The 86,068-nt window shown below is 70.1% G+C and carries 74 protein-coding genes; 32 read left to right on the top strand and 42 right to left on the bottom strand.

Annotated features, from left to right (window positions below; all coding sequences use genetic code 11):
- The first annotated feature begins 176 nt into the window (after positions 1-176).
- From V8J36_RS16790 to V8J36_RS16755, 8 genes are all read left to right on the top strand, one after another.
- On the top strand, positions 177-1,124 hold the full coding sequence (locus V8J36_RS16790) for a sulfurtransferase (RefSeq protein ID WP_336468474.1): 948 nt from the start codon (positions 177-179) through the stop codon (positions 1,122-1,124).
- Complete coding sequence (locus V8J36_RS16785; RefSeq protein ID WP_336468473.1) at positions 1,124-2,251, top strand: YeeE/YedE family protein; 1,128 nt, start codon at positions 1,124-1,126, stop codon at positions 2,249-2,251. The genes V8J36_RS16790 and V8J36_RS16785 overlap by 1 nt, the downstream gene beginning before the upstream one ends.
- Complete coding sequence (locus V8J36_RS16780; RefSeq protein WP_336468472.1) at positions 2,248-2,412, top strand: hypothetical protein; 165 nt, start codon at positions 2,248-2,250, stop codon at positions 2,410-2,412. Before V8J36_RS16785 ends, V8J36_RS16780 begins: the two co-directional genes overlap by 4 nt.
- Positions 2,413-2,467: 55 nt before the next feature.
- Positions 2,468-3,367, top strand: coding sequence for an alpha/beta hydrolase (locus V8J36_RS16775; protein ID WP_336468471.1), 900 nt, complete (start codon positions 2,468-2,470; stop codon positions 3,365-3,367).
- A 118-nt stretch (positions 3,368-3,485) separates the two neighbouring features.
- A complete protein-coding gene (locus V8J36_RS16770) occupies positions 3,486-4,166 on the top strand; it encodes a response regulator (protein ID WP_336468470.1) in 681 nt (226 codons plus the stop codon).
- Entirely contained in the window at positions 4,156-5,601 is a 1,446-nt protein-coding gene (locus tag V8J36_RS16765) for a sensor histidine kinase (RefSeq protein ID WP_336468469.1), read from the top strand. Before V8J36_RS16770 ends, V8J36_RS16765 begins: the two co-directional genes overlap by 11 nt.
- A 148-nt stretch (positions 5,602-5,749) precedes the next feature.
- Positions 5,750-6,832 carry a Bug family tripartite tricarboxylate transporter substrate binding protein gene (locus tag V8J36_RS16760; RefSeq protein WP_336468468.1) on the top strand — a complete coding sequence of 361 codons (1,083 nt, stop codon included), beginning with the start codon at positions 5,750-5,752 and terminating at the stop codon, positions 6,830-6,832.
- Positions 6,833-6,928: 96 nt separating this feature from the next.
- Entirely contained in the window at positions 6,929-8,236 is a 1,308-nt protein-coding gene (locus V8J36_RS16755; RefSeq protein WP_336468467.1) for a CitMHS family transporter, read from the top strand.
- Positions 8,237-8,331: 95 nt separating this feature from the next.
- Here V8J36_RS16755 and V8J36_RS16750 read toward each other — a convergent pair whose 3' ends face one another.
- The 7 genes from V8J36_RS16750 to V8J36_RS16720 form a co-directional block, all read right to left on the bottom strand.
- Positions 8,332-9,963 carry an ABC transporter ATP-binding protein gene (locus V8J36_RS16750; protein WP_336468466.1) on the bottom strand — a complete coding sequence of 544 codons (1,632 nt, stop codon included), beginning with the start codon at positions 9,961-9,963 and terminating at the stop codon, positions 8,332-8,334.
- Entirely contained in the window at positions 9,960-10,775 is an 816-nt protein-coding gene (locus V8J36_RS16745; protein ID WP_336468465.1) for an ABC transporter permease, read from the bottom strand. Before V8J36_RS16745 ends, V8J36_RS16750 begins: the two co-directional genes overlap by 4 nt.
- Positions 10,772-11,728 carry an ABC transporter permease gene (locus tag V8J36_RS16740; RefSeq protein ID WP_336468535.1) on the bottom strand — a complete coding sequence of 319 codons (957 nt, stop codon included), beginning with the start codon at positions 11,726-11,728 and terminating at the stop codon, positions 10,772-10,774. Before V8J36_RS16740 ends, V8J36_RS16745 begins: the two co-directional genes overlap by 4 nt.
- 16 nt (positions 11,729-11,744) lie before the next feature.
- Positions 11,745-13,334: an ABC transporter substrate-binding protein gene (locus V8J36_RS16735; protein WP_336468464.1), complete on the bottom strand. Its 1,590-nt coding sequence runs from the start codon at positions 13,332-13,334 to the stop codon at positions 11,745-11,747.
- Between the two features lie 108 nt (positions 13,335-13,442).
- A complete protein-coding gene (locus V8J36_RS16730) occupies positions 13,443-15,440 on the bottom strand; it encodes a CocE/NonD family hydrolase (RefSeq protein ID WP_336468463.1) in 1,998 nt (665 codons plus the stop codon).
- Between the two features lie 10 nt (positions 15,441-15,450).
- Complete coding sequence (locus V8J36_RS16725) at positions 15,451-16,917, bottom strand: carnitine 3-dehydrogenase (RefSeq protein ID WP_336468462.1); 1,467 nt, start codon at positions 16,915-16,917, stop codon at positions 15,451-15,453.
- The gene (locus tag V8J36_RS16720) at positions 16,914-17,837 is read right to left on the bottom strand and encodes a 3-keto-5-aminohexanoate cleavage protein (RefSeq protein ID WP_336468461.1); all 924 of its coding nucleotides are present in this window, start codon (positions 17,835-17,837) and stop codon (positions 16,914-16,916) included. Before V8J36_RS16720 ends, V8J36_RS16725 begins: the two co-directional genes overlap by 4 nt.
- 70 nt (positions 17,838-17,907) lie before the next feature.
- Between V8J36_RS16720 and V8J36_RS16715 the strand changes: the two genes are divergently transcribed.
- On the top strand, positions 17,908-18,915 hold the full coding sequence (locus V8J36_RS16715; RefSeq protein ID WP_336468460.1) for a GlxA family transcriptional regulator: 1,008 nt from the start codon (positions 17,908-17,910) through the stop codon (positions 18,913-18,915).
- Here the strand turns inward: V8J36_RS16715 and V8J36_RS16710 are convergent.
- The 18 genes from V8J36_RS16710 to V8J36_RS16625 form a co-directional block, all read right to left on the bottom strand.
- Positions 18,912-19,706 (bottom strand): HpcH/HpaI aldolase/citrate lyase family protein, encoded by a 795-nt coding sequence (locus tag V8J36_RS16710; protein WP_336468459.1) that lies wholly within the window; start codon positions 19,704-19,706, stop codon positions 18,912-18,914. The two genes, V8J36_RS16715 and V8J36_RS16710, sit on opposite strands and share 4 nt — an antisense overlap.
- A 59-nt stretch (positions 19,707-19,765) precedes the next feature.
- Positions 19,766-20,971 carry an MFS transporter gene (locus tag V8J36_RS16705; RefSeq protein WP_336468458.1) on the bottom strand — a complete coding sequence of 402 codons (1,206 nt, stop codon included), beginning with the start codon at positions 20,969-20,971 and terminating at the stop codon, positions 19,766-19,768.
- Positions 20,972-20,975: 4 nt separating this feature from the next.
- Positions 20,976-21,758 (bottom strand): GntR family transcriptional regulator, encoded by a 783-nt coding sequence (locus V8J36_RS16700; RefSeq protein WP_336468457.1) that lies wholly within the window; start codon positions 21,756-21,758, stop codon positions 20,976-20,978.
- 6 nt (positions 21,759-21,764) lie between these two features.
- A complete protein-coding gene (locus V8J36_RS16695) occupies positions 21,765-22,946 on the bottom strand; it encodes a CaiB/BaiF CoA transferase family protein (protein WP_336468456.1) in 1,182 nt (393 codons plus the stop codon).
- Positions 22,943-24,103, bottom strand: coding sequence for an acyl-CoA dehydrogenase family protein (locus V8J36_RS16690; protein ID WP_336468455.1), 1,161 nt, complete (start codon positions 24,101-24,103; stop codon positions 22,943-22,945). The genes V8J36_RS16695 and V8J36_RS16690 overlap by 4 nt, the downstream gene beginning before the upstream one ends.
- Before the next feature lie 14 nt (positions 24,104-24,117).
- On the bottom strand, positions 24,118-25,539 hold the full coding sequence (locus V8J36_RS16685) for an MmgE/PrpD family protein (RefSeq protein ID WP_336468454.1): 1,422 nt from the start codon (positions 25,537-25,539) through the stop codon (positions 24,118-24,120).
- Positions 25,540-25,551: 12 nt separating this feature from the next.
- A complete protein-coding gene (locus tag V8J36_RS16680; protein WP_336468453.1) occupies positions 25,552-26,823 on the bottom strand; it encodes a TRAP transporter large permease in 1,272 nt (423 codons plus the stop codon).
- Positions 26,820-27,425, bottom strand: coding sequence for a TRAP transporter small permease (locus V8J36_RS16675; protein ID WP_336468452.1), 606 nt, complete (start codon positions 27,423-27,425; stop codon positions 26,820-26,822). The genes V8J36_RS16680 and V8J36_RS16675 overlap by 4 nt, the downstream gene beginning before the upstream one ends.
- Positions 27,426-27,450: 25 nt before the next feature.
- The gene (dctP, locus tag V8J36_RS16670) at positions 27,451-28,455 is read right to left on the bottom strand and encodes a TRAP transporter substrate-binding protein DctP (RefSeq protein WP_336468451.1); all 1,005 of its coding nucleotides are present in this window, start codon (positions 28,453-28,455) and stop codon (positions 27,451-27,453) included.
- Positions 28,456-28,561: 106 nt separating this feature from the next.
- Positions 28,562-29,068 (bottom strand): MaoC family dehydratase, encoded by a 507-nt coding sequence (locus V8J36_RS16665; RefSeq protein ID WP_336468450.1) that lies wholly within the window; start codon positions 29,066-29,068, stop codon positions 28,562-28,564.
- 205 nt (positions 29,069-29,273) lie between these two features.
- Positions 29,274-31,142 (bottom strand): glycoside hydrolase family 15 protein, encoded by a 1,869-nt coding sequence (locus V8J36_RS16660; RefSeq protein WP_336468449.1) that lies wholly within the window; start codon positions 31,140-31,142, stop codon positions 29,274-29,276.
- Position 31,143: 1 nt separating this feature from the next.
- On the bottom strand, positions 31,144-31,920 hold the full coding sequence (locus tag V8J36_RS16655) for an SDR family oxidoreductase (protein WP_336468448.1): 777 nt from the start codon (positions 31,918-31,920) through the stop codon (positions 31,144-31,146).
- 93 nt (positions 31,921-32,013) lie between these two features.
- Positions 32,014-32,835: an alpha/beta hydrolase fold domain-containing protein gene (locus V8J36_RS16650; protein WP_336468447.1), complete on the bottom strand. Its 822-nt coding sequence runs from the start codon at positions 32,833-32,835 to the stop codon at positions 32,014-32,016.
- Between the two features lie 10 nt (positions 32,836-32,845).
- A complete protein-coding gene (locus V8J36_RS16645) occupies positions 32,846-33,628 on the bottom strand; it encodes an SDR family NAD(P)-dependent oxidoreductase (protein WP_336468446.1) in 783 nt (260 codons plus the stop codon).
- 69 nt (positions 33,629-33,697) lie between these two features.
- Entirely contained in the window at positions 33,698-34,312 is a 615-nt protein-coding gene (locus tag V8J36_RS16640; protein ID WP_336468445.1) for a dimethylsulfonioproprionate lyase family protein, read from the bottom strand.
- A gap of 4 nt (positions 34,313-34,316) precedes the next feature.
- The gene (acuI, locus tag V8J36_RS16635; RefSeq protein ID WP_336468444.1) at positions 34,317-35,309 is read right to left on the bottom strand and encodes an acrylyl-CoA reductase (NADPH); all 993 of its coding nucleotides are present in this window, start codon (positions 35,307-35,309) and stop codon (positions 34,317-34,319) included.
- Entirely contained in the window at positions 35,306-35,965 is a 660-nt protein-coding gene (acuR, locus tag V8J36_RS16630; protein WP_336468443.1) for an acrylate utilization transcriptional regulator AcuR, read from the bottom strand. The genes acuI and acuR overlap by 4 nt, the downstream gene beginning before the upstream one ends.
- Positions 35,966-36,064: 99 nt before the next feature.
- Positions 36,065-36,664, bottom strand: a complete 600-nt coding sequence (locus tag V8J36_RS16625) for a hypothetical protein (RefSeq protein WP_336468442.1) — start codon at positions 36,662-36,664, stop codon at positions 36,065-36,067.
- A 199-nt stretch (positions 36,665-36,863) separates the two neighbouring features.
- Here V8J36_RS16625 and V8J36_RS16620 point away from each other — a divergent pair, with 199 nt between their 5' ends.
- Positions 36,864-37,919: a cache domain-containing protein gene (locus V8J36_RS16620; RefSeq protein ID WP_336468441.1), complete on the top strand. Its 1,056-nt coding sequence runs from the start codon at positions 36,864-36,866 to the stop codon at positions 37,917-37,919.
- A 246-nt stretch (positions 37,920-38,165) separates the two neighbouring features.
- On the opposite strand, the gene V8J36_RS16615 is transcribed toward V8J36_RS16620, so the two are convergent.
- The 4 genes from V8J36_RS16615 to V8J36_RS16600 all read right to left on the bottom strand — a co-directional run bounded on the left by V8J36_RS16615 (position 38,166) and on the right by V8J36_RS16600 (position 43,467).
- Positions 38,166-40,148, bottom strand: coding sequence for a glycosyltransferase family 2 protein (locus tag V8J36_RS16615; protein WP_336468440.1), 1,983 nt, complete (start codon positions 40,146-40,148; stop codon positions 38,166-38,168).
- Positions 40,148-41,314, bottom strand: coding sequence for an HlyD family secretion protein (locus tag V8J36_RS16610; protein WP_336468439.1), 1,167 nt, complete (start codon positions 41,312-41,314; stop codon positions 40,148-40,150). Before V8J36_RS16610 ends, V8J36_RS16615 begins: the two co-directional genes overlap by 1 nt.
- Positions 41,315-41,424: 110 nt before the next feature.
- Positions 41,425-42,465: a glycosyl hydrolase family 8 gene (locus tag V8J36_RS16605; protein ID WP_336468438.1), complete on the bottom strand. Its 1,041-nt coding sequence runs from the start codon at positions 42,463-42,465 to the stop codon at positions 41,425-41,427.
- A gap of 96 nt (positions 42,466-42,561) precedes the next feature.
- Positions 42,562-43,467: a LysR family transcriptional regulator gene (locus V8J36_RS16600; RefSeq protein WP_336468437.1), complete on the bottom strand. Its 906-nt coding sequence runs from the start codon at positions 43,465-43,467 to the stop codon at positions 42,562-42,564.
- Between the two features lie 65 nt (positions 43,468-43,532).
- Between V8J36_RS16600 and V8J36_RS16595 the strand changes: the two genes are divergently transcribed.
- A complete protein-coding gene (locus V8J36_RS16595; RefSeq protein WP_336468436.1) occupies positions 43,533-46,370 on the top strand; it encodes an FAD-binding and (Fe-S)-binding domain-containing protein in 2,838 nt (945 codons plus the stop codon).
- Between the two features lie 12 nt (positions 46,371-46,382).
- Here the strand turns inward: V8J36_RS16595 and V8J36_RS16590 are convergent, their stop codons facing one another.
- The 6 genes from V8J36_RS16590 to V8J36_RS16565 form a co-directional block, all read right to left on the bottom strand.
- Complete coding sequence (locus V8J36_RS16590) at positions 46,383-46,946, bottom strand: histidine phosphatase family protein (protein ID WP_336468435.1); 564 nt, start codon at positions 46,944-46,946, stop codon at positions 46,383-46,385.
- The gene (locus tag V8J36_RS16585) at positions 46,943-48,058 is read right to left on the bottom strand and encodes an MBL fold metallo-hydrolase (protein WP_336468434.1); all 1,116 of its coding nucleotides are present in this window, start codon (positions 48,056-48,058) and stop codon (positions 46,943-46,945) included. The genes V8J36_RS16590 and V8J36_RS16585 overlap by 4 nt, the downstream gene beginning before the upstream one ends.
- A complete protein-coding gene (locus V8J36_RS16580) occupies positions 48,051-49,139 on the bottom strand; it encodes an ABC transporter ATP-binding protein (RefSeq protein ID WP_336468433.1) in 1,089 nt (362 codons plus the stop codon). Before V8J36_RS16580 ends, V8J36_RS16585 begins: the two co-directional genes overlap by 8 nt.
- A complete protein-coding gene (locus V8J36_RS16575) occupies positions 49,127-50,833 on the bottom strand; it encodes an ABC transporter permease (protein ID WP_336468432.1) in 1,707 nt (568 codons plus the stop codon). The genes V8J36_RS16580 and V8J36_RS16575 overlap by 13 nt, the downstream gene beginning before the upstream one ends.
- The gene (locus tag V8J36_RS16570; RefSeq protein WP_336468431.1) at positions 50,830-51,801 is read right to left on the bottom strand and encodes an ABC transporter substrate-binding protein; all 972 of its coding nucleotides are present in this window, start codon (positions 51,799-51,801) and stop codon (positions 50,830-50,832) included. The genes V8J36_RS16575 and V8J36_RS16570 overlap by 4 nt, the downstream gene beginning before the upstream one ends.
- A gap of 129 nt (positions 51,802-51,930) precedes the next feature.
- Entirely contained in the window at positions 51,931-53,481 is a 1,551-nt protein-coding gene (locus V8J36_RS16565) for a D-aminopeptidase (RefSeq protein ID WP_336468430.1), read from the bottom strand.
- Positions 53,482-53,612: 131 nt separating this feature from the next.
- Here V8J36_RS16565 and V8J36_RS16560 point away from each other — a divergent pair, with 131 nt between their 5' ends.
- The gene (locus V8J36_RS16560; protein ID WP_336468429.1) at positions 53,613-54,368 is read left to right on the top strand and encodes a DeoR/GlpR family DNA-binding transcription regulator; all 756 of its coding nucleotides are present in this window, start codon (positions 53,613-53,615) and stop codon (positions 54,366-54,368) included.
- Here V8J36_RS16560 and V8J36_RS16555 read toward each other — a convergent pair whose 3' ends face one another.
- The 3 genes from V8J36_RS16555 to V8J36_RS16545 are packed head-to-tail and all read right to left on the bottom strand — an operon-like array spanning position 54,369 to position 58,260.
- On the bottom strand, positions 54,369-55,733 hold the full coding sequence (locus V8J36_RS16555; protein WP_336468428.1) for an FGGY family carbohydrate kinase: 1,365 nt from the start codon (positions 55,731-55,733) through the stop codon (positions 54,369-54,371).
- Positions 55,730-56,917, bottom strand: coding sequence for an NAD(P)/FAD-dependent oxidoreductase (locus V8J36_RS16550; RefSeq protein WP_336468427.1), 1,188 nt, complete (start codon positions 56,915-56,917; stop codon positions 55,730-55,732). Before V8J36_RS16550 ends, V8J36_RS16555 begins: the two co-directional genes overlap by 4 nt.
- Positions 56,914-58,260, bottom strand: coding sequence for an NAD(P)/FAD-dependent oxidoreductase (locus V8J36_RS16545; protein WP_336468426.1), 1,347 nt, complete (start codon positions 58,258-58,260; stop codon positions 56,914-56,916). The genes V8J36_RS16550 and V8J36_RS16545 overlap by 4 nt, the downstream gene beginning before the upstream one ends.
- Positions 58,261-58,494: 234 nt before the next feature.
- On the opposite strand from V8J36_RS16545, the gene V8J36_RS16540 reads away from it, so the two are divergent.
- The 6 genes from V8J36_RS16540 (at position 58,495) to V8J36_RS16515 (ending at position 66,264) form a co-directional block, all read left to right on the top strand.
- Positions 58,495-59,862 carry an aspartate aminotransferase family protein gene (locus V8J36_RS16540; RefSeq protein WP_336468425.1) on the top strand — a complete coding sequence of 456 codons (1,368 nt, stop codon included), beginning with the start codon at positions 58,495-58,497 and terminating at the stop codon, positions 59,860-59,862.
- A 219-nt stretch (positions 59,863-60,081) separates the two neighbouring features.
- On the top strand, positions 60,082-61,623 hold the full coding sequence (locus tag V8J36_RS16535) for an ABC transporter substrate-binding protein (RefSeq protein WP_336468424.1): 1,542 nt from the start codon (positions 60,082-60,084) through the stop codon (positions 61,621-61,623).
- Positions 61,624-61,632: 9 nt separating this feature from the next.
- On the top strand, positions 61,633-62,586 hold the full coding sequence (locus V8J36_RS16530) for an ABC transporter permease (RefSeq protein ID WP_336468423.1): 954 nt from the start codon (positions 61,633-61,635) through the stop codon (positions 62,584-62,586).
- A complete protein-coding gene (locus V8J36_RS16525; protein WP_336468422.1) occupies positions 62,583-64,481 on the top strand; it encodes a dipeptide/oligopeptide/nickel ABC transporter permease/ATP-binding protein in 1,899 nt (632 codons plus the stop codon). The genes V8J36_RS16530 and V8J36_RS16525 overlap by 4 nt, the downstream gene beginning before the upstream one ends.
- Positions 64,478-65,458, top strand: a complete 981-nt coding sequence (locus V8J36_RS16520; RefSeq protein WP_336468421.1) for an ABC transporter ATP-binding protein — start codon at positions 64,478-64,480, stop codon at positions 65,456-65,458. The genes V8J36_RS16525 and V8J36_RS16520 overlap by 4 nt, the downstream gene beginning before the upstream one ends.
- Positions 65,455-66,264, top strand: coding sequence for a creatininase family protein (locus V8J36_RS16515; RefSeq protein ID WP_336468420.1), 810 nt, complete (start codon positions 65,455-65,457; stop codon positions 66,262-66,264). Before V8J36_RS16520 ends, V8J36_RS16515 begins: the two co-directional genes overlap by 4 nt.
- 55 nt (positions 66,265-66,319) lie before the next feature.
- Here V8J36_RS16515 and V8J36_RS16510 read toward each other — a convergent pair whose 3' ends face one another.
- A complete protein-coding gene (locus V8J36_RS16510; RefSeq protein ID WP_336468419.1) occupies positions 66,320-67,237 on the bottom strand; it encodes a LysR family transcriptional regulator in 918 nt (305 codons plus the stop codon).
- Positions 67,238-67,375: 138 nt separating this feature from the next.
- On the opposite strand from V8J36_RS16510, the gene V8J36_RS16505 reads away from it, so the two are divergent.
- From V8J36_RS16505 to glnT, 12 genes are all read left to right on the top strand, one after another.
- On the top strand, positions 67,376-68,305 hold the full coding sequence (locus V8J36_RS16505) for a 2-hydroxyacid dehydrogenase (protein ID WP_336468418.1): 930 nt from the start codon (positions 67,376-67,378) through the stop codon (positions 68,303-68,305).
- 64 nt (positions 68,306-68,369) lie between these two features.
- Entirely contained in the window at positions 68,370-69,410 is a 1,041-nt protein-coding gene (locus tag V8J36_RS16500; protein ID WP_336468417.1) for an ABC transporter substrate-binding protein, read from the top strand.
- A 4-nt stretch (positions 69,411-69,414) separates the two neighbouring features.
- On the top strand, positions 69,415-70,512 hold the full coding sequence (locus V8J36_RS16495) for an ABC transporter ATP-binding protein (protein WP_336468416.1): 1,098 nt from the start codon (positions 69,415-69,417) through the stop codon (positions 70,510-70,512).
- A gap of 32 nt (positions 70,513-70,544) precedes the next feature.
- The gene (locus V8J36_RS16490; RefSeq protein ID WP_336468415.1) at positions 70,545-71,378 is read left to right on the top strand and encodes an ABC transporter permease; all 834 of its coding nucleotides are present in this window, start codon (positions 70,545-70,547) and stop codon (positions 71,376-71,378) included.
- The gene (locus V8J36_RS16485) at positions 71,378-72,169 is read left to right on the top strand and encodes an ABC transporter permease (protein WP_336468414.1); all 792 of its coding nucleotides are present in this window, start codon (positions 71,378-71,380) and stop codon (positions 72,167-72,169) included. The genes V8J36_RS16490 and V8J36_RS16485 overlap by 1 nt, the downstream gene beginning before the upstream one ends.
- Positions 72,170-72,184: 15 nt before the next feature.
- Positions 72,185-72,853 carry an RraA family protein gene (locus tag V8J36_RS16480; RefSeq protein ID WP_336468413.1) on the top strand — a complete coding sequence of 223 codons (669 nt, stop codon included), beginning with the start codon at positions 72,185-72,187 and terminating at the stop codon, positions 72,851-72,853.
- A 43-nt stretch (positions 72,854-72,896) separates the two neighbouring features.
- A complete protein-coding gene (ggt, locus tag V8J36_RS16475; protein ID WP_336468412.1) occupies positions 72,897-74,588 on the top strand; it encodes a gamma-glutamyltransferase in 1,692 nt (563 codons plus the stop codon).
- Positions 74,589-74,726: 138 nt separating this feature from the next.
- Positions 74,727-75,374, top strand: coding sequence for a helix-turn-helix domain-containing protein (locus V8J36_RS16470; RefSeq protein WP_336468411.1), 648 nt, complete (start codon positions 74,727-74,729; stop codon positions 75,372-75,374).
- Between the two features lie 169 nt (positions 75,375-75,543).
- Positions 75,544-76,431, top strand: coding sequence for a class II glutamine amidotransferase (locus tag V8J36_RS16465; RefSeq protein ID WP_336468410.1), 888 nt, complete (start codon positions 75,544-75,546; stop codon positions 76,429-76,431).
- Between the two features lie 3 nt (positions 76,432-76,434).
- Positions 76,435-77,118 (top strand): GXGXG domain-containing protein, encoded by a 684-nt coding sequence (locus tag V8J36_RS16460; protein ID WP_336468409.1) that lies wholly within the window; start codon positions 76,435-76,437, stop codon positions 77,116-77,118.
- Between the two features lie 11 nt (positions 77,119-77,129).
- The gene (locus V8J36_RS16455; RefSeq protein WP_336468408.1) at positions 77,130-78,458 is read left to right on the top strand and encodes an FMN-binding glutamate synthase family protein; all 1,329 of its coding nucleotides are present in this window, start codon (positions 77,130-77,132) and stop codon (positions 78,456-78,458) included.
- 70 nt (positions 78,459-78,528) lie between these two features.
- Positions 78,529-79,833, top strand: coding sequence for a type III glutamate--ammonia ligase (glnT, locus tag V8J36_RS16450; protein ID WP_336468407.1), 1,305 nt, complete (start codon positions 78,529-78,531; stop codon positions 79,831-79,833).
- Positions 79,834-80,148: 315 nt separating this feature from the next.
- Here glnT and V8J36_RS16445 read toward each other — a convergent pair whose 3' ends face one another.
- Complete coding sequence (locus V8J36_RS16445; protein WP_336468406.1) at positions 80,149-80,829, bottom strand: cysteine hydrolase family protein; 681 nt, start codon at positions 80,827-80,829, stop codon at positions 80,149-80,151.
- Positions 80,830-81,097: 268 nt separating this feature from the next.
- Between V8J36_RS16445 and V8J36_RS16440 the strand changes: the two genes are divergently transcribed.
- Positions 81,098-82,024, top strand: coding sequence for a LysR substrate-binding domain-containing protein (locus V8J36_RS16440; RefSeq protein ID WP_336468405.1), 927 nt, complete (start codon positions 81,098-81,100; stop codon positions 82,022-82,024).
- Positions 82,025-82,137: 113 nt separating this feature from the next.
- A complete protein-coding gene (locus tag V8J36_RS16435; protein ID WP_336468404.1) occupies positions 82,138-83,019 on the top strand; it encodes an MBL fold metallo-hydrolase in 882 nt (293 codons plus the stop codon).
- A gap of 22 nt (positions 83,020-83,041) precedes the next feature.
- Here V8J36_RS16435 and V8J36_RS16430 read toward each other — a convergent pair whose 3' ends face one another.
- Positions 83,042-84,094, bottom strand: a complete 1,053-nt coding sequence (locus V8J36_RS16430; protein ID WP_336468403.1) for an AbrB family transcriptional regulator — start codon at positions 84,092-84,094, stop codon at positions 83,042-83,044.
- Entirely contained in the window at positions 84,091-86,001 is a 1,911-nt protein-coding gene (locus V8J36_RS16425) for a TRAP transporter permease (protein ID WP_336468402.1), read from the bottom strand. The genes V8J36_RS16430 and V8J36_RS16425 overlap by 4 nt, the downstream gene beginning before the upstream one ends.
- Positions 86,002-86,068 lie beyond the last annotated feature (67 nt).

Here is an 86,068-nt window from a genome sequence, read left to right as displayed (position 1 = left end):
CCGAAGCGGGCCGCTGTCCCGCGGGCGACCGCGATGGGATGCCCGGGCAGGGCCATGACGGCCGCAAGCGGGACATGCGTTCGCGTCTGACCCGAGGTCGGGCCGGGTCGCGCCCTTGCACCCGGCGGGAAAACGCCGAAATTCGGGACAACTTTCCGTTTGCCCGAGGGACTGCCATGACCCGCCCGATCCTGACCGCCGCCGCCGGCCTTGCCGGCCTTCTTGCCGCCACCTCGGCCTTCGCGCTGGGGGGCGATCCGCTGGTGACCCCGACCGATCTGCAGGCGGCGCTGGCCGCGGGCGGCGACGGCGCGCCGGTGGTTCTGGACATCCGCGGTGAAGGCTACGCCGGCGGCCATATCGAGGGGGCGCTCGACGCGCCCTACGGCCTGTTCCGCGGCCCGGCGGCGAACCCGGGCGCGCTGGTGCCGGTGGCCGATCTGGAGGCGCGGTACGAGAAGCTGGGCCTGACGCTCGACCGGCCGGTGGTGGTCGTGGCGCAGGGCAATGACGACAACGATTTCGGATCGGCGGCGCGGGTCTACTGGACGCTGAAGAGCTCGGGCTTCGAGGATATCTCGATCCTGAACGGCGGCGCGCAGGCCTGGGTCAACGCGGGCCTGCCGCTGTCGGATGCCGCCGCGAGCCCGGCGCCGAGCGAGCTGACGATCACCTGGAACAACCAGTGGACCGCCGAGACGCCCGAGGTCGCCTCGGTCGTCGAGGGCGAGACGCAGGCGCTGCTGGTCGACGCCCGCCCGCCCGCGTTCTTCGAGGGCGAGCAGGCGCACAAGGCCGCGGCGCGTCCGGGCACGCTGCCCGGCGCGATGAACGTGCCGCATTCGGGCTTCTTCCGCCCCGGCGCGACCGCGATCTCGCGCGTCGACGATGCTGCGGCGCTGAAGGCGAAGCTGGGGATCAAGGACGGGCAGGAGGTCGTGTCCTTCTGCAACACCGGCCACTGGGCGGCGACCGACTGGTTCGCCATGTCCGAGCTGGCGGGGATCGAGAACGTGAAGCTCTATCCCGGATCGATGGTCGAATATTCGCAGACCGGCGGGAAAATGGAGAACACCCCCGGCCTCGTCGACAACCTGCTGAAGCAGTTCGGGGGCGGCAACTGATGACGGTCGCGGCTGTCGCGCCGGCCGAGGGCGGGCGGATCGGCACAAGGGCGCTGCTGCTGCTGGCGGCGCTGGCCGCCGTCGCGGCGGTGGCGCTGTTCGTGGGCGCGCGCTTCGGGATGCTGCTGGCGGTGGGGCTTGGCTTCGGCGTCGTGCTGGAGGGGCTGCGCTTCGGCTTCGCGGGCCCGTGGCGGGCGATGATCCTGCGCCGCGAGCCGGCGGGGATCCTGGCGCAGCTGCTGGCGATCGCGCTGGTCGCGGTGGTGGCGATCCCGCTGATCGCCGCCCATCCCGGCGAGATCGGCGGCGCGCAGGCCCCGATCGGCTGGGCGATGCTTGGCGGCGCCTTCGTCTTCGGCGCGGCGATGCAGCTGGTGCTGGGCTGCGGCTCAGGCACGCTGGTCAACGCGGGATCGGGCAACCCGGTCAGCCTGCTGGCGCTGCCCTTCTTCGCGATCGGCAGCTTCGCGGGCGCCTATCACCTGATCTGGTGGACGAACCTCGGCGCGCTGCCGATCCTGACGCTGGGCGGGCTGCCGGGGCTGGCGGTCACGCTGGTCGGGCTGGCGGTGCTGGCCGCGATCTTCCTGTGGCGCGCGGCGCCGGGCACGCGGGCGATCCCCGGGCGCTACCTGCTGGCGGCGGTGCTGCTGGCGGCGCTGGCGGTGGCGAACCTCGTGATCGCGGGCCAGCCCTGGGGCGTGGTCTATGGCCTTGGGCTTTGGGCCGCGAAGGGCTTCGTGGCGCTGGGGGGCGATCTGTCGGGCTCGGCCTTCTTCGCGGCGCCGGGGTCGGTGGCGCGGGTGCAGGGCTCGATCCTGACCGATTACACCTCGCTCACCGACATCGGGCTGATCGCCGGGGCCTTCGGCGTCGCGGCCTGGCGGCGGGGTGCGCTGGCGGCGCCGCTGCCGCGCTATCCGGCGCGGGCCTGGGTCGCCACGGTGATCGCGGGGCTGGCGCTGGGATATTCCTCGCGTCTGGCCTTCGGCTGCAATGTCGGGGCCTTCTTCTCGGGCATCGCCACCGGCAGCCTGCATGGCTGGGCCTGGTTCGCGATGGCCTTCGCCGGGGCCTTCGTCGGCATCTGGCTGCGGCCGCGGCTTGGACTGGAGGCCCGCGCATGACCCGTCGCTTCACCGCGCTGATCGCGATCGTCGGGCTGGCCGCGGTCGTGGGCCTTGATCTGGCGGCGAGCCCGCCGAACCCCTGGCAGGCACCGCCCGCCTTCGCGCTGGGATCGGGGCAGGCCGCGGCCGGCGGCTTCTGCGGGGCGCTGCCCGGCTGAACGCGCTGGCATCCCGTGTCGCGGTCGATAGGATCGGCCGCGAACGGGGGGCCGCATGAATTACCGAGACCATCTGGACGACGAGATCCGCGCCTTCATCGCGGCCACCGCCGCGCATTACACCGAAGAGGTCGCGCCCGAGGACATCGCGGGGCAGCGCAGGCTCTATGACGCGATGGCGCGGGCCTTTCACCACGGCTATCCCGACGGGATCATCGCGCAGGACGGGCAGATCGCCGGGGTGCCGGTGCGCCGCTACGGGCCGGGGCAGGGGCCGGTGGTGCTGTACCTGCATGGCGGCGGCTTCGTGCTGGGCGGGCTCGACAGCCATGACGATGTCTGCGCCGAGATCGCGGCGGCCACCGGGCGCGAGGTGATCGCGGCCGATTACCGGCTGGCGCCGGAGCATCTTCACCCCGCGCAGATCGACGACGCGCTGGCGGTGGCGCGGGCGCTGGCGGCCGAGGGGCCGATCCTGCTGTGCGGCGACAGCGCCGGGGGCACGCTGGCGGCGGCGGTGGCGGCCGAGATGCGCGGCGCGGTGAAGGGGATGGTGCTGATCTACCCCTCGCTCGGGCTGCACGCGCCGCCCCATGCGCCGGACTCGAGCCTTGTGCTGCAGGCCGAGGCGCCGATGCTGACCACCGCGGACATGGAGCTTTATGCCCGGCTGCGCTTCGGCGGGCCGCCGCTGGCCGATCCGCGGGCCACTCCGCTGCTGGCCGGGGAGTTCGCGGGCCTGCCGCCGCTGCTGGCGCTGGCGGCGGAATGCGATCCGCTGGCCGATGACGTGCCGGCCTATGTGGCGAAGGTGACAGAGGCGGGGGGCGAGGCGGCGGGGATCGTCGAGCCGGGGCTGGTCCATGGCCACCTGCGGGCGCGGCACCGCTCGGCCAAGGCCGCGGCAAGCTTCGCGCGGGTCTGCGCGGCGCTGTCGGAGTTCGCGGCGCGCTAGGGGGCCCTGGCGCGGGGCCGGGGGCCGGGCAGGGCGGTCTTGCCGAGGGCGCGCCGCAGGGCGTAATCAGGGGCGCCCCCGTCCCTGTCGCGCGGGCGCGCCGAAGGATGCCCCCGCGATGATCATGCGCTGCCTGCTGGTCGAGGACGATGCCGAACTGGCCGGCTGGCTGGTGCGGTCGCTGGCCGAGGCCGGGATCGTCACCGACTGGGCCGACAGCGGCACCATCGCCGCGGCGCGGATCCTCGAGGAGCGCTATGACGTGGTGCTGCTCGACCTCGGGCTGCCGGATCTGGGCGGGGCAGCGGTGCTGGCGCGGGTGCGGCAGGCGGGGGCGGCGGTGCCGATCCTGATCCTGACCGCGCGCGACGATCTGGCCGAGCGGGTGCAGCTGCTGCACGAGGGCGCCGACGACTTCCTGACCAAGCCCTTCGCGCTGGCCGAGCTGGTGGCGCGGCTGACCGCGCTGCTGCGGCGCAGCCTTGGCCGGGCCAGCGGGCAGTTCACCTGCGGCACGCTGGGCTATGACGCGCCGCGGCGGCGCTTCACGCTGGCGGGCGCGCCGCTGGATCTGGCGCCGCGCGAACATGCGATCCTCGAGCTGCTGATCCAGCGCCCGGGCGAGCCGCAATCGAAGGCGCATCTGCTGGACCGGCTGGTCGGGGAAGAGGTCGAGATCCAGATCGAGGCGGTCGAGGTGATGATCTACCGTCTGCGCCGCCGGCTCGAAGGCAGCGACGTGCGGGTGGTGACCCAGCGCGGGCTTGGCTATTTCCTGGAACCGGTCGATGGCGGCTGAGGCGCGCTCGCTGCGCCGGACGCTGGTGCTGTGGCTGCTGCCGGTGGCGGTGGTGGTTCTGGCGACCTCGTCGCTGACGGGGCGGATCACGGTCGCGGCGCTGGCCGACAGCGCCTATGACCGGTCTCTGGCGGGCGCGCTGCGGGTGATCGAGGCCAATATCTCGACCCGCGACGGCGGGCTGGGGGTCGAGCTGCCCTATTACCTCTTCGCGACGCTGCAGAGCACGGCGGCGGGCACGGTCTATGTCCGGGTCAGCAGCGACGACGGGCTGGTGCAGATCGGCGATCCGGGCCTGCCCGAGCCTGCGACGGCGCTGGCCCCGGGCGAGATGCGCTTCTACGACGCCACCTATCTGGGCGAGCCGGTGCGGGTCGCGGCGCTGCGCCGGGCGCTGCCGGCGCCGCTTTACGGCGCGGCGGAACCGCAGAGCGTGCTGTTGCAGCTGGGCGAAAGCACCGGGTCGCGGGCCGAATTCCTTGGCCGGGTGCAGCGGCTGGCGCTGTGGCGCGATCTTGCGGCCGAGGCGGTGACGCTGGGCCTGCTGTGGCTGGCGGTGGGGGCGGCGCTGAAGCCGCTGCGCCGGCTGCGCGCCAGTTTCGACCGGCGCGCGGCCGACGATCTGACCCCGATCCCGGCGGCGGCGCTGCCGCGCGAGGTGCAGCCGCTGATCGACAGTTTCAACGGCCTGCTGCTGCGGCAGGCGGCGCTGGCGCGGGCGCAGCGCCAGCTGCTCGACACCGCCTCGCACCAGCTGCGCACGCCGCTGTCGATCCTGCGCATGCAGCTCGAGCTGGCGATGGGCGCGCGCGACCCGGCCGAGCGGGCGGCGGCGCTGCAGGCGATGGCGCCGGTGATCGACCGCTCGGCCCGGACCACGGCGCAGATGCTGGCGCTGGCGCGGGCGGGCCACCTGTCGGCCGAGGCGGCGCCGCGCCCGGCGGTGGCGCTGGCCGCGGTGCTGACCGAGCTTGCGCGGATGCAGCTGCCCGCGGCGCGGCGGCGACGGATCGACCTCGAGCTCGACCTGCCCGGGGCGGCGCTGCGGGTCGCGGGCGACGAGACGCTGCTTTACGAGGCGCTGAGCAACCTGATGGACAACGCGCTGCGCCATGCCCCGGTCGGCGGGACGGTGGCGCTGGCGCTGGTGCCGGAGCCGGAGCCGGGGCAGGGGGCGGGTATGGCGCGGATCACCGTCACCGACGGCGGGCCGGGGATGGCGCCCGCGCTGCTGGCGCGGATCGGCGAGCGGTTTCTGGGCGAGGACGGCGCTGCGCGGACTGCGGACGGCGCTGCCCGGGCTGGGGGCGGCACCGGGCTGGGACTGGCGCTGGTCGTCGCCGTGGCCGAGGCGCATGGCGGCCGCTTCGAGGCCCGCAACCGCCGCGGCGGCGGGTTCGAGGCCAGTCTGCTGCTGCCGTTGCTGGCGGAGTGATCCCGCACTGGACCCCGGCGGACGGGGCGGCGGGGGCGATTTCCTGCCGCCGCGGGCCGCATTGGGCCGAAACTGACAGCCGGTTGACAGCTTCGCGTCCCTATAACGCCCCTCAGGAGACGGTCGCAGGGCCGACGGGAGATTCAAAGTGACACGACGCCGCAGCAGGCTCCGGCCATCGGAAGGCCGCGACGACCGCCGGCCGGCCTGGCTGGCTGCGTCGCTGGCCCGTTCGCTCGTCCGGGCGGCGGCCCTTGCGCTTGCGCTTGCCCTTGCGCTCTGGCCCGGCGTGCTGCCCGGGCCGGCGGTCGCCGCCCCGACCGCCGCCGCCTGCGTCGCCCCGGCCCGGCCCGGCGGCGGCTTCGACCTGACCTGCCGGCTGCTGGCCGAGGCGCTGGATGGTGCGCCGCAGGAAACCCGGCTTTTCGCGGCGCCGGTCGCCCGCGACTTCCTGCCCGGCGGGGTGGGCGCGGTCGCCTTCAACGAAGTCGTCAACCGCCGCCGGGCCGAGAACGGCACGCTCGTCGCCTTCTCGGAAGGCTCGATCGACGCGCTGGCCCGCGGCGGCTTCGGCGACCACGGGCTGGGCGACGTGCGGTGGCTGGCGGCGCTGGGGCTCGACCATGGGGCGATGGTGGTGCGCGACGATGCGCCCTGGAGCGATCTGCGCGGGTTTCTGGCAGCGCTGGCCGCCGCCCCGCACCGGGTGGCGATCGGCGGCGGCGGCACGCTGGGCGGGCGCGACTGGCTGCGTGCGGCGATGACCGCGAAGGCCGCGGGCCTTGGCGCCGGAGAGATCCGCTTCGTCGGCTTCGATGGTGGCGGCAGCTGCAGCGAGGGGCTGATCGGCGGCTTCGTGCAGGCCTGCGTGAACGACGTGGCCGACAGCCAGGCGCTGATCGACGCCGGGCGGCCGCTGCGGCTGCTGGCGGTCTATGCCCCGGCGCGGCTGGGCGGCGAGCTGGCCGGCGTGCCCACCGCGCGCGAGCAGGGCGTGGCGCTGGACTGGCCGGTGATGCGCGGGGTCTACATGGGCCCGGACGTGTCCGACGCCGATTTCGACTGGTGGCGGCAGCGGATGGACGCGCTGCTGGCCACGCCGGGCTATGCCCGGCTTCTTGAACGATACCACCTGTCGCCGCTGCCGCTGACCGGCCCCGCCCTCGTGGCCGAGCTGGAGCGGATGGTGACGCTGGCCCGCGCCCGCGGACCCGATACCGGCCTGCCCTGACGCCGGCGCGCGCCGGGCGCCCGGCCCGGACCCCAGAACATCCCGAGAAAGACCCAAGACAGCGCCGGTCCCGCCGGCGCCCGAGGAGGAAGTCACGTGCTCACGTTCCTAGCCTATGCCATGATCCTGACCTTCATGGCCGCCATCATGACCGGACGCCTGTCGGCGCTGATCGGCCTGATCCTTGTGCCCATCGTCTTCGCGCTGCTTGCGGGCTTCGGCCCCGAGATCCCGACGCTGGTCATGGACGGGATGCGCAAGATCGCCCCCACCGCGGTGCTGCTGCTGTTCGCGATCCTGTATTTCGCGATGATGATCGACGTGGGCCTGTTCGACCCGCTGGTCCGGCTGGTGGTGCGCAGCTGCCATGGCGATCCGCTGCGGGTGGTCGTGGGCACCTGCGCGCTGTCGATGGCGATCTCGCTCGACGGGGACGGCTCGACCACCTACCTGCTGGTCGTCACCGCGATGATGCCGCTGCACCAGCGGCTGGGGATCAACCCGCTGATCCTGCCGGCGGTGACGGTGATCCCGAACGCGATCATCAACGTCGCGCCCTGGGGCGGGCCGACGGCGCGGGTGATGTCCTCGCTGCACACCGATGTCGGCAACACCTTCGTGCCGCTGCTGCCGGCGATGGCGATCGCCTGCCTGGCGGCGCTGCTGATCGCGGCCTGGCTGGGACTGGGCGAGCGGCGGCGGCTGGGCACGCTGTCGGCCGAGGGCTTCGGGGCGGCGGATCTTGCGCGGCAGGTCGAGGACTCGACCCGCGGCATCGTCAGCCGGCCGCGCTGGCTGCAGGCGTTCAACATCGTGCTGACGCTGGCGATGATGGTGCTGCTGGTGCTGGACGTGATGCCGCTGGCGCTGGTGTTCATGGTCGGCTTCGCGATCGCGATGCTGGTGAACTTTCCCAATGTCGAGGCGCAGCGCGAGCGCATCGCCGCCCATGCCGGCTCGGTTCTGGCCGTCGTTTCGGTGGTGTTCGGGGCCGGGGCCTTCACCGGGATCATGATGGGCACCGGGATGACCGACGCGCTGGCGCAGAGCGTGGTGGCGCTGATCCCCGCGCAGGCGGGCAGCTACATCCCGCTGATCACCGCGCTGCTGTCGGCGCCCTTCACCTTCTTCCTGTCGAACGACGCCTTCTACTTCGGGGTGGTGCCGGTGCTGGCGCAGGCGGCGGCGGCCTATGGCATCGCGCCCGAGGTGATCGCCCGCGCCTCGCTGGTCGGGCAGCCGGTGCACATGCTGAGCCCGCTGGTCCCGGCGGCCTATGTGCTGGTCGGACTGGCGAAGGTCGAGTTCGGCGCGCATCTGCGCTTCACGCTGAAATGGTCGGTGCTCGTGGCGCTGGTGATGCTGGCGGCGGCGGTGGCCACCGCCCCGGTGCCGCTGGGCTGAGCGCGACGGGGGAGGGGGCGCTGCCCCCTCTTGCCCCGTTCCGGGGCAATTCACCCCCGGGATACTTGCGCCGATGCGAAGGCCTTGAGGGCGCGCTATTCGCCGCCGGCGGCCATGCGGCGGCCCTGCACGACCTGTTCGAGCCAGCCCTGCCGCATCTCGGGAACCGAGGCGAGCAGCAGGTCCGTGTAGGCGTCGAAGGGCGGCGCCAGCACCTCGGCCTTGGGGCCGGAGCGCACGACCTTGCCGCGGTGCATCACCATGATCCGGTCGGCGATGGCGCGCACCGTCGCGATGTCGTGGGTGATGAAGAGATAGGCCACGCCCTCGTCGCGCTGCAGGTCCATCAGCAGCTTCAGGATCCCGTCTGCCACCAGCGGGTCGAGGGCCGAGGTGACCTCGTCGCAGATGATCAGCCTTGGCTTCGCGGCCAGCGCGCGGGCGATGCAGACCCGCTGCTTCTGGCCGCCCGACAGTTCCGCCGGGTAGCGGTCGGCGAATTTCGGGCCAAGCTCGATCTCTTCCAGCAGGGCGGTGACGCGGGCCTGCTTCTCGGCGCCCTTCAGGCCGAAGTAGAATTCGAGCGGGCGGCCGATGATCGTGGCCACGGTCTGGCGTGGGTTCATGGCCGTGTCGGCCATCTGGTAGATCATCTGCAGCTCGCGCAGGTCGTCGCGCGAGCGGCCCGCCATCGCCGGCGACAGGGTACGGCCCGCGAAGGTGATCGTGCCGTCGCCGGGCGGCAGCAGGCCGGTGATCACCCGGGCGAGGGTCGATTTGCCAGAGCCGCTTTCGCCCACCACCGCAAGGGTCTGGCCCTGCGGCAGCACCGCCGAGACATCCGAGAGCACCTGCGGGCCCGAGCGGCCGTAGCGCGCCGAGATGCCGGCGATGGTCAGCACCGGCTCGGCCGCCTGCGGCTTTTCGGGATGCTCGATCTGGCGGACCGAGACGAGATCGCGGGTGTAGCCTTCGCGGGGCGCGGTGATGATCTGGCCGGTGTCGCCCAGCTCGACCATCTTCCCGTGGCGCAGCACCATGATCTCGTCCGCGATCTGGGCGACCACGGCGAGGTCGTGGGTGATGTAGAGCGCGGCCACGCCCTCGTCGCGGATCGCGGCCTTGATCGCGGCCAGCACGTCGATCTGGGTGGTGACGTCGAGCGCGGTGGTGGGTTCGTCGAAGATCACCAGTTCCGGCTTCGGGCAGAGCGCCATCGCCGTCATCACCCGCTGCAGTTGCCCGCCCGAGACCTGATGCGGGAAGCGCTCGCCGATCGTCTCGGGCGCGGGCAGCGAGAGCTTGCGGAACAGTTCGACCGCGCGGGCGCGGGCCTGCGGTTTCGGGACGCCGGCGGCGAGCGTCGTCTCGATCACCTGGTCGATCAGCTTCTTCGCCGGGTTGAACGAGGCGGCGGCGGATTGCGCGACATAGGTGACGGTCTTGCCGCGCAGCTTTCGCAGCGCGCCGGGGGCAAGGGTCAGGATGTCCTGTCCGTTCAGCACAACGCGGCCGCCGGTGATCCGCACCCCGCCGCGACCATAGGCCAGCGTCGAGAGGCCGATGGTCGACTTGCCGGCGCCGCTTTCGCCGATCAGGCCCATGACGCGGCCCTTGGGAAGCTTCAGCGAGACGCCCTCGACCAGCGTGACCTCGCGCGGGGGCTCGCCCGGCGGATAGGAGGTCGCCTCGATCTTCAGGTCGCGGATTTCGAGAAGGTCGGTCATCCGCGGCCCCCCTTGAGGCTGGTGGTGCGATTGAGGATCCAGTCGGCCACGAGGTTGACCGAGATCGCCAGCGTCGCGATGGCGACGGCCGGGATCAGCGCGGCGGGCACGCCATAGACGATGCCGTCCTTGTTCTCCTTCACGATGCCGCCCCAGTCGGCGAGCGGCGGCTGCACGCCGAGGCCGAGGAACGACAGGGTCGAGATGAAGAGCACCATGAAGATGAAGCGCAGGCCCGCCTCGGCCACCAGCGGCGACAGGGCATTGGGCAGGATCTCGCGGAAGATGACCCAGCCGAGGCCCTCGCCGCGCAGGCGGGCGGCCTCGACATAGTCCATCACCGCGATGTCGACGGCGACGGCGCGGGCGAGGCGGAAGACGCGGGTCGACTCGATCAGCCCCATGACCGCGATCAGCACCGGCAGGGTGACCGGCATCACCGAGAGGATCACGAGCGCGAGGATCAGCGCCGGGATCGACATGAACAGATCGACGAGCCGCGACAGCACCTGATCGACCCAGCCGCCCGACACCGCGGCGATGAAGCCCAGCAGCGCGCCGGTGGTGAAGGCCACCAGCGTCGCCGCGGTGGCGACGAAGATCGTGACCTGCCCGCCGTAGATCATCCGGGACAGGAGATCGCGGCCGATGGAGTCGGTGCCAAGCCAGTGGGTGGCCGACATCGGCTCCCACACGCCGCCGGCGATCTCGGCCATGCCGTAGGGGGCGATCAGCGAGGCGAAGACGGCGGCCAGGAAATAGGCCGCGGTGAGGATGAGGCCGATCAGGGCCGACAGGGGGATGCGGCTCATCTGGGGTGCCTCAGGCGCGGGTTGGCAAGGATGGCGACGAGGTCCGCCAGCATGTTCAGCCCGATGTAGACGGCGGCGAACACCAGACCGCAGGCCTGCACCACCGGCACGTCACGCTTGGCGACATGGTCGACGAGGTATTGGCCCATGCCGGGATAGACGAAGACCACCTCGACCACCACGACGCCGACCACGAGATAGGCCATGTTCAGCATGATGACGTTGACGACCGGCGCCACCGCGTTCGGCAGCGCGTGGCGGGCGATGATGGTGAAGGGGCGCAGGCCCTTCAGCTCGGCCGTTTCCACATAGGCCGACTGCATCACGTTCAGGATCGCGGCGCGGGTCATGCGCATCATGTGGCCAAGGACCACGAGCACGAGGACCATCACCGGCAGGCCGATCGCGTGCAGCTTTTCGAAGAAGCCCATGGAATCGTAGACGGTCGAGACCGAGGGGAAGACCCGGTACTGGACCGCGAAAAAGAACATCGCGAGATAGCCGAGCAGGAATTCGGGGACCGAGACGGTCGAGAGGGTGACGGCCGAGATCACGCGGTCGGGCCAGCGGCCGCGGTAGCGCACCGAGACGAGCCCGAGGATCAGCGCCAGCGGCACCGCGATCACCGCGGCGGCCCCGGCAAGGAACAGCGTGTTGCCGAGCCGCTGCGACATGGCGGTGGCGATGTCCTGACCGTTGGTCAGCGCCTTGCCGAGATCGCCGTGCAGCACGCCGCCCGCCCAGGCGAGGTAGCGGGTCATCGCCGGCTGGTCGAGGCCGAGCTGGGCGCGCAGGTTGGCCAGCGCCTGCGGCGTCGCGGACTGGCCGAGGATGGATTGTGCCACGTCGCCGGGCAGGATCTGGGTGCCGGCGAAGATCAGGATCGAGGCGGCGAACAGGAGGACGAGGCCCAGCGCGATGCGCTGGGCCAGCAGTCTGGCGACGGGATGGATGCTCAAGGGCCGGACCTCAGGCGAACCAGCACTTGTGCGGCGCGTAGCCGTTCATGAAGTCCTGGTTCGGATCGTCGAGCCAGCCCATCAGGTCCTTCGAGTTGGCCGAGATGAAGTCGTTGAACATCGGCAGGATCAGGCCGCCGTCGTCGCGCACCAGCATCGCCATGCGGCCATACATCTCTTTGCGCTTGGCCTCATCCAGCTCGCCGCGGGCCTTCATCAGCAGGTCGTCGAACTCGGCGTTCTTGAAGCGGGTGTCGTTCCAGTCGGCGGTGGACAGGTAGGCCGTCGAATACATCTGGTCCTGCACCGGGCGCCCGCCCCAGTACGAGGCGCTGAACGGCTTCACGTTCCAGACGTCCGACCAGTAGCCGTCGCCGGGCTCGCGCTGGATCTGCAGCGGGATGCCGGCGGCCTGGGCCGACTGCTGGAAGAGCGCGGCGGCGTCCATCGCGCCGGCGAAGGCCACGTCCGAGCAGGACATCAGGATCGGCGAGCCGTCGTGGCCCGATTTCTTGTAAAGCGCCGCGGCCTGTTCGGGATCGTATTCGCGCTGCGGGATCGAGGCGTCGAACAGCGGGTAGGCGGCGTTGATCGGGAAGTCGTTGCCGACCGAGCCGTAGCCCATCAGGATCTTGTCGACCATTTCCTGCCGGTTGACCGCCAGCTTCAGCGCCATGCGCAGATCCGGGTTGTCGAAGGGCGCGGTGTCGCAATGCATGATGAAGACGTAGTGCCCGCGGCCCGAGACGTTGGTCACGGTCAGGTTCGGGGCGCGGCTCATCAGGCCCGCGACCTTCGGGTCGATGCGGTTGATCAGGTGCACCTGGCCCGATTGCAGCGCCGAGGAACGGGCGGTGTTGTCGTTGATCACCAGGATCTCGACCGAGTCGAAATGGCCCAGCTTGTCATCCCAGTAGCCGTCGAACTTCTCGAAGACCGCGCGGACGCCGGGCTCGTGCGAGGCGACCTTGTAGGCGCCGGTGCCGACGCCGGCGGCGGGCGCATCGACGCCGCCCTTCGGCTGGATCAGCAGGTGGTAGTCGGCCATCAGGTAGGGCAGGTCGGCGTTCGGCGCCTCGAGCTCGATCACCACGTTGTCGCCGTCGACCTTCATCGACGAGATGCCCTTCATCAGCCCCAGCGCGCCCGATTGCGACTTCTCGTCGGAATGGCGCTTCAGGGTCGCGACCACGTCGTCGGGCGTCAGCTTCGAGCCGTCGTGGAAGGTCACGCCCTTGCGGATCGCGAAGCTCCAGGTCTTGGCGTCGGGGGTCGAGGACACGTCGGTGGCCAGCCGCATGTCGAGCGCGCCCTCGGGCGTCAGTTCGACGAGCGGCTCGCCGAACATGCGCAGCAGCTGGAAGGTGACCTGGTTCGCCGCCAGCGCCGGGTCGAGGCTGTCGGTCGAGCCGCCGCCCTGCATCCCGATCTTCAGCGTGCCGCCCTTCTTCGGGGTGCCCTGCGCGCGCGCGCCCTGGGCCAGCAGGCCGTTGGCGGCGGTGGCGGTCAGCCCCAGTGCGGTGGCGCGGCCGATGAAGGCGCGGCGGTTCATCCGGCCGGCGATGGTGCGCGCCAGCATCCAGTCGAGTTCGTTGGACATGCGGTGGTCTCCCTGGGTCACGGTCGCGGCGTCGTGGCAGCGACTCTTGATTGATGCGTCAATTAATCGTGATTTCACGCCTTGCGGCAATGTTTTCCTGCGGGGTGGTCAAAGATGGTCGCGCGGGACCGTCTCGGTCACGTCGCGGGCGTAGATCAGGCGGTCGTTCTCCCAGGCCTCGATCCGGCCCGAGAGGTGGAAGGTGGTCGCATCCGAGTGCAGCGCGGTGAAGGCCTCGGTGCGCAGGGACGTGCCGTCGCGCTCGATTTCCTGCGTCCAGTGGGTGCGGCCGCGGGCCGACAGCGGGTCGTCGGGGTGGATGTCCCACCATTCGCGCAAGGTGGAACCCGCGATCAGCCCGTGGTTCGGGTCGCGCGCCTTGCCGAAATCGTCCTCGATGATCAGCGAAACCACGCCCGTGCGCTGGTCGATCTCTGTCCGGCGGGTGTGTGCCTCGGGGCGGATCTCCTGCAGCGCCAGCGGCGGCGCGGCCTCGGGCGGCGGGAAGGTCAGCTCGTCGCCGTCGCCCGAGGGTCGGATGGGCAGCGCCAGCGCGCCGCCGGTCAGGGTGACGCGGGCAGGTTCGGGCGAGGGCCAGATCATCGGCCAGTAGCTGGTCGAGACCGAGACCCGCAGCCGGTGGCCTTCGGGCAGGCGATAGGCGATGTGGTCGAGGGGGATCGTCACCTCGATCTCTTCGCCGGGGGTCAGCGCCTCTGGGTGCTCGCGCGAGTTGCGCTGGCAGAGGTTCAGTAGCCCCCAGGTGATCCGCGTCGCGGCGCCGTCGGGCAGCAGGTGGTTCAGCCGCACCGCCAGATGCGCGACCGGCGTGTCAGAGCGCAGGCGCAGGGTCACCGACGGGGCGCCGACGATGTCGGTCTGCGCCAGCGCCGCGCTGTCGAAGGTGACCGACAGCGCGTCGTCGCGACGCTGGTCGCCCGGCATCTCTGGCCCGAGGAAGATCGCGCAGTACTCGCCCGCGTCCATGCCGCAATGCTCGGGGCTCGCCACCAGTGCCGCGAAGGGCGCGGGCGCGGCGCCCAGCGTGCCGTGGCCTTGCGGGGTCTGACCCAGGGGCAGGCTCTGTTCCGTGACATTCGGGCCGGGCCAGGCGGGCTCGGCGATCCAGCGGCCGGGGCGGTGGGTGTACCAGGTCGAGGGCGCGGCGCCGTCCAGCAGGTACATCGCATAGGCCGGTCGGCCGGGGTCGGGCAGGCCCTTCAGATGCGTGTCCCAGAAGCCCTTCGCCTCTTGCAGGAAGCCGATGCGCGGTTCTGGATAGGCGAAATGCGGATATTTGTGCATCCAGGGGCCGTTGATGCCGCGGACGGGCCCCTCGATGTTCTCGACCAGCTGCGGCACCGCGTTCTTGTAGCTGTCGCCCCAGCCGCCGACCGCCATCACCGCGGCCTTGATCGCGGAATAATCCTCGCAGACCGAGCCGTGCTTCCAGTAGCCGTCGCGGGTCTGGTGCGCGAACCAGGTCTTCGCCAGGAACGGCTCGCTTTCCAGCCGGTCGAGCCAGACCGCGCGCCAGTCGTCGCGGATCGCCGGGTCGGGCGCGCGCGACGAGAAGGACCACATCGTCGCCGCCCAGCCGAGGTTCTCGGTGAGCATGCAGCCGCCCTTGTAGTGGATGTCGTCGGCGTAGCGGTCGGTGGTCGAGCACAGCGTGACGATGGCCTTCAGCGGTTCGGGCGCCAGCGCCGCGACCTGCAGCGCATTGAACCCGCCCCAGCTGATCCCCATCATGCCCACCGCGCCGTTCGACCAGGGCTGCGCGGCGATCCAGTCGATGACCTCGACCGCGTCGGACTGTTCGAGCGCGGTGTATTCGTCGGCCATCAGCCCGTCGCTGTCGCCATTGCCGCGCATGTCGACGCGCAGGCAGGCATAGCCGTGGCCGGCGAACCACGGATGGGTCAGCTGGTCGCGCACCGCCGTCCCGTCACGGCGGCGGTAGGGCAGGTATTCGAGGATCGCCGGCACCTGTCCCGCGCCTTCGGGCATCCACAGACGGGCCGCGAGCCGGGTCCCGTCCTTGAGCGGGATCCAGAGATGCGGCGTCTCGGTGACCTCGTGCGGCAGGTCGGTGGCGATCTTCATGGGCAGGCCTTCATGCAGGGATGGGCTTTCGCTGGCCGACATGACGCCCGGCGTGTTCGGGGCGGGGCAGGTCAGCATGGGCGGCGGCGATCGGCGAGAGCGTCGCGAGGACCTGCGGATCGGCGGGGCAGGTGCGGCCCTCGGCCATGGCGACATGCAGCAGCATCTGCTCGATCGTCGCCACCTCGACCCCGTCGCGGTCGCGGGTCAGGCTGATCCAGACATGCAGGCGCTTGTCGTCCGCGGCCAGCACCTGCACGGATCCGCTCAGCCCCTCGCCCGCCTTCGCCTCGTCGAGATGACGGATGTGGCTTTCGGCCGTGTAGTAGCTCTTGCCCGCCGCGACATAGTCGAGCCCGGCGCCGATCTTGGCGAGGAAGGCGTCGATGGTCTGCGAGCCCGCGAAGAGATAGCGGCTTTCCGTCATGTGGCCGTTGTAGTCGATCCAGCTGGGAAGCACCACCATCCGGGCGGTAACCATCGGATTTTGCTGGACTGGCGCCGCAGGCGCCGCCGCCGCGAGCCGCCGGTCATGGTCGTTGAAGACCCGGCCCGCCCCCCAGTCGCGGTCCTTCAGCGCGCGCAGGAAGGCCACGAGATTGCCGTCGCGGATCCGTTCCAGTTCCCGGATCGAGTGGTGGCCGGACTGCGCGTCGGACTGGCCGGCGATCAGGTCCACCAGCGCATCGTCGAAGGGTGGCACGTCCATCAGCTTGGTCCAGGGCCAGGCCAGCGCCGGGCCGAACTGGGCCATGAAATGCTTCATCCCGGGCTCGCCTCCGGCGATGCGATAGGTCTCGAACAGGCCCATCTGCGCCCAGCGCAGGCCGAAGGACATGCGGATGACCTCGTCGATCTCCTCGGTCGTGGCGATGCCGTCATGCACCAGCCACAGCGCCTCGCGCCACAGCGCCTCGAGCAGGCGGTCGCCGATATGGGCGTCGATCTCCTTCCGGATGTGCAGCGGGAACATCCCGATGCCGCGCAGCGTCTCTTGCACCTGCGCGATGAAGTCGGGGGAGGAGGCGGGCGAGGGCACGATCTCGGCCAGCGGCAGCAGGTAGACCGGATTGAAGGGGTGGGCCACGAAGATCGTGGCCGGGTTCAGCGCGCCCTGCTGCAGCTCCGACGGCTTGAACCCCGAGGTCGACGAGCCGATCGGTGCCGTGGGGTTGGCTTTCTGGATCTCTGCCAGCACCCGGTGCTTGAGGTCGAGCCGCTCGGAAACGGACTCCTGAATGTAGTCGGCGCCGGTCACCGCCTCGGCCAGCGTGGCGGGGAAGGTCAGCCGACCCTCGGCCGGCAGTCCGGTGTCCGACAGCAGCGGCAGGGCGGCACGGGCGTTCGACAGCACGGCGGCGATCTTGCGTTCGGCTTCCGGGTCGGGGTCGAAGACCGCCACGTCCCAGCCGTTCAGCAGGAAGCGCGCGGCCCAGCCGCCGCCGATGACGCCGCCGCCGACGATCGCGGCCTTCATGCCGCCACCCGCACGGGCGCGCGTTTCGTCAGGCCAAGCTTCGCGCGCACCTCGTCGGGGCCGATGACGCGGCTGCCGAGGTTCTCGATGATCGTCACCGCCCGTTCCACCAGCTGCGCATTGGTGGCGAGCTGGCCCTTGCCCAGCCAGAGGTTGTCCTCGAGCCCGACGCGGACGTTGCCGCCGGCCAGCACCGAGGCCGCGACGAAGGGCATCTGGTGGCGCCCGAGCGAGAAGGCCGACCAGGTCCAGTCGGCGGGCACGTTGTTCACCATCGCGAGGAAGGTGTTCAGATCGTCGGGTGCGCCCCACGGCACGCCCATGCACAGCTGCACCAGTGCCGGGCCGGCCAGCGTGCCCTCTTCCACGAGCTGCTTGGCGAACCACAGGTGGCCGGTGTCGAAGGCCTCGATCTCGGGCTTCACGCCCAGCTTCGTCATCATCCCGCCCATCGCCCGCAACATGCCGGGGGTGTTGGTCATGACGTAATCGGCCTCGGCGAAGTTCATCGTGCCGCAGTCGAGCGTGCAGATCTCTGGCAGGCAGTCGGCGATGTGGCGCATCCGGTCGGTGGCGCCGCCCATGTCGGTGCCCTGCGCCTTCAGCGGCAGAGGGCTTTCCACGTCGCCGAAGACCATGTCGCCGCCCATGCCAGCGGTCAGGTTCAGCACCACGTCGGTGTCGCTGTCGCGGATGCGCTCGGTGACTTCGCGGTACAGCGCCGGATCGCGCGACGGCGCGCCGGTCTCGGGGTCGCGGACGTGGCAATGGACGATCGCGGCCCCGGCCTTGGCGGCGGCGATGGCGCTTTCGGCGATCTGCGCCGGCGAGCGCGGCACATGCGGGCTGCGGTCCTGCGTCCCGCCCGAGCCGGTGACGGCGCAGGTGATGAAGGTTTCGCGATTCGGGGACAGCGGCATCGGACACTCCTTTGTTGGGGCCGAAGCTAAACCTCTTGCATGGCGGTGTTTGACCGATCACGCTGCGAATATGACCGATAGCGCCACCCGTCGCCCGATTTCTGCTGCCTCCGTCTTCGCCCCGGCCTCGGGCCCGCTCGAGATCGCGGTGCTGGTGCTGCCGCAGGCCTCGCTGCTGACGCTGGGCTCGGTGATCGATCCCCTGCGCGCGGCGAACCGGCATCTGGGCGCGCGGGCGTTCCGCTGGCGGATCGTGTCGGGCGATGGCGGGCCGGTGGCGCTGACCTGCGGGATCGACCTGCCGGCCGAGGTGGCGTTGGCCGATCTGGCGCCGCCCGACCTGCTGCTGGTGCTGGCGGGCTATGGCGCGAAGGAGATGGCGACGGGCGCGCTGGTGCGCAGCCTGCGCCGCGCCGCGAAGGGGGTGGGGATGCTGGGCGCGATCGACAGCGGCGGCTGGCTTCTGGCGGCGGCGGGCCTGCTCGACGGGGCGCGGGTCACCACGCATTGGGAGGATCTCGAGGATTTCGCGGCGGCCCATCCGGGAGTCGAGGTGGTGCCCGACCGCCATGTCGTCGCCGGCCGGCGGCTGAGCGCGGGCGGCGCGGGGCCGGCGCAGGACCTGATGCTGGAACTGATCGCGGCGCGCTATGGCGTGGCGCTGGCGATGCAGGTGGCGGGGACCTTCATCACCTCGCGCCGGGCCGGGGCGGAAAGCCAGCTGACCGCGATTGCCGCGGGCCGGCCCGAGGGCGGCGATCCCCGCGTCACCGCCGCGATCGCGCGGATGGAGACGCGGCTCGACGCGCCCGAAAGCGCCGGCGAGACGGCGGCGGCGGTGGGCCTGTCGCTGCGGCGTCTGCAGAGCCTGTTCCGCGATCAGGTCGGTGTCGGCCCCGCCGAATACGGGGCCGAGCTGCGCCTGCAGGCGGCGCGGCGGATGGTGACCGACAGCCGCCACCCGATGTCCGAGATCGCGCTGCGCTGCGGCTTCGGCTCGCTCTCGGCCTTCAGCCGGGCGTTCCGCAGCCGTTTCGGGCTGCCGCCGGGGCGGCTCAGGCGGCAGCCGCGCGGCTAGGCGCGCGCAAGCACCCGGCGCGCCTGTTCGACCACTGGGCGGTCGATCAGCTTGCCGTCGAGCCGGATCGCCCCGGCCGTCGTCGCCTCGGCCGCGGCGACGATGGCGCGGGCGCGGGTCACCTCGGCCTCTGCCGGGGCGAAGGCGGCGTGGACGCCGGCGACCTGCTTGGGATGGATGCAGAGCTTGCCCGCGAAGCCGAGCGCCTTGGCGCGCTTCGTGTCGGCCTCGAGCTGGCCCGGATCGTCGAGCGCGACCGTCACCCCGTCGACCGGCGGCGCGATCCGTGCCACGGCCGAGGCGAGGACGAGGTGCGAGCGGGCATACAGCAGCGCCTCGCCCTCGGCCTCGATCCCGGCGTCGAGCTGGAAGTCGACCGAGCCGAAGGCCAGCTGCACGACGCCCGGCGCGGCCGCGATCTCGCGCGCGTTGAAGAGGCCGAGCGCGCTTTCGATCACCGGCACGATCGGCAGGCCCGCTGGCAGGGCGGCGGCAAGGCGGGCGAGCGCGGCCGGGTCCTCGGCCTTGGGGACCAGCGCATGGGTGACGCCGGGGGTGGACAGCAGGGCGACGTCCTCGTCATGCCACTCGGTCCCTTCCGGGTTGATGCGCACCGCGGCGCGGCCACCCGCCACGAGCCAGCCGCGGATCGCCTCGCGCGCGGCGGGCTTGGCCTCGGGCAGGACCGCGTCCTCGAGATCGAGGACTGTCACGTCGGGACCGGCGGCGACGGCCTTGTCGAAGCGCTCGGGCCGGTCGCCGGGGACGAAGAGATAGGTGCGATGGGTCATGGCAGGGCCCCCTCCCCGGGGCCGGGTGGTTCAGGTGGTCGGGGGATGGCGGCGCAGGGTCAGGCCGGCTGGGCCCGCGCTCCGCCGCGCGGGCGGGTGGCGATCAGGAAGGCGCCGATGGCGGCCAGCAGGGCGCCGGTCGCCAGATACGCGGTTCCGTAGCTGCCGGAATGGCGGACGATGGCGGCGAAGGCCGGCGGGCCGACGACGACGCCGGAATAGGTCAGGAACAGGCTGGCGCCGGTCATCGAGCCTGCCTGTCCGGCGGGGGCGAGGCGCGCGACCTCGGCCAGGAAGACGCCGTTCCAGCCGATGGCAGAGGCGCCGAACACCAGCGCGATGGCGGCGAAGACCGGCACTGGCCAGCCGGGCGCGGCCATGGCGAAGGTGATGCCGGCCCCGCCCATCGCGATGCCCAGCAGCCCCAGCAGCAGCCGCGGCGCGACGAAGCGGTCGGCCATCCAGCCCCACAGCAGTCGCCCCGAGACGCCCGCGATCTGCGCGATGGCCAGAAGCGAGCCGGCGGCGGCCAGCGTCAGGTGCTGCACCTCGGTCAGGTAGAGGACGAGGAAGGTGGTCAGACACAGCTGCATCGCCCCGAAGAAGAACGAGCAGAGCCCGATGTCGCGCATCGCGGGGGTGCGCATCAGCCGGCCCAGCGGTTCCAGCGCGCGGCGCGGGTTCAGGGCGCGCGCGCGGTCGCGGTCGTCGTCGAACAGCGCGCGGATCGACTGGGTCAGCACCGCCATCCCGAGGCAGAGCGCGGCGAGGATCAGGCAGGTCTGCTGCCAGCCAAGGCCGTGGATCAGCGCCGGGACCATCAGCCCGGCCAGCATGCCGCCCAGCGGCACCCCGGTTTGCTTCAGCGAGAAGGTCAGCCCCATCCGGTGCGGCGGTGTGGTGCGCACGAGGATATGCGAGCTGGCGGGCGTCACCGGTCCGTAGCCGAGCCCGATCAGCACCGCGGCGGCGAGGATCATCGCGGGCTGGCCGGTCGCCGCGGCGGCAAGGCCCGCGGCGCAGAGCAGAAGCGAGACCTGGCTCATCCGGATCGGACCGTAGCGATTCACGAGATCGCCTGAACACAGGCTGGACAGGCAGGCCGCGGCATAGACCACGCCGACGAAGATCCCGACCGAGCCGGCGGCGAGGCCGGTCGTCGCCGCGGCGTCGGGGGCCATCACCGGCGCGGCCAGCGAGGTGAGCGAGACCAGCGCCTGGACGGCGATGGTGACGACGAGGGGAAGGACGGAGTCTTGGCGCATGGTCTCAGGGTTTCGGGGTCAGCGAGGGCGGGCCCTGCGTTTCGCGGTGCAGGACCATCGAATGGCTGAAGCGGTCGCCGGGGTGCAGGTTGACGGCCAGCTCGAACAGCTCGCCCGCCGCGGTCAGGTAGCGCCGCTCGACCCGCAGGCCGGCGGCGCCCGGGTCCGCGCCGAAGGCCTCGGCGGCGCGGGCGTCGAGCAGGACGGCGCTGACCTGCTGGTGCACCTCGCTTGCGACGATGCCATGCGCTTCCTCGATCATCGCGTAGATCGGCGTCGTGGGCTCGGTCACGCCCTCGACCACCTTGCGGTAGGGCCAGGCGATATAGACCTCCGCCAGCGCGATCGGGCGGTCTTCGCCGGCCACGTGACGCTCGCCCTGCACCCGCAGCCAGGCCTGGCCCGGGCGGCAGCCCAGCAGGTCGGCCAGTGCCTCGTCGGCGATGACCTCGCGCGCGTCGCGGATCACCAGGTTCACCTCGCGCACGTATTGGAAGAGATCGCCGATGCCCTCGCTGGCATGGACATAGCGCGAGGCGGCCTTGGGCGCCTGCACCCGCGTGCCCACCCCCGCCTGCCGGCTGACCATCCCGAGGTCGGCCAGACGCCGGATCGCCTCGCGCACCGTGTGGCGGCTGACGCCGAAGCGGGCGCAGAGGTCGAACTCGGTCGGCAGGAGCCCCCCCACCGGATAGGCGCCCGCGGCGATCTCGTCCATCAGGTGCTGGGCGAGCGCCATGTAGCGCGGGTGGCCTGCAGAGGCCGGAAGGGCGGGGGGCTGGGTCATCGCGGCTCAGGGCACCTTGCGCAGAAGCTCGGGCCGCGCCGGTTGCATCAGCGGCCCGAGGATGTCGTCGTTGTCGGCCCCCAGCCGGGGGCCCGGGCGTTTCGGCAGCTCTTCGCCCGGACAGCGGACCGGACAGGCGAGCGTGCGGATCGTGCCGCGGACCGGGTGCGGCACCTCGGCGATCATGCCCTGCTGCTGGACATACGCGCTATCGAGCGCCTGCGCGACATCATAGACCGGCGCTGCGGGCACCTGGCCTGCGAAACGTCTCATCCATTCGTCGGTGGTGGCGGTCGACAGCGCCGCGTCCATCTCCTGCGTGAGCAGGTCGCGGTTCGCGAGCCGGGCCTTGAAGCTTGCGAAGCGCGGGTCGGTCGCCCAGTCGGGCCGGTCGATGGCGCGGGCGAGCACGGGCCAGAACTTCTCCTTGTTGCACATGATGAAGATCCAGCCGTCGGCGGTGCGGTACATCTGGCTGGGGGTCAGCGAGGGATGCGCGCCGCGCGGGGCGCGGTCGGTGGTGATCCCGTCGTTCATGTACCAGGTGCCGAGGTAGTTCACATTGTGCAGCGCCACGTCGAACAGGCTGGTGTCGATGTCGCGGCCCTGCCCGGTGGCGCGGGCCGAGACCAGCGCCGCCAGCAGCGCCATCGCCGCCGTGGTTCCGGTCATCATGTCGATGATCGAGATCCCGAAGCGCGCGGGCGGCCCGCCCGGCTCGCCCGTCACCGCGCAATAGCCGGCCTCGGCCTGCATCAGGTAGTCGTAGCCCGGCCAGGCCTTGCGCGGCCCGGTGCGGCCATAGGCCGACAGATGGCAGCAGACGATCTTCGGATTGACGTGCTTCAGGCTTGCGTAATCGATGCCCAGCCGTTCCGGCAGGTCGCCGCGCAGGTTGTCGAAGACCGCGTCGGCGGTTGCGACCAGCGCCTCGAACACCGCGCGGCCCTCGGGGCTTTTCAGGTCGATGGTGACGCTTTTCTTGTTGCGGTTGAACGACTGGAAGAAGTGGCTGTCACCGGGTTCGAAGAAATAGGGACCGACATGGCGCCCGACCTCGCCGCCCTCGGCCGGGTTCTCGACCTTGATCACCTCGGCGCCCAGATCGGCGAGGTGCTGGGTGCCGAAGGGGCCGGCCCCGTATTGCTCGACCGCGACGATGCGGACGCCTTCGAGGGGCAGGCTCATGCCGGGTTCCTTTCGACAAGCTGGCGGGCGATGATGATGCGCTGCATCTCGTTTGTGCCCTCGCCGATCGTCAGCAGCGGCGCGTCGCGGTAGAGCCGCTCGACGTTGTATTCCTTGGAATAGCCGTAGCCGCCGTGGATGCGCAGCGCGTCGGTCGCGTTCTTCAGCGCGGCTTCGGTCGCGAAGTATTTCGCCATGCCCGCTTCCATGTCGCAGCGCTTGCCCTCGTCGAAGGCCTTGGCGGCGCTGTCGACCAGCAGCCGCGCGGCCTCGACCCGCGTCGCCATCTCGCCCAGCATCAGCTGGATCGCCTGATGCTCGCAGATCGGCTTGCCGAAGGTTTTCCGGATCTGCGCGTACTTGACGCTTTCTTCCATCGCGGCGCGGGCGACGCCGACGCCGCGCGCGGCGACGTTGATCCGGCCCAGTTCCAGACCCGAAAGGATCTGCTTCAGGCCCTGGCCCTCCTGCCCGCCGATCAGCCGCGAATAGGGAACGCGGTAGTCGGTGAACAGCAGTTCGCAGGTGTCGATGCCGCGGTAGCCGAGCTTCTGGAGCTTGCGCACCACCTCGAAGCCCGGGCCCTTCTCGGCGATCAGCAGGCTCATCCCCTTGTGGCGCGGCTGCGCCTCGGGGTCGGTCTTCACCAGCAGCGCGATGCAGTTGCCGTAGAGCGAGTTGGTGATCCAGGTCTTGGCGCCGTTCACCACGTAGTCGTCGCCGTCGCGTTTCGCCGTGGTGCGGATCGCCTGCAGGTCGGTGCCGGCGTCGGGTTCGGTCAGGCCGATGCCGCCGCGCAGTTCGCCGGTGGCGAAGCGGGGCAGGAATTCGGCCTTCTGGCCCTGCGTCCCCGCGCGCTGCACGGCCGAGGCCATGATCAGGTGCGAGTTGATGATCCCCGACAGCGACATCCAGGTCTTCGAGATCCGCTCGATGATCCGGGCATAGGTCGCGGTCGACAGGCCGAGCCCGCCGTATTCCTCGGCGATGATGCAGCCGAAGAGGCCCATCTCCTTCATCTTCTCGACGATCTCTTCGGGATAGATGTCGTCATTTTCCAGCTTGCGGACATGCGGCTCGACCTCGGTCTTCAGGAACCGGTCGATCATGTCGAGCATCATGTCTTCTTGCTCGAAGGCGTCCTGTTGGTCTTTCATTCTCTCTCTCCCTGTCAGCGGCCGGCGAGCACGGCGGCAAGGCCGCGCGCCGAGATCCCGTCATCAAGGCCCAGCACGGCCTCTTCGACCCGCGCCACGCCCGAGGGGGCCAGCGCCATCGCGGCGTTCTCGCGGAACTTGGCGGTGATGTCGGCGCCGCTCAGCGGCCGGTCCGAGGCGCCGCGGTTCATGTGCTCGCGGTGGGTCAGTTCACGGCCGTCCTTCAGCCGCACGATGACCTCGCCCGAGTAGTATTTCGGGAAGGCCGAGTTCGGATCGACCTCGTAGGCGACCTTGCGCGCCACGCTCAGCGTCTCGGCGTCGTTCAGCGCCTCGGGCTCCAGCTCGGCCAGACCGAAGCGACCCTTCACGAGGCCCGAGGCCACGGCGAAGGGGATCGAGAACTGCGCGTCGTAGCTGTTCTGCGGCTTCTGCTTGTGACGCACCGGTTCGCAGACGGTCTTCACCACCTCGGCCGGGATCAGCGCGCGGATGCTGTCGATCTGGTCGGGGCGGATGCCGTGGGTCTCGCGCAGCGTCACCGCCGCATCGGCGCAGGCATGGGTGAAGTGGCAGGCGGGCAGCGGCTTGATCGCGACCGCATTCACCTCCCAGACCTCGCCCAGCCCCTCGGTCGCGATCGCAAGATCGCAGTTCTCCGCCAGCGGGCCGAGGTGGCTGGCGTAAAGGCCGAAGCGCCCCTCGTAGGTTTCCTTGGGGCCGATGAAGCCTGCGCGGGCAAGCGCGGCGGCGGTAATGCCGGCGACCCCGGCCCAGCCGGGATGCATCCGCTTCGTCCAGGCGCCGTCCTGCAGGAATTCGAGGCTGCCAGAGGCCATCGACAGCGCGATGCCCTGCGCATGGGCAAGCTGCTTGGCGGTCAGTCCGCGCAGCTGGCCCGCGATCAGCGCCGAGGAGAAGGCGCCGATCAGCCCGGTCGGGTGGAAGCCGGTCTGGTGGAAGCCGCCCTTGGCGACCGAGCCGAGCCGCGTCGCGACCTCCATCCCGCCGACATAGGCGGTCAGCAGGTCGCGGCCCGAGCGGTCGCCTTCGGCCGCCATGCCCATCGCGGTGGGGAAGCAGCTGGCGGTGGCATGGATCACGCCGCGGGTGTGGGTGTCGTCGTAATCGAGCCCGTGAACGAGGAAGCCGTTCATCATCACCGCGTCGCGCAGCGGCAGGCGGGTGCCGTAGCCGATCACGTCATGGCTGCCCTCGCCGAAGCCCGCAAGCGCGGCATGGGTGCGGTGCGAGAAGTCGTATTGGGTCGAGGCCAGCGCGATGCCGACGGCATCGAGGATCAGGTAGCGTGCCCGTTCGCGGGCGGCCGCCGGGATCTCGCGCTCCGGCAGGGTCTCGGTGAAGGTGGCCAGCCGCTCGGCGATGGTGCCGCGGGTGGCGACCTCGGGGTCGGGGATCTGGGTCAGTTCGTTCATCTGGTCTCCTCCCTAGTGGACCAGTGCCAGCGAGATCGCCGGGACATAGGTGATGAGCGCAAGCCCGGTGAGCCGGACGGCGTAGAAGGGCATGACCCCGCGGGCGACCTCGTGAACCGGGATCCGGGCGATGCCCGACATCACGAAGAGGTTCAGGCCGATCGGGGGCGTGAGGGTCGCGATCTCGACATTGGCGACCATGATCACCGCGAAGTGGATCGGGTCGATGCCCAGCGCGGTGGCGGCGGGGAACAGCAGGGGCGCGGTCAGCACGATCAGCGCGATCCCGTCCAGGAACATGCCCAGCACCAGCAAGAGCAGGTTCACGATCAGCAGGAACATCCAGGGGCTCATGTCGGCGGCATGCAGCGCGCCGATCAGGGCCTGCGACACGCCCATCCGCGCCAGCACGAAGCCGATCAAACTGCCGCCCATGACCACCGCGAAGATCATCGTGGTCTGCAGCAGCGAGTCCTTGGCGGTTTCCCACATGTCGCCCAGGCTGACGCTGCGATAGACCAGCAGGCACAGCAGCGCGGCATAGGCGGCGGCGAAGGCCGAGGTCTCGGTCGGCGTGAGGAAGCCCGAATAGATCGAGCCCATGACCAGCACCGGCATCAGCAGCGCGGGAACGGCGCGGGGCAGGTTGGTGCCGAAGCGTTTCCAGTCGGGGCGGGCGATCTTCTCGCCGTAGCCGTTGCGGCGCGACATGATGCCCACGCCGATCATCAGCAGGCAGGCCTCCATGATTCCGGGCACGATGCCGGCCAGGAACAGCTTGTCGATCGGGACGCCGACGATCGAGCCGATCAGGATAAAGCCGAGCGAGGGCGGAATCATCAGCCCCAGCGTGCCGCCGACGGCAACGAGGGCGGCGGCGAAGCGGGCGGGATATTTCTCGCGCTTCAGCCCGTCGACGGTCGAGCCGCCGATGGCCGCGGCCGAGCCGACGGACGAACCCGAAACGGCGGCGAAGAATACCGAGGTGATCAGCACCGTCTGCGCGAGCCCGCCGCGGATCGCGCGGACCAGCGAGCCGACGAGGTCGATCATCAGGTCGGCGATGCGACCCTTCATCATCAGGTTGCCGGCAAGGATGAACATCGGCACCGCCATCAGCGCGTAGCTGTTGACCGACTTGAAGGCGGTCTGGGCGATGACGGTGGTCGGCACGCCGCCGGCCATCAGCAGCAGCACCGCGGTCACGAGGCCGAGCGCGATCGCGACATGGCTGCCGATCGCGAGGAAGGCCAGCGCCACCGGCAGGGCGAGAACGACGGTCATGGCGTTTCCTTTGCGACGACGGCGCCGGAGGGATGCTCGGCCAGCGGCGGCAGGGCGCCGGCGCCCGGCTGTGCGGCGAAGGGTTCCTCGCCCGCCCAGGCGCGCAGCAGGCAGCCGAGGTAGTAAAGCCCGAGCAGCGCCGAGCCGATCGGCATCGCCAGGAACAGCGCCCACATCGGCAGGTCGAGGGTCGATTCCGTCATCATCCCCATCGTGTAGTAGCGGGTGATCTGCGGGATCGAGGCGGCGAAGAGGATGACCGCGAAGGCGATGCCGGCAAGGCTTGCCAGAACGTGGCAGACCCGCTTCAGCGCCTCGGGCAGCATGTCCACCAGCATCTCGGTGCGGATGTGGAAGCCGCCGCGGCCGGCCGCGCCCAGCGTCAGGAAGAAGGCCCAGATCATCAGGTAGCGGACGGATTCCTCGGCCCAGAAGTAGCTGTGGTCGAGAAAGCCGCGGCTGAAGGCCTCGACCAGCATGATCGCGGTCGCGGCGATGGCGAGCAGGGTCGAGAAGCCCAGCAGCCAGCGATGCTCGAACCGGGTCCAGAGGCTGCCGCGCCGGCGTTCGGCGGGGCGCGCCTCGCGCGGCGACGGGGTCACCCCCGCCGCCTGCGCCCGGACGGGATCAGCCGCCGACGCCACAGGTCTTCTCCAGCTCGGCGACCTTGGCGACGATCTCCTTGTGCTCGCCGTTGAACGAGGCGGCGCTTTCATCGGCCAGCGCCTTCCAGCGGGCGATCTCGGCTTCGTCGGCGATGTGGAACTTGGCGCCCTGTTCTTCCATCTTCTTGATCAGCTTCTCGTCCGCGGCCTTGGCCTCGACCCATTCCTTGGCCGAGATCTCGGTGATCGAGGACTGGATCGCCTCTTGCTGATCGGCGGGCAGGCCGTCGAACCACATCCCGTCGACCACGACCGCATAGGTCGAAAGCGAGAAGCCCGGGACATACCAGCCGTACTTGCCGGTCATGCCGATCATCTCGGCCCAGCCGGCGGGCGACGAGAAGACGCCGTCGATCGCGCCCTGCGACATCGCCGTCGACATTTCCGATGCCGACATCGACACCGGCGAGACGCCGAGGCGGTTCATCGTGTCGAGGAAGACCTTGCCGCCGGTGACGCGCACCTTGGTGCCCTTCAGATCCTCCATCTTCGTGATTTCCTTGTCACGGAAGATGAAGAACAGGTCGGCGGTGCGCAGCATGCCCAGCACCTTCAGCCCGCGCGGCTTCAGCTGGTCCGAAATCACGCCGGTCAGCCCTTCCGAGAAGCAGCTGTCGGTCATCATCTTGTCGCTGAGCGCGAAGGGCAGGTTGATCACGCCGGTGTCGGGCACGATCGACTCGATGCGGACAGAGACCGGCCAGACCATCTGCACCGCGCCGGTGCCGAGCGCCGCGAGCGCGTCCTGCTCGTTGTAGAGCTGGCCGGCGGGGAAGACCTTCACGTCGATCTCGCCGCCGGTCTTCTCCTTCACCATCTCGGCGAATTCGTTCTGGTAGGTGGTCTTCCAGTGGGTCGCGGCCACCTCGCTGGGCAGCACCAGCTCTTCGGCGAGCACGGGGCCCGCGGCAAGCGCGCCTGCGGTGACAAGCGCGGTCAGGCCCGCGCCACGGAACGACTTGATCATGCTTTCCTCCCTGGTGTCCCCTGTCGTCCCGCCGCGCCGGGGACGGTCGCGCGGCTGATGGCGGCCGGCGGCGGGCTCCTCTCCCGCCGCGGACCGGGGCCGGGGCTCAGTAGCCCGCGGCCTCGTCGATGTTGCCTTCGCGCTTCTGGATCAGCGCCGAGCGGTCGAAGCTCATGAACACGGTGCCGTCGGCCTTCTTGCCCAGCGTGCGCACCTTCACGATGCCGGCGCCGGGGCGCGACTTCGACTCGCGTTTGTCGAGAACCTCGGATTCCGCATAGATCGTGTCGCCGGGGAACACCGGCGCGGTCAGCTTGATGCTTTCCCAGCCGAGGTTCGCGATCGCCTTGCCGCTGACGTCGGGGACGGTCATGCCCAGCACGATGGCGACGGTCAGGCCGCTGTTCACCAGCGGCTTGCCGAATTCCGACTTCTCGGCATAGGCCGCGTCGCAATGCATCGGGTGCAGGTTCATCGTCATCAGCGAGAAGTTGATGTTGTCGCTGTCGGTGATCGTCCGACCCGGGCGATGCTCGTAGACATCCCCCACCTCGAAATCCTCGTAATAGCGCCCGATCTCGCCCCGGTAGCGCTGTTCGCCGATCTTCTTCACGGCTTCTCCTCCGTCGTGTCCGGCGATGTCGTCGCGACGAGCTCCTCTCTCGCGCAACATTGTCCGGTTGTCCGGACAAATAAGGGCCCCAGAACGGCGCTCAGGTCAAGCGGCGAAACCCGCCTTGCGGCAGGTTTCTTGCAAGTCACTGATTTTGAATGACGGTTGAGGCGGGGCGCGGGACGCCCCGCCCGTCCCGGGCGACTCAGCCGCGCTGCGGCATGGCGCCGTCGAGCCGGCGCAGCGTCGCCGCGGCCTGCAGCGCGGCCAGATGGCTGAGCCCCTGCGGCAGGTTCCCGAGCCAGGCGCGGCTGTCCGGGTCGATCATCTCGGGCAGGATGCCGACGCCCGCGCCCAGCGCGTGGCGCAGGGCCTTGAGCCGCCGGTGCCCGTCCTCCGGATCGCCCAGCAGCGCGCGGGCCTCGGCCATCCAGAACGAGCAGGCAAGGAAGCAGCCCTCTTCGCGGTCCATGCCGGTGTAGCGGTGATGGAAGGGCCCGGCGCCAAGGTCGCGGTCGATGGCGTCGAGCGTGCTGCGCAGCCGGTCCTGCCCGTCGAATTCGAACCGCACAGCAAGGATCAGCGCGGCGTCGAGCTTGCGGGTGCCGGGATACATCACATAGGCGCCGATTTCCGGGTCCCAGCAGTTCTCGTCGATCCACGCGGCGATGCGGTCGCGCTCGCGCGCCCAGCGGTCGCGCTGGGTGGTGGGCAGGTGGCCGCTGTCGGCCAGTTCCACCGCGCGGTTCAGCGCCTGCCAGCAGCTGATCTTCGACATGGTGTAGTGTTCGAGCTCCGGCAGTTCCCAGATGCCGCTGTCCTTCTGCCGCCAGCGGTCGGAGCAGTCGTCGGCAAGATGCGACAGCGTCTCGGCGCTGCGATGGTCGATGATGTTGCCGCGGGCGATGAAGGCGGCGACGGTTTCGAAGATGTCGCCATAGGTCCCGTGCTGGTGCTGGCGGGCGGCGCGATTGCCGTCGAGCACCGGGGCAGAGCGGCGCCATCCGGGCATCTGCAGCCGGTCGATGCGGTCGTGGACGCCGCCGTCCAGCGCGAAGCAGACGCGGGCGCCGTGCTCGCACAGCTGGTTCAGCAGCCAGCTGAGCGCGGCCTTCGACTCCGCCTCGACCCCCAGCGCGAGGAAGGCGGTGATCGTGTAGCCCGCGTCGCGCACCCAGGCGTAGCGGTAGTCGTAATTCTTGTCGCCGCCGATGCGTTCGGGCAGCGAGGTGGTGGCCGCGGCGGCGATCGCACCCGAGGGCGAATAGAGCAGCAGCTTCAGCGCCAGCGCCTGGCGCAGCAGGAAGGCGCTTTCCGGGGTGCCGTCGCCGAAGACCTGCGCCCAGTCGCGCCATTCCCGGTCCGAGCGGTCGATGCGGGCGTCGACATCGGCCAGTGCCGGCACCACCAGCGGTTCTTCCTGACCGGCGACGATGGCCAGAACCTCGCGCCCGCCCGCCCGCAGGGTCAGGCGTCCCTCGATCACGTCGTCCTCTTCGCGCGTGATCTCGAGCGCGTCGCCATGCAGGAACAGACCCATCACCCGCCCGACGTGGAACAGCTTGTAGGGTCCGTTCGGCGCCCGGTAGGGGCTGCGCAGACCGGCGCGGTGGCCGAGGCGCAGGGTGACCGCGAAGGTCATCTCGCCGGAGATCCCGTCGAGCCGCCGCGCCAGTTCGCACCAAGGCAGGCGGCCGGCGATGCCGCTGTTGAGCGACTCGGTCAGAACGGCCGTGCCGGCGGCGCTGTCGAAGCGGGTTTCCAGCACGTTGGAATGGTCGCGGTAGCGGCGGGTGACGGTGACCTCGCCCTCTGGGCGGATCGTGAAATGCCCGGCAAGGCTGCCGTCGGGCAAGGCCGCGTCGCCCGCCAGCAGCCGGTCGAACAGCGGCGGGCTGTCCATGTTCGGCACGCACCACCAGTCGATGCCGCCATCCTCGCCCGACAGCGCGACCGAGCGTCCCTCGCCCAGCGCGCCATAGGCTTCGAGCGGCAGGAACCCCTCGGCATCGCGGCGGGGTCCGGTTTTTGCGCGGGGCCTGATGTTTGCGGGCGGAGCGGTCACGTCGCGCATCTCATGCGCCCTGCCCGACATTGATCGAAAGCCCGCCGTCGATCACGAAGCTCTGCCCGGTGATGTAGCTGGCGGCATCCGACGCAAGGAAGGCGATCAGCGCCGCGACCTCTTCGGGTTCGCCCGCGCGCCCCAGGGGGATGTGGCTTTCCATCTCGGCCCGCAGCTTGTCGTCGTCGATGGCCTTCTGGTTGATCGGGGTCAGGATCATGCCCGGCGCGACGTTGTTCACGGTGATCCGGTCCGGCGCAAGTTCCAGCGCCAGCGTGCGCGCCAGCATCCGCATGCCGCCCTTCGCGGCGTCATAGGCGGACGAGCCGATGCGGGGCGTGTCCTGATGGATCGAGCTCACGTTGATCAGCCGGCCACCGCCGCCGGCCTTCTGGCGGCGCTGCGCGAAGGCGCGGGCGAAGAGGAAGGGGCCGGTGAGGTCGGTCGCGATGACCTTCAGCCAGTCCTCGTCCGACATCTCGACCATGCGGATCCCGTCGGCGTCGATGCCGGCATTGTTCACGAGGATGTCGGGCGTCAGCCCCTCTGCATCCAGCGCGGAGAAAAGTGCCGCGACCTCGGCCGGTTTCGACTGGTCGCAGCGGCGGACATGGGCGGTGACGCCCGCCTTTTCCACCGTGCGGGCGGTGTCGGCCGCGCCGTCCTTGTCGGAATGGTAGGTGATCAGCAGGTCGGTGCCCGCCGCGGCAAGGGCGAGGGCGGTGGCGCGGCCGATGCCGGAGTCCGCGCCGGTGACGATCGCGAGGGGGCGGGGCGCTTGGGGCATCGGCAGGGTCCAGTGCTGAAGGAGTGGCCGGGGCCAACGCCGGGCCGGGCGGCGCGTTCCGGGCGTGGAGGCCGCGCCGCCGATCGTGATCGCTCAGCCGAGGAAACGGGTTAGCGCGCCATAGCTCTGCGCGGCCTCGGGCGTGGCCTCGGGCCAGAGCGTCCAGAGGTGGCAGAGCCCGGCGCGGATCTCTGCCGTCACCGCGACGCCGGCGCGGCCGAGGGCGCGGATCAGAAGCAGCGTGTCGTCCAGCAGCACCTCGTCCGTCGCCGCGGTGATCCAGACCGGGGGCAGGGTCGAAAGGTCCGCCAGCAGCGGCGAGGCAGCGGGCACCTGCGCGGGGTCGCGCCCGAAGGCAAGGCGCGCAAGCCCGGCATCGGTCGCGTCGTCGTTCATCAGGTCGCGGGCCGAATTCGGGCCGCGGGTGGTGCTGCGTCCGCTGCGGTCGGTGTTGGGCGAGATCAGCGCGAGCCGCGCGATCCGCCCCGGCCGCGCCAGCGCCGCGTCGAGCGCCAGCAGCCCGCCCGCAGAGTCGCCCATCACGTCCGGCCGCGGCCCCAGCGCATCGAGAACCGCGAGCGTGTCCTCGCGCGCCGCGGGCCAGGGATGTTCCGGGGCCAGCCGGTAGTCGGGCAGGATCACCTGCCGGCCGGTCAGCGCCGCCAGCCGCGCGGCGCCCGCGGCATGGCTGTCGGGGCTGCCGAAGACCAGCCCGCCGCCATGCAGCCACAGGATCGGGCGCGTGTCCTCGGGCCCGTGGCTGCGGCAGGGCACGGCGCCGATCACCCCGGACCGGCCGGCGGGGCCGGGCCCGGCGAGGGCATCGAAGGCGCGGCGACGCTCTGCCGGCGTGCCCTCGACCGGATGGGCGCGGATGTGGCGGGCCAGCGCCTCCCAGCCCTGCGGCCCGGTCATGGCTTGGCCGTCATACGTTGATCGAGCCGACCGCGCCGCCGTCGACCCGCCAGGCCGCACCGGTGACGAAGGACGCGTGGTCCGAACAGAGCATGGCGATCACCGCCGCGACCTCTTCCGGCTTGCCGCGGCGCTTCAGCACAAGATAGGGGCGCTGTTCGTCAAGGAAGCTTTCCACCGCCTCGTCGAAGCTGCAGCCCTTCTCTTCGGCGCGCTTCTCCATCATGCCGTCGGTCATCGGCGTCTCGATGAAGGCGGGGGCGACGCAGTTCACCAGCATCCCCGATTTCGAATGCTGCATCGCGACGCTCTTGGCAAAGCTCAGCAGCGCGGATTTCGAGGCGTTGTAGACGGTTTCGTCCGGGTAGGGCTGGGCGACGTTTTCCGAGGTCACGAAGACCACCCGGCCCCAGCCGCGCTGCGTCATCGGCGGACAGAGCCGGCGCGCGAGCCGCACCGCGGAAAGGAAGTCGATGTTCAGCGCATCGTGCCAGTCCTCTTCCGACATCTGCAGCGGGTCGCCCTTGGCGCCGGTGACGCCGGTGGCATGCACCCAGATGTCGAAGCCGTCGCCGGCCTGTTTGAGGAAGGCCTCGCAGCCCTCGGGCGTCGACAGGTCGGCCGGGATCGCGGTACCGCCGAATTCTTTCGCGACCGCCTCGGTCTTGGCGGCGTCGAGGTCGCTCAGCGTCAGGGCGACGCCCTCGGCGGCGAGCATCCGCGCGGTCTCCTTGCCGATGCCGCCGCTTGCCCCGGTGACGAGCGCGCGCTTGCCCTTGATCTTCAGATCCATGACTGCCTCTGGAATGGACGTGGGTTGCCTGCACAACCCGCGAGCGCCCCCAAAGGTCCGGCGCGGGTGTCAGGCGTTCAGAACCATCCCCGGCGCGGCAAGTCGGTCCGGTGCGCCGGTCCAGGCCCAGCCGAGCAGGCAGGGGGCATCGCGTCCGACCGTGATCCGGTGCGGGGTGCCGGGCGCGTTGAAGACCAGCGATCCGGGTGCCGGCAGGCCCGCGTCGTTCTGCGACCAGTGCTCCGCGACTGAAAGATAGCTTTCCGAGATGCCGGGATGGGCGTGCTCGGGATAGACCGCGCCAGGGGCGAAGAGCACGAAGCCGAGGATCAGGTCCGGACAGGGCAAGGGGCCGCGGGGCCCGAGGATTTCGCAATAGCCGTAGTCGCGGGCGAGATCGGCGGGCATCTCCTTGTAGCCGTATTCCCAGGTCAGATCGCCCGCGACCGCGCCAAGGGCGGTGGCGAGCGGGGCCATCGGGCCCGCCGCGCCAAGGTCGAGCGCGCGGGGCAGGTGCGCGGTGACCGGCAGGCTGCGCGGGGTGGTGGCGATGGCCTCGCGGCCGGCACCGGCGATGCGTGCCAACACCGTGTCGACATGGGCGCGGATCGCCGCGCTGCCGCCGTCGGGGGCAGCGCGGTAGGTCGCGGCGAAGGCCGCGACGAGGGCGGACCAGTCCGCCATCCGGTCAGGCCAGACCCGGCGCGATCGGCACGACCACGCGGCCGCGCACCTCGCCCTTCAGGAACTTCGGCGCGGTCTCGATCACCCGGTCCAGCGGCAGCTCGGTCGCCAGCGCGTCGAGCTTCGCAAGGTCGAGGTCGCGCGCGAGCCGCGCCCAGGCCTCGCGCCGTTCCGGCTGCGGGCACATCACGCTGTCGACGCCGACAAGGGTGACGCCGCGCAGGATGAAGGGGGCGACGGAGGTCGGCAGGTCCATGCCGGCGGCAAGACCGCAGCAGGCGACCACACCGCGGTAGCGGGTCGCTGCCAGCACGTTGGCCAGCACCGTGCTGCCGGCAACGTCGATCCCGCCGGCCCAGCGTTCGCGGGCCAAGGGCTTGCCGGGTGCCGAAAGCTCGGCCCGGTCGACGATCGAGGCGGCGCCGAGGTCGCGCAGGAACGCTTCCTCGGACGGGCGGCCGGTGACGGCGGCGACGGTGTAGCCGAGGGTGGACAAGAGCAGCGTCGCGATGCTGCCGACCCCGCCCGCGGCGCCGGTCACCACCACTTCACCGGCATCGGGCGTCAGGCCCTGCCGTTCAAGGGCCATGACGCAGAGCATGGCCGTGTAGCCCGCGGTGCCGATCGCCATCGCCTGCCGGGCGCTGATCCCCTCGGGCAGCGGCACCAGCCAATTGCCCGGCACCCGGGCCTGTCCGGCAAGGCCGCCCCAGTGCTTCTCGCCCACGCTCCAGCCGTTCAGCACCACGCGGTCGCCGGGCTTCCAGGCCGGGTCGGCGCTGTCGCGCACCACGCCCGCGAAGTCGATCCCCGGCACCATCGGGAAGCTGCGAACCACCGGCGAGGCGCCGGTGATCGCCAGCGCGTCCTTGTAATTCAGGGTCGAGAAGGCGACGTCGACCAGCACCTCGCCCTCGGGCAGGCCGGCGGGGTCGAGGGGGCCGAGCGTGACGCTCTGCGCGTCCTCGGTCTTGTCGATGGTGATGGCCCGGGTCATGGTCGCGTCTCCTCTCGCGTGATCTGGGTGAAGAACTGGTCGGCGAACAGCCTGAGCGGCTCCGGCCCGCGTTCGAGCTTGGCGCGCAGCACCGCGCCCTCCCAACCGGTCCAGAACAGCGCGGCAAGTGCCTCGGGCTGCGCGCCGGGGCGCAGGGTGCCGCAGGCCGCGGCGGCAGCGAGGCAGCGGGCGGTGCGGGCCTGCCAGTCCTCGAGCACGGCGATCAGCCGGGCGCGGAAGCTTTCGGGCAGCGCGCCCATCTCCTGCCCGAGGTTGCCGATCAAGCAGCCGCGGCGGAAGTCGTGTCGGGCCATGCCGGCCTCGGCGGTAGCGGTGAATGCGCGCAGCCGGTCGAGCGGCGGGCGGCCGTCATCGAGCAGCGCCGCGTCGATCAGGCCTGCGAAATAGCGGTGATAGGCTTCGACCAGTTCCAGCCCGAAGGCCTCCTTGGTCGGGAAATAATGGTAGAAGCTGCCCTTCGGCACGCCAGAGAGCCGCAGGATCTCGTCGATGCCAGTTGCCGAATAGCCGCGTTCGGTCAGCTGCACGAGGCCCGCGCGGATCAGCCGGGCGCGGGCTTCCGCCTGATCGGGCGCGCGGCGGGGGCGGCCGCGCGGGCGCGGTCCATCGCCGGAGGGGGCGGGATTGTCGGTCATGCATAATTGTTAGACCGATGAGTCTAATAAATGCAAGCGGCAGGCGCGAAAAAGCCCGGCGCCCCTGCGGGGCCGGGCCTGTCACTTCTGGTGGCACGTTCAGAACGTGTTGATCGAGAAGCCGATGAAGGTTTCCTGGGCTTCGAGCTTCTGGCCCAGCCGCAGGCTGAACGGGCTCTGGCCGAAGCGGTAGGTCGCGGTGATGGTCTCTTCCTGATAGTCCTCATCGTCGCCCATCGCGGCCAGCTCCAGCCCGAGGCCCGAGGCGCGGTGGCCAAGCTGGACCATGGCGAAGTGGCTGTTGCGGATCGTGGTGTAGTCGGCCAGCAGGTAGACATGGCCCCAGCCGGTCGGGTGGTAATGGTCCACCGTAGCGCGCAGCCCGCCCAGGGTCTTGTCCTCTTCATCGATGCGCACAGCCGGGCCGACCTGCAGGCCGATGGGGTTCTTGGCGCCGAACTGCATCCGGTACAGCACCGAGGCCGTCCAGTCGTGCCCGCCCTCGTATTCGTTGCGCGACAGCCCGTAGGAGATGTCGCCCCGCACCGCCACGGCGACGGCGCTGGTCGCGGCGTCCGAGAAGTCGAACTGCACGAAGGTGCCGTCGGCCTGCGCCGGCAGCGCGGCCGCCAGCCCGAGGCCGGAACAGATCGCCGCGGCCAGCGCGTGGCGCGGGAAGAGAGTTTCGCGTGCGGACATGACCCATCCTGCTTGCGCCCGCCGCCGTCCCGTCCCGGACCGCGGCGCGCTGATGCCCCCGCGACGGACTGTGCCGGAAGCGGGCGTGCGGCTCAAGCCGCGCCCGGCGGGCTTCCGCCGGGCCCTGCCGGAAAGGCATCTTTTTGCCACAAGCATTTCCTAAACCTTGCCCAGTTGCAGCCGCGTGGAGCACACCGTGTTGAGTCTTCTTCGGAATCCGACCCTTGCGGTCGCCACCTATGTCTTCGCCGCGTTCACCGGGCTGGTGCTGGTCGGCTTCACCCTGCTGGTGGTGCTGCGCTTTGGCGGCTCGGTCCAGGATGAGGCCGCGCAGCGGGCGGTCAATGCCCGCACCGCTTCGGCGGCGCAGGATCTGGGGCGCGAGTTCGAGACGGCGTGGCGCGGGCTGGTCTGGCTTGGCAAGACCGATGTCGAGACCGACTCCGACCGGCTGCGCAGCATGCTCGACTTCGCGGTGGGCGATGGGCGCATGATCCGCTGGGCCGGCTACGCGGGCGCCGATGGCGTCGTGCGCGCCAGCTCTGGCGGCCTGCTCGAGGGGGCGGATGTCTCGCAGCGGCCGTGGTTCCAGGCAGGGATCCAGAATCCCTTCGCCGGCGACGTGCACGAGGCGGTGCTGCTGGCCAGCAAGCTGGGCGGCGAGAACCTGCGCTTCGTCGACCTCGCGGTGCCCGCGCAGGCGGGGGACTTGTCGCAGGGTGTGTTCGCCTATCACATCGACATGGCCTGGCTGACGCGGGCGCTGGATGCGCTGGCGCGGGTGCGCCAGCTTGACCTGATCCTCGTGTCGCGCGACGGAAAGATCGTCTATTCGACCGCACCGGGCGAGGACCCGGGGCAGAGCGGGGTGCTGCGCGCCGCCGCAGCCGGCGTCCCCGCGAGCGGCATCGAGACCTGGAGCGACGGCGGACGCTATGCCGCCAGCACCGCGTTGCGCGTGGTGCCCGACGACATGCCGAACTTCGGCTGGCGGCTGGTCGGGCGCGTCGATCCGACGGTCTTCAGCCCCGAATACAGCAACATCTACAAGCGCATCGGCCAGCTTGTCTTCGTCGCCTGCTCGATCCTGCTGTTCGGCGCGGTGCTTTTCGTGCGGGTCGCGATCCGGCCGATCGAGCGGCTGACCAACAGCGCCTATCGCATCGCCGCCGGCAAGAGCGAATACCCGCCGGAAGAGACCGGCACCGTTCAGGCCCGCCGCCTGTCCGCCGCACTGGCCAAGCTGCACGCCTGACGGCGGCAGGCCGGCCGATACTGGAACCGACCGCCGAACCGATCCAGGCCCGCCCGGCAACCTGCCGTGGCGGGCCTTTCCTTGCTGGGTGCCGGTCGCCGCTGGGCACGGGGGCTGGCCCGGAGCGCAGGGCTCCATCGACCGCCGAGCGGCATGCGCCCTTCCCAGAGACACAGGCAGAAGCCGCGCCGGCAGGGGCTGCCGGGCGGGGCTTGCGTCAGCACTGTCGCAGGACCGGTGCCCGGATCAGAGCCCCGGGCGGGTCGTCAGGCGGCTGCCGAGGTCGGCCAGCACCCGCCCCAGCTTGACGGTGGTGATGCCCGGGGCGTTGTCCTCGGTGTAGAAGCGCAGGTAGAGCGCCTCGTGCTGTTCGTCGTTCGGGTTCAGGTGCAGGATCGCCCCGTCCTCGCGCTGGCCGATGACCACGCAATCGACATCCCCGACGTCGCGCAACTGCAACCGGCCCCGGGTGCCGATGGCGAACTGGTGGCCGCGCACCGTTGCCGTGTCGCGGGTGACCGAGGTCAGCCAGAGCTTCAGCTTGCGTCCGTCGAGCAGCATCGGTGCCAGCTCTGGCTCGTCGGCGATGTGACGCTCCTGCCGGGGCAGCTCGACGCAGACGAGGCAGGTCAGCGCCAGCAGGAAGATGTTGTAGAAGGTCCAGAACAGCACGACCGCCTTGCCGTCGCCCGCGTCGTAGAAGGCGAAGCGGTCCGAGATGCTGCCGAGGAACAGTCCGACAACCGTCAGGCCCAGCGTGATCAGGAACGGCATCATCATCCGCCACTGCACCTGCACCTTCGAGCGGTCGCCCCCCTTCGCGGTGACCTTGAAGGCATGGCCCTTGGGCCGCAGGATGCCGGTGAAGGCCGCGCGGGTGATCGGGATCGCGCCGACGATCTGGCTGACGTCATGGGCCAGCGGGATGATCAGCCCGCCCGAGATCGTGTTCATGGCGATCGACACCCACAGGAAATAGGTGCCGAAGAAGCGGATCACGTCGGCGACGCTGGCGTTCACCACGGTGACGTTGAAATACCAGTAAAGCAGCGGGAACAGCAGCCCCGCCAGCCGGAACACGAAGCTTGTCAGCCAGTAGAAGGTGGTGTCGATCACGCTCCAGCGGTCGCGGATCCTCAGCCCGTTGCGCGCGAAGGGACCGAGCGGCCCGCGCGCGATCTGCATCAGGCCCAGGCACCAGCGCGCCCGCTGGGTGACGTATTCCTTGAGGCCCTCGGGGGCGAGGCCCTCGGTCAGCGCCTCGTTCAGATAGACGCTTTTCCAGCCCTTTTCCTGCAGCGCGAGGGTCAGCAGGAAATCCTCGGTCACGCTGTCGGTGGGGAAGCCGCCCAGCTCGTCCAGCGCCGCGCGGCGGATCACCGAGGAGGTGCCACAGCAGATCGCGATGCCCCAGGCGTCGCGGGCGGGCTGCATGTGGTCGAAGAAGAAGCGCTGCTCGTCGGGATAGGACCGGTCGAGCCCGAGGTTGTGCTGGATCGGGTCGGCATTGAAGAAATGCTGCGGGGTCTGCACCAGCCCGACCCTTGGGTCGTGGAACAGCGCGAGCGAACGCGACAGGAACCCGCGATGCGGCACGAAATCGGCGTCGAGCACGGCGATGAACTCGCTGGGCTCGGGGTCCGCGGCCAGCACGCGCAGGCCGTTGTTGATGTTGCCCGCCTTCGAACCCTTGTTGTCGGCCCGCCGCAGGTAGCGCACGCCCTGCTTCTCGCAGTAGTCGCGCAGCCAGTCGCGGCGGCCATCGTCGAGCACGACGACCTGCTTGTTCGGATAGCGCAGCGACTTCGCGCCGACGATCGTGCGCTCGAGCACCTCGAGCTCTTCGTTGTAGGTCGCGATCATCAGCGAGATGCGCGGGGGCGGGCCGGGCTCCCACCAGCCCAGATGCTCGGTCGCCTCGCGGCTGCGGTCGCGGTAGCGGGTCAGCAGCAGGAAGGCCGAGACCGAGCCTGCCATCGACAGCAGTTCGAGGCTCAGCAGGAAGACGCTGGCCGCGAAGCTGAAGGTCAGGCCCGGCGGTGCAAGCGTTTCGGTCGCGCGCCACCATGCGTAGCGCAGGGCCAATGCGATCGCGACCGAGAAGACGAGACCGCGCTGCCAGGGGCTGCGGCGGTCCATGAACTGGTTTATCAGCACCCCGGCCGCGGCGACCAGCATCACCTGCGCAAGGGCCGAACCGGCCTCGCCGAGATAGGGGAACCCGCCCATCAGCGGAAGATCGCGCGTAGCCAGTCCAGCGGCCGGCTGTCGAAGAAGACCCGGCCCGTCTTGCCGATCGCGCAGGCCAGATCGGGATCGCCCGCCAGTTGCGGCACGGCGACCATCACGTCGAAACGCTCGAGATGGCGCTGGCTCGGGGCCACGGCCAGCTCGCCATAGACCGTCGCCGCGCCGGCCCCGGCAAGGCGGATCACGGTGGCGTCGAAGCTGCGGTCGCCCTCGCGCGGCTTGAAGATCGCGGGATCGCCGATCTTCAGGCGATTGTAGGTGGATTCGGTGACCGACAGCGTCACCGCGGTCGAGCCGCAGTCCAGCAGCGCCCCCACCACGTCGCCGCGCTCGATCACCGAGCCTTCGGCCACGTCCAGCTGCCAGATCCGGCCGCGCGCCGGCGCCAGGATCTCGCTGCGCAGGCCGCGGTTGGTCAGTTCCCGCTCGCGCGAGACGCGGGTGTCGATCGCGGTCAGCCGGTCCTCGGCGGCGGTCACCGCGGCCTCCTGCATCGCGCGCTGCGGTTCAAGTTCGGCCAGACGCTGCCCGGCGTTGGGCGAGTCGTTGTAGCCGTCGCCCAGGAAGACGCCGTCCTGGGCTGCGGTCAGCGCCGCCTCGCGCACCGCGACCAGCTCACGGGCCGCCGACAGCAGGTAGGGCGCGCGGACCGGGTCGGCCTCGGCCGGGGCGGGGGTGTCGCCGGTCACCTCGGCGGTCTCGGCCCCCTCTGGCAGGCGTCCGCCCTCCAGCAGCGCGAGCCGCTCGCGCGCCCCGTCGAGGCGGGCGCGAAGCTCGTCGATGCGGTGGCGGCGGAAGGTGTCGGCACGCGTCTTCAGCGCCTCCATCGAGCTTTCGGTCGCGGCCAGCGCGGCCTTGGCCTCGGCCAGCCCGGCGTTTGCAAGTTCCTGCTCCATGATCAGGTCGTTCAGGTGGACGACATCGGCGCGCGCGTCGCTGACCGCGGCGATCACCTCGCCCGCCTCGACATCCGCGCCCAGCCCCAGACCCGCCGGCTCGACCCGTCCCGCGGCCGGACTGCGCAGCGGCAGCACCCGGGCGTTGATCGTCGCATCGGCGCTGGCGCCTGAAAGCTGTTCGCCGACGATGACGAGGACGGCGATGGCCGCGACGACGATGGCGCTGATCAATCTGACGAGTTTCATACCTGCTGCCCGGTCCGTGCTGCGCGTGCATGGGGCGCCTTGCCGGCGCCGGTTCCCGGATTCTCTGGCGCAGAGTTGTGGCAAGAACGGGGCAAAAGCCCCGGATCTTTTCAACCTTGGCAATAATCCGCGCTGTCGCGGGCGGCGAGGTCACAGAGCGCCTGCAGCGTCGCGGGATAGTAGGGCTGCCCCGGATCGAAATCGGGCAGCGGCTGGCAGCGGACCAGCGCGGGGATCGCCCGGTAGCCGGGCAGGGTACTGCTTTCGTGCCAGCGCCCGTCGCGGTCGCGCACCACCGCGGCCGTGGTGCCATCGTCGGACAGTGCGCCCGCGGTCATCGCGGTCACCGCCGGGTGGTCGCGTGCGCCCGACCAGGCAAGGTACAGCGGCACCCGCAGCGCGTCATAGCCCGCGCGGTCCGACCGGTCGGGGGCGGGGAAGAAACCCTGTGGCCCAAGGCCGATCCAGTCGGGCGGCAGGCCTTGGCCCGCGATCTCGGCCAGCAGCGCGAGGCTTGCGTCGGCGGCGGCCTGCCACTGGGCAATGCCGGTCGCGGTGGCGATCTCGCGCATCGCGCGCGGCATCAGGTAGGACGGGTTCAGGAGCAGCCCCGCCGGGCTTTCGAAATCCCGCGCACCGGGCAGCAGCAGCCGGGCGCCCGCGTCCGGGCGGCGCGGATCCGGGCGCAGGCAGATCGCGGCCAGATCGCCCGCGATGCCCCGCGCGCGGTCCAGAAGATCGGCGCGGTCCCAGCGCCGCGCCGCCCGCACCAGGCCCCAGGCGCGCAGAAGGTCGCCATCGCTCGCGGTGTTCCAGTCGTGGACCGCGTTGTCGGGCAGCCAGCGCCAGCCCATCAGCCGGTCCTGCCGCACCATCAGGTTGGCCTCGGTCCAGGCCTCGATCGCCTCGACCGCGGCCAGATCGCCCGCCGCCTCGGCCAGCAGCAGGCCATAGGCCTGACCTTCGGAATGGCTGGCGTCCTGCTGTTCGTGGTCGATCACGCGCCCCTCGGAGGTCAGCCGTCCCGTGCGCCAGGCCTGCCACGGCACGTCCGGCGGCGTCCCGGCCCGCAGGTGCGCGGGCAGGGCCAGCAGGGCCGGCAGGCAAAGCAGCGTGCGGCGCCGCAGTGCGGCTGTGCTTGGGCAGGTCATCGCCTGATGCTGACATGCGGGGCCGGATATGCACAGGGCGGGGCGCGCGAGATGCCGCAGCCGTGACCGCGCCCTTCCTCCGTCGGCCTGCCGCCGTCAGCCACCCTGCGCCAGCAGCGCCGCGAAGGCGTCCGCCACATGCGAGCGCGCGCGCCGCGCGGGTTCGAGCAGGAAGAGGTTGCGGCGCAGCGGCAGGTCCGCCAACGGCAGGAACCGGATCGCCGGATCGCCGAACAGGCCCACCGCCCGCTCGGGCATCAGGGCCACGCCAAGGCCGGCGCGGATCAGGCACAGCTGCGCGATGGTCGAATGGCACTGCAATGCGCCCTGTTTCAGCGCCTCGGGCACCGCGTCCGAGGCGGCGATCAGTTGCCGCGTGCCGGTTTCGGCATCCAGCGAAATCACCTCGGCCGGGTCGATCTGCGCCAGCCGCACCGCGGGCTCGGCCGCCAGCGGATGGCCGGCATGGCAGGCCAGCCCCACTGGGTCGCTGCCGATCAGGCGCTGGCAAAGGTCGGGGGTGCGGCGTGCCGGGCCCGCCACGGCAAGGTCGAGCGTGCCCTCGATCACCATCTCGGCCAGCCGTTCGCCGACGTCGTCGTGCAGTCGGCAGAGGATCGCGGGATGCGCGCGGCGGAACCCGGCCAGCGCCGGGCCTACGAGATCCGAGATCGCCGAGGGCGCGGCCCCGACCGCCAGTGTCCCCGTGGCAAGACCACCCGCCGCCCGCGCGCTGCGGATCGCCCGGTCGAGCCCCTCGACCAGAGGCAGCGTCTCTTGCAGGAAGGACAGGCCCAGCGGGGTCGGCTGCGGCGGGCGCAGGCTGCGGTCGAACAGCGGCGCGCCGAGCGCCTCTTCGACTTGTCGCACCGTCTCGGTCAGCGCGGACGGCACCACGCCCAGCTCTGCCGCCGCCCGCGCGAAGCTGCCCCCGGTCCAGACCGCGTGCAGCGCGCGCAGGTGGCGCAGGTTGATGTTCAGATTTTCCGAATTCAGCTTCATTTAATTCCGTTTTTACGAACGGTGTCGCTGTGGTTCAAGAGGATCTGCTAGAGGAGGACCGCGACATGGGTCAGGAACAGGCGATCACCGGGCTTGCGGCGCTGCCGGCGGCCCTGCGCGCGGCGGGCTTCGCAGGCGAAATCGAGACGCACCGGGCACTGCGCGCCGCGATGGCCACCGACAATTCGGTTTACCGGATCCTGCCCGACCTGATCGTCGCCCCCCGCGAGGCCGGCGACATGGTGCGGCTGATGCAGGTTTTGGCCGAGCCCGCCTTCGCCGATGTCCCGCTGACCGTGCGCGGCGGCGGCACCGGCACCAATGGCCAGAGCCTCAACCGCGGGGTCATCCTCGACACCCGCCGGCACATGAACCGGGTGCTGGCCGTCGACACCGAAGCCGGCTGGGCCGAGGTCGAGCCGGGCTGCGTTCTGGACGACCTGAACGAACGCCTCGCGCCCTCGGGCTGGTTCTTCGCGCCCGAGACTTCGACCTCGACCCGCTGCACCATCGGGGGGATGGTCTCGACCGATGCCTCGGGCAAGGGCTCGCGGGTCTATGGCAAGACTTCCGACAACATCCTTGGGCTGGAGCTGGCGCGGCCCGAGGGGCTTCTGTCGAGCCTCGCGCCCGCGCCGGGCTGGGCGGGCCCCATGCTGGCCGCGGCAGAGGCGGCATCGCGCCGCGGGCGCGCGGCCTTCATCGCCAACACCCCGCGGCTGAACCGGCGCTTCACCGGCTACGACCTCGAGCGCGCCTGCCCCGAAGGCGGCGGGTTCGAATGGTGGCGGCTGTTCCTCGGGGCCGAGGGCACGCTGGGCCCGATCACCCGGATCCGGGTGAAGCTGCGCCGGATCGAGCCGGAAAAGCGCCTGCTGGTGGTGGGCTTCGACAGCTTCGCCGCGGCGCTCGCGGCCGCCACGCCGCTGATGGCGGCGGACCCGACGGCGGTCGAGGTGATGGACGAACGCGTGCAGGCGCTGGCGGAAGAGGCCGGCATCCTCACCCGTCTGCCTGCAAGCCTGCAGGCGGTGCCGGGGCAGCGCATCGCCTATGTCTTCGTCGAGTTCAACGGCGCGGATGTAGCGCTGCTGGCGGCCCGTGTCGCGCAGGCGCAGGCGATCCTCGCCGGCCTGCCGGGCGCCGGTACCGTCCACGTCGCCGCCGACCGGGCCGAGATCCGCGCGCTCTGGGCGATCCGCTCGGCCGGGGTGGGCCTTCTGGGCAAGGTCGACGGCCGTGCCCGGCCGGTGGCCTTCGTCGAGGATTGCGTGGTCCCGCCCGAGGCGCTGCCGGCCTTTCTGGCGGACTTCCTCGCGTTGCTCACCAGTCACGGCATCGGCTTCGGCATCTATGGCCATGTCGATGTCGGCTGCCTGCACATCCGCCCCGCGCTCGACATCGATGCGCAGGCCGACCGGGCGAAGCTGGTCGCGGTCTCGGACGGGGTGTTCGCCTTGACGCGGAAGCATGGCGGGATCTTCTGGGGCGAGCATGGCAAGGGCGTGCGCGGCGCCTACCTGCGCGGCTGGATCGGCGAAGAGGCTTACGGCGCGCTGCAGGGGGTGAAGGCGGCCTTCGATCCGGGCGGGCGCTTCAACCCCGGCAAGCTCGTCAGTCCGCGCGACGACATCATGGGCATTGCCACCACGCCGTTCCGGCCCTTCAACGCGCCAGAGGGCGATCCGCTGACCCGCGCCTTCCGTTGCAACGGCAATGCGCAGTGCCTGAGCTATGCGGCCACCACGCCGATGTGCCCCTCGTTCAAGGCCACGGCCGACCTGCGCCACAGCCCCAAGGGCCGCGCCGACGCCCTGCGCGACTGGCACGGCGCAAAGGCCGCAGGACGGGTCGAGCCGGAAATGGAAGCGTCGCTGATCGAGGCGCTGGACGGCTGCCTCGGCTGCAAGGCCTGCGCCTCGAGCTGCCCGGTGCAGGTCGACATCCCGACGATGCGCGCCGCCGCCTATGCCGAGATCTACAAGACCCGTGCCCGCCCCTTCGCCGACCGCGCCGCGATCTTGGCCGAGCGTTTCAGCCCGACCCTCTCGCGCCTTGCGCCGCTGCTGCGGCCGGTCTGGCCGCTGGCGGCGCGGCTGGGCGCGCGGCTGACGGGCATGGTCGACCTGCCCGAGCGGCTGGCGCCGCCGGTGCCCGCAGCACTTCGCTTGGGCGCCGGGCCTCTGCCCGAGCGGACGGTGATCCTCGTGCAGGACTGGTTCACCGCGCTCTTCGACCCGGATCTGCTGGCCGATGCCGTCGCGGGCTTCACGGCGCTCGGCTACCGGCCGCGGGTGATGCCGATGCGCCCGGCAGGCAAGGCCGCGCAGGCGGCGGGCGATGCGCCCGGCTTCGCCCGGTTGGCGGCGGCGCTGTCAAAGGCGCTTGCCGCCGCGGCGGACCGGGGCGCGCCGATCGTGGGGCTCGACCCGGCCTTCGTGCTGCAGCTGCGGCAGGACTATCCGAAAGCGGGTCTGTCGCTGCCCGAGGTGCTGCTGCCGCAGGAGTTCCTCGCCCGCGAGGTCGCCGCCGGGCGCGTCGTGGCCCGCGCTGCATCCGGGGCCGCATCCGAGGCCGCGCCGCTGCGCGTGCTGTCGCATTGCACCGAGGCGACGGCGCGCCCGGCGGGGGCCGCGGAATGGGTCGCGGTCTTCGCGGCGATCGGCCTTGCCGCCGAGGCCCCGGCGACCGGCTGTTGCGGCATGGCCGGGCTCTATGGTCATCAGGCCCGGCACCAGGACGTGTCCCGGCGGCTGTTCGATATGTCCTGGGCCGCGCCGGTCGCCGATCCGCGCCCGTTGGCCGCGACCGGCTTTTCCTGCCGCTGCCAGGCCGAGCGGCTGGGCGGGCGCGCGACGCGCCACCCGCTGGGCCTGATCGCGGACGCGTTGGCCGGCGCCTGAGCGCGGGTAGCGTCAGCCGCCGCGCGCCAGCTCTGCCAGCCCGGTCTCGCGCCAGCCGCCGTCTTCGGGCAGGGGCAGGAACAGGGTCGGCACCGCATTGACCGGCGAGGGGCCTTCGCAACTGCCGCCGGTCAACTGGCGGGCGGCGCGGATCGTGCCGGAATGGGCGACCATCACCGGCAGGGCCTCGCCTGCAAGCTCCTGACAGTGCCGGATCGCGGCGGCGACGCGGTCGACCACCGCCTCCCAGGACTCGCCCTCTTCGGGCACGGTCAGGCGCGGCGGCTGCAGCGCGGTCGGCCGCCCCTCGAAAATGCCCCAGTCGCGCTCGCGCAGCCCCGCCACCGGTTCGGGCGCGCGGCCCGGAAAGCCGAGCCGCGCCGTCTCCAGCGCGCGCTGCTGCGGGCTTGCGAACAGCGCCAGGGCCTCGGGCCAGGGGCGGGTGGCCAGCGCGCGGGCGGCCACGCGGCCGGCCTCGGTCAGCTGCGCCTCGGTGCGACCGGCGATGATGCGGTCGCGGTTGGCATCGGTCTGGCCGTGGCGGATCAGGCAGAACGGGCGCGGCAGCAGGATCACAGCGCCACCCGCCCGCCCAGCAGCAGCTCTGCCCCCAGCGCGGGTTCCAGCAGGTAGTCCTCGGGCGCCGGGCAGAACAGCGGGGCGAAGCGGCGTGCGCCCAGCCGAGCCAGCATCGCCCGCTGGTCCCGCAGCGGCGGGTGCACGTTCCAGCGCAGGAACTGCCCGCCCTGCGCGGCGATGACCCGGGCATGGGCGGTCATGTGGCCGGTGAAGATCACCCGGCCGTCCCGGCCGAGCCGCCCGCCGTCGCGCCAGTCCTGCACGATGCGCCAGGCAGTGCCGCCATCGGCATTCGGCGTGTCGCACAGCAGGAAGCGCGCCGAGGGGTCGAAGGGCGCCTCGACAAGCGCCGCCAGCGCCTGCGCGCCCGGGGCGACGCCGCCCGAGCGCAGCCCCGAGGTGAGGATCGCGCGGCAGGTGTCGTCGAGGCTGACGCGGCCGCGGGTCATCAGGTGCAGCGCCAGCTCTCCGGCGCGGCCCGAGGGCGGCACCGGGAACAGCACCTGCGTTCCGGGGGGAAGCGCGTCCAGCGCCGCATCGAGCGCGGCGCGGCGCTGCGACTGGGCGATGTCGTCGCGGTGATACGAGGCGTCGAGCAGGGCGGTGTCGGCCGGCGGCGGCGGGTCGAAGTCGAACCAGTGCGATTCCTCGGACCAGTCGCCGGAGTAGAACAGCCCACCTGAGCCCAGCCCGAGATGCAGCCAGACGCCACCCAGGGCATGGCCGTTGCGGCCGGTGGTCACCGGAATGCCGTCGAGCAGCGTCACCCCGCGCTCGGGCAGGGGGCGCAGGTCCGCGCCGGGCGGCAGCGCACGGGCGGTGGCGGCGGTGGCGTGGATCGGCAGGCCCGCGGCGATGGCATGGGCCGCGCCGCCGATGTGGTCGATATGGTCATGGGTCAGGAACACCGCGTCGGCGCCCCGCAGCCATTCGGGGCGAAAGGGTGAGCTGGCTTCGGGCCCAAAACCGGTGTCGAGGATCCAGAGCTGCCGCCCGGTCCAGACCCTGAGGCAGGCCGGCCCCTTCTCGCCGAGCCCTGACAGAACCTCGACCCAGGGCGCGCTTCCCGCCTGTCCGCGGGGCGATGGAGCAACCTGCGTGTCACGCATGTTCGGCCACCTGCAGCGCCGCCAGCGGGGTCACATCGGGGTCGCGAAAGGCCCAAGGGTGGCGGATCGCCAGCCGCAGGCTTTCGCCGACGGCAATGCGGGTCGGGCTGTGGGTCACGAGGCTTTCGGCCTCGGTCTCGAGCCCCAGCCGGAAGCGGCCGCCCTGATAGGTGCAGCTCGCGACGCGGGCGCGGACCGGTCCGTCGGGCGTGATCGCCACCTGTTCGGGGCGGATGCAGAGATGAGTGGGCAGGGCATCGGCGGCACGGGCCTCGATCCGCTGGCCGAGTGCCTCGACAAGCACGCCCGCGCCGGTCAGCGGTCCCGCGGCGCGGGCGCTGACCACCGCGCCGTCGCCGACAAAGCCCGCGACGAAGGCGTCCTGCGGGCGATCATAGAGCACCTCTGGCGGCGCGAACTGGCGGATGCGGCCGTCCTTCATCACCGCGACCCGGTCGGCCAGCGCCAGCGCCTCGGTCTGGTCATGGGTGACGTAGAGCATCGTCGCCCCGGTGCGGCGGTGGAAGGCGGCGAAGGCCTCCTGCATCGCGCCGCGCAGGGCGAGGTCGAGGTTCGCCAGCGGCTCGTCCAGCAGCACCGCGCCCGGCTCGGCGACAAGGCAGCGTGCGAGGGCCACGCGCTGCCGCTGTCCACCCGAAAGCTGGGCCGGGGCCCGATCGGCCAGCGCGGTGAGACCGGTCAGGGCCAGCGCCTCGGCCACGCGCCGGGCCCGTTCGGGGGCGGCAACGCGGCGCACCTCCAGCGGATAGGCCACGTTGCGCGCCACGGTCATGTGCGGCCAGAGCGCGTAGGACTGGAAGACGATGCCGATGTTGCGCTCTTCCGGCGGCACGAAGCCGCGCGGGTCCTGCGCGTCGGCCAGAACCCTGCCGCCAAGGGTGATCCGGCCGGCATCCGGCGTCTCGAACCCGGCGGTCAGGCGCAGGAGCGTGGTCTTGCCGCAGCCCGAGGGGCCAAGCAGCGCCACGAACTCGCCTTCCGCGATGCGCGCGTCTATGGCGTCGACGGCGGGGGCGCCCTGATAGGCTCGGGTCAGGCCCTCGAAGCTCAGTCCAGCCATGGCACGCATCCTTTCGGCAGTCGCGGGGCGGCGAGCTGCACCATCCCCATCAGAAGCACGATCAACCCGACGATCGAGCTGGCGAGCGCGGCGGCCATCACCGTGTCGCCGCTGTCCTCGAGGCTGAAGATCACCACGCCCAGCGTTTCCGTCCCCGCGGCCCAAAGCAGCGCCGAGACGGTCAGCTCGTTCACCGCGGTGAGGAACACGAGGATCGCGCCGGCCGCCGCGGCGGGGGCGGCAAGCGGCAGCACGATGGTGCGCAGGCGCCGGCCAAGCCGCGCGCCGGCGGCTGCCGCGGCCTCCTCCATCGCGGGGTCGAGCTGGCCCACCGCCGCCTGCACCGGGCGCAGCATCACGACGAGGAAGCGCGAGAGATAGGCCAGCAGGATGATCGTCAGCGTGCCGTAGAGCGTCACCTGCGTGAAGGGCAGGCGCAGGAAGCTGAGGATGCAGGCGATCGCCAGCACCACGCCCGGCAGCGCGTAGGGCAGGTCTACCAGCGTGTCGATGACCCGCGTGCCCCAGGAGGGACGGCGGGCGATCACCCAGGCCAGCGGCACCGCCACCGCCATCAGGATCACCGCCGCCGCCGTCGCCAGCAGCAGCGAGTTGCCATAGGCGCGCAGCGTGACCGGCTGGCGGAACAGCACCTCGTGCCAGGCGTGAAGGGTGGCGTTCGACAGGCTCAGCGGCACGCCATAGGCCGGGATCACCGAGGTGGCGAGCAGCGCCGCCAGCGGCACCACGAGGATCGCGGCAAGGAACAGCCAGAAGCCGATCTCGACCGGCAGCCGCGCGCGGCCGAGCGACAGCGACAGAGGCCGGCCCGAGAGGCCCACGAGCCCATAGGCCCGGCGGCGCAGCAGCAGCCGGTTGGCCAGCACGCCGAGGATCGCCACGGTGCCGATCAGCAGCGCCAGCACCGCGACCTCGGGCAGGACAGAGGGGCCCATCGACACCAGCCGCTGGTAGATCAGCGTCGGCAGCGTCGAATAGCGCGCGGGGATTCCCAGCATCGCCGGAATCCCGAAATTGCCAAGCGCGGTCACGAAAGTCATGGCGGCGCCGGCGGCAAGGCTCGGCAGGCTCAGCGGCAGCACGACCTGCGCCCAGACGCGCGGGCCCCGGGCGCCGGAGATCCGCGCGGCCTCGACAAGGTCGGCCGGGATCAGGCGCAGACCCGCACGCAGGGTGAGAAACACGATCGAGGCATGCTGCAGCCCCAGCAGAAGCGCGATGCCGCCGGAGGAATAGAGCGGCTGCGGACTGCCGAGCGGCGGGGCAAGGCCCAGCGTCTTCAGCAGCACCGACGAGGGGCCGGTGACCTGCATCCAGGCAAGTGCCGTGATCTGCGGCGGGATCATCATCGGGATCATCAGGCAGAAGACCAGCGCCGCCTTGGCGCGGATGTCGGTCAGCGCAACGACGAAGGCGAAGGCCGCGCCGATCAGGACAGAGATCACCGTGCCCGCGCCCGCGGTCAGCAGCGAATGGCCCAGCGCGATGCGGGTGCTGTCGCGGCCCAGAACCTCGGTCGCGTGGGACAGGGTCAGTCCCTGTCCGAACCCGAAGCCCTCGGCCAGCAGCCGCAGGATCGGGCCCAGCGCGATCAGCGCGACCGGCAGCAGCAGAAGCGGGATCAGCCGGTCCTGCGACCGGCTGATCGTCGTGGCAAAGGACCGGACGCTCATTTGACGCCGAAGGTCTCCGCGAACCTGGCCTTGTTGGCCTCGGTGTCGGCAAGGGTCTTGGCTGCGTCGAAGGCCATCAGCTTGATGTCGCCGCGCTCGGGGAAGCCTTCGGGGCTGGGCACGCCGTTGCGCGCCGGGATGTAGCCCATGTCCGACACCAGCTTCTGGCCGGCTTCTGACAGGACATAGTCGACGAAGGTCTGCGCATCCGTCTTGTTGGCGGCATCGGCCATGATCGCCACCGGTTCGGTCACGTAGGTGACGCCCTCGGTCGGGAACACGAAGTCGATGGGCGAGCCCTTGGCCTTGGCGCGCAGCGCCATGTAGTCGACCAGCACGCCATAGGGCTTTTCGCCCGCCGCCACGGCCTTGAACACGCCGCCGTTGCCACCGTCGGCCTGCGCGCCGTTGGCGGCCAGCGCCTCGTAATAGGGCCAGCCGAGCGAGGCGTCGGCAGTCAGGGTCGCAAGGTGGATCAGCGCGGCGCCGGAATAGAGCGGCGAGGGCATGGCGACGAGGTTCTTGTAGTCCTCCTTCGCCAGATCGGCCCAGCTGGTCGGCACGGTGCCGGCGCCGGTGTTGTAGGCTATGCCGGTGGTGATCAGCTTGGTCGAGTAATAATAGCCCTCGGGCGAATAGAGCGCCGCGTCATAGCCCGCGGCCTCGGGCGACTTGTAGGCGGCAAGCTTGCCCTCCTGCGCGAGGCCTTCCAGCGTCACGGTGTCGGCGATCAGCAGCAGGTCGGGGGCGCCGGCGCCGGCGGCCATTTCGGCGGTCATCCGCGCCATCAGCTGGGTGGTGCCGTCGCGGACCCATTCCACGTCGATGCCGGGATGCGCGGCCTCGAAAGCGTCAACGGTCTTCTGCGCGTCCTCGTTGGGTTGCGAGGTGTAAAGCTTCAGCGTGCCGGCCGAGGCCGCGATCGGGAAGGCGAGCGGCAGCAGGACCGCAAGGGCGAGGCGGGACATGGGCGTCTCCTGGGCATGGGATCGGGAGGACTGCCGGGGAGGGCAGCGATCACCCGGCTCCTATGCCCGGCGGATGACAGGGGGGTGACGGTTTGACGTCGGTTTCGTCACATCCCCTTCAGGCGCGCGTCACGCCCCGATCCGCCGATACGCGAGCCCGCGCGCCAGCCAGCAGCCCACCGTCAGGCCGAGGGGCCGCCCGGCCTCATCGCGGTGCAGGCGCAGCGTCCAGTCGCCGGGGGCCGGGGCATCGACCGAGCGACGCACCGGCATCACCCAGACATCGCGACCGACCGGGTGCACCCGTTCCGGCTGCGCGGTGCCGAAGCGACCGCGGGCCACGGCATGGGTCGCGCCGCCGCGGGTCTCGATCGTCAGGAACGCGTTCAGCTCGGGCCAGTGCCAGAGCCCGTCGAGATCGGCCGCGGCTCCGGGCGCGGCCGGTGCGACGGGGGCTGCGAGCAGGTCGAGGTTCTCGCCCGGGCGGCGCATCCTGAGCGCGTCGCCCTCGCGCGACAGGCTGACCGTGGGCGCGCGGCCCCCCTCTGCTGTGGCCTCCAGCGCGTCGGGGCCGGTGGCAAAGCGCAGCGCGATCCCGTCGAGCGTCGGCGCCACCCGCAAGAGCAGGCCGCTCGCCGGGTCGATCCATGCCCCGTCAAGGCTGCCGGGCGCGCCGCGCTTGCACTCGGGCGCGCCAAGCGCCGCGTCCAGCAGCGAGGTCGCAGCGCCATGTGCGTCGCCCTCGTGGTTGAACATCACCACCGCCGACAGGCGTGCTGCCGCGACATGGCTGCGATAGGCGCGGAAGCCGCGCAGCGCCCCGCCATGCCCGGTCGCCGCAGCGCCCGAGGCGAGGCGTTCATGGGCAAGGCCGTAGCCGTACTGCGCCGGCTGGCCGTTGCGGAAGGCGGGCGCGGCCGAGAGGCGGGTGTAAAGCCCGCCCTCGCGGGTCGCGTCGATATGTACCTCCCAGGCCAGCATGTCGTCGATCGAGGCGGTGATCCCGGCGTCGCCCTTCCAGTAGAGCCGGTTCGTCGCGGGGAAGTAGCCGGTGGCCGCCGTGCCCTCGTATCCGGTGACGCCGACGGGGGGCGTCGCCGTGTCGGGGGCGAGCCGCGCGCCTTCCATCCCGGCGGGGGCGAAGAGGTCGGCCTCGTACAGTTCGGCGAGATCGCGGCCGGTCTCTTCCTGCAGGATGTCTGCGACGATGCGGAAGTTCTGGTTGCAGTAGGAATAGGAGGAGCCGGGCGAGAAATGCCCGGTCTGCATCCGGCCATAGACCTCTGGCCCGTCCGAGCGGCGGAACTCGCCATCGGGCCGTGCCCCCAGAAGCGGGGCCAGCGCCCAGTAGTCGCGCAGGCCCGACTGGTTCGCCATCAGCTGCATCAGATCGGGGCGAGGCCCTTCGAAGGCGGGCAGATGATCGGCCACGCGCCCGGCCAGCGCCGCGGGGTCGAGCCGCGCGAGGAAGGCCGCGCAGGTGAACTGCTTCGAGATCGAGCAGATCGGCAGCGGTGTCGCGCGGGTCATCGGCACCGCGGTCTCGACCGTCGCGTGGCCCCAGGCGCGGGTGGCTATGACGTGCCCCTTGTGCACGAGCCCGGCGACGCCGCCGGGGCCGGGATAGAGATCGGGCAGAAGGTCGAGCCGGGCAAGGGCTGCGTCGAGATCGGGTGTCATGCGTTTCTCCTGTGCCGGGCCAGCAAAGCAGGCGGGCCGACGGGTGGCAACCTATGCTGCGGCAGGGGCCGCCCGCCCTTGCCCTTCCGGCCGAAACCGGGCTTTCTGCGGGAAAACCGAACCGAGGCCCGATGCATCCCCGCGACCGTCACGCCCGCATCGTCGAGATGCTCGACCGCTCTGGCAGCGTCAGCGTCGAGACGCTGGCCACCAGCCTCGACGCCTCGCGCGAGACGATCCGCAGGGATCTGGCCGCGCTCGACCGGCAGGGGCTGGTGCGCAAGATCCACGGCGGCGCCCGGCGGCTGGAGCAGATCCCGACCGAGATCGATTTCGACGCCCGGATGACCGAGAACGTGCCGGAGAAGCGCCGCATCGCGCAGGCGGCGGCGCGGCTGTTCAAGCATGGCGACGCGCTGTTCATGGACGCCGGGTCGACCACGATCTTCTTCGCGGAACACCTGTCGCAGCTGACCGGGCTGACGGTGATCACCAATTGCATGGGCGCGATCCGGCACCTGACCGGGGCGGGCACGCGGATCTTCCTGCTGGGCGGCGAATACGAGGTCGCGGGACAGGAGACGCTGGGTCCGCTGACCGAGGCCGACCTGCGCCGCTTCCGGGCCGAACATGTCGTGCTGACGGTGGGCGCGGTCCACGAGGGCGCGATCATGGACTACGACCTGCGCGAGGCGTCGCTGGCGCGGGCGATGCTGGCGCAGGCGCGCCATGTGACGGTGCTGGCCGATCATGCCAAGTTCGACCGCCCGGCGGTGTTCGAGGTCGCGCCCCTTGCCCGCGTCGACCGGCTGGTGACCGACCGCGCGCCGCCGCCACACCTGCGCGAGGCACTGCGCGCGGCAGGGGTCGAGGTGATCATCGCCTGATCAGCCCTTCGCGGCCGACACCAGCCCCTCGCGGGCGCGGGCGAAGCGCGCCAGCCGTTCGGGCTTCGGGTCGCAAGGGATGACGCGGCGCTGCTGGCCGGGCGGCGGCGGCGGGGCGCCGAGTGTCTCTGCCACCATCAGCGCAAGGCCGCGGGCGGTCTGCTCGACCTCTGCAGGCAGCAGCAGATCGCGGTCCAGCGCATCGGCCAGCACCTGCAGCAGGTAGGGATTGCGCGCGAGCCCGCCATCGACCGAGATCCGCGACAGGGGTTGTTGCGCGGCGACCGATGCCGCCGCCTCGGCTATGCGGAAGGCGATGCCTTCCAGCAGGGCCTGCATCATGTCGCGCGGCCCGGTATCGAGGGTCAGCCCCGACCAGCCCGCCCGCGCGTCGCGGTCCCAATGCGGGCAGCCGAGCCCCGCCAGCGCCGGTACGAAGGCAAGCCCGCGGTCGATCGCCGGGGCGGCGTCGAAGCTCGAGATCTCCGAATGCTCGCGGAAAAGGCCAAGTCCCCGCGCCCAGTTCACCGCCGCCGCTGCCGTGGTCACGCCCGCGTCGAGCGCGAAGGCCGGCGCCATGCCCGCCTTCGCCCAGGCAACCGTCGGCACCGGCCCCGCGCCGATCACCGGCCGGTCGGTGACCGCCAGCAGGAAGCCGCCCGTGCCCAGCGTGATCTTCGCCTCGCCCGCCCGCCGGCAGTCATGGCCATAAAGGGCGGCCTGCTGGTCGGTCAGGCTAGCCCGCAGCGCCCCGCTCAGATCGCCGGTCGAGGGTTCGATCGGCGGCAGCGCCCAGCGCGGGACGCCGAAGATCCGGCACAGCTCGTCATCCCAGTCGAGCGTCGCAAGGTTCATCAGCGAAGTGCGCGAGGCGGTGGTGGGATCGGTCGCGGCCCGGCCGAACAGCATCCGCCGGAACCAGGCATCGGTGGTGCCGAGCCGCAGGCGCGGGCCCAGCGCGCGCGCTTCGGGCCGCGCCGCGATCCAGCCCAGTTTCGCGGCCGAGAAATAGGGATCGAGCGGCAGGCCCGCCCGCGCCCTTACCTCTGCCGCGACCTCGCCCATCGCGGCCAGCGCGGGAGCGGTGCGCAGGTCCTGCCAGACGATGATCGGGCTGACCGGCTCACCCGTCGCATCATCCCAGCCCAGGCAGCTTTCGCCCTGGTTCGCGAGGCCGATCTCCGCCCCCGGCGTGGTGTCGAGCGCCGCGCGCAGGTTGCGCAGGATCTCGGCCGGGTCATGCTCCACCCGTCCCGGCGCAGGCAGGATCTGGCGATGTTCGGCGCCGAAACAGGGCACGAGGGTGTCGTCCTGAAGGCGTAGCGCCCGCGTGCTGGTGGTGCCCTGGTCGAGGACGAGGATCATGGCGTCTCCAGCGTCAGCGTCACGTCGCCCGCGGGCAGCGCCGCGAGGTCGAGGCCGAGCCGCCGTTCGGCCCGGGTGACGCAAGGCTGGCGGGAAGTGGCGGCGCCGGCAAGGGTCAGCCGGGTCGCGGGGCCGGTCGCGCGGAGCTGCAGGCGCGTCATCGCCGGACCGCCCGTGGGCGCGAGCCGCTGCGGGATCGCGTAGCGCAGGCCCGCGCCGGCATGGACGTGGCGCAGCGGCCCCTCGGGCAGGCGGCCGTCGAGGCTGGCCAGAAGGCTTTGGGCGGCGCGGCGACCCTCGGCCCAGCACCAGCCTGCGGTCTCGACCGGGTGCAGAAGGTTGCCGGTGGCGAAATAGGCGGGGTCCGAGCAGCGCCCGTACTGGTCGATGATCGGCGCGCCGGTGCGCGGGTCGGCCTCGAGGTGGCTGGTTGCGATCAGCGCCGATTCCGGGCGGAACCCGCCGGTCACGATCACGCCGTCGCAGGCGATCTCTTCCTCTTGCCCGCCGCCGGTCAATGTGACGCCGGTGACGTGCCTGCCGCCCGAGATCGCGGCAATGCGCCGGTCGAGGCGCAGGGGCACGCCCATCAGCCTTGGCAGCACCGCCGCGGGCCAGCGGGCGGTGACCGCGGACGAGGGTTCGATCATCGCGACCGGGCGGATGCCGGCGTGGTGACAGGTGAGCAGGGCCGAGAAGGCGACCATTTCGGTCCCGAGGATCACCGGCCGGCGGAAGGGTACGGCGCCCGAGAGATGCACGAGCCCCTGCAGCGCCCCGGTCGAAATCACGCCGCCGGGCTTGGTGCCGCCGATCAGCCGCGTGGCGCGGCTGGTCTCGCGCACGCCGGTCGCGATCAGCACGCGGTCGGCCTGCAGCGTCTCGATCCCATCGGGGGTCGACAAGGTCAGCGTGGCCCCGGGCAGCAGGGCCGTGACCGTCGTCTGGCAGCGGATCGTGACGCCCGCCGCCCGCGCCCGCGCGACGAGCCGCGCGGCGTAGGCCGGGCCGGTCAGGACCCGGCCGAATTCGCGCATCCCGAACGGCCGATGGCCACAGTGGCGGGGGATGCCGCCGGCCTCGGCCTCGCGGTCGAGAACGGTGACATCCTGCCCGCGGCGCGCAAGCTCTGTGGCGGCGGCAAGGCCCGCCGGTCCAGCACCGATGATCGCGATCCGGCTCATGGCGTCTCCGGCAGCATCGGTTGCGCCAGCCGGCCGCGGGTCACGCGGGCAAGCTCGGCCGAACAGTAGAAGCCCTGACAGCGCCCCATCGTCACCCGCGTGCGCCGTTTCAGCCCGGCGAGGCTGCGGGCCGGGAGCGGGCCGGTCAGCGCCGCCTCGACCTCGCGCCGCGTCACGCGTTCGCAATGACAGAGGATCCCGCCATTGCCGGGGCATTCCCAGTCGCGTGTTTCGGTCTCTGCCAGCATCGGCATCTGCGGCCAGCTCGGGTCGGGCAGGGGGGCGCGGGCGGGAAGCGCCTCGGCCACTTTGCGCGCGAGGCCGAGCGCGGCCGAGAGCCCGGTCGAGCGGATGCCGCCGACGCAGACGTAGTTAAGTGCGGGCTCGGTGCGGAAGCGATACTCGGGCCGTTCGGTCGCCGGACGCAGGCCGGCGTAAAGCGCCGTGATCTCGTGCCCCGCAAGCGCCGGCAGCAGCTCTTCGCCCTTGCGGCGCAGCGCGTGGAGCGTTTCTGGCACCAGTGCAGCGGTCTCGCGGTCGTCCTGTTCCTCGGCGGTCGGGCCGACCAGCAGGTTGCCGAAGGCGGTTCGGCAGATGACGACGCCCTTGGTGATCTCGTTCGGGACCGGCAGCAGGATGTGCCCGGCCAAGGCGGCGGCGGGCTTGTCGTAGAGGATGAACTGGCCCTTGCGTGGCTTGATCCGGAACTGGGCCGCACCGGTCAGCGCGGCGTCGAGCCGGTCGCCGAAAAGGCCGGCCGCGTTCACCACATGCGTGGCCTCGACCAGCCCCTGCGATGTGTGCAGCCGCCAGTGACCGTCGAAATGGCCGCCGGTGACGGTGCAGTCGAAGCGGGTCTGCGCCCCGTTCTCGACCGCCTGCCGCAGCCAGGCATGGGGCGCCGACCAGGGATCGACCAGATATTCCCGCGGCACCCGGAAGCCCGCCAGCAGATGCGGTGCCAAGGCGGGTTCCAATGCCCGCAGCGCGCCTGCGTCCAGCGGCTCAACATCCGTGACGCCGTTCTCTTCCGCCTTGGCGATCAGTTTTGGAAGCGCTGCGCGTTCCGCCTCGGTCCAGGCCAGCACCAGCGCGCCCGAGCGGATCAGCGGCAGGTTCATCCGCGCGTGGATCTCTTGGTATTCGGCATGACCGAGTGCCACGCACTCGGCCTCGAGCGTGCCGGGCGGGGCGTCGAAACCGGTATGCAGGATGGCGCTGTTGGCCTTCGAGGCCCCGTCGAGCGCATCGGCGGCCTTGTCCAACACCAGCACCGTCGCGCCTTCGAGCGTCAGCCGCCGCGCGATGGCGCAGCCGACAACCCCGGCCCCCACCACCGCCACGTCGAATCTCTGCCTTTGACCCATATCCTGCCCGAACCCACGAAAACCTGCTGCCAACTTTTGCAGCAAACTTTGACTCGGTCAATTACCGGTCCAATAATCGGGCACTATATGACCGAACGGGCATTGACGTGGTTGCGGATTCGCTGTTCGGTCTTGAAAGCGGGTCGCGGAGTCCGTCTACTCTGCCGCCACGGCTGTCCGGGCCGGATCCACATGCGAGAGACTGCGAAGATGTCCTACCTTCCGAACTCCCTTCAGGGCCGCGACCTGCGCTACCTGCTGCATCCCGTCACCAACGCCCGCGCCCATGAACGCAACGGCCCGCTGGTGATCGCGCGGGGCGAGGGCATCTTCGTCTACGACGACGCAGGCAAGGACTATATCGAGGGTCTGGCAGGGTTGTGGAGCGTGGGTCTCGGCTTTTCCGAGAAGCGGCTGGTCGATGCGGCCAAGCGCCAGCTCGACGTGCTGCCCTACATGCATCTCTTCGCCTCGAAATCGCAGCAGCCGGCGATCGAGCTGGCCGAAAAGCTGGTGCAGATGACGCCCGAAGGGCTCGACCGCGTGCATTTCACCAACTCGGGGTCGGAAGCGAACGACACCGTGGTGAAGATGGTGTGGTTCTACAACAACGCGATCGGGCGGCTCGAGAAGAAGAAGTTCATCGGCCGCCACAAGGGCTATCACGGCATCACCATCGCCGCGGGCTCGCTGACCGGGATCCCGGCGAACCACAAGGGGTTCGACCTGCCGCTGGATTTCGTGCGCCATGTCACTACGCCCCACCACTATCGTTTCGCCAACGAGGGCGAGACCGAGGAGCAGTTCTCGGACCGGCTCGCGGCCGAGCTGGAAGAGACGATCCTCGCCGAGGGTCCCGAAACGGTCGCGGCCTTCATCGGCGAGCCGCTGATGGGCGCGGGCGGCGTGCTGCCGCCGCCGAAGGGCTACTGGGAAAAAATCCAGGCGGTCTGCCGGAAATATGACGTGCTGATCGTCGCGGACGAGGTCATCAACGGCTTCGGGCGCACCGGCAAGATGTTCGCCTGCGAAACCTACGACATCAAGCCCGACATCCTCGTGGTGTCCAAGCAGATCACCTCGTCCTACCAGCCGCTGGCGGCAATCGTGTTCAGCGACAAGATCTACCAAGGCATCGCCGACGGGTCGGAATCTTTGGGCACCTTTGGGCACGGCTACACCACCTCGGGCCACCCGGTGGCGACGGCCGTGGGTCTCGAGAACCTGAAGATCATCGAAGAGCGCAACCTCGTCGAGAACGCCCGTCGCATGGGGCAAATCTTGCGCGACGGTCTGGCGAAATACGCCGATCATCCCTGCGTCGGCGAGATCCGCGGCGAAGGGTTGATCGCGGCCATCGAGTTCGTGCAGGACAAGGCCACCAAGGCGCCGTTCCTGCCCGCCGGCAAGGCCGCACAGGCGGTCGCCGCCGCGGCGCAGGCCAATGGCCTGATCCTGCGCGCGATCGGCGAGGCGATCTGCTTCTGCCCGCCGATGATCATCACCGAAGCCGAGATGCACGAGCTGCTCGCGCGCTTCGACCGCGCCATGGCCGAGGCCTTTGCCCCGGCGGACTGAGCGGCGGCGCCTTGGCGCGCGCCATTGGCCGAACATCGCCGGACACCCGGAACCCTGCGCTGTGCGCAGGGTTTTTTTCTTTTTTGATCATCAGATTAGCACAATGTATTCTATGGGTCATAAAGAAATTTTTGATTGGACCTCGTTCGCCTTCCGCGGTTTCCATGGCGCTCAGAGACGGGCCCAAGCCTGCGCACCCCCAACAGATCCGAGGACCTCATGACCGATTTCGACTTCTCGCTGTCGCGCCGCACCATGCTGATGGGACTCGGCGCCGGCATGGCCGCGCTGGCGCTTCCGGGGCGCTCGCAGGCGCAGGCCGCGGGCGGCGTGCTGCGCTTCGGCCTCTCGACCTTCCCGCCGAGCCTGAAGCCCTTCGACAACACCGGTGGCGCCGCGAACACCGTCAAGCTGTCGATCTTCCGCGGCCTGATGGGCTATGACGGCCAGGGCAACCTGATCCCCGAGGTTGCCGAGAGCTTCGCTTGGGAAGGCGACCGCACCATCACCTTCAAGCTGCGCGACAACGCTGTCTTCCACAACGGCGACCCCGTCACCGCGGCCGACGTGATCTATTCCTTCGGCGAGATCGTGAAGGAAGGCTCGACCGCCTTCCTCAAGGCCGACCTCGCGGTGATCGAGAAGATCGAGGCCGTGGACGACAAGACCGTGAAGATGACGCTGAAGACCCCGAACGCGGTCTTCCTGTCGCTCTTGGCCAACTACTGCTCGCCCGTCGTCTCGGCCAAGTCGACCGAGGCAGAGGTCATCGGCTGCGGCCCGTTCCAGCTGAAGGCGCAGGAAAAGGGCGTCTTTATCGAGGTCGCCAAGTTCGACAAGTTCTATGGCGAGGGCCAGCCCGGCACCGACGGCATCCGCTTCGTCGCCTATGCCGACGAGAACCTGCGCTATTCGGCGCTGGAGGCCGGCGACGTCGATGTCATCGAATACCTGCCCTGGACCCAGTTCGACACGGTCGAGAAGTCCGACACGCTGAAGATCTCGACCACCTCGGGCCCGTTCATGTTCCTGCTGTTCAACGTGGCCAAGGAAGGCCCGCTGCAGAACCCGAAGGTGCGCCAGGCCATCGGCTACGCGATCGAGCGTCAGGACGTGGTCGATGCCGCCTTCGCCGGCCGGGGGGTGCCGCTGTTCGGCCTGCCGAACCCGCAGGGTTCGAACATCCAGCTGTCGGATCCGGCGGCGGAATACAGCTATGACGTCGAGAAGGCCAAGGCGCTGCTGGCCGAGGCCGGCTATCCGAACGGCTTCGACTGCCGGCTGCTGGCGACCGCAACCTACGGGATGCATCAGGACACCGCCTCGGTCGTGCAGGCCTATCTGGGCATGATCGGCATCAACGTGACGCTGGACCTGCCCGACTGGGGCAGCCGCGTGACGATGGGCACCAACGGCCAGTATGACATCGCGGTGCACGGCACCTCGGGCACCTTCAACGACCCCGACGCGCTTTATTCGCTGCTCTATTCGGGCAACCCCTCATACCTGCAGTCCTACGGCTTCAAGAGCGAGCGGATCGACGGCCTGCTGCAGAAGGGCCGGGCCGAGATGGACCCGGAAAAGCGCAAGGCGATCTACCAGGAACTCTACACCGCCTATTACGAAGAGGCGCCGCAGATCCCGCTGAACTGGCGGACCCAGGCGTTCGGCATGTCGAAGAAGGTCGAGGGCTTCGGCACCCTGCCGGGCTTCCTGAACGGCTCGAGCGGCTTCGTTCTCGACGAAGCGAAACTGGCCTGAGGCGCGCGGATGGCTGGGTTCCTGCTGCGACGCGTCGCGGGCGCGGTGGCGATGCTTTTCGTCGTCGGCACGATCGTCTTCTCGCTTCTGGCGATCGTGCCGGGTGACCCGGCCGAGCTTCTTCTGTCGACCGGTGGCGGGGTCGCGACGCCCGAGGCGATTGCGAACCTGCGCACCCAGATGGGTCTCGACCAGCCCCTGATCGCGCAGTACCTGGGCTTCCTCTGGGACAGCCTGCGCTTCGACTTCGGCAGCTCGATCATCGACGGCTCGTCGATCGCGGCCAATATCGCCCTGCGCCTGCCCCGCACGCTGGAAATCATCGGCGCGGGCACGGTGCTGGCGCTGCTGGTCGCGATCCCGGCCGGCACCGCCGCGGGGCTGCGCGCCGGCGGCTGGTTCGATGTCGCGGCCTCGGGGCTGAACGCGCTCTTGACCTCGGTCCCCGGTTTCGTGGTCGGTACGCTCTTCATCTACTTCTTCGCCCAGACGCTGGGCTGGCTTCCGGCCGGCGGCTACGTGGCCTTCGCGCAGAACCCGGCGCAGCACCTGCAGATGCTGATCCTGCCGGCGGTGACCGTGGGGCTGCATCTGGCCACCATCATCTTCCGGATGACCCGCGCCAGCGTGCTCGAGATGCGCGGCCATGACTGGGTGCGCACCGCCATCGCCAAGGGTCTGACCCGCCGGCTGGTGATCCGCCGCCATGTGCTGAAGAACGCGCTCGGGCCGGTCATCACCGTGGTGGGGATGCAGCTTGGGATCCTGCTCGGCTCCACGGTTCTTGTCGAATTCGTCTACAACTGGCCGGGCCTCTCGGGCCTGCTGGTCGGCGCGGTCGAACAGCGCGACTACCCGACGGTGCGCGCCGTGATCCTGACGGTGGCCGCGATCTTCATCGCCATCAACCTGGTGATCGACATCCTCTATTCGCTGATCGACCCGAGGATCCGCCTGCAATGAGCCTCGTGTCCCGCTTCCCCCGCAAGATGATCCTGCCCAGCCTGCTCTTGGCCGCGCTGATCGTCATTCCCTTCGCAGCCCCCCTCATCACCGATGCCGACCCGGTCAAGATCTCGGTCCGCGACCGGCTGGCGAGCCCCAGTACCGCGCATTGGCTGGGCCAGGACGAGTTCGGCCGAGACCGGCTGGCGCGCGTCCTCTACGGCGGACAGGTCTCGCTGATGGTGGCCTTCGTCGCCACCTCGATCGCCTGCGTCGTGGGCACGCTCTTCGGCCTGATCGGCGCCTATTTCCGCGGTCCGTTCCAGTTCGTCACCACCCGGCTCTCGGACGTGGTGCTGTGCTTCCCGCCGATCCTGCTGGCGCTTCTGGTCGTCACGCTTTTCGGGCCGGGCACCGGCACGCTGGTTTCGGTGCTGTCGATCCTCTACTTCCCCGCCTTCGCCCGGATCTCGTTCTCCGAGGCGCTGCGCGTCTCGGCGCTGGACTTCGTCGAGGCCTCGCGCGCCCTTGGCACGCCGTCGCGCAAGATCGTGATGAACACGATCCTGCCGAACATCGCGGGTCCGGTCTCGGTCCAGTATTCGCTGACCGCCGCCGCGGCGATCACCATCGAAAGCGGGCTGTCCTTCCTGGGGCTGGGCGTCGTGCCGCCCGCGCCCAGCTGGGGCCAGATGATCCGCGGCGCGCGCCAGTTCATGAATCAGGACCCGCTCGGGATCATCATTCCCTGCGTGGCGCTGACGCTGACCATCTACGCGATCAACTTCTTCTGCGACCGGCTGCGCGACACGCTCGACCCCAAGGGCAGCGGCGCGGGCAAGGACGCGACCTCGGTCCCGTCGAGCGACGGTGCGGCGCTGGCCGCCGCCCCCGACACCGTGGCCGAGATCCGCAACCTGCGGCTGGAAATCCCCCGCCCCGCCGGCGCCGTCCCGGTGATCGAGGAGGTCAGCCTGACCCTGCGCGCCAACCAGTGCACGGCGCTGGTGGGCGAGTCCGGCTCGGGCAAGTCGCTGTCGTCGCTGGCGCTGATGGGCCTTCTGCCCGATGCGATCCGGCAGGCGGGCGGCAGCCTGTCGCTGCGCCGGAAGTCGGGCGAGATGGTCGATCTGGGCAAGCTTGGGCCGAAACAGCTGGAAGGGCTGCGCGGCAATGACGTGGCGATGATCTTCCAGGAACCGATGACCTCGCTGAACCCGGTCCACAAGGTCGGAGCGCAGATGGTCGAGGCGATCCTCGCCCATCGCAAGATGACCCGGGACGAGGCCCGCGCGCTGGCGATCCGCCTGCTGACGCTGGTCGGCATCAACGAGCCAGAGCGGCGCTTCGACGGCTACCCGCACGAGATGTCGGGCGGCATGCGCCAGCGGGTGATGATCGCCATGGCGCTGACCTGCGAGCCGCGGCTGCTGATCTGCGACGAACCGACGACCGCGCTCGACGTCACGATCCAGGCCGAGATCATCGAACTTCTGCAGCGCCTGCGCCACGACTATGCCGATGGGCTGAGCCTGCTGTTCATCAGCCACAACCTCGGCGTCGTGGCCGAGATCGCCGACCGCGTCGCGGTGATGTACGCGGGCCAGGTGGTCGAGGAGGGCCCCGCGACCGAGGTCCTGACCGCGCCGCGCCACCCCTATACCAAGGCGCTGCTGCACTCGATGCCCTCGTCGCATGAGGAATTGCACTCGGCCCGCGGCGACCGGCTACAGGCCGTCGACGGCGCGCCGCCCCTGCCGGAACGTCGCCCCTCGGGCTGCAGCTTCCGCGACCGCTGCCCGATCGCGACCGCGGCCTGTGCCGCGACCCGCCCGCCGCTGCTGGCATTGCCCGGCGCCGATCACCAGGTCCGCTGCCACTATGCGCAGGACCCCGAGCGGGAGGCCGCATGATGGAGACGCTTCTCGAGGTTCAGGGCCTGAACAAGAGCTATCCGGTCGGCCGCAGCGGCCTGTTCGGCAAGCGCATGATGCAGGTGCTGCGCGATGTCTCGCTCAGCGTCGCGCCCGGCGAGGTCCTGGGGCTGGTGGGTGAAAGCGGTTCGGGCAAGAGCACGATCGGCAAGGCGGTGCTGCGGCTGATCGACAGCGAAAGCCGCGGCATGCGTTTCCAGGGCCAGGAGCTGAAGGGGATCGCCCCCGAAAAGCTGCGGGCGCTGCGCAAGGACATGCAGATCATCTTCCAGGATCCCTACGCCAGCCTCGATCCCAGGAAGACGATCCGCGCCACCCTGTCCGAGGCGCTGGACACCCATGGCCTGCACACCGGCCCCGCGCGCGGGCCGCGGCTTCTGGCGCTGATGGAGATGGTCGGGCTGAACCCCAGTTTCCTCGACCGCCGCCCGCACGAGTTCTCGGGCGGCCAGCGCCAGCGCATCGGCATCGCCCGCGCGCTGGCGGTCGAGCCGAAGTTCATCGTCTGCGATGAGGCCGTCTCGGCGCTCGACGTGTCGATCCAGGCGCAGGTGCTGAACCTGTTGGCCGACCTGCGTCAGAGCCAGGGCATCTCGCTGCTGTTCATCAGTCACGACCTGTCCGTGGTCCGCTTCATCTCGGACCGGATCATGGTGCTGTATCTGGGCCGGGTGATGGAGGTCGGCCCCGCCGACGCCGTCCACTTCACCCCGCGCCACCCCTACACCGCCGCGCTGGTCTCGGCCGAGCCGAGCCTGCGCCACGAAAGCCGCCGGATCCGGCTGGAGGGGGACATTCCCTCGCCGCTCAATCCACCCACGGGCTGCGTGTTCCGCACCCGCTGCCCCTACGCGCTGCCGGCCTGTGCCGCGGCCGTCCCCGAGCTCAGGCCCGCCGGCGAAGGCCGGATGACCGCCTGCATCCGCGATGACATCCTGCAAGAGAATGCCCCATGACCGACAAGCTTAAGATGGCCGAGCTGACCAGCGAGGAAGCCCGCCAGTACCTGAACAAGGACGCCGTGATCCTGCTGCCGATGGGCTCGCTGGAAGATCAGGGCACCCATGCGCCGATGGGCGACTATCTGGGCGCCGAATGCGTGGCGCTGGACATCGCCCGCGCCGCCCGCGCGGAAGGCGTGCCGACCTTCGTCGCGCCCCCGATCCCGTTCGGCGGCTCGGACTACTTCGGCTCGTCCCATGGCGGCATCGCGATCAGCCAGCCGACGCTGACCGCGCTGATCGACGACATGCTGGCCAGCCTTGCGCGCCACGGCCTGACCAAGATCCTGATCATCAACGGCCACGGCGGCAACGTCACCGCGATCAACGAGGTCACCCAGAAATACCGCAAGTCGCACGGGATGCTCGTCTTCTCGATGTATCTCTGGCAGATTTCGTACGAGCTTCTGAAAGAGATCCTCGGGCCGCAGGCGGCCGCGGCCTCGTCCGGTCACGGCGGTGATCCGCTGACCTCGATCGGCCTGCACTACTATCCGGATATCCTGCGCATGGACCTGAAGCAGGCCCCGCCGAAGGGCCAGAAGTTCATGGGCATGGACGTGGCCGGCTTCGCCGCGATCAAATACGACGGTGCCCGCATCACCGGCCCGATCGAGGCGCTGGAAACCGCGCCGCACGGCACCTGGGGCGGCGATCCGGTGCATTGCTCGGCCGAAACCGGCAAGGCGCTGTCCGAGCGTCTGACCAAGATCGGCGCGGGCTTCATCCGCGACCACGTCGCGAAAGGCTTTCCGGGCTGAGGTTGCCCCGGCGGGCGCGGCCTGACCCTCTCCCCGGGTCGCGCCCCTTTTTCTGTCAGCCGGGCTGGAAACCGACGTAGCGGGGATGGGCCGTTGCCCATTCCTCTGCCGCCTGCCGGGCCAGCGCGAAGATCTTCTCGGTCTGCTGGCGCCGTGCCCGGTTCAGGTGGACGCAGCGGGTGTCCAGCGGCGCCAGCTGCACCGTCGTCGGGATCTCGACGATCATGCCGGTGGCGATCTCTCGCTCGACCGCCGCCAGCGGGATCGCAGCGACGCCGAAGCCCATGCGCACCATGTCGCAGATCATGCCCAAAGAGTTCGCGGTGTGGCGCGCGTTCGGTCGACGGCGGGTTTCGTCCACCATGTCCGCGACCGGCCGGAACAGCGGCGAGGTGTGCGGGTAGAAGATCAGCGGCAACGAGCGGATCTCGTCCGGGGTCAGCGGCCGCATGATCTCGCCGACGATGTCGGGACGGGCGACCCAACCGACCTTGTAGCTGACCGAGAAGCTTTCCGCGATCTGCGGCAGGCCCGCCTCGCCGGTGACGAAGGCCATGTCGAGCGCCCCGGTCCGCACCTGCTGGCGCAGGTCGACATTCGAGCCGGAATGGAAGTCGACGATGCCGATCTCCGGGTCGTCGAGGATCTTGCGCCTGAGCGTCGTGGCCCAGGTCTTTGTCACCATGCCTACGGTGCCGACCGTATAACGTCTTTTTTGCTTGTTCTTTAGGCGGGATGTCATCGCCTCGGACAAATTGAGAAATGTCTCGGCGTATTCCGCAACCTCGTAACCCTGTTCCGTCAGGGTGAATTCTGACGCGCTGCGATCGATCAGCGGCACCCCGAGACTGTCTTCAAGCCCGGAAATCCGTGCTGAAACAGCCGGTTGCGTCAGGCCGATATGATCCGCGACACGCTGGTAGCTTTTCAGCCGCGTCAGCCAGTAGAAGGCTTCCATCTGCTTGAGGTTCATCGGCGGCGTCCTCTGGCTTGGGCTGGAATGGTCCTGCACCATCATAAATTTCTTCTATGGGCTTGACCAGAATTATTGCTTTGCCATGCCGGACGAGTCCCGGTCACATGCCGTGGACACTGCTTGCCGAGGACTGAAATGAGCGTCGCGATCTACCTGCCCAACGAAGCCAAGATCAAAGACTGGTGTGGAATGCTGGGGGATCTGATGCCGGACTGGCAGTTCCAGGGCATCTCGGAGGTCACCGATCCCGACGCGGTGAAATACTGCGTCGTCTGGCGGCCGAACACCGGAAGCATGAAGGGTTTCCCCAACCTCAAGGCCATCGTCTCGATCGGGGCCGGCATCGATCACGTGCTGGCTGACGAGGACCTGCCCGAGGTGCCGATCATCCGCACCGTCGGCACCGACCTGACCCAGCGCATGAAGGAATACGTGGCCCTGCACGTCCTGCGCCACCACCGCGGCATGCCCGAGATCCAGGCCGCGCAGGCCCGCGCCGAGTGGATGCCGATCGTGGTGCCGCCCGCCACCCGTCGCCGCGTCGGCGTGATGGGCCTTGGCAACCTTGGCGCCGAGGCCGCGAAATGCCTGGCCGCGATCGGGTTCGACGTCGTCGGCTGGTCGCGCTCGGGCCGCGAGATCGAGGGCGTGAAGACCTATTCCGGCGCGCAGGGCTTCGGCGCCTTCCTCGAGGGCACGGAGATCCTCGTGAACCTGCTGCCGCTGACCGACGAGACCCGCGGCATCCTGAACGCCGACACCTTCAATCGCCTGAAGCGCGGTGCCGCCGTGATCAACGCCGCCCGCGGCCCGCACATGGTCGATGACGACCTGCTCGAGGCGCTGGCTTCGGGCCAGATCGCGGCCGCCACGCTCGACGTCTTCCACATCGAGCCGCTGCCTTCGGACCACCCGTTCTGGTCGCACAAGCAGATCACCGTGACCCCGCACATCGCCTCGATGATCGACGCCGCCACCGGCAGCCGGATCATCGCGAAGAACCTGCGCACCTTCGAGGAAACCGGCACCGTCGCCGATCTGGCGGACGCCGTTCGCGGCTACTGACCGCATCACGGGGCAGGACCAATCCTGCCCCGGAAAACGACAAGACCAACAGGAGACATCAGGGATGAAGACCACCTTTTCGGTGCTGGCGCTGGTCGCCGGCCTGTCGAGTGCTGCCTACGCGGAAGACCTGAAGGGCGAGATCACGCTCGGCGCCTATACCGGCGTCTTCCAGGACGAATACACCAAGGCGGTGATCGCGCCCTTCGAGGCCGCGCATCCGGGCGTGAAAGTCAACTACGCCTCTGACCGCGCCTCGTCGGGCCTGCTGGGCCAGCTGCGCGCCCAAGCCTCGGACCCGCAGATGGATGTCGTGCTGTTCGACGTGTCGACCGCGCTGATCGGCAACAAGGAAGGCCTGCTTTCGCCGATCACCAAGGAAGAGGTCCCGAACCTCGCCGATCTCGCCCCCGAGGCGACGGTGCAGGAGGGTTACGGCCCGGCGGTGACCTTCGACCACGAGGTCATGGTCTACAATACCGAGACCGTGAAGACCGCGCCGACCTCGCTCGAGATCCTCTGGGACCCGGCCTACAAGGGCAAGATCGCTGCGACCTCGATGCCCTCGATCCTCGGCACCGGCCTGATGATCATGACCTCGAAGATGCTGGGTGAGGACTACACCCAGTCGGTCGAGAAATCGGTGGCCAAGCTGGCCGAGCTTGCCCCCGCGGTGCAGACCTTCGACCCCAAACCCGACAGCTACACGCTGGTCCTGAACGGGACCGTCGACATCTCGACCGGCTGGAACGCCCGCGCGCAGTATTACTTCGACCAGTCGAACGGCAAGCAGGGCGTCGTGACCCCGGCCGAGGGCACGATCCTGCAGAAGAACACCATCAACCTCGTCGCGAACGCGAAGAACCCGGAACTGGCGAAGGCCTTCATCAACTACGCGCTCTCGCCCGAGGCGCAGACCGCCTTCACCAACGCGATGTACTACTCGCCCACCAACACCAAGGCGACGCCCTCGGAAGAAGCGCTGAAGCGCACGCTCTTCGGCAAGCTCGACAGCACGCTGCCGCTGGACTGGGCCTGGGTCGCGACCCAGAACGACCGGTGGAACGCGATGTGGAAGCGCGAAATCATCTCGGCGGGCAACTGACCAGATGGCCCTCGACACGAGCATGGGGGCGCCGACCGGCGCCCCGTCACCCGCCCACATCCGCATCGATCGCCTGACCTTCGACTACGGCGGGGCCCGCCCCGCGGTCGACGCGGTGTCCTTCGAGATCCAGAAGGGCGAGTTCATCGGCGTGCTCGGCCCCTCGGGTTGCGGCAAGTCGACGACGCTCAGGATGTTCGCGGGCCTGCTCGCGCCGACCTCGGGCTCGATCCTCATCGGGGGGCGGGACATCGTCGCCGCCCCGCCGTGGGAGCGCAACCTGGGGCTGGTGTTCCAGTCCTACGCGCTCTTCCCGCACATGACCGTGGCCGAGAACGTGGCCTTCGGCCTGAAGCTGCGCAAGATCGGCAAGGACGAGATCCGCGCGCGCGTGGCCGAGGCGCTGCGCGCCGTGCGCCTTGAAGCCTTCGGCGAGCGCCGCCCGGCGGAACTGTCCGGCGGCCAGCAGCAGCGCGTCGCCATCGCCCGCGCCATAGTCATCGAGCCCGAGATCCTGCTGCTGGACGAGCCGCTGTCGAACCTCGACGCGCGCCTGCGCGACGAGATGCGGTTCGAACTGCGCGACATCCAGACGCGCACCGGCATCACCACGCTGTTCGTGACCCACGACCAGCAGGAGGCGCTGACGATGTGCGACCGGATCGTCGTGATGAACGGCGGCAAGCTCGAACAGATCGGCACGCCCGCCGAGATCTACGACCGCCCCGCCACGCCTTTCGTGGCCAATTTCATCGGTCGCGCCAACACCCTGACCACCCGCGTCGCGGGGCAGGGGGTCGAGATCGCGGGCCAGCCGCTGCCGCGGCCCGAGGCCCTGCCCCCGGGGCTGGCCGAGGGTGCCGAGACGCTGACCGTCGTGCGGCCCCATGTCATCCGCCTGCTGACCGAGGGGCCGCTGCGCGCCAAGGTGCTGCGTCGGGTCTTCGTCGGCTCGATGATCGAGGTGGAACTGGAACTGGCCGGCGGCCAGCGCCTGATCGCGGACCTGCGCCCGGGCGATCCCGATGACGCGCTGGCCCATGTCGGCAATGATGTCGCGCTCGACTGGCGCGGGTCGGACATGCGGGTCTTCCCGGCATGACAGGCTTCGCCCCTCCCGGAACCGGGTCGAGGGTGACGCCCTGGATCCTGCTGGCCCCGGTGCTCGCGGTGCTGGCGGTGACCTTCATCGCCCCGATGATCTGGCTGTTCCGCATGTCGCTGAACATCTCGGACTATGGCGCGATCATAAAGGCGGTCAGCCCCGCCACCTACCTGACGATCCTGTCCGACGGCTACTACCTCGACCTTCTGGGCCGCACGCTGCAACTGTCGATCACCTGTTCGCTGGTGGCGCTGGCGCTGGCCTATCCGGTCGCGCTCTATCTGTCGCGGATGACCTCGCGCTGGCGCACGATCCTGACCGTCATCGCCGCCGCGCCGCTGCTGGTTTCGGCCGTGGTGCGCAGCTTCGGCTGGATGGTGATGCTGGGTCACAACGGTGTGGTGAACTCGCTGCTCCTGAGCCTCGGCCTGATCTCCGAGCCGCTGCAGATGGTGAACAACTACTTCGGCGTGGTCATCGGCCTGTCAGAGGCGATCATGCCCTTCATGTTCCTTACGATCACCGCAGGCCTTGGCCGGCTCGACCCGCGCCTCGACGAGGCCGCGATGTCGCTGGGGGCGAAACCCTACGAGGTGTTCTTCAAGATCACCCTGCCGCTTTCGGTCCCCGCGATCGTGGCCGCGCTGACCATCGGCTTCGTGCTGTCGATCTCGTCCTACATCACGCCCTCGCTTCTGGGCGGCGGCCGGGTCTTCCTGCTGGCGACCGAGGTCTATGATCTCGCGCTGGAAAGCCTCGACTGGCCGACGGCCGCGGCGCTGGCCTTCCTGATGCTGGCGCTGTTCTTCATCGCGATGCTGGCCACCGGCCTTGCGCTGCGACTGCTGACGAAGGTGCGCTGATGACCCGGTTCCTGACGATTCTCGCCCGCACCTGGGTCTTCGCGGTCTTCACCGCGATCTTCCTGCCGCTTCTGCTGATCTTTGTGACCTCGTTCAGCGCCGATGCCTACCTGTCCTTCCCGCCCTCGGGCTGGAGCACGAAATGGTATGCCGAGGTGCTGTCGAACCGCGGCTTCATGGTCGGCCTCAAGAACTCGGCGATCATCGCGGTGATCGTGGCCTTCCTGTCGCTGGCGCTGGGGCTGCCCGCGGCCTACGCGCTGGTTCGGCTGGAGTTTCCGGGCCGCCGCGCGATCCAGACCCTGATCCTGGCGCCGCTGGTGCTGCCGGCGATGATGCTGGGGCTTGGCATTCTGATGGTCTTCACGCCCGCGGGTCTCGTCGCCACCTTCCCGGGCCTCGTCCTCGCGCATCTGGTGATGACGCTGCCCTTCGCGGTGCGGATCCTGCAGACGAGCCTGTCGAACCTCGGCACCGATGTCGAACAGGCGGCGATGACGCTGGGTGCGACCCCGGTGCAGACCTTCCTGCAGATCACCCTGCCGCGTCTGGTGCCGGGCATCGTCGCCTCGTCCGCCATCGCCGCGATCATGTCCTTCGACGAGATCGTGCTGTCGCTGTTCCTCGTCGGGCCGCGGCTCTCGACCCTGCCGGTCGCGATCTACCGCCATGTCGAGGACCGCACCGACCCGATGGTCGCCGTGCTCGCCGTTCTTCTGATCGCCGTCTCGCTGGGCGTCGTGCTGCTGATCGAGCGCACCGTCGGCTTCACCAAGGCCTTTGGCCGCTAAGACTGAGGATATCCCATGACCTACAAGATCAACCCGATGCCGGAGCAGATCCCGGCCGCCGATCTGGAGCTGCTCGCCCAGTGCGAGACCGCGACCATGGGCCACTGGCGGCAGTTCGGCTTCCTCAACCGCCAGATCCAGCCGCTGATCCCGCGCCGCCGCGTCGTGGGCACCGCCGTCACCATCGCGATCCCGGGGCCGGATTCGACCCTGCTGCACCATCTTCTGTCGCTGATCCGCCCGGGCGATTTCGTGATCGTCGACCGCCTGCACGATGACCGCTACGCCTGCTGGGGCGGCGGCGTGACCGTCGGCGCCAAGGCTGCCGGTGCCGTGGGCGCCGCGGTCGACGGGCCCTGCACCGACCTGGAAGAGATCGAGCAGTCGGACTTCCCGATGTGGTGCAAGGGCATCTCGCCGATCACCACGCGCCTCTACGACCTCGGCGGCGCGATCAACGTTCCTGTCTCCTGCGGCAACACCGTGGTAATGCCGGGCGACGCCGTGCTGGCCGACGAGTCGGGCGTGCTGGTCCTGCCGCGGGACGAGGTGCGTTCGGAAGCCGAGAAGGCGATCCAGATCCAGCTGCGCGGCAAGGGCCGCGAGGGCCAGGTGCGTGACGGTCTGGCCAAGCTTGGCGATCTGTCCGGCGCCACCGAGAAGGTTCTGGCGAAACTCGCCTGAGCCGATGACGGCCCGCTGACCGAAGAGATCCGAGGACAAGACCATGACCCTTCCCTTCTCCTGCGAAAAGCAACCGGCCAGCGGCGCGGGCGGCGTGGTGGTGACGAACCACCCGCTCGGCACCGCCGCGGGGGCCGAGATGCTGGCCGCGGGCGGCAATGCCGTCGATGCCGCGGTCGCCGCGCTGCTGACCCTGACCGTCGTCGAGCCGATGATGGTCGGGATCGCCGGCGGCGGGCTGTCGCATCTGCGGATGGCGGACGGGACCTCGGTCGTGTTCGACGCGCTCTCTTCGGCGGCGGGCGCGATGCACCCGTCGATCTACGAGCCGGTCTCGGACGAGCCGGCGCAATACATGGATGCGAAGGGGCGCCGCAATCTGGTCGGCGCCTCGTCAGTCGCGGTGCCGGGCAACCTGCGCGGCTGGTGCGACATGCAGGCGAAGTTCGGGCGTCTGCCCTTTGCCGATGTGGTCGAACCCGCGATCCGCGCCGCGGCGCGCGGTTTCACCGTCACCCATTACCTCGCCGGCGCGATCCATGAATTCGCCGACGACCTGACCGCCGATCCGGCGATGGCGGCGCTGGTCGCCCCGGGCGGGCGGCTGCTGGCGCCCGGCGACCGCATGGTGATGCCGGACTATGCCGAAAGCCTGCGCCTGATCCAGTCCGAGGGCGCGGCGGCGCTGCATGGCGGCGCACTGGGTGCAGCGCTGGTCGAGCGGATGGCGACGGGCGGCGAGGATGCGGGCTATCTCGCCCTCGACGACCTGACCGGCTACCGCGCGATCGAGCGCGCGCCGATCACCGGCACCTACCGGGGCTACGAGATCATCGGCCCGCCGCCGCCCGCCTCGTCGGGCGTCCACATTCCGCAGATGCTGAACATGCTCGAGCGGTTCGACGTGAAGGGCATGGGGTTCGGCGCACCCGAAAGCCTGCACCTGCTGGCCGAGGTCATCCGTCTCGCCTTCGTCGACCGCCGCGCCTGGTCCGGCGACCCGGCCTTCGTCGACGTGCCGGTCGAGCGTCTGACCTCGAAGGCTTACGGCGCGGACTGCGCCGCGCAGATCCGAAACGCGGGCGGCCTCACCCCCGCGACCCCGGGGCGCGAGAGCGCGGACACCACCCACGTCACCATCGCGGACAAGGACGGCAACATCGTCACCGCGACCCACACGATCAACGGCCTGTTCGGCGCGCGCTTTGTCGTGCCCGGCACCGGGATCATCCCGAACAACTACATGTCGAACTTCGACCCGCGCCCGGGCAAGGCGCTGTCGGTCGTGCCCGGCAAGCGGGTGCCGACCTCGATGGCGCCGATGATCGTGACCAAGGACGGTGCCCCGGTCTGGGCGCTGGGGATGCCCGGCGGGCTGCGGATCTTCCCCTCGATCCTGCAGGGCATCGTGAACCTGATCGACCACGGGATGAGCGTGCAGCAGGCGGTCGAGGCGCCGCGGATCTGGACCCAGGGCCAGGAGGTCGAGATCGAGAAGGGCTTCGAGCCGCAGAAGGCCGCGCTGGAGGCACTGGGGCACGAGGTCCGCGTGATGCCGCACATCGGTGGCGGCATGAACGCGATCGCCTTCGGCGAGACCATGACCGGCGCCGCCTGCTGGCGGGCGGACGGCACCGTCGCCGCACTTGGCGGCGGGCTCGCCCGGCCCGGTGTCCGGTTCTGGCCTGACCGTGCCCCCGGCGACGAGGGCGATGAGGACGCAGCGGCCGACTGAGCCGGGCGGGTCCCGGCGTCCGCTCGGGGCCCCCCCGCGTTTCCCTCGACTGTTTCCGCCGGCGTGCGGGGCATTTGCCTTGCCGCACGCCGCTGCGTATCGATGAGGCGCAGCAGGCGGAAACGAGAGACGGACAGCATGGCGAAGGATCGCGACGGCGCAGAGGCGCGACTGACCCAGAACCCGCATGCGGTGCGCGAGGGACGCGAGAAGACCCTCGAGGCGGCGATCGGTCATCAGGTCAGGCAGCTGCGCAAGCGTCAGCGGATGACCGGCGCGGATCTGGCGGCGCAGACCGGCCTGTCGGTCGGGATGCTGTCGAAGATCGAGAACGGGGTGATCTCGCCTTCGCTCGCGACGATACAGGTGCTGGCCCATGCGCTTGGCGTGCCGTTGGTGCAGCTGTTCTCGGGCTTCGAAGAGCCGCGCGGCGCGATGCATGTGAAGGCCGGGCAGGCGCTGGAGATCGAGCGGGCCGGGACCCGCGCCGGGCACCAGTACCACCTGCTGGGGCATATCGGCTCGAACGCCTCGGGCGTGGTGGTCGAGCCCTACCTGATCACCCTGACGACGGAAAGCGACCGCTTCCCCACCTTCCAGCACGAGGGGATCGAGCTTCTCTACATGCTCGAGGGGCGGGTGAGCTATCGGCACGGGACGCAGGTCTACGACCTCGAACCCGGCGACAGCCTGCTGTTCGACGCCGATTCCCCGCATGGCCCGCAGGAGCTGAAGCAGCTGCCGGCGCGGTATCTGTCGCTGATCTGCTATCCGCAGGCGCGCTGAGGCGCTGCCGGTTTCATCGGCAGCGCCGAGGCCGAGGTTGCCCAACTTCCGGGCGGCCGCGTGATGGCGCGTGGAAATGTCGCCGTGAACCAAAAAATCCACTTACAGGAAATAAATCTGCGCATTAAGAAATATCCGACAGCCTTCCATCGCTGAACGGAGAAAACGAATGTGTGGCATCGTCGGCCTGTTCCTGAAGAAGGACGACCTGCGCCCGCGGCTTGGCGACCTGCTGAGCGACATGCTGATCACCATGACCGATCGTGGCCCAGACAGCGCCGGGATCGCGATCTACGGTGACAGCGGCGCCGGCCTGAAGATGACGATCCAGTCGGACACGCCCGACACGACCTTCGCGGGTCTCGGGGACGATCTGGCCGCCGCGCTCGGCAGGCCGGTGAGCATGCGGGTGGTCGACACCCATGCAGTGCTGAGCCTGCCCGAGGGGTCGGAAGCGGCGGCACAGGCCTTCATGGCCGCGCGCGGCATCCGCGTCATGGGCACCGGCGAGAGCATGGAGATCTACAAGGAAATCGGCCTGCCCAAGGATGTGGCGGCGCGGTTCGGACTGCGCAGCATGGGCGGCAGCCACGGCATCGGCCACACTCGGATGGCGACGGAGTCGGCGGTGACGACGCTTGGCGCGCATCCGTTCTCGACCGACACGGACCAGTGTCTCGTCCACAACGGCTCGCTGTCGAACCACAATGCGATGCGGCGCGTGCTGACGCGCAAGGGTTTCGCGCCGAAGACCGAGAACGATACCGAGGTTGCGGCCTGCTACATCTCGTCCCGTCTGGCCGAGGGCGCCAATCTGGGCGAGGCGCTGGAAGGCACGCTGACCGATCTTGACGGCTTCTTCACCTTCGTCGTCGGCACCAGGGACGGCTTCGGCGTCGTCCGCGATCCCGTCGCCTGCAAGCCCGCGGTGATGGCCGAGACGGAGGATTACGTCGCCTTCGGTTCCGAATACCGGGCGCTGGCCAACCTGCCGGGGATCGAGACCGCCCGCGTCTGGGAACCCGAACCTGCCACCGTCTATTTCTGGGAGCGCTGACCCATGCAGACCATCGACATGGCCGTCACTCCGCTGCGCGAGCTGAACGCCGCCCTGCAGGCGCAGGCCAAGACCACAAACCAGACCGCCTGGGAAATCCTGAACCCGAAGGGCGCCCATGCGATCGCCGTCGGGCTCGACGCGCCGATCGAGGTCACGGTGAAGGGATCGACCGGCTACTATTGCGCGGGCATGAACAAGCAAGCGACCGTCACGGTGGCCGGGTCCGCGGGGCCGGGCGTGGCCGAGAACATGATGTCGGGCACCGTGATCATCGAGGGCGACGCCAGCCAATATGCCGGGGCGACCGGGCAGGGCGGGCTTCTGGTGATCAAGGGCAATGCCTCGTCGCGCTGCGGCATCTCGATGAAGGGGATCGACATCGTGGTGCATGGCAACACCGGCCACATGTCTGCCTTCATGGCGCAGTCGGGCAATCTCGTCGTGCTGGGCGATGCGGGAGATGCGCTGGGCGACTCGCTTTATGAGGCGCGGCTCTTCGTGCGCGGGTCGGTGAAGTCGCTGGGGGCCGACTGCGTCGAGAAGGAGATGCGCCCCGAGCACATCGCGATCCTGACCGACCTGCTGGCCCGCGCCGGCGCGGATGCGAGGCCCGAAGAGTTCAAACGCTACGGCTCGGCCCGCACGCTCTACAATTTCCACGTCGACAACGCTGCGGCGTATTGAGGATCGAGGCGATGGACTCCAAGAAAATTCCGCAGACGGTGCCGCGCCAGTCCTGGACCTTCTCGAACGAAGTGAACTCCGAGATCCGCCGCGCGGCGGCGACCGGCATCTACGACATCCGCGGCGGTGGCGCGAAGCGCCGGGTGCCGCATTTCGACGACCTGCTGTTCCTCGGCGCCTCGATCAGCCGCTATCCGCTGGAAGGCTACCGCGAGAAATGCGCGACCGATGTGGTTCTGGGCTCGCGCTTCGCCTCGAAACCGATCCATCTGAAGATCCCGGTCACCATCGCCGGCATGTCCTTTGGCGCCCTGTCTGCCAATGCGAAAGAGGCCTTGGGCCGCGGCGCGACCATGGCCGGCACCTCGACCACCACCGGTGACGGCGGCATGACCGAGGAAGAGCGCGGGCACAGCCAGACGCTCGTCTATCAGTATCTTCCCAGCCGCTACGGCATGAACCCCGATGACCTGCGCCGCGCGGACGCGATCGAGATCGTGGTGGGGCAGGGTGCGAAGCCGGGCGGCGGCGGGATGTTGCTGGGCCAGAAGATCACCGAGCGGGTCGCCAACATGCGCAACCTGCCGGTGGGGATCGACCAGCGCTCGGCCTGCCGTCACCCGGACTGGACCGGGCCTGACGATCTCGAGATCAAGATCCTCGAGATCCGCGAGATCACCGGCTGGGAAAAGCCGATCTATGTGAAGGTCGGCGGCGCGCGGCCCTATTACGACACGGCGCTGGCGGTGAAGGCCGGTGCGGACGTGGTGGTGCTGGACGGGATGCAGGGCGGCACCGCCGCCACGCAGGACGTGTTCATCGAGAACGTGGGGATGCCCACGCTGGCCTGCATCCGTCCGGCGGTGAAGGCGCTGCAGGATCTGGGCATGCATCGGAAGGTGCAGCTCATCGTCTCGGGCGGGATCCGCACCGGGGCGGACGTCGCCAAGGCGCTGGCGCTTGGTGCCGACGCGGTCGCGATCGGGACCGCGGCGCTGGTAGCACTTGGCGACAACGACCCGCATCTGGAAGAGGAATACCGCAAGCTGGGCACCACGGCCGGGGCTTACGATGACTGGCACGAGGGCCGCGACCCGGCGGGCATCACCACGCAGGACCCCGAACTGATGGCCCGTCTCGACCCCGTCGAGGCCGCGCGGCGGCTGCGCAACTATCTGGCGGTGCTGACGCTCGAGGCGCAGACCATCGCGCGGGCTTGCGGCAAGAGCCATCTGCACAACCTCGAGCCCGAGGACCTCTGCGCCCTGACCATCGAGGCTGCGGCCATGGCCGGAGTGCCGCTGGCAGGCACCGACTGGATCCCCGGCAAGGGCTTCTGAGCGCGACCGAATGACGGGCGGGGCAATGTATCCCGCCCGCATCCTCCCCATTCCTCAACAGGGAAACGTCATGACGGATCTGGCCGCCTTCGCCCGCGACAAGGGCGTGAAGTATTTCATGATCTCCTACACCGACCTGTTCGGGGGCCAGCGCGCGAAGCTGGTGCCCGCGCCGGCGATCGCCGAGATGCAGACCGATGGCGCGGGGTTCGCGGGCTTCGCGACCTGGCTCGACCTGACGCCGGCGCATCCTGACATGCTGGCAGTGCCGGATCCCGCTTCGGTCATCCAGCTGCCGTGGAAGAAGGAGGTGGCCTGGGTCGCGTCGAACTGCGTGATGGCGGGGGGCGGGCCGCTGGGACAGGTGCCGCGCACCGTGCTGGGCCGGCTGATCGACGAGGCGGCCGCGTTGGGTCTGACCGTGAAGACCGGGGTCGAGCCCGAGTTCTTCCTGCTGTCGCCCGACGGGACCGAGATATCGGATCCGGCCGATACCTCGGTGAAGCCTTGCTATGACCAGCAGGCGGTGATGCGCCGCTACGACGTGATCGCAGAGATCTGCGACTACATGCTGGACCTGGGCTGGGAGCCCTATCAGAACGACCACGAGGACGCGAACGGCCAGTTCGAGATGAACTGGAAGTACGACACCGCGATGGCCACCGCCGACAAGCACTCGTTCTTCAAGTTCATGGTCCGCTCGGTCGCCGAGAAGCACGGGCTGCGCGCGACCTTCATGCCGAAGCCGTTCATGGGCCTGACCGGCAACGGCTGCCATGCGCATATTTCGGTCTGGAACACGGACGGCACCAACGCCTTTGCCGACACGGACAAGGAGCTGGGTCTGTCCGACAAGGGCCGCCACTTCCTGGGCGGGATCATGAAGCATGCCTCGGCGCTGGCGGTGATCACCAACCCGACGGTGAACAGCTACAAGCGCATCAATGCGCCGCGCACCGTCTCGGGCGCGACCTGGGCGCCGAACACGGTGACCTGGACCGGCAACAACCGCACGCACATGGTCCGCGTCCCCGGTCCGGGACGGTTCGAGCTGCGCCTGCCCGACGGTGCCGTGAACCCTTATCTGCTGCAGTCCGTGATCATCGCCGCCGGCCTGTCCGGGCTGGCAACCAAGGCCGATCCCGGCCCGCGCCACGACATCGACATGTATGCCGAGGGCCACAAGGTCACCGATGCGCCGAAGCTGCCGCTGAACCTTCTGGACGCGATCCGCGCCTACGAGGCGGACCCGGAGCTGATGGCGGCGATGGGCGCCGAGTTCTCGGAGGCCTATGTGAAGATGAAGCGTCAGGAATGGTCCGCCTACACCTCGCACCTGTCGCAGTGGGAGCGCGATACCACGCTCGACATCTGACCCCGCCGGCGGATCCCTCCGGAACCCGCAGCGCGCGAGGATTGCGTCGAGGTGGCTGCGCCCGTCGCCGGGCACGAGGTGAAAAACCGGGTGCGGCAGGCAGCGGGCCGCTCACGGTGGCCGGCAATGTGCTCCGTCGCGGCGGCGATCCTGCAGGTCAGGGGGACGCCGGTCCTGCCCGACACGACGATCGCTGGCAGTCGCTGGTTGCGCGCCCGATATGCCAGCCGCACCGAGAGCGAAGGCGACGTGGCCGTTCCGCGCGAGGCTCTGGGTCAGATCGCGGATGCTCGCTTGCGTGCCGGAACGGGGGCGTCACGCGGCGCGGGCGGTGGCCGAGATGATCCCCAGCGCCGAGGTCTCGTCGATCACGTCGCAAATCTTGAATTGCATGTCGAAGAGCGAGGCGGCATGGCTCATCTCGATGCGGTCGAAGACGCCCTGCTCGACGACGCTCATCCGGTAGCCCAGGGCTTCGCCATCCACGCAGGTCGCGCGCACGCAGCCCGAGGTCGAGTTGCCGACGACGATCAGCCCGTCGACGCCAAGCTCTGCCAGGATCAGCTGCAGGTTGGTGGCCACGAAGCACGAGGGCGTCTGCTTTTCGATCAGGATGTCGCCGGGAAGCATCGCGACCTCTGGCTGGATCTCGGAGCGCGGATCGGTGGCGGCGAAGACGCCGGCGGCAGCCTTGGCAAGCCCGGTGTGGGCGTGGAAGACATGCTTGGAATAGATCACCGGCATGCCCTCGGCCCGGGCGGCGGCCAGCAGGCGCTGCTGCACCGGGATCGCCTTCCAGGCATGCGGCCCGCAGGAACCGGGGAAGCGGTCGAGCTGCTCGGCGATGGGGCGGTCCTCGCCGCAGGCGGTGACCTGCATGTCGACCAGCAGCAGGGCATTCACCCGGCCCGGACCCCGCGGGGCGCGCAAGGCGCCGTTCGCGAAGACCTTGCGGTCGTCCTCGGTCATGAACCTGTCCCACGCGCGGGTCGTCATCGTCGTCGTCCTTCCGGGTCAATCCTGCCGAGACTATGGGCGCCGCCGCCCTTGGGTTCCATCCGCACCCGGCTGAGAAAACGTCAGCCTCCACACACCCGAATCGCGGCGATCCGCGAACTGCCCGGAATTGCGCCGCCGCGCCCGCGTGCTGCGCAAAACGGCGCGCATGTCGGATGCGCGCCCCGGCACGGTCGCGCGGATCATGGGAAAGGCGGCGCGGCAGGTGCACTGAAGGGGCAAGGGGGACTGGACAGGAGAAGCCGCCATGCGCAGGCGCGTTCCGCTGAACGCCATCCGGGCCTTCGAGGCCGCCGCCCGCAACGCCTCGGTGGTGAAGGCCGCCGACGAGCTTTGCGTCACACCCACGGCGGTAAGCCACCAGATCCGGATCCTCGAGGAGTTTCTGCAGGTCGAGCTGTTCAAGCGGCGCAACAACCGCATCGTGATGACGGACGAGGCGGCGGCCAACATCGCCCGCCTGACCCGCGCGCTGGACCTGATCGACGAGGCGGTCGTGGCCTTTGCCGATGCCCGTCCCGCCACGCGCTACAGCACGCTGTCGGTCGCGACCTCGGCCTCGGTCGCCTCGCTGTGGCTGGTGCCGAAGATCTCGCATTTCCTTGCGATCGAACCGGATGTCGAGCTGGACCTGTCCACCTTTGTGTCGCGGGCCGAGGCAGAGGCGCGCGAGTGCGACGTGCGGATCTGCAACTGGAAAAGCGATCTCGACTGCCGGATCGAGCCGCTGCTGGAGGAAGAGATCTTCCCGGTCTGCGCACCGGCGCTGGCCGCGCGCTTCGGCAATGACCGCCGCGAGATCCTGTCCCGCGCGCCCCTCGTCCATGTCGACCGCCGGATGACCGGGTTCGAGCCGAACCAGCCGGACTGGCAGCAGTATCTGGGGGATTGCGGCATGAGCCGCGCGCAGGTGATGCACGGGCCGCGCTTCAATCAGGCCAGCACGGCGATCGACGCGGCGCGGGCCGGGGTCGGCGTGATCCTCGGCCGCTCGCTGCTGGTCGCGCAGGCGCTGGCCAGCGGCGATCTGGTGCAGGTCGGCGAGGCTCATCCGCGGCGCAGCCCCTATTACCTGATGACCCCGCACCGCCCGAGCAATGCCCCGCTGCTGCAGAGCTTCCGCGACTGGCTGTTGTCGCTGGCCCCCGAGCTGCCCGGCACCGTCGCCGCCTGACCGGCCCGGGGCTGAGAATTTCTCTGGTCCGGGGCGGCCGCGCGCGCTCGCCCGCTGGGCAGGGGCGTGCGACACCCTGCACAGGATGGCAGCAAGGGCCGGGAGTCGGACGGATGGCGGATCACTTTCACGCAGGCGGGCTGTCGGTGGCGCGGATCACCGACATGCCGCGCTTTGCGCTTGGCCTCGATTTCCTGCTGCCGGAGGCGCGGCTCGACGCGCTGGTGCCGCATCGCGACTGGCTTGCGGGCGATCACGTCGACTTCGACAGGGCCGAGATCCTTCTGGGCGTGCACAGCCTGCTGGTGCGCACGGGCGGGCTGGTGATCCTGGTCGACACCTGCGTGGGCGAGTGCAAGCCGCGCGAACGCCGCGCCGACTGGCACAATCGCAAGGCCTCTGGCTATCTCGAGGCACTGGCGCACGAGGGGCTGGCGCCCGAGGACGTGGACATCGTGCTGTGCACGCATCTGCACGCCGACCACGTCGGCTGGAACACGCGGCTGCAGGACGGACGCTGGGTGCCGACCTTCCCGCGCGCCCGCTATGTCTGCGGTGCCGCCGAGGCCGCGCATTGGGAGGCCGAGGAGGCCGCGTCCCCCGGTCAGGCCAACCACGGCGCTTGGGGCGACAGCGTCGCGCCGCTGATCGCGGAGGGGCTGCTGGACCGGGTCGAGCCGGGAGCCGAGCTTGCCGGCGGGTTGATGATCCGCGATCTCGCCGGGCACTCGCCGGGCCAGATCGGGGTCGAGATCGCGACACCCGAGGGGGGCGCGGTGTTTTGCGGCGACGCGATCCACTCGCCGGTGCAGCTGGCCTTTCCGCAGTGGTCGAGCCGCTTCTGCGCGGACCCCGCGCAGGCGGTCACGACGCGGCAGGCCTTGCTTGAGCGCGCGGTGGGCGAGGGGTTGATCCTTTTCCCGGCGCATCTGCGCGGCGCGTTGGGGATCAGGGTGCAGCGCGCGGGCGCGGGGTTCCGGCCGGTCTGGCTCTGACCCCCGCGCCGGCGTCCGGCGCTCAGGCCTGTCGCGCGAAGCGGCGGGCCGCGAAGCTGGCCAGCGGCGGGCCGAACAGCACCACCGCGAACAGCCGGAACACCTGCAATGTCATCACGAAGGACAGGTCGGCATTGCTGGAATAGCCGATGGCCGCGACCGCATCGATGCTGCCCGGCACTGCCGACAGCACGCCGCTGAGCGGGTCCATTCCGAACAGCAGCCCCAAGCCCGCCCCCATCGAGGCGCCCAGCACCAGCAGCGCCGCCGCCGCACCGATGAGCGCCGGCAGCGCGCGGCCCGCCCGGGCCATCAGCGCCCGGTCGAAACCCAGACCCACGCCCGCGCCGATCACGAAATAGGCGATGACGATCGCAAGATGCGGCAGCATCAGGGGCACACCCGCCGTCTTCAGAGCCACCCCGACCATCATCGGCACCATCATCGAGGCGGCCGGGATCACCTTGGCGAACCGGTCGGCGAGCGGCGCCAGCGCCACCAGCCCCAGCGCGACGAACAGAGCCGCCAGCGGCGGCGGCGCGGCCTCGACGCTGGGCCCGGCGGCGGCGCCCAGCACCGCGGCCAGTCCCGACATGCCGAGGATTACCACGATCAGCCGGATCACCTGCACGATGGCGACCGCGCGGGCGTCGAGGTTGCGCTCTTCGCTCATCGCGATCACCGCACCGGCCATGCCGGGCAGGAAGCCCCAGATCGCCTCTTCGCGGTCGATTGCCCCCATTCGCCCGATCAGCACCCCGACACCGATCGCCGAGACCAGCGTGACGCCGACGACAAGCACCGCGGCGGGCCAAAGCTCGGACAGCTGCGCGAAGGTGTCGGGCCGAAGGCTCTGCGCGATCAGGACGCCGGTGACGCCCTGGGCCGCGGCGCGCGGCGCCGGGGCGAAGCGCAGCGCCACCCCATTCAGCCCGAAGGCCATCCCCGCCGCGATCGGGCCCAGCAGCAGGGCCGAGGGCGCGCCGATCAGGTCAAGCGCAAGCGTGGCCGCCAGGCCAAGCGCGATCAGGGCCAGCCAGCGCGGCAGGCCCCTCGCGGTCTTTGTCAGGGTCACGCAAGCACCCGCCCGTCACGCGGCCGCGCCAGGAAATGCGCCCCCAGCAGCACGAGGCCGAAGGCGGTCACCGCCAGCTCCAGCGCCAGCGAGACATGCGACAGCGGGGCGATGGTCAGCACGCCGGTCGCCGCCCACAGCAGCCGCATCGGGCCGCGGATCGGGCGGATGCCGAAGCCGATCACGCCCCCCGCGACCAGCGCCAGCGAGGCGACCGAACTGACCGCAACATAGGCGATGTCCATTGCGCCGCCTTCCATCAGCAGGCCCGGCTTGTAGATGAAGAGGAAGGGCAGGAAGTAGGCGACCCAGCCCACCCGGAACGACTCGATGCCGGTGCGGACCTGGCCTGCGCCAGAGATCGTGGCGGCGGCGAAGGCCGCCAGCGCGATCGGCGGGGTGATCATCGACAGCATGCCGTAGTAGAAGACGAACATATGCGCGGCGATCGGCTGGATTCCGGCCTGCACCAGCGCCGGCGCGGCCAGCGAGGCCAGAAGCAGGTAGACCGCGGTCGTCGGCAGCCCAAGGCCCAGCACCACCGCGACCAGCGCGGTGACCAGCAACATCCCGAACATCGAGGTGCCGCCGAGGTCCAGCAGAATGATCGACAGCGAGAAGCCAAGACCGGTCACCGACAGGATGCCCACGATCATGCCGGCGGCAGCGGTGACCAGAAGCACCTCGGCGGTGGTCACGCCCGTTTGCCACAACGTGTCCCAGGCGGCCTTCGGCGACAGCGCGCCCGGCATCCCGCGGCGCAGGTAATGCGCGGCAATGGCGGCAGCGATCAGCACGAAGATCGTCCAGGTCGCCGCGACCTCGGCCTGCAGGTTCAGCCCGAAGATTCCGCCCAGCAGCACGACGAAGCCCAGAAGCGTCGGCCAGCCGTGGACGAGGATGCGCCGCATCGTCTCGCGTCGTTCGCCCACCAGCGAGCCGGTGCCGTCGCGCCGCGACAGGAAGTCGATCTGGATGTAGACCGACAGGTAGTAGATCAGCGCCGGCAGCAGCGCGGCCACGAGGATCTCGCGGTACGAGACCTGCAGGATCTCGGCCATCAGGAAGGCGGCGGCGCCCATCACCGGCGGCATCAGTTGCCCGCCGGTCGAGGCGACGGCCTCGATCGCGCCGGCCTGCGCGGGCTTGATGCCCGAGCGGATCATCATCGGGATGGTCATCACCCCGGTCGACATCACGTTCGACACCGCCGAGCCCGAGATCGAACCGAAAAGGCCCGAGGCGGTGACGGCGATCTTCGCGGTCGCGCCCGGCCCCTTGCCCGAGACGCGCATCGAGAGTTGGGTGAAGAACTCGCCGCCGCCGACGGCCAGCAGGAAGCCCCCGAAAAGCACGAAGATCACCACCACATAGGCCGCGACCTGCAGCGAAGAGCCCCAGGTGGCCGAGCTGTCCGAGGACAGGTACTGCAGCACCTCGGCCAGCGACATCGGCCGCCCCGCGATCGGGCCCGGCAGGTGGTCGCCCCAGAGCGCATAGGCGATGAACAGGCCGAAGATGGCGATCAGCGTCCAGCCGATCACCCGGCGCAGCCCGTCGATGATCAGGCCCACCACCAGCACGCCCAGCCACAGCGCCTCGGTCGGGTGGAACATCGCCTGTTCCGACAGCACCTGGAAGCGGACGAAGACCCAGACCCCCAGCATTAGCGACAGCACCGCCCCCAGCAGGTCGACGGCGGCGGGCAGCTGCGCGCGCCCCAGTGTCTTGAGATAGACCGCCGCAAGGGACAGCGCGAGCATCACGGCCGCGATCTGTTCGGGGAAGACCAGCAGGCCAAGGCGCATCGGCACCTTCAGCACCCAGGCAAGCGCAAGCGCGGGGATGGCCGCGCCGAAAAGCGCGGTGGTGGCGGTGATCGCGGGGCTGTCGGCGGACAGTCTCATGGGGAGCTCCTGTGCCATCGGGGTCTGGGGAAAACCGGGTCGCGCGGGCCGTGGGGAGACGGCCCGC

The organism is Frigidibacter sp. MR17.14, assembly GCF_037095735.1.
GTDB lineage: Bacteria > Pseudomonadota > Alphaproteobacteria > Rhodobacterales > Rhodobacteraceae > Frigidibacter.
This window is presented reverse-complemented; position numbering and strand designations above follow the sequence as displayed.

What these genes read in the sequence shown, in the direction of transcription:
- V8J36_RS16445 (WP_336468406.1), bottom strand. Translation starts at nt 80,829, where the DNA reads ATGACGACCCGCGCGTGGGACAGGTTCATGACCGAGGACGACCGCAAG.
- V8J36_RS16655 (WP_336468448.1), bottom strand. Translation starts at nt 31,920, where the DNA reads ATGCCCCAAGCGCCCCGCCCCCTCGCGATCGTCACCGGCGCGGACTCC.
- V8J36_RS16690 (WP_336468455.1), bottom strand. Translation starts at nt 24,103, where the DNA reads ATGAAAGACCAACAGGACGCCTTCGAGCAAGAAGACATGATGCTCGAC.
- V8J36_RS16575 (WP_336468432.1), bottom strand. Translation starts at nt 50,833, where the DNA reads ATGAGCGTCCGGTCCTTTGCCACGACGATCAGCCGGTCGCAGGACCGG.
- V8J36_RS16555 (WP_336468428.1), bottom strand. Translation starts at nt 55,733, where the DNA reads ATGATCCTCGTCCTCGACCAGGGCACCACCAGCACGCGGGCGCTACGC.
- V8J36_RS16495 (WP_336468416.1), top strand. Translation starts at nt 69,415, where the DNA reads ATGGCCCTCGACACGAGCATGGGGGCGCCGACCGGCGCCCCGTCACCC.
- V8J36_RS16500 (WP_336468417.1), top strand. Translation starts at nt 68,370, where the DNA reads ATGAAGACCACCTTTTCGGTGCTGGCGCTGGTCGCCGGCCTGTCGAGT.
- V8J36_RS16790 (WP_336468474.1), top strand. Translation starts at nt 177, where the DNA reads ATGACCCGCCCGATCCTGACCGCCGCCGCCGGCCTTGCCGGCCTTCTT.
- V8J36_RS16535 (WP_336468424.1), top strand. Translation starts at nt 60,082, where the DNA reads ATGACCGATTTCGACTTCTCGCTGTCGCGCCGCACCATGCTGATGGGA.
- V8J36_RS16735 (WP_336468464.1), bottom strand. Translation starts at nt 13,334, where the DNA reads ATGTCCAACGAACTCGACTGGATGCTGGCGCGCACCATCGCCGGCCGG.
- ggt (WP_336468412.1), top strand. Translation starts at nt 72,897, where the DNA reads ATGACCCTTCCCTTCTCCTGCGAAAAGCAACCGGCCAGCGGCGCGGGC.
- V8J36_RS16660 (WP_336468449.1), bottom strand. Translation starts at nt 31,142, where the DNA reads ATGCGCGACGTGACCGCTCCGCCCGCAAACATCAGGCCCCGCGCAAAA.
- V8J36_RS16465 (WP_336468410.1), top strand. Translation starts at nt 75,544, where the DNA reads ATGTGTGGCATCGTCGGCCTGTTCCTGAAGAAGGACGACCTGCGCCCG.
- acuI (WP_336468444.1), bottom strand. Translation starts at nt 35,309, where the DNA reads ATGACCCGGGCCATCACCATCGACAAGACCGAGGACGCGCAGAGCGTC.
- V8J36_RS16525 (WP_336468422.1), top strand. Translation starts at nt 62,583, where the DNA reads ATGAGCCTCGTGTCCCGCTTCCCCCGCAAGATGATCCTGCCCAGCCTG.
- V8J36_RS16570 (WP_336468431.1), bottom strand. Translation starts at nt 51,801, where the DNA reads ATGTCCCGCCTCGCCCTTGCGGTCCTGCTGCCGCTCGCCTTCCCGATC.
- V8J36_RS16785 (WP_336468473.1), top strand. Translation starts at nt 1,124, where the DNA reads ATGACGGTCGCGGCTGTCGCGCCGGCCGAGGGCGGGCGGATCGGCACA.
- V8J36_RS16550 (WP_336468427.1), bottom strand. Translation starts at nt 56,917, where the DNA reads ATGAGCCGGATCGCGATCATCGGTGCTGGACCGGCGGGCCTTGCCGCC.
- V8J36_RS16540 (WP_336468425.1), top strand. Translation starts at nt 58,495, where the DNA reads ATGTCCTACCTTCCGAACTCCCTTCAGGGCCGCGACCTGCGCTACCTG.
- V8J36_RS16730 (WP_336468463.1), bottom strand. Translation starts at nt 15,440, where the DNA reads ATGAAGATCGCCACCGACCTGCCGCACGAGGTCACCGAGACGCCGCAT.
- V8J36_RS16505 (WP_336468418.1), top strand. Translation starts at nt 67,376, where the DNA reads ATGAGCGTCGCGATCTACCTGCCCAACGAAGCCAAGATCAAAGACTGG.
- V8J36_RS16605 (WP_336468438.1), bottom strand. Translation starts at nt 42,465, where the DNA reads ATGACCTGCCCAAGCACAGCCGCACTGCGGCGCCGCACGCTGCTTTGC.
- V8J36_RS16460 (WP_336468409.1), top strand. Translation starts at nt 76,435, where the DNA reads ATGCAGACCATCGACATGGCCGTCACTCCGCTGCGCGAGCTGAACGCC.
- V8J36_RS16615 (WP_336468440.1), bottom strand. Translation starts at nt 40,148, where the DNA reads ATGGGCGGGTTCCCCTATCTCGGCGAGGCCGGTTCGGCCCTTGCGCAG.
- V8J36_RS16440 (WP_336468405.1), top strand. Translation starts at nt 81,098, where the DNA reads ATGCGCAGGCGCGTTCCGCTGAACGCCATCCGGGCCTTCGAGGCCGCC.
- V8J36_RS16700 (WP_336468457.1), bottom strand. Translation starts at nt 21,758, where the DNA reads ATGACCCAGCCCCCCGCCCTTCCGGCCTCTGCAGGCCACCCGCGCTAC.
- glnT (WP_336468407.1), top strand. Translation starts at nt 78,529, where the DNA reads ATGACGGATCTGGCCGCCTTCGCCCGCGACAAGGGCGTGAAGTATTTC.
- V8J36_RS16510 (WP_336468419.1), bottom strand. Translation starts at nt 67,237, where the DNA reads ATGAACCTCAAGCAGATGGAAGCCTTCTACTGGCTGACGCGGCTGAAA.
- V8J36_RS16600 (WP_336468437.1), bottom strand. Translation starts at nt 43,467, where the DNA reads ATGAAGCTGAATTCGGAAAATCTGAACATCAACCTGCGCCACCTGCGC.
- V8J36_RS16625 (WP_336468442.1), bottom strand. Translation starts at nt 36,664, where the DNA reads ATGTCCGCACGCGAAACTCTCTTCCCGCGCCACGCGCTGGCCGCGGCG.
- V8J36_RS16750 (WP_336468466.1), bottom strand. Translation starts at nt 9,963, where the DNA reads ATGACCGACCTTCTCGAAATCCGCGACCTGAAGATCGAGGCGACCTCC.
- V8J36_RS16780 (WP_336468472.1), top strand. Translation starts at nt 2,248, where the DNA reads ATGACCCGTCGCTTCACCGCGCTGATCGCGATCGTCGGGCTGGCCGCG.
- V8J36_RS16610 (WP_336468439.1), bottom strand. Translation starts at nt 41,314, where the DNA reads ATGAAACTCGTCAGATTGATCAGCGCCATCGTCGTCGCGGCCATCGCC.
- V8J36_RS16770 (WP_336468470.1), top strand. Translation starts at nt 3,486, where the DNA reads ATGATCATGCGCTGCCTGCTGGTCGAGGACGATGCCGAACTGGCCGGC.
- V8J36_RS16775 (WP_336468471.1), top strand. Translation starts at nt 2,468, where the DNA reads ATGAATTACCGAGACCATCTGGACGACGAGATCCGCGCCTTCATCGCG.
- V8J36_RS16425 (WP_336468402.1), bottom strand. Translation starts at nt 86,001, where the DNA reads ATGAGACTGTCCGCCGACAGCCCCGCGATCACCGCCACCACCGCGCTT.
- V8J36_RS16705 (WP_336468458.1), bottom strand. Translation starts at nt 20,971, where the DNA reads ATGCGCCAAGACTCCGTCCTTCCCCTCGTCGTCACCATCGCCGTCCAG.
- V8J36_RS16480 (WP_336468413.1), top strand. Translation starts at nt 72,185, where the DNA reads ATGACCTACAAGATCAACCCGATGCCGGAGCAGATCCCGGCCGCCGAT.
- V8J36_RS16580 (WP_336468433.1), bottom strand. Translation starts at nt 49,139, where the DNA reads ATGGCTGGACTGAGCTTCGAGGGCCTGACCCGAGCCTATCAGGGCGCC.
- dctP (WP_336468451.1), bottom strand. Translation starts at nt 28,455, where the DNA reads ATGATCAAGTCGTTCCGTGGCGCGGGCCTGACCGCGCTTGTCACCGCA.
- V8J36_RS16585 (WP_336468434.1), bottom strand. Translation starts at nt 48,058, where the DNA reads ATGCGTGACACGCAGGTTGCTCCATCGCCCCGCGGACAGGCGGGAAGC.
- V8J36_RS16530 (WP_336468423.1), top strand. Translation starts at nt 61,633, where the DNA reads ATGGCTGGGTTCCTGCTGCGACGCGTCGCGGGCGCGGTGGCGATGCTT.
- V8J36_RS16680 (WP_336468453.1), bottom strand. Translation starts at nt 26,823, where the DNA reads ATGACCGTCGTTCTCGCCCTGCCGGTGGCGCTGGCCTTCCTCGCGATC.
- V8J36_RS16695 (WP_336468456.1), bottom strand. Translation starts at nt 22,946, where the DNA reads ATGAGCCTGCCCCTCGAAGGCGTCCGCATCGTCGCGGTCGAGCAATAC.
- V8J36_RS16595 (WP_336468436.1), top strand. Translation starts at nt 43,533, where the DNA reads ATGGGTCAGGAACAGGCGATCACCGGGCTTGCGGCGCTGCCGGCGGCC.
- V8J36_RS16485 (WP_336468414.1), top strand. Translation starts at nt 71,378, where the DNA reads ATGACCCGGTTCCTGACGATTCTCGCCCGCACCTGGGTCTTCGCGGTC.
- V8J36_RS16745 (WP_336468465.1), bottom strand. Translation starts at nt 10,775, where the DNA reads ATGAGCCGCATCCCCCTGTCGGCCCTGATCGGCCTCATCCTCACCGCG.
- V8J36_RS16715 (WP_336468460.1), top strand. Translation starts at nt 17,908, where the DNA reads ATGACCGATAGCGCCACCCGTCGCCCGATTTCTGCTGCCTCCGTCTTC.
- V8J36_RS16720 (WP_336468461.1), bottom strand. Translation starts at nt 17,837, where the DNA reads ATGCCGCTGTCCCCGAATCGCGAAACCTTCATCACCTGCGCCGTCACC.
- V8J36_RS16765 (WP_336468469.1), top strand. Translation starts at nt 4,156, where the DNA reads ATGGCGGCTGAGGCGCGCTCGCTGCGCCGGACGCTGGTGCTGTGGCTG.
- V8J36_RS16640 (WP_336468445.1), bottom strand. Translation starts at nt 34,312, where the DNA reads ATGGCGGACTGGTCCGCCCTCGTCGCGGCCTTCGCCGCGACCTACCGC.
- V8J36_RS16725 (WP_336468462.1), bottom strand. Translation starts at nt 16,917, where the DNA reads ATGAAGGCCGCGATCGTCGGCGGCGGCGTCATCGGCGGCGGCTGGGCC.
- acuR (WP_336468443.1), bottom strand. Translation starts at nt 35,965, where the DNA reads ATGACCGACAATCCCGCCCCCTCCGGCGATGGACCGCGCCCGCGCGGC.
- V8J36_RS16435 (WP_336468404.1), top strand. Translation starts at nt 82,138, where the DNA reads ATGGCGGATCACTTTCACGCAGGCGGGCTGTCGGTGGCGCGGATCACC.
- V8J36_RS16520 (WP_336468421.1), top strand. Translation starts at nt 64,478, where the DNA reads ATGATGGAGACGCTTCTCGAGGTTCAGGGCCTGAACAAGAGCTATCCG.
- V8J36_RS16455 (WP_336468408.1), top strand. Translation starts at nt 77,130, where the DNA reads ATGGACTCCAAGAAAATTCCGCAGACGGTGCCGCGCCAGTCCTGGACC.
- V8J36_RS16685 (WP_336468454.1), bottom strand. Translation starts at nt 25,539, where the DNA reads ATGAACGAACTGACCCAGATCCCCGACCCCGAGGTCGCCACCCGCGGC.
- V8J36_RS16565 (WP_336468430.1), bottom strand. Translation starts at nt 53,481, where the DNA reads ATGACACCCGATCTCGACGCAGCCCTTGCCCGGCTCGACCTTCTGCCC.
- V8J36_RS16515 (WP_336468420.1), top strand. Translation starts at nt 65,455, where the DNA reads ATGACCGACAAGCTTAAGATGGCCGAGCTGACCAGCGAGGAAGCCCGC.
- V8J36_RS16650 (WP_336468447.1), bottom strand. Translation starts at nt 32,835, where the DNA reads ATGACCGGGCCGCAGGGCTGGGAGGCGCTGGCCCGCCACATCCGCGCC.
- V8J36_RS16470 (WP_336468411.1), top strand. Translation starts at nt 74,727, where the DNA reads ATGGCGAAGGATCGCGACGGCGCAGAGGCGCGACTGACCCAGAACCCG.
- V8J36_RS16560 (WP_336468429.1), top strand. Translation starts at nt 53,613, where the DNA reads ATGCATCCCCGCGACCGTCACGCCCGCATCGTCGAGATGCTCGACCGC.
- V8J36_RS16645 (WP_336468446.1), bottom strand. Translation starts at nt 33,628, where the DNA reads ATGGATCTGAAGATCAAGGGCAAGCGCGCGCTCGTCACCGGGGCAAGC.
- V8J36_RS16710 (WP_336468459.1), bottom strand. Translation starts at nt 19,706, where the DNA reads ATGACCCATCGCACCTATCTCTTCGTCCCCGGCGACCGGCCCGAGCGC.